We start from the raw sequence: 115,343 nt of genomic DNA, 5'->3' as shown, positions 1-115,343 counted from the left end.
CTACCTTATAAAACCTGTCAAAAACCTTTGGCAAGTGGGCTTCCGGGATACCGGCACCTGTATCCTCAATGGAAACGAGAATTTCATGGCCTGAACGTTTGGCACATATCTTGATCCAGCCGGCTTTTGTAAATTTCACTGCATTAGAAATTAAATTTACAAATACCTGGGTCAGCATATCCTTGTCACCGGTAACTTTAGGCAAATCAGCCTCAACGTCTGCCTGGATTGTAAGCCCCGCTTTGGTGACGATTGGTTTTGTGATCAGTAATATTTGTTCAATTAGTTCGGAAATATCCAGTAATTCGTTTCTCCAGTCCATTTTCCCCGACTCGATTTTTGATATATTCAGCAGATTATCGACAAGGGCTGAGAGACGATCTCCTTCAGCAAGGATGATATTTAAATTTCGGCCGATCCTTTCCGTAGCTTTTTGAACTTTCTTATCATTTAAATCAAGATTGGGTAAAACAATTCTTTCGATTTTATCGCTTATCAACTCTGCAAAACCTAGTATTGCGCCTAAAGGGGTTCTAATCTCATGGGAGACCATCGATATAAAGTTGCTTTTCATCTCGTCGGCCTGACGCAGTTGAGCATTGGCCCGATCTAACTCCTTTGTTCTTTCCAGAACCATAGATTCAAGTGCTACATTTTTTAGTTTTATGGATCTTGTCCTGATTTTTATCAGGGCTATGATGGAAGATGTCATAAAAATAAAGGCCATCATACTAAACCAGGTTGTTTTCCAAAACGGAGGGGCGATGGAAAGCTTGATTTGTGCGCCCTGCTCATTCCATAAGCCATCATTGTTTGAGGCTTTTATCTTCAGAACATAGTCTCCGCCATTCAAGTTTGTATAGCTGGCATAATTTCTTGAACCGCTGTATTGCCAATCAGTATCAAAGCCTTCAAGCTTATAGGCATATTGATTTTTAAGAGGGTTGGCATAATCTAAGGCAGCAAACTCAAAGGAAATGTAATTATCTTTATAGGTTAGTGAAACCTGGCCTGTATCAGTTAGCTTGATTGATTTATCAAATACTTTAAAGTCGGTTATTACTACCGGTGGTTTATGGTTATTATCCATAATTTTATCGGCGTAAAAGGAAAGGAAGCCATTATTTCCTCCAAAAAACATCTCGTCATCAGAGCTTTTATAGTATGCTCCAGGGATATATTGATTTCTTTGCAGCCCTCCATTGAAGTCATACTTTTTAAACTTATCCGCTTGAATATTATATCTTATTAACCCTTTGGCAGTGCTTAACCATAGGTTATCCTTCCCATCCTTAAGCAAACCAAAAATAATAGTATTGGCAGCTTCCTGAGGATCTGCAACGAAAACAGACGTTCCGCTGTTTTTATCAAATTTATATAACCCCCTGTCCGTAGCCAGCCATAGTATGTCATGATCGTTAACAATGGCATTAACGTTATAATTAAAAGCTTGTGTCAATGAACCGGGTTCATTGATGCCATAATGACTAAACTGATTCGTCGCGGAATCCAACTTGTTCAGGCCGCCTCCAAAGGTTCCGATCCATAATAGGCCGGATTCATCTTCTGCAATTGACATCACATGATTGCTGCTTATACTGTAAGGATCTCGTGGGTTACTGGTGAATTGGGTAACTTGGCCTGTACTTCTGTTGAGCCTGACTAAACCTCCATTTGCAGCGCAGGCCCATAACATGCCATCCTTGCTCTCCTGCATCCTCATAATCCCATTATCCATAATGTTCGGGTTTTCAAGATTATTTATCTTGTAACGGACAAACTTGCCCGAAACAGGTTCAAACCTGTTCAATGTTCCGTCGATGGTGCCGAACCATAGGACTCCCTGGCTGTCCTCATAAATAGAGCTTACCGCGTTGCTGCTTATACTGCCGCTATTCTTCGGGTCATTTTTAAAATAGCTGACCCGATTGTTTTTGGTATCAAAACGGTTAATTCCCCCCCTTGCTGTTCCCAGCCAGATGACTCCGGAATGGTCCTTGTAAATTGATAGAATAACATCATCACTAAAACTCAGATCGGGATTCAGGTTGTTATTATTTGATATAAAGTTCAGGTTTGTATTGATTCTATCTATACCATTTCCTTCAGTTCCAATCCATAAGTTACCCGAGTGATCAGCCTGAAGAGATACCACCCTGTAATTGCCTAAAAACATGTTTTGAGGAGCATCGAAGCCAGAGGTCGTAAATTTCCCATTATCTTTGTTCAGCATTCTAACACCTTTTCCATAAGTACCAACCCAGAGAGTGCCCAAATTATCCTCGCCAACAGTGGTAACTTTAATGCCCTCCAATTCCTGAGGACCGCTATTCATAAACTCGCCTGAAGCAGTATCGAACTTGTTCAGCCTGCCATCACTTGTTATTATCCATAATACGTTTGTCTTATCCAGATAAAGTTTAGAAATATTATTGTCCTGTCTACTGCTATAAACACCGGTCTGCTTTTCGAAGCGAAGGAACTTACCTAACTGTGAATCAAATTTGTTTAAGCCTTCGGTCGTTCCAATCCACAAAGCCCCGGCTTTATCTTTGCAAATAGAGGTGATTGTATTTGAACTTATACTTTCTGCACTATCTGTCCTATTTTCATAATGTGTAAATAGTCCTGAAACCGGGTCAAGGCAATCGAGTCCTTTATTCTGTGTTCCTATCCAAATATTCCCGTCATCATCTCTGTACAGTGCTCTGATAAAATTATCACTAAGGTTATTAGGTTTCTTTGAACTGCTATCAAAATTAGTGTATTCCGCAGTTTGTGGGTTAAACTTGATTAAGCCGCCGCCAAAAGTACCTATCCAGATATTCTTGTCCTTATCTTCGCAAAGACTGGTTATGAAGTTTGACATAAATCTATTGGAAAGATTAGTATTAAAGCTCTGGGGCTTCAAGCTATAGCCGTTATACTGATAAAGACCGATTTGGGTTCCAAACCACAAAAATCCGCTGCTGTCCAGAAAAATACAGTTTACAACCGTCCCTGACAATTCCTTATTAATTGGATCACTGTTGTATAAGTCAGGAGCAGATTGCGCTGATGCGTGAGGAAGAATCCCTACGAAAAAAAGTATGAACATCGTGATTATGCTAAATGATTTTCTTTTTATGATTTTTTTCATCCTTATCTTCACAATCTTCTCTCCAGTTAATGATAAGCTCATATTTTAATTGATATGATGACGAGTAAAGATACTGAGGAGTGATAAAGAGTACCCAAGGTATTGGTTGACAAGCATATCTCCCGCTTATAATATATAAATACGAAGCTAAATGAAGAAACTCGAAGGAATTTGGAGCATATGAATAAAATATTGATTGTAGACGACGAACTCAATAACCGGCTGCTATTACAAGAAATGCTGGAAGACTTTGAAGAAGATGGAACCCAGCTGCTTTTTGCCGCGGATGGGGCTGAAGCATTGGCTATTATCCAATCAGAAATGCCGGCTTTAGTTTTTCTTGATATCATGCTGCCCGAAATGGATGGGTTTGAAGTCTGCCACACCGTAAAATCTAAGCTTGGTCTTCAAAACATATTTTTTGCGATGCTTACGGCAAAAAGCCAGGCTGCTGATCGAAGAAAAGCTCTGGATGTCAAAGCAGATATGTACATTACAAAGCCTTTTAAACCAAAAGTAATTATAGATGTAGTGAATAAAGTGTTCCGCGCATGAAGAATTCATTTGAAAACAGAGTATCCCAACATTTTTTATTTAACTCATTAAACGCTGTCGCCTCATTGTGCCGTAAAAATCCTGAAGCAGCTGCCGAATTGGTTATTGAAATCAGTACGTATCTGCAAAGAAGCCTGGAAGACAAGGCTCCTTTGATTACCTTAGATGAAGAACTGGAGCATGTCTCTGCTTATCTTAATATTCAGAAAGCAAGGTTCGCAGGTCGCTTAAATATCAGGTTAAATATAGAAGACAACATTCAATGTCTGATACCGGCGTTCACACTGCAGCCTATTATTGACAATGCGATCATTCACGGGGTTTTAAAACGAAAGTATGGTGGTACTGTAAGCCTATCCATTAAAAAATTGTCCCATTCTGTCCAGGTTCGTGTGCAAGACGATGGTGTAGGCATGACTATGGAACAGGTTGTTTCCTTATTCAAGGGATGTAGTGAACATGAACACCATTCTATCGGCAAGATCAATTATACTCTGAAAACAGTGGGGTTTAGCAACTTAGATATCAATGCTGTACTTAATGAAGGAACCACGGTCTCCTTCGAAATCCCTTTCCAGCCTCAACACTCTTGATTGCATTTTATCCTGGAGTTACGCATATAAATTAGCACCTCAAATAGCCTGCCTTAATCGCCATACCACTATTATTGTTATTATAGCATTCCTGTGTGGGGAATACATCCATCCCCCTGAAATTACACTAAGCCTCGGTTCCGGCACAATCTTTACAATAAACTGTAAAAACCCAAATCCGTTAGTTGCCCTTTCTGTATCCCGTAGTATAACGAGTGACCTTAAAGATCTTTGCTAAGAAATTAAGAAGACAGGTTCATTGTCTCAAAATCAACGAACCTGTCTTCTGTATGAAAATAAAGCTTGTGAATTGCCTGCTATTAAGGCTCAAGCGACCACTCCCACCCTTGTTCCTCAATCATTTTAAGAGCTTTTTGATCCCAACCCACAGGACGACCATTTAATAAGGTCATAACCGTTCCTACACTCAGACGATCAAAGGTAAAGGCTTTGGCTCTTTCACTTGCCAAGTGAGCGAGATGATGAAGGAGTTTTTGTTCTCCAAGGTTTAATAGTTCTATGGTAGCCCCTTCGGCTGTTGGAAACTCCGCCAGATGTTTTAAGGTTTCAATATTAAGCCCTGCTAATGCGGCATGGGCCACTAAGACTTCCATGCGGGCATCCGCAACACGATTATGGGTATGGAAAATACCGCCTGAAACTTTAATGAGCTTGCCAATATGCCCCAAGAGAATCACCTTTTCAATTCCCCGATAGGCTGCCTCTTCTAACATATAGCCTACAAAATTACTCATCTGGATTATGGCTTCCGCCGGAACTTTAAACCGTTCAGTTGCTACCCTATAGCCATAATGCCCCGGAGTGAGCACAATAGTTTTATGCCCATAGGCTATTGCCTGATCTAGCTCCGGCAGGATGGACGTTTTAAACGCTTCTTCAGACATTGGCCGGACGATCCCGCTTGTCCCGAGTATTGAGATTCCTCCCATTACCCCTAGTCTGGGATTAAGCGTGCGCAAGGCGGTAGTTTCTCCATCGGGAACTTCGATAATAATCTCAAGTTCTTCCTCAGGAAAAACCTCTCGAACCGCTTCACGGATCATCTTCCTTGGCACCGGGTTAATGGCACTTTCTCCAACTGAGATAGCCAAGCCTTTTTTAGTAACGGTCCCAACTCCTTTGCCTCCCCGGATATGAACCTCTCCTTGAGGGGAAAGGAATCGTGCTGTCGCATGGATTTCAAGCCCATGGGTGATATCTGCATCATCTCCGCCATCTTTGATAATAATTGCCCTTGCTTCCGGATATCTTGTTTCTCCCCCCTGGACGGGTATCGTCAGGCGGGCGGAATTCGGCAGAGGAATCTCAACCTTCTTAGCTGAACTGTCTCCTCTAAGGAACAAACATGCTGCTTTGGCTGCACCGGCTGCGCAGCTTCCTGTGGTATATCCTTCACGCCAAGTATGTCTGTCTTTATCTCGTGCCATTGTTTCTCCCCTACATTCATATTTATCCAAAAAATTAATTAAAAAAGTTTTATCGGTAATTTTCTAAACCAGTTACATAATTACCTAAATGAAAGTATATGTCATGTTGGGCCCCAGTTCAACCTTCTTTGCTATATAGATTGACAAGAAAAAGGTACCCTATGGTACCCCGCAAACGTTCATTTTAAAAATAATTAGTGTCGATCAACAATTAATATTGTTGATAAGCAGGAAATTCAGAATTATTCGTGAAATTCCTATGTATTGAGAAAGAAGAAATAATCTATTCAAAATAAGACTAAAACAAAGCAATTCTATTACATATTACCTAAAAAGGAGAGAATCTTATGAGTGGAAGATATTATGTAATTGATAACCGAAACAAAACCATAAAAAAGAATTTTAATTCCGAAGTAAGAGGAACTGCCGCTATCATCTACTTACGAACACCAAACGGCTATGCTGCGGCAAAAGAAGCCCAGGAAGATAAGAAAAGAGGGATTATTTCGGCGGGTATAATCATCGCATCCTTAATCTTCTATACTATTATTATTATGGTTTCAAATTATATTTAAATAAAACCAGAATCACTTGTTGCACAAGCCATACACAATGGTGGCTCTATGTTATCAAACACTTGCTTGTCACACCGGGAGCAAAACCGTCGTTTTCCCTGATACAAAAGAACTTTGCCAGTTAGCAGACGATAAGATAAGAACTTAATTTCCATACTTAAAGCTTTCGAGCGGCATATGCTGACACATCTTTGACAGCGGGCGCATTTTATTGGTTCATATATCAAGGTCAATTGTTCTTTAGTGTCCGTTTTCGTCAAAGCTCCTTGCGGACAAATCTCTGAACATTCACCGCAATTTGTACAACTTTCGTCCACGTTTAATGCCGGTATAGGGAGTACCTCAATCCCGGATTTTTGGGATTTCCAGGTTTCCTCCAAGAACTGCCTTGTCTTCGGAATAATATATGTTTCACCGGAAGTGTTCCCCGATCTCATAGCTTCAAATGTCTCACGACCGATGTCCCGCCAGCCCCTTCTCCCGTTCCGGGCTTGAACTGACAGCGCTGATTCACTGTTCCCATCATCAGCCGCAACTCTAATCAATACCGGCGGATGATCTTTCCATGTTTTATGCAATTCTTTAAAAATCTGCACACTCATTCCGCAAGCTTTTCTATCCGGACAATCTACACATACTCCGGTGAATATCGTCAATTCCTTCTCCCGGGCATACAACATTAGAGTCATCCATAAATCCCAGTCAAAAATCCCCAGACAAAGAATTTCATGACCCGCCGGAATTGCTTGCGGGCAGTTCAAAACAACTTTCTCTGAATTTTCAAGATACTTATAGAGCTTATCGGAATTGCGGTAGACAAATCCGTTGCTGGGACATACAGCCATGCAAATCCCGCATTCCGTACAGCGTTTAGCATCGAGTTCACGATATACGGAAATGGCTTGATGGGGACAGGAGTCGATACATAACCGGCAAAGATTATCAGATGCCTTTTTGGTATTGAGACAATTATTATGATTATATACAATTTGACAATTATATATCATTAAGACACCTCTTTTGAACGGTTATCTTCTTATCAATTTGGCAAGTAGTTAATTGTTCATGTCATCCACTCAATCCCTCTGACTTAATCAGAGGGATTGAGCGGATGACAAATGGCTGAGGCTAAAATACTTATTTCGCGGTGGAAGCGTAAGAACCATCTTTAATCGTTATATCATCGGCATGTTCTGATTCCTGATGGCCCAAAATATTGAAGTTTTCAGCTATGAACAGGTAGGCTAAACAAGCTATTGACACTAGTCCTAAGCTGACTATAACCTCGGTCAAGGCAGGGAAATAAGATCCGCCGTGTTGGTTCAGATAGCTTCCCATTCCTGTGAACAATACATCAAACCTATTCAGAATTACTCCGCTTACAGATAGTAATCCAAACCAGATCAAGCCTTTACGAGTGCTGGACAAGGAACTGAAGGCTATGATGATGGGTACTAGTACACCAAAACCCAGTTCGCATAAGAACAAAATACTGGGTAAATCAAAGGCAAAAACATTGGCAAAGGTTCCTCTTACCACTATATCTGTGATCTTTAAGATCAGATACAGGATCATGGCTCCAGCGGATATTCTGATTAACCCTCTTAAGACAGGGATTTCAACTTTATGATTGAGTGCCTTCCCAGCCAGAGTGCTTTCGATAACAATCATGCCTGCCCCGACAAAGAATGAAGATAACAGAAAGAACACCGGCAGAAATGCTGTCCACCAAAGCGGGTTCACTTTGCCTACCATTAAGTAAAACAGTTGGCCCAGCGATGATTGGTGCAGGGTTGGCAGAGTAATACCGATTATCAACATTACCGGCATTGCTTTCTTCAGGTATTTATGTGCCCCTTTAAATACTTTCTCCGTTGCCACTTCGCAGAATTCTAATACTTGAATCACTGTATAACAGGAAATGCACCAGAAAACTTCAAACAATACGCTGGCATGTCCCCATGATACATAAGGTCTCCAGAAGTTGAACCATTGCCCTACTTCAATCAATAACCCTAATACAACTACAATATAACCTAATAATGATGTCAGCATTGCACTTCTGGCGATGGGATAAAACTTATCCCGGCGAAGTACGTATACTATAAGGGCTGTTCCATATCCGCCTCCTGCCAGAGCTACCCCTAACAAAACGTCAAATGAAATCCATAGTCCCCAGGGCCACTGGTCGTTAAGGTTGGTTGTCGCACCCAAGCCTAAGACAAAACGCACCAGAATTACTGCTATAGCTGCAGCCGCTATGCCCGTAAACACCCATCTCATAGGGGTCATTCTGAACTTCCATCTCACGCTGGACATTTTATCTCCTGCTCGGCTTACGAAGGTAGTGACGAGTTCCATACATTTCCCTCCATTCTGTTATTGTTGTATTAATCCAGAGGTTCTTTGCCTTTATTATTAAATATATACAATCCGGCTAATATGGCCGCCCAGCTGACTCCTACAAATGGTGTAGCTTTCATATATCCTTCTGTGTAAGAAGGCAAGGGCTTGGTCGTTACATCCGTTCTGAATCTCATCTGCTCAAATGGCGTGTCCGAGATATAAAGCCAGGATGTTCCCCCTGCTTCTTTCTCGCCAAAGACTCTGTCTACATAACCCTTTTCTCCGATTCTCTTTTTGGCTTCTGCCAGCAATTGGTCTCTGTCTCCAAAAATTATGGCTCCTGTCGGGCACACTGAGGTACATGCCGTTTCCATGTTATTGGCGACTCTTGTGGCGCACATCTGGCATTTCCTTACTCCGGGAATAGCTTTCTTCCATTCGTATCTCAGTATGTCAAACGGGCAGGCCATCATACAGTAGCGGCAGCCTACGCACAGACTCTGATCATAGATGACCGGTCCTTCGGGAAGCTTCTGAAATGCCTTGGAGAAACAGGATGATACACAGGCAGGATCTTCACAGTGAAAACATTGAGCTTTGACATATCTCCCCACTGATGAACCGTTCTTCTGTAAGTCATAACGATTGATTGATGTCCATTCTTCAGGCCACAAGCCATTGTTGGGTTCCTTGGCTCTGTCTGCAGCAGTTTTGGTCTTTTCCTGGGGATCCCATTCCAGTTCATTCCATAATTTGCAGGCTACCGAACAGCTTTCACAACCTATACATTTGGGTATATCTACGAGTACTCCCTTTGCCATTTTTTCCACCTCCTAAACCTTAATATAATTTGTTTTCTTCGGTCTTTTTCGGAACAAACTCTTCGGCCCTGGAAATATAATGTGTATGCAGAAGTTCTTCTGCTTTTTCGCTCATGGGAGAGGTTAAGAAATCGGCATAGACTTGTTTGATTTGGGGATTATCATGACTGTTGCGCAGTTTTGCCTTAGCATCAATGGTATATAAGGATGCAGCGCGCCTGTTGCGATCCGCATCTGAAGGAGGAGACGAGGCACGGGGTTGTCCGCCGCCATATTCACAGCCTCCGGGACAAGCCATAACTTCAATGAAAGCCCAGGAAGTATTACCGGCTCTAATCTGATCCATAACCATTCTGGCATTGGCCAGACCGGAAATTACAGCAACTTTTATATCACCAACACCGGGAATATTAACTGCCGCTTCTTTAACACCCTGCATTCCTCTTACAGGCGTTAAAGCCCAAAGTGCTGAGGGCGGCTGTTGGCCGGTTATAAGATAATAGGCGGAACGAACTGCAGCTTCCATAACACCACCTGTGGTACCGAATATTGCCCCTGCCCCTGTGCCTGAACCCATCAGCTGATCATACTGGTCGTCGGGAAGAGAGGTAAAATCGATACCGGCTCTCTTGATCATTCTGGCAAGTTCTTTTGTTGTCAGAACAACATCCACATCAGGGGAAACATTACTGTCGTTTAAATCCTTTCTGGCCGAAACCATTTCAGGACGCTGACATTCAAATTTCTTGGCTGTACAAGGCATGATGGCTACTGAAAAGATTTTTTTAGGGTCTACATTATTCGTTTCGGCATAATAGGTTTTCATTAAAGTTCCTTCCATCTGTTGAGGAGACTTCGCAGTTGATAAATTAGGAATAAGATCAGGATAAAAGTATTCAACAAACTTGACCCAGCCAGGACAGCAGGATGTTAACTGTGGAATAGGCATTTTCAATTCGCCTTTAACACGCTTAACAAGTTCTGTGCCTTCTTCCATAATGGTCAGGTCAGCTGTGAAGTTGGTATCAAAAATTACGTCAAATCCTAATTTTCTTAAGGCCGCAACTTGTTTGCCCTGGACATTAGTCCCCACAGGCATGCCAAATTCTTCACCAAGGCCAATACGTGTTGCCGGTGCGGTCTGCACGACAACTGTGATATTGGGATCTGAGATAGCTTTTAATACTTTATCAATATCATCCCGTTCTGAAATCGCCCCGGAAGGACACCATTGAATACACTGTCCACAATTTACACAAACAAATTCCTTCTTAATTGGCAGTTCGTAATTTCCAAACACCGATTGAATCTTCTCACATACTTCAATGCATTGACCACAAAGAATACACTTTTGGTCATCCCGGATAATTGAGGGATTTGCCGGATCAATGGGAACTCGGCCACGAACATTGGTCGGCCAGTTGCCTGGTGCATTGTATTGGGTTGGCATCCAGCCCTTTCCACCAACAGCCTTATCGGCTGTAAGCGGTTTGCCGCAACCTGCCAAGTTTAACGAGACACCAACTAAACTCGCTGCTCCTCCGACAAACTTAAGAAAAGAACGTCTGGACAAATTCTTAACTTGTCCCGCTTTGCTTGCCATGTGTTCTACCACCTTTTTAGTAAACTCTCTTTGCAAAAATCACTATGAAATCTCAGCTGTTTCAATGGCTTTCTTTACCTTTAATTGAACCAGTGCATAAAAAATTTTAGAATTGTCTTATAAGTGAAAGTGTTCACTTATTGTTGTGAAATTTTACACTTAACAGTCACTGCTTAATTCTCTAGAGTCTGGCAAAATTTAATCGTGGAGTTACGAGTTTCCCCTCAAGGAAAAACACAATTACTCACACGAGCAGAACCAATTAAAAATGATTTGTCAAACTAATTCTGAATAAGCAATAACTTTATTGAAGCATAATGACCGGGAACCTTCGATTAATTTTTGAGTTTAAGATTTAATACTCCTTTCTTTCAAACTATTTGTTGAGTTAACTTGCAGCTCTTTTAGTTTAAATATCGGAATATCATTTGTCACGTTTATGTAAATAAAGAAAATTTTTTAATCGGTAAATAAAACATTTAGAAGGTTATGAAACTGTTAACGAATTTCAAACTTGTAATTTAAAAAGGCCCAAAGATCCTTTTATAAAGTCATAAACATCACTTTCAACTAAACGATCATTGTCTTTGAGCTGAAGGAATGTCGTTTCTGAAAATGGGCATCATCCGCTCTTCTGAAAATTATGTAAATTCTCCAAACTAGTCCCTTACTTTAACTATAACTTCTCTTTTCACCCCTGAATCTGCTGAATTTCCTGAATATCCTGTGAAAAAAGCAGCCACTGAAGTAGCTGCTAAAGTTCTGCGAAGGCGGCTTGCAAGGATTTATTTAATCATATTCATTAACTTAGTTAAAGAAATCCCCCCGACGATCTCTTCTCTGGTTTCCTTTTCTCTCATTCTAATATATGTAAAGAAATGCTTTATAAAATCGTTCCAGTATTTATCAACTCTTTTTCCGGATTCTTTATCTTGCATCTTAATTTCTAAGCTTAAATCCAGACTTTGCTTTAATTGAACCATTATTGATTTTAGTTGATCCTCTAATGCTTTGATGTCTGACATCTCGCCTTCGTCCTTTCTTCAAATTATTATAGTTCAAGAGTCGTGAAGAATTCAGAACTACTCCAAAGGTACTTAAATTGTGCAAAATGGCGGCTGTAAGCGGGGAAATGAGCTTGCCTGCCCCTAATACCAGTCCCAGAGCATTGATTCCTACAGCAAATCCGAAATTTTGCTTGACCACCTGCATAGTGTGATTGCTCAAATTAACCAGGTAGGCGACCTTTTCAGGGTTATCATTAGCCAAAACTACATCCGCTGTCTCGATTGCCACATCCGTTCCGCCTGTACCCATGGCAATTCCCACATCGGCTTTAGCCAAGGCGGGAGAATCATTAATCCCTTCCCCTACCATGATTACAACCTTGGATGTTTCTTGGAAGTTTTCCACAATCCGAACCTTTTCTTCAGGTAAGGTCTGAGTCCAGATTTGGTCTAAGCCAAGTTCCTTGCCAACTATTTGACCAGTTTCAGCACAGTCGCCGGTAATCAGACCAATAGTTTCGATACCTTCCAGCCGCAGTTTCTTTATAGCGCTATAACTTTCCTGTCTCAGCTTGTCTGAAACCCCAATGATACCCAGCAGTATCTTGCCTTGAGCTACATACAAAGCAGTCTGACCTAATATATTCAGGGTGGAAGCCATTACGTTGCCTTTTGCCATATTTACATTGTGTTCAAGCATCAACTGTTCATTGCCTACTAAAATGAGCTTATCTTTGTGCAGGCCTTTGATCCCTTGACCAATTATGACTTCCTTATCTGTGACTTCTAACAACGGTATTTCTAAAGCCGAGGCATGCTGCACAATTGCTTTTGCTAAAGGATGATTCGTATGAACTTCCACAGAAGCAGCTAATTGCAGCAATCTCTCTTCAGACACAGTATTTTGCAAAGGAATTATCTTCCGCACAGATGGCTTGCCTTCAGTAAGAGTGCCCGTTTTATCGAATAAAACCACCTCCGCCTTACCGACTTTCTCCAGGTGGCACCCGCCTTTGATCAAAATGCCCTTTTTAGCCGAATTCCCCATAGCGGCGCTGATGGCAGTAGGAGTAGCCAAACCTGCGGCACAGGGACAGGCCACTATCAACATCGTCATACTTCTTTTGAAATCTTTGGTTAACAGATACACTAAAGCAGCCAGCCCAAAAGACAAAGGAACTATTCTATCGGCATAACGATCCGCCAGGTTCTCAATGGGGGCCCGTACTTCACTGGCTTTTTCTACTAAATCGATAATCCGGGCTACAGATGTATCCTCCCCCACTTTTTCAGCTCTAATCCGCAATTCGCCCTGTTCCACAATTGAACCGGCAAAGACCTTATCCCCCGCCTTTTTAGGGATTGGCATCGATTCCCCGGTAATGATAGCTTGACTGACGGCAGCCTGACCACTAATTACTTCCCCATCAACAGGGATTTTTTCTCCCAGATGACTGCCTATTATATCTCCCTTTTCCAATGATTCAATAGGTACTGAAATTAAAGTGCCATCCACTTCCAGCCAGGCAATTTCTTCCTTACCTTGGAGCATATCCTTAATAGCCTTGCGTGATTTTTCCAGGGTTAACGTCTGGAACAAGGTGCTCAAATTTACCAGCCACACCACTACCAAACCAGTTACACTCTCTTTTAAAAGCAGGGAAACAATGGTAGCGGCGCTGATGAGAAAATCATTGTTCAGCTTCTTTTTATTCATTAGACTTTCCAGTCCGCTGCGTAAAATTGGATAACCTGTAACTATGGTTGTTGCTGCTGCAAGACCTTGTACCTTGGAAGAGGCGGACATGAAGGATTTGCCCCACAATAGCCTCTTTAATACCAGACAAGCCAAAAATACTCCTGTTCCCACAACCTGAATAAATTGCGTCTTTATAGCCAGATCTTCCGGTTCAGAGATAGATTTCAGGTTACTTGTTCCCTGACAAGGGGTTTCTTTGCGCCTCCCCCTGTCAGGCATTAATTTGCCGGCTATCTTAGCGACAACTTGATTGATGTCATCAATTAGTTGATTGGTTGGTATTTCCTGCGCATCAAAAATAATTAAGGCCCTCCCAGTGAGGGAGTTAGCCTTAAATATTGATATGTGCCGGTTAAATTTTATCGTATTTTCCAATAAGCCGGTGAATTGAGGATTATTCTTTAGTCCCCTTATCTTTACTCTCACCCTGCCAGGCAAGGAATGAACAATTTCTACTTTCCACCGATCCACATTTTCTTCCCCTTTCCGTTTAAGGGATTTGTGTTGCATTCATGGTTTAATCTTTATAGGCTGTTTTTTGACTATCTTGTTTCAAATCCTTTAGAACGCATTTGGCAGCCCTAACATTATCCTGTATGCCATCAATGAATAACAAGCCAACTTTTGCCCCCATAACAGCTACAGGTCTTAGCTGCCTGCGCCACAGCCATAGTGCTGAAGTTAAGCCTACGCCAGACCAAAAACTTTTTAATAGCACCAATTTTCCCTCCTCACATTTTAGTTATGTTTATTATCCCTAATTAAGAGGGATCTATAACTAAAACATTCTTCGGAAAAATTAATCGCTTAAATTATTGGTTGTCAAAAGGAGGCTGCTTCATGGCGCCTTCATGTTCCATATTAGCCCATTTTCCGTCTGCAAAAATATCTTCAATATCTTCCCGGGCTTCATACACTACCCCTTTAAGTTCATCGACAATGCTGGTAACTCCATGCACTGCCTGAACAGCCAGCGGTTTCAAAGCCTTTGCTATTGGCGGAGCCAGGAGCATGGCAATTGTTGCCACTCCAACCCCTCTGAAGAAATTATTAGTCGTCGGACTTCTCATGATGCTGCTCAGATATTCCGGATCAAACCAGCCCCGTCCCCTTGAAGGACCATAATGATGATAATCATAGTGATCGTTATGGCAGTAATCATTATGGTGGTAACCATGATGATAGTAACCAGGACCGGGATAACCGCGATGGTAGTAACCGGGACCGGGATAACCGCGATGATAGTAACCATGGCCATGGTAGCCCAGATGACGATAATCGTTATCATCATAATCATGATAACGGTTATGGCGATAGTCCTGATGTCCCTCATGATAACGCTCATGGTAAGAATAATACGGATAATTGCGTCTTACACCGCCATACCCTCTGGCATTTCCATAGTCTCCGGGATAAACGTGATCGTCCATAGGATATCGTCTGGAACTATATCCTCTTGGTTCAGCTTGATAGTTGTCTTGAGGGGCACTCATTCTTGGGCGGTAACCGGGACGCTGAAAGCCTTCCTGAGGGTTTCCTCTAAAAGGCGGGGCCATTATTGGCCCATTATCTTCCCGATACGCTGGATCATACCCATATTCATCTTCAGTATCCTGATTAGGAATCTTTTCATTCGACACCAATTATTTCCTCCTTGTTTTTTAAGCTTTTTTTAGTATGTCCATGCACTCCTTATTTATACAAACAAATATTAGTATCTGTATTACTCCCCTATTCCCGCTCAATTATTGGAATTATTATTCTGCCCCTTTCGGACCCAGCCGCATGGAGGAACCTGGGCAGCGGTTCCTCCATGGGTTCTTCGGATAGTTTAAAGGTTCCCCAGTGCATTGGGATAATCCGGGCAGCCCCGATTTCTTTGGCTATTTGCCAGGCCTGTTCCGGGGAACAGTGGTCTTTCTGCAAAGATGTGGGTAAGTAATTAGCGATACCAACGATCAATATATCCACGGGTATGCCGCGTAGTTGCTCTCTAATAATAGGTGTATACCCCGTATCCCCGGCAAAAAAGATATTGACTCCTCCATAGGAAATCAAATAACTGTTAGCCGTCATATCTGTAAGCCAGGGTAATCTTGCAGCCCGGTGTCTTCCCTGAATAGCCTTTATTGTGATTCCATCAATATTCAGGGCTTCCCCCCACCAGATCTCTCTGACATCTTGATACACTAAACCGTCCCATAAGAAACAGGTATTTTTGGCTGTTATCGCAGTTGTATTTATAGATTGCAGTTTCCTTAGGGTTGGATAGTCAAAATGGTCTACATGCCCATGGGACATTAACAGTAAATCGACAGGGCCTAGCTCATTGACAGTTAATGCAGGCGCTAAGTAACGTTTAGGACCGATATTTAAATTTCCGGGCAGTGTAACTCCGAGCCTGGATTCTAAAACCGGATCAATTAATATGACTTTTCCAAAAAAGTTAATTAAAATAGAAGCATGGCCAAGCCAAGATACGGTCACACCATTTATTGAGCAGGTATAAGGCCGGGGTTTTTTGGGCAACTCAAACTTTTTTCTTGAAATAATTCGATTTAAGAGCATTAAACCTAAACAGATTGAGCTTAGAGTAAGCAGGCTATTGTCTCGAAACACTCCTTTAGTGTTTATAATTCTCTTATTCCCTGCTTTGAGTGGGGGTTTATCATAAACAACGTTGTTCTGTGCTGTTGGTTTCATGAGTTCGTTCATTTCCTTCTTCTTTTATCTTTTAAAACCATCTATTTCCATTTAGGCTTTTAGCTTGCCCGGTAAATCCTTTTTTAAACAAAAAAAATTCTGATTTTTCAACCAGAATTTGGATTGTGCTATTAAATTCCTACTCTAAAACTTATGCTGTTTTAATTAATTCAATATTTATACTACCGGAATGTTGCTGGAAGAATATTTGACTGATAATTTTTTGGGTTAACAGGTTCGATAGTTCAGTTTTATGTTGTTTTAATGCACCTTTAAGCCTCTTGGTCAATTTAACCTTAATACCATCCCGTATCTCTCTGGGACTAAGCCCTATAGATGCTAATATGGCTTCACCCGGCTTATATTTTGAAGTATATTTGCAAAATCCCAAGGGCAGGATTGTCTTGCAAGTGTTCTTCCAAGCTAAATCTACTAGCTTTACTATGACCTGATTTAGTTTTAAAGTCCTAATTTCTTCCCTTACACCATCTACTGCTTCAGGTTCAATAAGCAAAGAATCCGTGGCATTCATGAATGAGAAATTATTAGCAAATTGGGTTATTCCTGCTTGTCGTTTAACTTGTCTCTCTATTCTTTCAATTAGAGTATTCACTTCTTCCGGCGAATAACATTTCTCAAAAAAATCATTTAATATACCAGCCTTAATTTCGTCTGTACGAATCCTCTCTATAAAAAGCTCTACCATTTTTTCTTTGTTTGAATAGAAATAATCTAGTTCTTCTGTTATAATCTCAATACTCTCTTTTGCCAAACAATTAAGAATTTCTTGATTTTCTATATCTGTCTTAGTAGAGTGAACCTGAATATTCATTGTGTCCATTATTAACTCACCCTCCTAGATTAATCGTCGGTAAATCTATGTAGTTGGGTAATAGATAATGATTATCATTTACATTAACTATATACTATGTTCTAATCCTTGTCAATAATCTTCTCTCGATTATTGTCGTAATGACAAAGTAATCGTCAAAACAAATAAAGGTGTACCCACTGATACCCCCCAAAAATTTATACTCCCTGATATATTTTAAGAAGAACCGGGGCTGCGCCTCGGTTCTTCTTATCTTTAACATCTTATATTTGTAATCATAAACTTGAGTCCCTTGTCATACTCTGGGACCCGGAACACGTCAAACGCATGAAAACACTTAATCTGATAAAGCTTGTAACGAGAATTTTAAAAACTACATTTGCATGAATTGTTCGATATATTTGACTGGATCAGAACAAAAAGCAAACCGTTTACCCTTTAACGAAGCTCTCATTCCTATGTCTAATCGTTTCAAAAGAGGCAGGCACATTTTGCGTAAGATGTTTAGGTTTAATGCCGCGTTTTTATCCAACGTCGTGTTACTGTCTTCTCGAAAGGTCACATCCAACTGCCAATGCATACTTTCAATCGCCCAATGTCCTCTCACGGCTTTCGCCATCGACTCCACATCCAGCGGCAAACTACTGATATAATATCTCTTCTCTTTCTTGATTTGACCTTTCTTTTCAATGGTTTTGACGACCATTCCTATACTTTTTAGACCTTTCCATTTCTGTCGATCCGGCAGCCACGATAGATCATCACTCTGATAATATTGGCGTTTCTCTAGTTGACTTCGTGCTTTTTCTATCGTTTGGGTATAGGCTGCTTTTGTTTGGAATTCTTCATCTTCAAAATACAAGACTACGTCTTTGTATAGATTCCCTTGATTCTCTTTGAGGGCTAACACATAATCTCCCTTTTGCTTAATGATTTGTTCGGCAATTTTAGTTTGTGTACCCATCGCGTCTAGAGTGATAATGGATCCCTTGATCGTTAAGGTCTTAAGGAGTTCTGGAATGGCTACGATTTCATTCTCTTTCTCATGGACGACGGTTTGACCAAAACAGACTCCATCTTCTTTGCACCAAGCTGAGACGACATGCAGAGGACGCTTTTCATTCACCGCACTGCCACGCATCGTTTTTCCGTCGATATTGATGAGCTTCTTAAGGGCTTCTCCTTCTTCTTGGCTTAGCATTTGGTTGAAAGCCGTTTGTATCTGCCTCATAACTTCCGGATGAATAAGCGCCATGACACGCTGGAGGGTATCATGCGAAGGAATACCATGGGGAAGGTCCAGATACTTCCTCAAAAGGGTCTGTTTAGAAACAGCAAAGATTTGGATTTCCTCCCAGGTATCCGCATTGGCTAACATTCCGATCAACACAATGACTACGATATCAATCAGTTTGTGCTTAGTTTTATAGGCTTGCCTTGGGTCATTGATTCGTTCGATTTCTGCAAAGAGCTCTTTCATCATAAACCCCCCTCTTCTCTTGGGGAAAGTTTACCATATCTTTCGCTCTTTTAGCTATTTCTCATGCGTTTGACGTGGGACCCGGAACGTTACATCTTGACATCTCGATATTCCCATGCTTGCCGGCATACATATGCGAATTGAACTTTATCCGTACCTAAATGCATTGGCATTTTTCTAGCACAATATAAGAGCAGGAGATATTATCAGGCATAATCACGATAAATTCAATTCAAAGGTCTGTTCAATTAAATCCTTGCCCCATGCCTGATTTTCATGCGCAGCTACTTTTTTGAATCCAGCTTTTACGTACATTTTTATAGCTGTTTTTTGGTCTTCCGTGGTCACCAAAAATATAGTTTTATATCCCTTCTCTCTACAGTATTGTATGGCTTCATTCAATAGCCTGCTGCCAAGACCTATTCCTCGAAATTCCGGATGAAGTATAAACCATCTAAGCTGAGCTTTTTCCGCCGAATGTCCGACGATTGCAATAGCTCCTATCATCTCTCCATCAACTTCAGCAAACCAAAACCTATCCTTATGCGGACTATAGCTTTCAAAGAAGTCATAGAAAGTCTTACAAACATAGCCTTCAAAAACATGGTTAAACCCGCATTCCTGAGCATATATCCAACCATGCAGATGAATTAGCTGACCCACATCTCCAGGTTTCAACTCGCAACGCAAGTTGATCGTCTCGTTTCCAAAAACAGAATCTCTTGACAGAGCACTTTCAATTGCTTGGATTCCTTTGACAAGCCTTTTTTGGTTTTGCTCCTGTAATTGGACAATCATCTGATAGATTTGTTGATTGGATCGGTCATCCAGCCTTGAAAGCGTTTCTTTTCCAACATCAGTAAGGTAAAAATAATACAACCGGCCATCCTCACTGGACTTCACCCTATACGTTAAATTGTGCTTCTCGAAGCGTTTTATGATCCTGCTTAGATAGCCTGAGTCAATTCTTAGTTCCTCAATTAATTTTTTAGAAGTACAATTCTCCATATGCCCGATTTCGTACAGTACACGAGCTTCCGACAACGAGAATTCACTGCCCGGCATATGATGATCTAAAAGTCCAAGTATGTTCGTGTAAAATCGGTTAAATTTTCGAATGCTGTGCACCAATGGTGTATATATCGAATTCAATGGTTGCCTCCTCAATAATTATTTCACTATAAAATAACATATTTATCTGACTTAGCCAACTATTATTAGATGCTTTAGTCAACTAATTTTTGGCGATAGGGCATATCTGGTCCTTCGAGTTCTCGTCTCGCCTTCCGGGTCTTAGCCTTTCGGGGTTTAACTTTAAAAGCCCTTAGCACAAAAGCGCCCGGACTGATCAAAATCAATCCGGACGCTTTTGGTTTTTAGGATTACCTCATTCTAGAGGCTATAATATTTAGAAATACCTATCTGCTATCAAAAAGATCTTTCCCCTCACAGACATCCACCATCTCTCCTCGCTGCATAACCGTCAGACGTTCGCTCATAAAGTGAACGGCACTAAGATCATGAGAAATGAAAAGATAGGACAGGCACAACTCTTCCTGGAGGTCTTTCAGCAGATTAAGCACTTTAGCCTGAATGGATACGTCCAGACTGGCCGTTGGTTCGTCTAAAACAATCAGGGAAGGCTCCACACTGATTGCCCGGGCGATAGCAACCCGCTGCTTTTGACCGCCACTCAGCTCACTGGGATAGCGGTCCAGGTAACTTGCGGGCAAGTGAACCCGTTCCAGCAAGCTGCTTGCGATTTTCCACTCACTCATGCCTGGGCTGCCGAGAAAGCTGGGACAACCTTTATTCTGGCAGCGAATGGGTTCCAAAAGGGAATCCATAATCGTCAGTTTACTGTTAAATGAACCTGACGGATTTTGAAAAACCGCCTGCATTTCCCGGCGAGCCTGATAAAGCTGAGCAGAGGTCAACTTATGAAGCGGGCGGCCGTTCAACCAGATCTCCCCTTCATCCATCCGTTCCAAGGCCAGCAGACAACGGGCCAGCGTGCTTTTGCCGCTGCCGCTTTCTCCAACCAGCCCCAGGCATTCCCCCCGCCGAATGCAGAATGAAATCCCTTTGACCGCCTGATAACCCCCGGGATAGGTTTTCCAGACATTTTTCAGCCGCAGCACTTCCGGCTGCTCTAAATTAGAAATCTGAAGCAGCTGCATAGAGAACACCTTCTTCCAAGAATTCCTCACTAGAATAGGAAGACGCCGGGGAACATTGCACACCCTTTTTCATTTCATTGAAATAAGTAAAGCCCTTCAAAAAGAAGGGCTGAATTGACAAATCCCTTCACCCATCCATCGTGAGTAAAGCATAAGCAATCAGGTCTTCTGGCTCGGGGTCTTCATTTACTGCCTCCTTCCCAAGTTCCCTCAGTGAATGTGGCAGAAACTCTCCCTTACAGTGGCGGGACCGCGTCGGATTTTCACCGAACTTCCCCTGTCTTTCTCCGCTAGAGAAAAATCACTTGCTCATTTATTAAATTACCGAATTAAACTTAACACAAAACGACAACTTGGTCAAGCATAATGGCTGCTCCAAACTTTTTGTTCAAGGCAACTGCCTGCGAACGGCTTCTTTATCCCTGCTGCACTCTAAGCGGCCGATTTCGTCACCATGATCTAATATCACAACCGAAGGGACTTTTTCTATACCATATTTCTTAGCAAGATTCTTCTTAGTGGCTATATCCAGTTTGACAATCCTGTAACCCTCGGCTTGAGCGGCCTGCAGTTCACCATTGACTTCTTCTAATAAAGTACAAAATTCCAGACTTTCGTTGATTAAGGCATTAAAGAAGAGGATTAGAACCTTTTGCTGACTCTGAAGAACGCTCCTATTAAAGGCCTCCAGTTCTTCAATGTAGCGCTCGGCCGCAACGGCGGCCGCAGCCCCGTCCCCGGCTGCCGAAACCACTTGTCTCAAGTATTTGACCCGATTATCCCCGGCCGCATAAACCCCTTCAAGATTGGTTTCCATCATCACGCCGACGGGGATATATCCCCTCTTGTCCATCCCGACACCACTCTCTTTAAGATATTGAGTGGAGGGAACCATGCCGACAAAGAAGAAGACGCCCTGGCAGGCTAATTCTGAAGAACACCCTGTTTTTATATTTTTAATTTTTACTCCCTCAACACTCTCATCTCCCAAAACCTCTTCCACCGTGGAGTTCCAGACAAACTCCATTTTTTCATTTTGAAAGGCGCGTTCGGCACTGATTTTATTGCAATCCAGAATCCCTTCATCATGGAGTACGATGACCGTTACTTTTTGGGCAAACTTGGTGATATACATACCTTCCTCAATGGCTTGATCCCCGCTGCCAATGACGACCACGTCCTCCCCTTTAAAGAACTCCGCGTCACAGGTAGCGCAATAGGCCACCCCACTGCCTCGGAGTCTTTTTTCCCCGGGGATATTCAGGAGCCTCGGCTCACTGCCGCCGGCAATGATCACAGCCTTAGCAGCAAATTCCTTACCCTTTTTGGTTTTAATTATTTTAGTTTCTTGAGAAAAATCGGTACTCACAACTTCATCTCTTAAAAACTCCACACCAAAGCCTTCGGCATGTTTCTTAAAGTCAAGCATGAGATCAGAACCGCTGATTTGCGAATAACCGGGATAATTAACAATTTCACGGGTCGTATTCACTAAGCCGCCAACGGTCCCTTTGTTGATAACCAAAGTTTTAAGCTTAGCCCTCCCCCCATAAATCGCGGCGGACAACCCGGCGGGTCCGCCGCCAATAATCAGTAAATCATACCTACCAGCCATTTCCTCACTCCACCTCATGATTCTGAATTCAGCACGTCAGTGATTCTTTCCTCGACATCCTCTTCCTCAACGGCACCGGCTAACTTGCCTTGGTATTCACCATTCTTGAAGAAGAGAATTTGCGGAACCCCTTTTAACGAAAACCGTTGATATAGAGCCTTCTCTTCCTCAACATCGACATAATAAAAACCAAACCGACCTTCAAATTGCGGTTTTAAGTCTTCTAAGATAGGTACGACTCCCTGACAGACATGACAGCTTTTTCTGGAAAAGATAACCAAGCAGGACTCACCCTTATCATAAATAAGCTCTTCGAACTGCTCAGCATTTAATAGCGGTAAGGACATTTTCTTCACTCCTTTGTTAACCCTTATTTCTAGAGTGCCACGGATAAATGAGTGTCATATCGTTTATTGTCAATATTTAAATAGAGCTTAAAGTCGCCCGTCAACCCTTCTCGGCTTACATAAAATTGAAAATCATTATCGCTTTGCTCCTCAAAGGAAACACAAGCTGCGGTAACATCATGAACCACTGTGGGCACTGAATAGAACTTCGTTTCCTCTTCACCCTTCAATTCCAGGAAAACTTCAGATCCTTCCTTAAAGCTTGCTCGAAGAGCCAGACGATCTTCCTCAAGAATTAAGGATAGCTTGTGTTTTGCCGGCAGTTCTTCTCCAGCGTCTTTGAATTTAACCTTCAAACCAAATTCCGGCGTTACTCCAAATCCACCGAGGAATTCTCCTTTACCCAGGGTAAAATTGGTCGTTTCATCATAGAGGGCAAGCCTTCTGGCCCGGTAATAATTACCGCCCACAACCTTCAATTCATATTTTACGTCATCATTTTCAACCTCAACAGTGATGGATTCTAAGGTCAGATGAATATGCTCATCCTTATATTTGTTTAAGAGCATTGCGCCTAAACCATCGGTATGTTTTCCCCTATAGGTAGCAATCCCGCCGGAGTGAATCATATAGTGTCCTTCATTGTAGTAATCGACATTGCAAATATAAGGGGAATAGAATTCGGCGCCTCTTTCCTTGCCATACTGCCAAACCTGTTCGATTTCCATTTTAGCAGTGTCGATTCGATAAATAACCCCTCGGGAAAAGTTGTCTTCGGGTGAAACTCTGGCGGCCTCGTTTTTCGAGCGATAGGTTCCGTTATCGAAAACGAAAACATCACCATTGGGCAGAATTCTCGCCGCATGTTGTTCATACTGCCAGTCGAAATCACCTTTGGTTACATTTTTGAAGAAATATTGCTGCCACTCTTCCCCCCAGCCTTCCGGGTCGCCGATGATCCAGTTAAGCTTGGCCGTATCATAATCGAAGTTAATGATGGCATCTTTGTGTCTGCCGGACATAGTAATCGAATTCGTGGCTTTGTCATACCAGACAGAGTTATTGTGGAACCAATCATGGTGGTTCCAATCCCCTGCATTCCCTTTTTCCCTGGGCAAAATATTCAGAAGATCCCAGGATTTAACGACTTCCCCCGTTTTTCGGTCAATTTCGACCACATAGTCTTCAACGGATTCATTAAAATCATTATCGGAGGCAGCTAAAATATTGCCGTTCTCTAACTCAATGGCATCATGGTGATAGCCGCCCGGCAGCCGGAACTCTTTATAGATTTTACCGCAGAAGTCCATTTCCATAAGTCCAACGGTATAGTAAGGTTTTTGCATGGTCCGGTAGGCTGTGTACAGAAGTCTTCCGTTAGCCAGCTTTTTAATATCCCAGCTCTGTTTATTGGTGATAATCCATCTTAAATCCCCTGCATAATCAAAACCCGCCGTTCTGGCGGATTCCACTAACGGTGTCGTCGTGGAGACAACCATAAGGTCTTTGCCGAAATACTCCGGTGTGGTATGGCAATAATGAGCTTTATTGACGTCCAGTTCTTCGGTTTTTATTGTAACCACTGAGGTTTTTCCATTGCCCAGGGTTATAACCACCGTGTTTTCGTAATTGTCATATAATCCGTAAATCGGTAATACATGTTCTTGCGCTGAGGCAAAAGTATGGGTCAAATCACCTTCGGCAGTTTTTCCTTTGACTGTTATTTGGGCTGAAGTTTCCTCATCGGTCTTAAAACAAATAACTGCGGCCAGGGGATTAATTAAATAGGGATTTTCGACAACCAAAGGCTGTTCCAAAGTATAGCCTCCGGACCTAAGCTCAGCTAAAAACGTTGCTTCTGACTCAGATTGCAGGGTAATCAAATGTTTTTCGGTTTCTAAATAGCTCCTCAAAACGTTCACTCCTTATAAACAGATTTATTTCAGAGGTATTCCTCCTTGTTCTTTCCAGTACATTATATAGTTCTATATAGTACAATATAAAACATGACTTCATTGTTCTTTATCACAAGGATTAGTTGTTAGCGGAACAGAAAAGCGTCCTTCTCCCATTTTATCCTGAGAGAAGAACGCTTCTTATTGCCTGTACCCACTTTGAAGTTTGAGAATAAAGACGATAATCTTCTGCCTTGTACACCTGCCGGAACCAAGTTAGAATAACTAAGATACTATCGAATAGGAAGTGACAGGGATGCGTATCAACGATTTAAAACTCCTGATTGAATTGTCCAAGTCTCGGTCGATTACGCTGTCGGCTGAGAAAATGCATATTTCTCAGCAAGGTCTGAGCCAAATAATTACACGGATGGAGCAAGAGCTTAATGTTACATTATTTCATCGCAGCCGGCAGGGAACAACCATAACAGAGGCCGGCCAAAAGACCATCCGCAAAGCAAAGGAGATCGTTGAAACCTATGAGGAACTTAAGGCCGAGCTGGAACTGCTTGCTCAGCAGCAAACCTCACCGGTCAGCGGAGATCTGACCCTTTTTCATTCCCATAATTCCGGTACGGCAGTTTTACCCAGAGCTTTGAAACTATTTAAGTCAAACTATCCGAAGGTTAATTTGTCTTTGAAAGAGAGCTCGCCTTCAGAAACCATTGCCGCTATTAAGAAAGATCCTGCAGTGGCAGGTCTCATAAATTTTCCTGAAGCTTATTATCAAGATCCTCAAAACCGGGTTTTGTATACCTATCCTGAGTTAGCCTATAAAGAGCTTTTGCGCGATGATCTGATCCTCTGTATTCCAAAAACCTGGGCACTGAGCAAACAGCAGACGGCTTCTGCCCAGGAAATGGTCAAGCTGCCTATGGTCTATTTCGCAACAAAGCAATACAGTGAGATTGTCTCTCTCATTTTTCAGGAGGTCCATCAATCACCTAAGGTATTTTTAAAAACCCTTAATAATGAGTTATTCCGTCAGACAATCATTGACGGTCTGGCTATGGGGCTTATTTCTGCGCTTGAACTGAGTGATCACCGGCTTTTAAAAGAATGCACCGTTCAGTCCCCTCTGCGCTTAAAGCTTGTCTATACCTGGGTAAGTTCGGCTCACAGCCCTATGTCAATTGCTGCCCAAAAGTTTTTAAACTCTCTGGAACTCTCCTGCCAGACAACGGGCGAGTAACCACATTCTGTTGTGACCAAGGACAATAAGCTTCTGTTTTATGGTGCTATTTGGATTATGTATAATACGATTGAGAGAACAAGTACAAGCAGAAAATACAACACAAAAGAAAGGAGATTGTTTCACTAAACCTAAGCAAAGACTAGCTGAGTCTTTGGTCCTTCACCTTGAGAAATATATCACAAAATACAGGAGGGTGTATATGGCAGCTGAAGTGCAGAGGAAATCTAATCTTCCTAATGAACCAATCCCGAGCAATTATTTTGATGACCTGGAAGTTACATCGACCCATAAGTTGTTATTTTTCATCATTATGTTAGCCTACTTCTTTGAACAGATGGATAATTGGAATTTTGGTTTCATTGCTCCCGCATTGATGAAAAGCTGGGGCATTACTTTGGCAGAGGTAGGAAAAATAAACTTTGCCTATTTTGTAGCTATGACCCTCGGCGGCTTAACGGGCGGTATTATTTCGGACTTTATCGGACGGCGAAAAACCTTTTTAGGTGCAATCCTTCTCTTCTCGTTCGGCTCAATAGCGAACGGCTTCGCTAACACGGTCGAAGTTTTTACCATAACCAGGGCCTTAACGGGTTTCGGAATCTTTTGTATGATGGTCACTTCCCAAGTCTATATTGCAGAGATGTCTCCTGCGGCTACCCGGGGCAAGTGGCAAAGCTTAACGGCTTCCGTCGGCTTTATGGCCGCCCCTTTGGTAGGGCTTTTATGCCGGGTCGTTATTCCCTTAAGTCCGGAAGCCTGGCGCTACATTTTCTTCTTGGGCGGAGTCGGACTTATTGGGTTCATATTGGGTCTCAAATACTTAAAAGAATCCCCTCGCTGGTTAGTGGCTCAAGGTAAAAAAGAGGCAGCTGAAAAGATCATCGAAGAATTAGCCAACGTAAAGGTTGATTTAAGTCAGGCTTCTTCTAAAGTTGAACCTCGTGTCAAAACTATGGATGTTCTGATCGGCATTTTGTCACCGAAATATATAAAACGGACGTTGATCATCCTGCTCTTTGTTATCCTGACGGTTCCCGCCGGGTTTGTTATTACTAACTGGACACCGACCCTTCTCAACCAAAGAGGGTTAAGCGTTAATGATGCTTTGACAGCATCCTCCCTGCTGATGTTTGGTGTTCCCGCCGGATGTTATCTCTCGTCTCTGATTGCTGACAAAGGCGGCCGAAAAATTCCAATGGCAGCAATGGCTCTGTCTGTGGCATTCTTATCTGTGATTTTTGGAAAGCTGCAAGGCTTTGGTCCTATCGTACTTTGCGGATTCCTGATGATCGCAACTAATATGGCTTTAAATTTCATCACCTTCAGCTATATTGCTGAGAATTATCCGACAAAAATGCGGAATACCTCAACGGGAATTCACAATGCCTCAGGACGTTTAGCGACTTCAGTGCTGCAATTGTATATTCCCGTGGTTTTTGCTCAATATCAATTCGCCGGTGTTTACAATATGGTCGCGATACTGGTTTGCCTCCCCATAGCAGTCTTATTATTATGGGGCCTAAAGACCGGCGGCAGATCCCTTGAAGAAATTTCGTAAGCTTGCTCACGACAACCGCTAAAAACATGAGTTTTTGGCGGTTTCGCTGTTTCCTGACGTTATTATATCAAGATAATAAAACTTCTTCTAATACGATTTCAGATACTTCGCTATTGATAAAACTAATATTAAAATTGACAAAGGACAGTCTATCCCCTAAGTTTTTTAGTCAATCCCTTCAGAAAATTTCTAGCGTATTTATCCCCGCACTCTTTATAATTCTTATGGCCTCTCTTTCTTAACAGAGCACTTAATTCCCCTTTCGTGACAATAACCCCTGTTTCTTTGAAGATATCCATCATATCTTCACTAGTCAGGGTCAGGGCAATTTTCAACTTCTTAAGCAAAGTATTATTAGGATTTTCATTGTTCTCTAGTGCCGGTGTCTCAGGCTGCCCCGGTTTTGGATCTTGCTTTCCTCGTTTAAAGATTATTAACCCATTTAAAAAGGTCTCCAGCATACTGTTCTTGCATTTAATGGTTTCTTCCTTTGCTTCTCTTTCCTGATGATCCACAACCTCATTATTATAACCATAAGTGTCCTTTGGTTTTATGAGCAGTTTTCTCACCATATCTTCAGTTAGTTCAACGCCGCCAAGTTTAAATATCTCTGCCACTTCTTTATCCCTTAAATTCAGAGCATATCTTAATCGAATTAAGATATCATTATTATCCATTTTAATAAATCCTCCTAAACTCTTCTTAACTGTCTTCCATTATAACATGACTATTTCCTGTGGCAGAGCCGGCGATACTTAAACAGATTTCAACAATTCAGCGTCTGCTTCGTAAGCAGAGCAGAGAAGCTTTTGCCAATTTCAGGTCTCTCTGCAATATTAAACCCTATACTTCGGGCCAAATTCAGACAATCATTAAACTCTTTTTCCTTAACATGTCCTTTTGGTTCAGCAATTAGGAGCTTCCCGCCCGATTTTAATGCTTTATGTAGTTCTATTAAAAGCCTATCCTTATCCGGAACCTCATGAACCATGGCAAAGGCTAAGGCAAAATCTATTTTCCCGGCAACATCATCAAGGTTCAGTGAGTTATTTGAGCAAAGCCTTGTTTCCAGGTTATTTGTCAAATTAGCTTTCCTGGCTCTCCTGTTCAGAGCCGTTAACATCCTCTCTTGGAGATCAATTGCCAAAACACTTCCCTTATCCCCCACCAGTTTCGCCATTGGCAAACTGAAGTATCCCATTCCGCATCCTATGTCTAAGACGAACATCCCCTTATTAACGTGATTTTTTAGTATCTTCTCAGGACTATGAATCATACTCCTTATCGGATTCAGCAGCAGAAAATAACCTAACCACCATGGGCAAACACTGTTACTCATATCTAAGCCCTCCTCACATATTTAGGCCTTTTTTCTCAGTATAATTTTCTGATCCGTAAATAATTAACCAACCGTCCGGTTAATACGCCTTATCGATTTTCCCCTTGAAAGTAAGACTATGGGGAGATTTAAGCTAAGCTTATAAAACCTGATGCTTTAAAAATTTGACGCTAAATGGGTTTTTCGAAATGACTCTAAAAAATACTCCATGGCCTTATCCGAATCACATTTAAAGTAGTCGCACCATTTCTCATTAAAAACAACAAAAGCAATGATTGGGACAAAACCGGTGAAAAATTCATAAACTAAATCCCTTTGACGGTCCGAAGAATTCTCCTCAATTTCACCGGATTCACTTTTAAAGCCCTTCAATTCATGTTTGAAAACACGTTCAGCGCATTTGAAGAAATAATTATCTTTCTCATCTCCTTTTAAGGCTTCCATCATCATAACTGAGATAATTCGTTTTCGTTTACTTAAAAAGTTAAGTTCCTCTTCAATACGATCCAGATGACTGACCTCTATGCCGCTATCAGAGTGAGCAGCAAAGGCACGTTTTAAATAGTGCTCCGCTTCTCTCAAGATCCGTTCAAACATGGAATTAATAAGGTCATTTTTATCTTTAAAATGGTAATAGATCATGGCTTTGTTAACGTCTGCTTTTTCCGCGATCAGATTGACACTTGTACCATCAAAACCCCTTTCTGCGAATAGTTCTTCCGCTGCCTGAAGGATCTTTTCAACGGTGCTTAAACTTTCCTTTGAAGACATCTTTATCCCGCCTTTTAACTAACCGTTCGGTTAGTTTTATTGTATTTTCTCTGGCCTCACTTGTCAAGAGACTGTTCCCATTCCTCAATAATTCGGCCACCACATAGTTTCACAAATAATGGAAATGATAGACTAAAACAAAACTGAATCTACGGAATTCAAGGAGGTTTTAATAAATGCCTTTTTGCTTTATGCATCTCATAAAATTGGCAATATTTCTTCTCGCACTTGTCATACTTGTTCCAAGAAAGGAAATCCGTCGTCTTACAATATATGGAATGATATTCGGCAGTACCTATGATGTCATAGGACTTACAATTGGTCATCTAACCAATGTTTTCAGGTGGATTAACTTTGCTCCCTTTGGCTATGAATATTTGCCAATTGACTCACCCGTATCCTGGTGTGCATTCTACATTATATACTTCTATCTTCTACCTAAGCATAAGCCCTTTGTTTATATATTTCCTGCATCAGGGATAGTTATGAGCATGATTTATTCAAGAGTATTAGTCAACTTAGGGATGTTCATTGAGCCTAATTTTTTGCTAAGAGTGGCAAATTTCACATTATGGTTCACTTTGGCAACCTGGGGTTACCTAAAATTAAACGACTATATTGAAAAGAAACATAAAAATGTTCATCAAAAAGTTATAGGCTCAAGCTGAAAGATCATTCTCGGCGTCTTAATGTTTGCCGTCAATCTTGCAGGCCACGGCTTGATCATCCATAGCATGGGAAACAATATCCGGATACTGTTTTTCATGCCGTTTCAACCAAATATTAGCATAGGAACAGGTAGCCGCAGCTTTATATCCTTCTTTCCTAAAATACTCAGCCACTACAGTCATCATTTTACCGGCTATCCCCTGACCTCTTAAAGCAGGGTTAACATAGGTATGATCTATATTCACATCGCCATTTTCTCTGCGAATAAACGTGGTCTCACACATCAATTCCCCTTTATCATCCGTGCCGTAAATCCGTCCTTTTTCATAGTTCCAATTCATGTTGCTCCTCCTATTATCGCAAACTAGTTATTATCATCACTCTTAGATTGTATGATTCTCTATTAGATTTAGCAACTCTCACTTTTCCGGGATATCTGCAAATCCCAATTAAAATGTATCCCAAAGTACCTTTCTGACAAGCTCCAGATAATCACCATCATAAGAAAAATCCTTTTTGGCAATCAATATGGCCATACCGTGCACCAAACCCCAGCAGGACAAGGCCAAGGCATTTAGGTCAACACTCTCCCCTTCCCGGTTTTGGATCTCCGATTGGCAGCGTTCGATGGCCTGATAAAACGTATGGAAAGGCTGCTCGCCATTGATCAAAGTTTCGTGATTCATCTTTTTAAGATTATCAGCAAAGTCACTTAGAAAAAACAACCGCAAATACTCCGGATTTTCTACAAAGAACTTAACATAGGCATAACCCATTTCCTTAAGCTGGCTTTTATTGTCCTGGGGATATTTATTAACGGCTTCCTCCAGGCATTGGTTGAATTTATGGTGGGCTTCGATAGCAATCGCCAGGATCAGATCGTCTTTACTATCAAAATGCCTATAGGGTGCGGTGTGGCTTACACCGCAGGCTTTCGCCACCTTGCGCAAGGAAACGTTTTCATACCCTTCTTCATCTAAAAGCTTTAAACCCTTTTTAATCAATTCGGCCTTTAAATTTTCATGATGGTAATTTTCGTTTGACATTCGACTATACTTCCTCTCAACAAAACATAACTATAGTATACCACAAAATAATAAAATGTTTACATCGTAAACATTGCGTGCTATTATTATGTTGACACTGTAAACAATTTGATAGGAAGTGAATTAAATGAAAGCCTTGGTGATTTCGGATCAGGAGTATCTGACCAATACCTATCAAGAGCTCAATGATTTCACAGGCAAGTTCTTCAAACAAAAGGGATATGAGATAGAGATGATGGAGCTAAAAGCGGATAAGGTGACCTTTTGCATGGGCTGCTTTGCCTGCTGGATCAAAAAGCCCGGGGAATGTGTTATCAACGACGAAATGGCCCAAATCAACGGAAAGATAATGAACAGCGACCTGGTTATTTATCTCAGTCCAATCATCTTCGGGCAGTTCAGCCCAACCATCAAAAATGTTATTGACAGAGGTTTGCCAAATATGCTGCCGTTTTTCGAAAAAAGACCGGACGGCTCTACAATGCACCCTCCTCGCTATGACACCTATCCCAGTCAGATTATCATCGGTTACGGAGATGAGATTTCCAAGGAGGATAAACAGCTTTTCATTGATATCACCAAAAAACACCGCAGAAGTATTGAAGTCCTGATCTATCAGGAACCATTCGAGAACACAATACGGGCCTTAAATAGCCTTGAACTTGGAAGGGTAGGTGGACTGCTGTGAAAGATGTGGTTTTAGTCAGCGCCAGCCCTAAGCTAAACGAACGGTCAACCTCCAAGGAATTCCTGGAAATGGCGGGAAGCCGGATCAATTCTGATTTGTTTAGCAAAACATTCATCGACGTCAGAAAAAGCTTCTTAACTCATAGCTTGGCAGAGGATTTTGCAGCCCTTGCCCGGGCCGACGTCATAATTATTTCATTTCCTCTTTACTATTTTTGTTTGCCGGGTATGTTAACCCGCTTTTTAGTTGATTATCAAACTTATTGCACTGCCCGCGGGAAGCTTAATAAACAGGTCAAAGTATATGCTATTGTTAATTGCGGGTTTCCCGAACCGGAAATAAACCTGGAGGCTGTCCGGGTTATCCAAAGCTTTAGCCGGCATCTAAACGCCGAGTTCCGCTTCGGCGTGCTCATCGGCGGCGGTTCCATGATGGTTGCCGCCAAAGAAGCACCTTTTATGAAAAAGGCTGTTCAAAAACTCAACTCTGCTTTTGCCTCTATGGCAGCCGATATTCAAGCTGAGAATTCTACAATGATGGAGTCTATTTATATTGAAGCTAAGTATCCATTTTCCAGGCCCCTCTACTATTTCATGGGCGGCAGGGGCTGGATTACCATGGCACGCAAAAATGGGCTGAAAAAAAAGGAGCTTTACAGAAAACCCTATCGGATGAATGAATAAAGGCAGTTACACGATAAAGGAAATCACTATTGCGGACAACACACAAGGTAAGCCAAATACGAATAATTTGGCTGACCTGCCTGATCGTCCGGAAAAATCCTTAGAATCAGTATAATTGCCTCTGACTCTATCACCGCTCACATAGGCCCCTGTCATAAAACCAGATATTATAATAGGAATAAATCCAATAATCAGTAATGTATAGATGATTTTGTCCGTGTCCTGTGAAAAGAAAGAAATAACCAAACCAATAACTCCAATGACTAAGCCTGTTAAAAATGAACGCATAAACCTTCACTCCCCACTTAGATTTATACCTTCTTTATTTCGCCGAACATCTTACTTTTCCTTCCAATCACCAAACTTTCAAAACCATACACGTATGGAAAAAACACCAGACCTAATCCTTTAAGAATACCTTCCCTTCGTCTCCATCGACATCCACTTTCCAGCCCTCTTGAATGACTCCCATGACACCGGGTATATTCACCACGGCAGGAATCCCATATTCCCTGGCTACGATGGCACCATGGGATAAGAACCCTCCTGTTTCCATAACCACGGCACCGGCTTTTAAAAACAAGGGCGTCCAACCCGGATCGGTGGAGGGCGCTATCATAATATCTCCCGGCTGCAGCCTGTTTCCTTCAGCCGGATGGCGGACCAAGCGGGCCGTACCGGAGGCCTTTCCGGCAGCAACAGGCACACCCGTCAGAAAATTGCCGGCAGACCGGGGAACAGGTTCCGTATACTTGGGAGTATCCCCCATAATAATGTCCGGCGGGGCAATAGACTCCATTTCTTTCATAAATACTTTTCTACCAGCAATCAGGACTTTGAGCCCGGCACCATCCCATTCACCGTTTAAGAGAGAAACCAGTTCAGGCCAGGTACAAAAGTAAATATCGGCCTGTTCCTCAATGACAGCCCGCCTGCAAAAACGGGAACCCAGCTCCTGGGCTATTTTCCGGTAGGCCTCCATCATCACGGCCAGTACGGATTTCGTCTTTTCCCGCACGGCTGCCCCTTCCTGAGCCTTACGGATCAGTTTTTTAATTGAGGAATGTTTATTGGCAGGCACGATCCTCTCTATTTCCTGCCAGGCTTGCTCGAATTTTTCTTTTTGCTTGGCCTTGAATTGACTAAGATCAGCCGTATGGATAGTGCTGCCTATGATGTTCAGCAAATAGGAAGGGTCTTCATTCCACCTGGGATTCATAATATCCAGCTCGTAGACCGCCCGATGCCCGTACTCTTTGATAAACTCACGGAACTCTTGTTTAAACGCTGAATGTTCCGGTAATCCCTCCCAATCAATCGGGTCGAAGGCCGTGCTGCCGAAATATTGAGCCGCATCATTGTCCCGCCGGGCAATTTCGGCCAGTTCCACAAGTCTGTAGCCGTGATCAGCACTCGTTATCCCCGCCGATCCCCCCACCATTAAAGCATTTAAAAGCATAGGAGCCCTCTCGCCAAAATATTTGCTTAGAATTTTCATTAATCCCCCGACGGGTAGGGAAGCAGCTCCGCTTAAAAAGGAAAATTTCCCTGTAAATTCCATGGCAATCTTACTAAGTTCATCATACCACTGAATTAAATCCTTATCTTGTAAATGGCTAAACCCCTTTTCAGTTAAGCTCTCAAAGGAATTCAAGACCCGGGCATGGGTTTCCGGGGCCTTTTTCACCGCCCGGTTAATCAAAATCACACCTCTCATTCCGCGCCATAACCGTTTCAAACCCCTTAGCCCTTTATAGGGCTTAGGATCCTCTAACTCAATTTCGGGCTGGTGTCCGCCCCAACCAATATTGAAAGCGCGGGGCAAGGCACCCATAGCATCATACATAGCCCATTGCAGGGCTGATAGATTACAATACAGCCGGCCGTTGAAAAACCTGGAGAACTGTAATCCTTCCGGTAGGGTGTAACCAATCTCTGTATAATTCGATTTGAGAATCTTATCGATGGTAGCAATGGTTAAACGCCGGATCAAGGGGGACAGAACCATAGGAAGTGCATCCCTGTAGTTTCCGTTGGACCAAATATCAGTTTGGTTCTTTAAGGCGGCAAAGGTACTTCTGGGCAAAGCGGTTACCGGTCTGGACTGGACCAGAATAAAATCCCGGCCGTCGAAAACCCACTCCACATCCTGGTGCTGATCACAACCCCCCAGAGCTTCGAAAACCCTTAAGAGAAGCAAACCCAGCTTTTTGATGTTTGCTTCTGACAACACCTGCCGGCCGGAAGACTCAGGGGTCTGCACAAATTGAGTTCCCCCCTCTTGATTGAGACAGGTCACTCCCTCCTTCCGCCCGGTTTTCCGCTCAACCAGATGAGGTACGGAGTTCCAGGGACTGGCATCCAGATAATAGGTGTCAGGTTCCACGGTGCCTGCAACAATCGCTTCACCCAGGCCAAAGTTGGCGTTAATAACTACAAGATCCTGGCGCCCGGTCTGAGGATCGCAGGTAAAACCTACTCCTGCAGCTTGAGCCTCCACCATCTCCAGCACAACGACACCAATCATCACCTCCTCATCTCTGATCTGTAATTTCCTGCGGTAGGCTACGGCCCGGTTAGACCAGAGGGAGGCGTAGCACCCTTTCACAGACTCAAAAATTTCCGCACCCCAAACATTGAGAAAAGAGTCATGAATACCTGCAAAGGATGCCCTTGCCGAATCTTCCGCTGCAGCGGAAGATCTGACGGCCAGTGGTTTGGCCAGGATGCCCATCCTGTCAAGCTTCGTTTTCAGTTCTTCCGCAATGAGAGGGGGCAGCGAGCCCTCTTTGATTTTTTGTCTTAGTTGCTTCAACTTGTCCTGATTGTTTGTTTCATCCAGATTTTCCCCGGTTACCGACTGGGTAATCTTATTCACCGTGTCCTGTAAGCTGTTGTATTTGATAAACTCCTCATAGGCACGGGTAGTGAGAATCCCTCCAAGGGGAATCTTGAAACCATACTGAGCCAGCCGCCCCAAATTCCAGCCCTTACCCCCAGCCGCTTGTACTCCGGATTGAACCGCTTCATCCCAGGTTAAAAAGAAGGTTGCCGAAGATACTGTCACATAAACCACCCCTTGCTTAAATACTCCTTACGCAGTTTTCTATTTCTTCCCATCTTTCCCGGCAGCTCCGTTCAGAAACAAGTCAACCAGCAAAGCCATCTCTTGGCGAAGCTCTATTCCTGAAGGATTATTCAGCCAGTCCATGACAACAGCACCTCGCAGAATATCCAATTGTTTTACCAGGAGTTCGGCCTTAATGTCCTGCCTGATTTCACCCGCCTGCCGGCCCAGTCTGATAATTTCGGCAATAAGGCTTTGCGTACCGCCGCTTTGGTACTCTTCTCCCTGCAGCATATTTTTCAGCCGATAGCCCATGGAAATTCCAATAATCTCCGGGTTAATTTCCACTTGCTCATATACTTTGTCAAGGGTCTCCAGTAAACGCGACCTGGTATCGGGCAGGTTGGGCAATTTGGCGTAGGTCTCCTGAGTAAACCTCCGGGAAAGGCTTCTGACATATTCGTCAACAATCGCTTCTTTGACAGGAAAGTGATTATAGAGAGTTTTTCTGGCCACATCAGCTTCTTCGGCTATTTGCTCCATAGTGGTCTTGTCAAACCCCTGGCGCTGAATCAAATCCAGCGCAGCTTTAATGATTTTCTGCCGTGTTTCCTTTTTCTTGCGCTCTGCCCTGCCTTCCGACAATCCATCTCCTGCTTCCATTTTTACGCCTCCTATGTGTTTGTTCTTTTCCAATCCGAGAATTGTAAAGAAATATTTTTACACTCATTGTAACATTACACATTGTGTAGTAATCTAATTATCTCTATTAACTCCTTGTTTGTCAATACCTTTTTCATCCTCCACCCATGTTTGACAGTACCGCAGCACCGAGATGCTCTCCTCGTGGCACCCCCTTCAAGGTGTACTTAAAAGAGGCAAAAGGGCCGAACACTGCCTTATTTAAAGCAGTGTTCGGCCCTTTTGCCCCATAGTGAACTTTCAACACCTAGTTAATCTATAAATTTATTTCCTAATTTTTTTGCTTTCTCCTGTCAGCCTCATGATGCCACACATTTTCGCTGGAGGATATCTTTATCGACCACGGCCGTATTCCTCCTTAAGAGCTTGCTCGTAATCCTGAGAGAATATAGCATACTTTACAGCATAGTCGGGATAAGTCTTTATGACTTGTTCAATGAAATTGCTATGGTTTAAGTAATCGCCTTCATACAAAAGCAAGCCTTCATGAAGAGCGCGGAATTGCAAAGGGATGGGAGCACGATTCAGATTTACCAAATCTATTTGATCATGACCCATATGGAGGCTTAATGCGCAATCAAGCTCTAATTCTTCGGAAAGTGTAACCGGTCGATTAAAAACAACTCCTAAATCCATATCGCTTTGTGGATGTTCAAATTCTGTCCCATATGAGCCGAATAGGTAAATAGCTGCTATTTCATCTCGATTCTGAAGAAATTCTTGCCAGGATTTCAACTTCGTCATAGGTATCTTTCGCATAGACATTCCTCCCTTGTCCTATTATATCATGCTAAATTCGTCCAAAGAAGGTTTGTGGTAATATTTTCTAAATCAAACTCACCCAACGGACTGGCGATTTAACGAATAAACTGATTGAGGGCTTCTTCCAAATCGGCCAGCACCTTATCCTTATTGCCCGATTCCACGCCCTCCACAACACATTCCCGCAAATGGTCCTTTAAAATTAACTTGCCCACATTATCCAGAGCGGAACGAGCCGCGGCGATTTGGATGAGTAAGTCGCCGCAATCCCGATGATTGGAGGCCATTTCCTTAATGGAGCGGACATGCCCCTCAATACGGGCCAAACGATTAATGACGCTTTTATGATGTTTGTGATGGGAACCCATAGGCTAACCTCCAAACAAATATAATATAAGACTATGTCAGCTTTGGACATACCCTCTCCCTATTATATCAAAAATCATCCGCCGTAAGAAACGGTATTACAACCTCATATAATCTCCCCAGGGCAAACACTAACGCCTCAGCGGAAATACGCTCATTGGCCTTGTGGATTAAACGAATGTCCGTCTCCGGCGGGGTAGGGAAAAATCCGTAACAGATAATTCCTCTTGCTCTTAAATGTCTGCTGTCTGTCACCCCCGGGGTAACAAACGGCAAAAGCACTCCGCCGGAGCTGCCTTTCTGCTCAATAGCTCTCCGGATAAAGGGGTAAAGAGAGGTATCCAGCGGCGAACTGTTCGCCTCTGCAGCGGATACCGTCCGGACATCACTCACTTGGCCAGGCAAAATCAAGCCTTGCTGAAAAACCTTTTCTTTCAGCTCCGCCAGGGATTCCCCCGGCACCGCCGACAAATGTACCCGGAGGACGGAGCCTTGGCCGTCCGGCGGCGGAAGAATTTCCAGTTTCAGAGTATTGTACATCAGGGTGGCGTAATCAAAGGGCAAGCCGGAAAATCCTTTAAGCAAAGCAGCTTTCCCCCCATACGGCAGCCAGGAGATCAGTCCAGGGGGGATATTGTTTATTCGCCCCAGAGCATCCAGCACAGGCTGGATCAGCTTGGCATTCTCAGGCTTAATCCGTACCTTTTCAGCTCCGGAGAAGGGATGGACGGAGTTGTGGGATTGAATCCTGCAGTCCAAAACCAAGCTCCCTTTTTCCCCGTATTGGCAGGTATAGATTTCCCCTTTTCTATGGTGAAATGAAAACCCGCCGCCTTCGTTTAAAGCATAAGGGCACCCCAGCAAATCCCCGGTATGTTCCAGCAGCCATTCCACTCCCCAGCGGCCTCCTGATTCCTCATCCGCTGTGGCCGCGTAAACCAGTCCTCTTTTTATAGGGATTCGCTGGCGTTGGATCAGCAGGACCAGCATCAGCCAGACAACCGCCAAGCCTTTACAATCAACGGCTCCCCGGCCCCAGATTTCTCCTGCCTGATAAGCGCCGCTGAAGGGAGGATATTGCCATTCCGCCGGGTTGTCAACGGGAGCCGCATCGAGATGGGAGAGGAGGAGCAGAGATTGGTCCGGAACCCGGCCGGGTCTGCGGCAGATAAGAGAGCCTTTTCCCGGAACAGGTTCCCTGACTTCAGCCGGCAAGTTATTTGCCTCCAATACTGCCCTGAGATAATGAGCCGCCCGGGTTTCTCCATCCCGGCCTGCCGAGGTATCTATGCGGATTAAGTCCCTTAAGTAGCGGATCATTTCCCGTTTGATATCTTCCCAGTCTATGGCCATGTCCAATACCGCTCTCCTTCTATACCCCGGATACAATTTATAGCTCCTTCTTCTGCAAGGTTTTGATGTAGTCATTGCCCCAAATTGCCAATTCGGCCAAGACCTTTTGAAACTTGATGCCGATATCGCTTAAGGAGTATTCCACCTTGGGGGGGACTTGGGGGTAAATCGTTCGTTCAATCAACCCGTAATCCTCTAAAGCACGCAACTGTTTGGTCAGCGTTGACTGGGTCAAGTCCGGCAGCTGCCGCTGCAATTCTCCGAAGCGCATGGTCTTAATCCCGAGGTGATAGAGAATCATGATCGACCATTTGCCGGACAGAACCTTCTGGGCAGTTGTATAAGGGCATTTCCCAAATAAATCCTTCTCCAATTCCATAATCTTCTCCTCATCGCATTTAATTCAGCGGTATATATTTAGATACTATGTATCATAAATAATCGTACTTGTTATTTCAATCCTAGTATTGTAAATTTAGGTGTATAAATTTGAAAGGAGTTTTCACATGCAAGAGGTTTTTGATTTCTTAAAGAAGTGCCAGACTTATTACTTAGCAACCGTTGACGGGGATCAGCCGCGAGTCCGTCCTTTCGGGACCGTCAACATTTTTGAGGGTAAGCTTTACATTCAAACCGGCAAAGCAAAGGATGTTTCCAAGCAAATGCTGGCCAATCCCAAAATTGAAATCTGTGCTTTTAATGGTCAGGAATGGATTCGCGTTCAGGCCGTCGCCATGGAGGATGACCGGGTTGAAGCCAAACAGAGTATGCTGGATAACTATCCTTCCCTTCAGGACCGGTATTCGGCCAGCGATGACAACACCCAGGTATTGTATTTGAAAGATGCCACAGCTACCATCGCTTCCTTTACCGCTGAGCCCAGAACCATAAAATTCTAACTGCCCATTCAAGAGCCTTTAAAGGGGATCATTGACCAAATGGAGAAGACAACCCAGCGCAAGATGGTTACTCTAGCCATGCTTGTATCGATTTTACTGGTCGCTCTGGATACGACCATCATTACCACCGCTATGCCTCACATCGTTGACCAATTAAGCGGCTTGAATTTACTCAGTTGGGTGTTTGCGATTTATTTGCTGACATCCTCCGTAACCACACCCATTTACGGCAAGCTTGCCGACCTGTTCGGAAGAAAGCCCGTGTTTATCTTTGGAGTTGCCCTCTTCGTCATCGGTTCCATGGTGTCCGGTATGGCCCAAACCATGCACCAGCTCATTATCTTCCGCGGCTTTCAGGGCCTGGGTGCCGGGGCCGTGCTGCCCCTGACCTTTACCATCATCGCCGATCTTTATCCCGGGGAAGAACGGGCACGAATGCAGGGTGTCTTCAGCTCGGTCTGGGGCGTTGCCGGTCTGCTCGGCCCATTAGTAGGAGGACTGTTTGTTGATCACATTTCCTGGCGCTGGATTTTTTATATCAATGTTCCCGTCGGCATCATTGCCATTTTCTTAGTCTTCAGTTTCCTTCACGAAACGGCCCTGGAAAAAACCAAGAAGTCTATTGACTATTTGGGAACCGCCTTGTTTACCATTTCCATGGGCTCCCTGCTCTTCGCCCTAATCAGCGGAGGACAGTTCTACGCCTGGAGTTCAGTGGAGATCATCTCCCTTTTTATCGTGGCCTTGGTATTTCTCCTGGCCTTCCTAATTGTAGAAACCAAAGCTAAGGAACCTATGCTGCCCCTCTCCCTCTTTAAAATTCCGGTCATTGCCGTATCCAATGCTGTTGGTTTTGTGGCCAGCGGCGTACTGATCGGCGTCAATGTTTACCTGCCTGTCTGGATTCAAAGCCTGCTGGGGCATAGTGCTACCAGTTCGGGGCTGACTCTGATGCCCATGTCCTTCGCTTGGCCTTTGGCCTCAACCTTGGCCGGAAGGTTCATGTACCGAATCGGCTCCAAAGCCACTGCTGTCTTCGGCGCGGTCATGATTATGGCGGGGTCGGCCTGGCTGCTGCTGATTAATCCCGGGTCTCCTTATTGGTATTTAGTCGGGATCATGGTTGTCATCGGCTTCGGCATGGGTTGTTCTTTCACCCCGTTAACCGTCTTGGTTCAGTCGGCTGTTGGCTGGAATTTACGGGGAGCGGCTACAGCCTCCAATACGTTTTCCCGCTCACTTGGACAAACTGTAGGCATCGCGGCCCTGGGCACCGTGTTTAACAATACTCTGAACCAAAGAGGTATGGCCCAAGGCTTGCATATGGTCTTTATTCTGGTTTTTGCCACTTCTGTTATTACCTTACTGACCAGTGCCTTACTGCCCTCCCATCGCAGGGTTATGGCCAACCAAAAGGCAGATTAATAGTTGTTTAATATAAATATAACGCACCTCTGACATAAAAACGTTCATGTCGAGGTGCGTTTTACTTCGGACTAAATGCCTATGTAATAGACTATCAAATCAAGACACCCATTGTTTTATAGTAGTTTTTAATTCCTCTAAGTCAAAGGGTTTTTCTAAAATTCCTTGGTAAAAGTTCTTTTCGGGATAATCTTTGCTGTCAGGAAAACTGCCCGTCATAATTATAGCAGGAACCCCAACAAGATGTTGTTCCGACCGCATTTTTTCAAGCACTTCTTTCCCGCTTTTTCCGGGCAAACCCAAATCCGTCATTACTAAATCAGGTTGTTTGCTATCTAATACGTCAAAAGCCTCTGTGCCTGATTTACACCATTCTACTTTATGTCCAACTTCTTCCAAGACCATCTGGATTACCCGACCAATGAAGGTATTGTCTTCAATCATTAGAATATTAGCCAAGATATTCACTCTCCAACAAAAAGAATTAGTATCTAAACTATAGTCCTAATTCCCTGAAAAGTCTGTTGAAGTATGTCCGAAAACTTTATGTTCTTTTGTCATAAAATAAAGGACTATCTTTAATCAAGGCAATTCTAACGTAAGCTACAATTTGAATTTAACAAAAAACGTCGTACCCTTCGAACTTGTATTGACCTCTATAGTTGCATTATGACGTGCAGCGATAGAATAACAAATACTAAGTCCCAATCCATTTCCACTCTCCTTATCGGTTAGAAAAGGCGTTCCCAGCTTTTTTAGAATTTCCGGATTAATGCCCTTGCCTTGGTCCTGAATGGAAAGAACAACCTGATTATTTTCCAAATAGGTTTTAATGACAAGGCAGCCTCTTGGAGCCATTGCTTCCAAACCATTTCGGCATAAGTTTAAAGTGATTTGCCGTATCTCTTTACTGTTCATACTAAAATCAGGCACATCGCCGGTCTCTATTCTGGCTGTCATTTTATGATGCTTAGCGTCAGCCAGAATGAGTGGTTTCAGAGTATTAACCAGGATATTCAGATTATTCATTTCAAACTGTGATGGACTACTGCGTCCCAGGGATAGGAATTCGCTGATTAGTAATTTCGCCCGGTCAAGTTCACTTATCATCAAGCTTATATCTTCCTGATAGTTTACAAACTCGCTTTTTCCCTGAATTAATTGAAGATAGGCTCTCACTCCGGTTATTGGATTTCTAACCTCATGACTGACTCCGGCTGCCATTTCCCCCAAAAGTCTAAGTTGATGGGATCTGAGCATTTCTTCTTCGATCATTTCATCTTGATAATTATATAAGTCAACAAAACGAGCGACTTTATATCTGAGATTCGCTGGGTTCACAGGTTTTAAAATATAATCTATGGCTCCAAGCTCGTATCCTTTATTAATTTGTTCTTGCTCCTGATAATTTGCAGTAATGAAAATGATGGGGGTATGCTGTGATTTTTCTCTCATCCTTATCAAGCTTGCTGTTTCAAAGCCATCGATTTCCGGCATTTGTACATCTAACAGAATTAAGGCAAAGTCGTGATCCAGCACTTGCTTTAGGGCTTCGTGCCCTGAATGGGCCCTTATCAAATCATAGGAGTTTGACTCTAAAATAGCTTCTAACGCTAAAAGATTTTCCACCCGGTCATCAACCATTAAGATTTTAACTTTATCCTTCATCATTAGCTCCCTTTTGCATCTTTTGATAAATGTTTTCTTCATTATCAATTTTGCTGTAGTTATCATTATAAGTAGTAAATTTAATGGTTTCTTTTTTTCCTAAAGCTAAAATCCCCCTGGGTCCTAAACTGTTATAAAAGAGACCATGCACTTTATTCTCCAACTCTTTGTTAAAATAGATTAAAACATTTCTACAGATTATTACGTTAAATTCATTAAATGAGCTATCGCTTACTAAGTTATGTTTAGCGAAAACGATATTTTTCCGGAGTACATTATCAAAAACTGCATTTTCTCCTCTTAACGTATAATAGTTTGAAAAAGATTGCCTCCCCCCAGCATTCAGATAATTACTTGTGTACGTTTTCATTTTTCCAAGAGAATAAACACCTCTTTTAGCCATTTCAATGGCATTTTCATTTATATCCGTCGCATAGAGACGGGTTTTATCATACAGCCCTTCTTCTGACAAAAGAATAGCCATAGAATACACTTCTTCCCCGGTAGAACAGCCCGCATGCCAAATTTTAATTAACGGGGATTTTTTGATTAGTGGGATTACATTTTTTCGAAATGATATGAAAAATCCAGGATCTCTGAACATTTCCGTGACTTGTATCGAAAAATCCTTGATTAATCGCTCCATACAAGATGTATCATGAAAAATCTTTTCCTGTAGTCCTGTGATTGTGGTTAACCTTTCTGCCTGAACACGATGCCATATACGCCGGCGAATGGACGACAACACATAATTTCTAAAGTCATAACCACTAATTCTATAGATTCCTTCAAGCAAAAACTCGATCTCCAGTTTTTCTAAGCTACCAATAGTCTGACCATCGCTTGCTGCCAGGATTTACTCACCTACCTATACAACCATACTCGAATTAAGGACGTTAATTTATCGATATCTACGGGTTTACTTAAATAATCAGAAGCGCCGGCTTCCAGACATTTCTCCCGGTCATCTTTCATCGCCTTCGCAGTTAGGGCTATTATGGGGATCTGTGCATACCCGGGCAATCCCCTTATCTGTATCATCGTCTCATAGCCATCCATCTCAGGCATCATAATATCCATCAGGATCAGTTCTATGTCACGGTTCCCTTTAAGTTTTTCCAAAGCCTCCCGTCCATTCTCTGCATACAATACTTTGACTTTAGCTTTCTCAAGAGCAGCTGATATGGCAAATATATTACGCATATCGTCATCAACAACAAGGACAACCCTCCCCATCAACTCCCCTGGGACAGCCGTTTTTGAGAAAACATCTTCTTCATTTACTATTTTGGCAGCAGCATTAACGAAATTTTGCTTAGTCTCCAGCGATGGTGCACTTGTTGCAAGGGAATTATCTGAAGTTACACCAGGTAAATAAAGTGTAAAGGTACTTCCCTTTCCCTCAACACTTTTAAGTTCTATATAACCTCCCAATAAAGCTGCCAACTCTCTGCAAATAGACAAACCAAGGCCAGTACCGCCATATTTACGGCTGGTGGTACCATCAGCCTGTTGAAAGGCTTCGAAAATCAAATCCTGATTATCTTCGGCAATACCGATTCCGGAATCAGTAACATGAAAAGCAATCATGTTATCCTTTGGCTTTCGTTCTTGAATGTGCATTCTTACATAACCCTGTTCAGTAAATTTAATCGCATTACTTAACAGATTCGCTAAAATTTGCTTTAAGAGGCGTCTGTCTGTGATCAACTCATATGTTATATTATTCACTTCAGCCCTAAAATCCAGTCCTTTTTCCAGAGACATTGGTCTAAACTGTCGTTCAAGCTCTTTTACGAGATCAGTTAAGATAACCTCATCCCTATTGACTGCTAGCTTTCCGGCCTCAATCTTCGATAGATCTAAAATATCATTGATTAGCTGCAGCAAATCATTACCGGAGGACCAGATTGTTTTCGCGTATTCAAGCTGTTTTGAATTAAGGTTTCTATCCTTGTTTTCCCATAACAGCTTTGACAATATTAAAAGACTGTTAAGGGGAGTTCTTAATTCATGGGACATATTTGAAAGGAATTCAGATTTATACCGGGAACTGGATTCGAGTTGACGGGCCTGATCTTCTAAATTTGCTTTAGCCTGGGACAGTTCAATATTTTTAAGCTCCAATTCTTTATATTGTTCCTCCAGCTTTTCGTGAAAGGTTTTCAATTCTTCTTGCTGAGTTTGCAGCAATTCAGATTGAGTTTGCAATTCCTCAGTAAGTATCTGAGATTCTTTTAAGAGTTTTTGGACATGCTCATGCTCTTGTATGCGGTTCTGAATAATACCGATATTCCAGCGAACTTGTTCTAAAAATTCTCTCTTTTTAGAAGAAAACTCTGAAAGGGATGCTAACTCAATCACCGCAACTACTTGATTTTCAAATTCAACCGGAAGCAATTTAATCTGCTTTGAAATAATTTGTCCCAGTCCGGTAGTAATAGAAATGTATTGGCCGGAAGCTTCTGTTAGGTTAATGATTCTATTTTCTAAAAAACATTGACCTATTAAACCCTCACCAAGTTTAAACTCCGTTGTGCCAATCTCTTGACCATCTCCGGCATACGAAGCCATTAACTTAATAGTACCGGTTTCGTTGGAACGGATGTAAAAGTTGCCATAGTTTGATTCAACAATTTGGCAAACCCAATGGATTAATAAACTACAGAAATCTTCAACCTTTTGAACCCCCTGAAATAAGGCATGAGTCTCGCTGACTTTTGATTGCAGCCAGTTCCGAACCTTTAAAGCTTGGGTGGATTCGCTCTGTTGACGGGTTTGGATTTCTAAAGCACCAGCCATTTCATTAAATACGGCGGATAACTCCCCCAACTCATTCTTAGACACATTCAGACGGGGTAACGAGGTTTTATCCGGATAAGAAGTAATTCCTTTCATTGCTTTGGTCAATTGACCGAGATCTCCGAGAAAAGCCTTTAACATCCATAGAGAAATAATGATTCCAAGGATTAAACCGATAAGTACGTACAAAGCAAATATAATTTTACTTTTATAAAAAACATTCTGTGAACTAGATAAAGACGCATTCATCAACTGTTCTTCCAGTTCATTTACATCATTCAATGATCGGATTAGATTCTCTAACTTATCGTTTGAAGAATTAAGAATTAATTCTTTTGCTTCCTCAATTCTGTTGGACTCTATTAGATAAATAGCTTGTTTTTCATAATTAAGGTACTCTTCAAAGCTTGCTCTCAGCTGAGCAACTTTATCTATTTCTGCTGATTTGGAAAGCCCCACTAAAGTTGAAATATTACCTATTACCTGACTGTTGGAATTATGGATGCTTTCTATATATTGAGTAGGGGCCATCTGATTATTAAGTAAAAAGATTTCTCTAAGGTTTCGGGTAATATTCCCTAACTCAATTGAAATATTCTTCGCTAGATTCACCTTTTGATAACGGTCATTGACTATTAAAACCATTTCATTATTGACGACTCTCATTTGATAAAATCCAGTAATGACTACTGTGATCAAGAGAATAAGAAAACTACCAATTCCTAAAATAAGTACGTTTTTAAGCTTCATAAGTTGCTCCATCCTTTTCTCTCTTTCTCGGCAAGTTCCGGTAAAACCTCCTAACTTTTAATCCTTAATAAATATAATCTATAGTTTTAACATAAATTTTATCGGTTATGGATAATTATATCAAATGAAGTAAGATTAGCCTAAAAATTATTGTATTTTAATATTTAGTTCGTTCCGCTCCATTCCTCTTTTGCTTAGCAGTACGATAAAAGAAAATTTCAAAAAGCTGATGAGAAGTTTGATCTTTCTCATCTTATTAAGTGAACAGTTTTTGTGCCGTATCCAAAAATAATAAAAGTCATGCTCATTATAGCTAAGGAGAATTTCTATGACGTTTCCAAACTTGCGGAGTTTGGAAAATCAAAGTTAAGTTATATCATCATCAGTCGCCTGGAAAGCGCCTCTGTTTATGGTGTATTGATCATTGGCTTATTCAGACGCCCATGCTGTTGATGCGGCACCAGCAGAGGATGAAAACGAGAGTGCTCTCGGGTCGGGGATTCTCTTCTGCATGTCTTTATAGGGTCTTTTTTCGAGGGTAGATCCCCATGCCGCTAACGCAGCACCAACAGAGGATGAAAGGAGCTGTGTCCGGGTCGGGCAGCTTCGTCCACATCCGCTCACCGCAGCATTCCGAGGCTCGCCCACTCGCCGATGCGGGAGCTACCTTCAGCGGATAAGTTTTCTTTGGAGATTGCCGCTTCGGCGAAAGTGTCCACCGGACACTTTCGTGCCAAACCTCCGGGTAATACCTGATGTGAACCCGTGGCTCCGTATCCCCGCACCGGCTTGTGGGCTTTTACCGCCTCTCCATGCAATGGGTTCGCTTCTGTGGACGAAGCTGCCCTGCTTACGGGTATGGGTATTCTTCTGATGTCTTTAGGGTCTTTTAATTTTTCAGATTAGCCCGCTTTTGACGTTTTAAACAAACAGCCAGCCGCGGAAGTAAGTTTCCGCGGCTGGCTGTTTATTCTCAATATGATTGGAAGCCTTATACCCTCATTCAGCACAGGGAATCAGGCCAAGATTTTCTATGGCCTTTGCACCGTCTTTTCCCTGAAGCCATGTGATAACCGCCCGGGCACTGTGACCCCGGGGAAGGTCTGAGCGTATAACTGCGTAATAGCCGTCGGCCAGGGGATAATCGCCGTCTCCGATAGTTTCTGCTGTGGGCGGCACGCCATTAACTGAGAGAACTTTCAGATATTCGCCGATACCGGTTACATTATTCATCCACTGCAGGTAAGTATACAGGGTGTAGCCCAGGGCATAGCTGTTAGTCGGGCTCCCTGACAAACCGCCGTTATGATAAAATGCTACCTGCTCCAGCATTCCCTCCATCGTAAGTTCTACATAATTATTCCGGATGTCCGGATGCATTTTCTCATTGTTGAGGATCAGATTGTCCATTTGCGATTGACTTCCGCTGTCAGAATTGCGGCAAATAGGAACAACTTCTCTAGCCTGCCCTCCCAACTCCCTCCAGTTGGTAATGCCATAGTTCAGATATATGTCTCTGATTTGCTCCAAGGTTATGGATTCCGCCGGGTTTTCAGCGGAAGTGATAAAGATCAGCGCTTCGGCGGCAACCTTGTGGAATTCCAGTTCCACACCTGCATTCTCCGCCTCCTCCAGTACATCGGCAGAAGCATAGGGTACGAGGATCATATCCGCTTTCCCATCAATCAAACGATGGTAAGAGGGAACTGTTTTCGATGCCTTTGTGGGATATCCGTCTGTATCGGCTGCCTCCTCGCCATACATAGCCCGGTAGACAGACTGTACGATAGAGAGTGTGGAAGTTGAGCCGTCAATTATTGGATAATTCAGTGCAGTAATACCCAGTGCCTGGGCACCGGCCGTCATTGTGCCGTCAGTGCTGCCTTCGGAAGCAGGTTGTGTAGAAGACGGGGGCCCTGCCGTCCCCTCAGTCCTGGCGGCACCCCTGTGGGAACAAGCGCAAAGCGTCAGCAGCAGCATGTTTATCAATATCAAAGTAATGAGTCTCTTCATATGCATCCTCAACTTTCTTATTCTTTACCCTCTGCCTCTTCAAACAATAATATCTGCCCTTAAGAAATTCCCTTAAGCCTCGCCGGAGATCTTAACTTAATTCTCTTGACATCATATCCGCTCAGATTCTGGAAATATGCCGTTAGGCTTTGCCTAACAGAAAACCTCAGGAGATTATGTATTTTCCCAAGGTTGAGGTTTCATGTTATTCAAGTCTCGTGCTGCATGAATTATTGCAAGCACTAAGGTCATTGATTATTTTGATTGCAGCTTCTTTTACTTGGCTCATCTTGGCTGATATATTTTTACCTCTCTCACAAGAGCTTCTAAATAATAGTATATCACCAAAAACCCACTTTCTATATACCCTCTCCAAAAAATGTCATATCAGAAGCCTTTTACCTAACTTCTCGCAAGTACCCGAAGCAAAACTCCTCCGGCGGTAGAAATGAAAGATACTTACACTCATAGGGGGGGAGATATGAAAAAAGACCCCCTTAAAGGGGATCATCTTCAGTATAAAAAATCTTCTTCGTACACACTAGCCTAACTCTAATCAATTCCATAGGTCAATTAACTTAGCGCAAATGCAGGGCAGGTTAACCCTTTCTTACTGATATACTCCCGCAAATAGTCGGAAATGTTCCCTTTAGTATTGGCAATAACCTCAACACCCCTCCGGCTCAAAAGCTGGGACGCTGCGTCGCCGATATGCCCCGTCACCAGCACATCAAATTGAATTTCATGAAGAAGAAATTCTGCAAAGAACCGGCAGGAGCAATTGTCCTTGCCGTGGTTCTGCCGGAATAGTCCCTGTTTTATCCGGGCCAGCGGATTGTTAACGAATTCGTTCACAGTAAGCTCCTGATTTGCCAGGCTATAGATCATACACCCGTCACTATGTCCGAAATGAGGCGAAATTTCTCCTCCAATACTGGCAATGGCAATGACCATGTTTTTACCCCTTTCCTGCTGCCGCAGCCATTTGGTGCAGCTTACTTACTTCTGCCCTGGCTTGATCATAGGAAGCAAAGATTAATCGGGCTTTTTGCGGATTATGATAGACCTTCCAATAACTATTAAGCAAACAACCTTTGCCTTCCTTTTCTACAAAGGTCAGAACATCTTCCAGGGGAATGCCCAAAAAGATGCCTACCTCATGAGGACAAGAGGTGGCGAAGCGGCGCTTGAGCAAAATCAGATATTCCTCCAAGTCCAATTCTCCTGAATATCCTGCAGCCATCAGGTATTTCCGATTGCAGTCTTTTAACAGAGTTTTCAGCAAAAGCGGTCTGTTGAAAAAAATAACCAGGATTCGTTTCGGGCATTTACGGATTTCAAAATACTCCAGCTGTAATTTCTCCGCAATCTCAACCTTATAGGTTTCCCAAAGAGCATAGAGGTCCCAGTTGTTATGGGAAAAGGAAAGCAGGGTAGCAGGCTTTTTCTTAGCCATGGTTGGGGCAGTCAGGTAAGCTAATTTATAGTACAAGTAATCTTTGTCATTTTGAATACTCCGCAAGCTGATAAAATTCATGAATTCCCCAACTTCCTTGCCGATTGATCGGACTCTGCTAAAATTTTCACTCTTTCCTCCAAGTATTTCAGCCACAGCCCATCCCTCCAGAAATCCGGCTTTCCCTCTCGCCTCGTTTTTTTCACTGGAGCATGAGCATATACCCTCCTCACTTCCTGGACCGCCGCCTCAGCCATCGCTTTTCTGTTGCAAGTGTCGCTCCAATAATATACTTTTTCTTTCATTGCCGGCCATCCTTTCCTTAAATATTCAATAACGATTCTCAATTATATAGCAGTTATCCCTAACCTCGATTTTACTGGGGTTTTCTATAAGACTTGGCTTTCTTGTGTAGAAGGCTTTATGTTTTCTTTTATTCTACACCATGAATCTCACGTTGTAAATGATAACTATTATCAATTACTTGACTATTTCTCAGATAAAGGAATGCCCACTGCGCCCTTCCTTACGCTTGGATAAAGGCAGTGTCTGTCTTCTGCTTTGATCTCGCATATAAACTTGTCTCGCGGGCATAATGATTATCGAAACAAGGGCCCGTTCCAGAACCAAACATTGAGAATCGCGCAGACCGAGGAAAGCCGGAATTTTAATTCCGGGAACCTACATAATTAATTTGAGGTGAGTCAGATGAAGGATAACAGGTCAAATAAAAAGCGTGAGCAATTAGAGCCGTTCATTCACGAATCAGAAGGAAAGCAAATGACATCGAATGAAGGAATCACGATTTCTGATGATGAAAATACACTAACAGCCGGCGAGCGCGGACCAACACTTATTGAAGATTTTCTCTCGCGCGAAAAACTAGCTCACTTTGATCGTGAACGTATTCCTGAACGTGTCGTACATGCCAGAGGATATGGGGCGCATGGAGAGTTCCAGCCCTATGAATCCTTAGCGGATTTAACGATGGCTGATTTTTTGCAAGACCCCAATAAAAAAACGCCCTTGTTTGTCCGTTTCTCACAAGTCGTTGGCTCCAAAGGCTGTAATGAGACCAATCGGGATGTCCGGGGTTTTTCCATTAAGTTTTATACCGATGAGGGCAATTTCGATTTGATTGCCATTAACATGCCGGTGTTTTTTATTCAAGATGCGATTAAGTTCCCTGACTTAATCCATGCGGTGAAACCCGAGCCGGATACTGAATATCCACAAGGTCAAACAGACCACAACACATTCTGGGACTTTATGGCGAACAACAAAGAAACTGCGCATATGTCGTTATGGATTGCCTCTAATCGCGCCTTTCCCAAAAGCTTCAGAACCATGGAGGGATTTGGGGTACATACATTCCGTTTGGTGAATAAGGATGGAAAATCCCACTTTGTTAAATTTCATATCAAACCGTTGCTGGGCGTCCATTCATTAATATGGGATGAAGCGCAGCGTCTTGGTTCTGATGCTGACTTTCACCGCAGAGACTTATGGGAAAATATAGATATTGGGAACTATCCGGAGTATGAGATGGCTATTCAGGTCATTAAAGAGGAAGATGAATTTGCCTATGATTTTGATCTGTTAGATCCGACGAAATTGTGGCCGGAAGAAGAGATTCCTTTACGCAAAATTGGCAAGATCATTCTTAACCGCAATGTGGAAAATGTTTTTGCTGAAACCGAACAAAGTGCCTTTCACCCTGGGAATATTGTGAGAGGGATTGACTTTTCCAATGATCCGCTCCTTCAGGGGAGATTGTTCTCCTATACCGATGCCCAGCAGGCACGGCTTGGTCCAAATCATCAACAACTGCCGATCAATCGTCCAGTCTGTCCATTTGCCAATAATCAGCGTGACGGCGCTTCGAGGCTGGTTATTGATCGGGGAAAAGTTGCTTATCACCGCAATGGGCTTGCCAATAATACACCGTCTACGGTACCAGGCACCCAAGGCGGGTTTGTCACGTATCCATCGACCATAGAAGGACATAAGGTAAGATCAACAGCTTCATCCTTTAAAGATCATTACTCCCAGGCAAGAATGTTCTGGAATAGTATGACTGAGGTTGAAAAGCGTCAGATTATCGGCGCTTACTGCTTTGAGCTTGGCAAATGCGGACCCTTTGTCCGGCAGGAATGGGTTGATCTGCTTGCTCATATCAGCACAGAACTGGCCAAGAGTGTTTCCAAGGAATTAGGCACAACTGTGCCGGCGGATGTTGAGGAATCTCCTGTGACGAAGTCATCTCCGGCCCTTAGCCTGCATAATACGATTTTTGTGCCGGATACATTGCGCGTCGCGGTGTTCCTCGCTCAAGGCTTCGATGGTCCCGGCGTAAGCAAATTGTTGGAGGATTTGTCGGCCGCCAAATTAAGAGTGGTCATTGTCCACGATACCTTGGGGATGGTCAGTGGAACCGAGGGGGTAACCTATGAAATCCATGACAGCTTTTTAACCGGTTCCCCACTTGTCTATGACGGAATACTTATCGTAGGAAGCGGCAATATCACCCCCTATTTTACATATACAGCCCAGAAATTCACCACGGATATCTACAATCACTTCAAACCCATCGGCATCATGCAAAAGGGTGAGGCTGTACTGGAACCGCTGGGCTTATTGGCTGATGAGGGGATCGTCACGGATTCAGGTCCGGAGTTTGCCAGCAGATTTATCAAGGCCATGGCCAAGCAGAGATTCTGGAACCGTCCAAGTTTTCTTTATCCTGCTCTGGTTTAATGCAGATGAGACCGTTTCCCGGTATTGCACCGGGGAACGGTCGTTTCTTTTTGCCTGGGAATACTTCACAAAAGTCTTCCCAGAGCATATAATAACATCGTGTGTGTTTAGTTTTACCAACGCCTTCCAAATAGATCATTTATATACTTTCTGAAGCATAGGTGCAACATGGCATCCGCCTGCACCCGAAGGCTAACTAGAAGGCTAATTCGCGCGAAGACTGTGTCTTCGTGAGCGCCGGCCAGGTTTTCTAAATAGAATAATAACCATTGAGGGAATTTTAAGGAGGTTCTTATGTATTTTGATTTTCATTCTGAACTAGCCAAGCTAGGTCAGGAAATTGAACAACTGTGTGCACCGGAACTGCGTGGTGCCAATAATGCGGCAGCATTCTTTGCCGCTAAAGGAAAGGTCTTGACTATTCTCAATGTCTTATATGGTGAAAAATCCAGAGAGTTCCGAGTGGTCAAACTGACCAGTTCTCCGGCTACTGTGGTTAAAGTCGTAAAGCATATCATGGACAGCCCCGACAGGAACACACTCTCTTCCAAGGTTGTCAATCTGTAATTCTTCCCCTTGAAAATTGAAACAGGCCTAAGCAAAACAAGATGAAAGGAAAATCACCTTTCATCTTGTTTTGCTTAGGCCTGTTTAATGATCAACTGAACTCCCTCTAGATTAAGCATACTATCCTGACCCTGGAGGCTTTCCAGTATCCTAGATTTTAGATAAATTGGAATAATTGTTGATTTTTTTACATTATAATAATATTATGTTTATATATCATTACATAATTATGGAAAAGGAGGGATAAGACAGATTTCAACTTTAACATTCCAGACTCTGATCTATAAAAGGGAGGAAGAACATTGGATAGTAAAAAAGGCATTATTTTTACGGGAGCGGTTATTGGGATACTTGCAGTTCTTCTGGTTCGTTTCGGTAATCCTGTGAACATGGGAATCTGCATCGCCTGCTTTATTCGGGACACTACGGGAGCTTTGGGCTTACATCGTGCAGAGGTTGTTCAGTACATTCGTCCGGAAATTATCGGGATTGTCTTAGGAGCTTTTCTGATCTCATTTGCCAAAAAGGAATTTGATGTGCGAGGAGGCTCATCCCCCTTCCTTCGCTTTATTCTTGGCTTTGTGGTTATGATTGGTGCTTTGATGTTTTTAGGCTGTCCTCTTCGCATGGTCTTAAGACTGGGGGGCGGCGATCTCAATGCTCTGTTTGGTCTGGCTGGATTCGCTTCCGGAATTATTGTCGGCATTATTTTCTTAAAAAATGGGTTTAGTCTTAAAAGAACTTATAAACTCTCCAAACTGGAAGGTTACCTTTTTCCCCTGTTTAATGCCGGGCTTTTTATCCTTCTCTTAACAGCACCTGCCTTTATCTACTTTAGTACCAAAGGTCCGGGAGCCGGGCATGCGCCAGTGTGGATTGCTCTTGCTGCAGGATTGATCGTCGGGGTCTTAGTGCAAAGAACCAGGTTATGCATGGTAGGTGGTATCCGGGATGCTATTCTCTTTAAAGATACTTATTTAATTTTAGGTTTTATCTCCATCATTGTTTTTGCCAGTCTGGGAAATTTATACTTTGGCTTTTATAAGCTCGGTTTTGCCGGTCAATCCGTTGCCCATGCTGATGGATTATGGAACTTTCTGGGCATGACTCTGGCAGGCTGGGGTTCTGTGCTTCTGGGAGGGTGCCCCTTAAGACAACTTATTCTGGCTTCCGAAGGAAATGTTGATTCCGTGATCACCGTTTTAGGGATGTCTGCCGGAGCGGCCTTTGCTCATAACTTTTCTCTTGCCGCCAGTGCTCAAGGACCTTCCCCTAACGGAAAAATCGCGGTACTGATTGGGTTTGCTCTCTTACTTGTGATTGCTTATTTCAATATAGAACGGGATGCCAAAGCAACTGTACAAGGAGGTGCTAAAATTGGCGCAAATTGATACAAGAGGAATGTCCTGCCCTCAACCGGTTCTTATGACCAAAAAGGCCCTGGAAGTTAACTCGAGTGAAGTTACCGTCCTCGTTGATAGTAAAACAGCAAAATCAAATGTGGAACGATACTTAAACTTAACAGGCTACACTATTGATACTATCCAACTGGACGGCGAAACCAATACCTTTGAAATATCAGCAAAGAAGAAATAGCATTATGACTTACATTGTGCTCTTCTACACGAACTCTTCAGCGATCAAATTCGCCAAGTTCATTCAAAGGTTTAACTATCCGGGAGAATTGATCCCTTTACCCCGCAAGTTGACTTCCAGTTGCGGCATGGGTGTAAAATTTCGCTTTACCCAGGATCTTGCCGGAATTATTTCTGACGAAATCGAGAAGATTTATGCAGTTGAAGGGAATCAATACCAATTAGTTTATTCTGCTAAGGATTGAACTTAATAATAGTAAGGGCTTCGTGAAATGACGAAGCCCTTACTAAAGGGAATGGTGTCATGAACGGATTATACTTAGATAATGCAGCCACTTCTTTCCCTAAGGCTCCCGGGGTGGCTGAGGCCGTCGCCGGATTTCTGACCAATTGCGGCTGTAATATTAACCGGGGGCTTTACACGGCATCCTTTGAAGCTGCCAACATTGTCTATGAAACAAGGGAACTTCTGTGCAGCCTGTTTAATTTTCCTAAACCGGAAAACGTAATTTTCACTAAAAATATTACGGAAAGTCTTAATGTTATCCTTAAAGGGTTGTTGAAATCAGGTGATCACGTGATTGTTTCTTCCATGGAACATAACGCAGTTATGCGGCCCTTGGCTTCACTGGCTGAAAAAGGGGTTGAAGTATCAACGGTTCTTTGTAATGCCAAAGGGGAGCTTCCCACCGGCGACTTAGTCCTGCAAATTAAATCCAATACAAAAGCAGTTATTATGACTCATGCTTCCAATGTCAGTGGTACGATCATGCCCTTAGAAGAAGTCGGCCGACTATGTAAGGCGCATAACTTGTTTTTCATTGTTGATTGTGCGCAAACAGCCGGTTTCTTAACCATAGATTTTCTGGCGCTTAAGGCGGATGGATTAGCGTTTACCGGCCATAAAGGTCTCTTAGGCCCCCAAGGAATCGGCGGCTTTTACCTGAATGATAAATTAGCCTCTCTGGTTGAACCCTTGATCGAAGGGGGGACCGGAAGCGCATCAGACAGTGTTCTCCAACCAAGTTATATGCCCGATCGTTTTGAAGCGGGCACCTTAAACTTGCCGGGGATTTACGGGCTCAATGCCTCACTTAAATACTTAAGCACCGAAGGTATTCCTGCCATAAGAGAAAAAGAGCTGAGTCTTGTCCAGAGGTTTATGGAAAATGCGTATACCCTGCCTGGTATTCAGCTCCTTGGCCCCGACCCGGGACAGGACCGAACCGGGATTGCTTCTCTTAACGTTTTGAATCACGATAATGCCGAAGTCAGCTATGAGTTATTTAAGGACTTTGGAATTATGACCCGCTGCGGTCTTCACTGCGCTCCGGCAGCCCATCAGACACTGGGTACGTTCCCCCAGGGAACCATACGCTTTAGTTTCAGCCATTTTAACTCCCTTCAGGATGTGGACTATGTGATTCATTCATTAGGAAAGATCCTTTAAAAAATCCCCATCAGGCCTGCCGGTAGCCCTCCAGAAAATCGCCCAGACGGTCACAGGCCATTTTCAGCTCCTCCATTTTAGGCAAATAGACAATACGGAAATGATCCGGCGACGGCCAGTTGAACCCGCGCCCATGAACCATGAGGATGTGTTTTTCATGGAGAAAATCCAGGATGAATTTTTCATCATCAGTGATATTGAATCGTTTGGTATCAATCCTGGGGAAGACATAGAAGGCTGCCTTAGGTTTTACCACCTGAAGACCGGGAATATTGTTTAAGGCCTTGACGATATATTCCCGCTGCTCATAGATCCGTCCTCCCGGCAAAAGAGCGTCGTCGCATTTATGGAGGTCGGAAAGGGCTGTTTTAATCACATACTGGGATTGTACATTTGAACACAACCGCATGGATGAGAGAATGTTCAACCCGTCAATATAGCCCCGGGCATGGGACTTATCCCCGCTTAAACACATCCATCCGCAGCGGAACCCAGCGATCATATGGGATTTGGAAAGGCCGTTCAGAGTCACAACCAATAAATCGGGAGCCAGGGCGGCAATGGAAGTATGCTCACCGCCATCCATGACCAGGCGGTCATAGATCTCGTCAGAGAAAATAATCAGACTGTGCTGCCGGGCTAGTTCAGCAATCTGTTCCAATAATTCCGTGGAATACAAGGCCCCGGTGGGATTGTTGGGATTGATAATTACAATCCCTTTCGTCTTTGCGGTTATTTTGCTCGTGATATCCCGGATATCCGGATACCATTCAGACTGCTCATCGCAGATGTAATGAACGGCTTTCCCTCCTGCCAGGGTAATAGCCGCCGTCCAGAGAGGATAGTCCGGCGCGGGAACGAGAATCTCATCTCCGTTGTCCAGCAGTCCCTGCATAGCCATCAGGATTAACTCGCTGACACCGTTTCCCGTATAGACATCATTGACACCCACTTGAGGTATATTTTTGAACTCGCAGTAATTGACAATGGCCTCACGGGCGGAGAGAATTCCCTTGGACTCGGAATATCCTTCCGCATTGTGCAGGTTTTCCGTCATCTGGTGAATGATCTCTCCGGGAGCCTCAAATCCAAAGGGGGCTGGGTTGCCGATATTCAGGCTCAAAATATCCAGGCCCTGACTGCGCATGCGCTCGGCTTCCTCCAGCACAGGCCCCCGCACATCATAACAGACATAATCCAGCTTCTTTGACATAGTAAATGTTCTCATTACAATCCCCACTTTCCAAAAATAACTCTCTGCCTGCCTCAATAGGCTGAAGCCTACAAATACAAAAGCCCTAAGCTGATTTAATCAGCTTAGGGCGAATTGGCAAATCCGTGTTACCACCTAAATTCAGAGGTTACTCTGCTCTCTGACGGCATAAAATGCCGCTTCCGCTATAACGGCCGGAACTCCGGTAAAGCTTACTGGACAGATGTCTTTTCGGCTAACAGCTCAGAAACGGCTTCCCTGTTTTCTTCACGAAGATTTTCACCGGCCATCTTCTCTCTGGGCATCTAAAAACAGGTACTCTTCTTCTTCATAGCTTAATGTATTTAATTTTTGCCATTATAGTTCATGGATTTAAAAAAGTCAATAACCTTAATCTGAAAAGTCTTAAAAAACTAAACCTCCTTTGGCATCCTTCTGTAATAGACGAACATGCAGAGCGCCGTTGAAGCCCAGGTTATGGGATATACTATGGCGATACCCCTGATACCAGGGGCTATGACAGTCATAATGCTCAGCAAAGCTATTCTGAGAATACAAATGTTCGTAAGGATAATAAGCATGGGCGGCAAAGCCTTGCCCGTTCCCCTGATGGAGGCGGCCAGGACTTCCATGACGAGATAGATAAAGTAGAAAGGAAATGTGGTAAACGCCAGCTTTCGGCCCAGCTCGATTACACCGGCATCATTGGAAAAGAGAGCGAAGGCCTGCCTGGCAAAAATCAGCACCAGACCACTCAGGACAACGGTGGTTATAATCCCGGCCCATAAACTGACCCTGGTGCCGCGCTTCACCCGCTCCAATTTACCCGCGCCGAAATTCTGCCCGGTAAAGATCGTGGCAGCCTGACCATAAGCCATAATGGGCAGATAGATAAACAGCTCCACCTTAAAATAAGCGGTAAAGGCAGCAATGCTGTCCACCCCCAGGCTGTTGATGTTGTATTGCACGATTAAATTGGAAAGCGTGATCACCATGGCTTGAATCCCCGCAGGAATACCGACCGCCAGAATCTGCCCGCCGGCAGTTCTGTCAATTCGAATCTGACGGGGCCGCAGACGATATGCTTCATCCAGTCTTGATAAATGAAAAAACACCAAAGCCGCGGCAAGACCTTGGGCTATCAGAGATGCCAGGGCCGACCCTTTTACCCCCCAGCCAAGCAAACAAATAAACAGGGCATTGGCGGCAACATTCGTTAAACCGCCAACCAATTGATAGATCATAGGGGATTTGGAGTCGCCTAAAGCCCGCAGAATACCCGCGCCTATATTATAGCCGACCAGGGGGATCAAGCTGAGAAAGTAGATCCTGATATAGCCGGTTGCCTGGATGAAAATATCCTCCGGGGTATTCAGCCAGCGCAAAAACACGGGGGCGAATATATATCCGACTGCCATCAGAAGCGCCCCGCCAAACACACCGATAGCCACACCCGTATGAATAATCCTGCCCAGCTCCCTATAGTTCCCGACTCCAAAGCACTTGGCGGCCACAATGCCGGAACCCACGCTCATCCCTGTGAAGAAGCCGACCATACAGGTAATCAGCAGGCTGCTGGCACCGACGGCGGCGGCAGCTTCCTTCCCCAGAAGCTGTCCCACAAATATCAGATCAACGGTATTGTAAAGTTGTTGGATCAGGCTGCCGGCAAGCAACGGCAGCGCGAAGAGAATCAACTGCTTCCCTATCGCGCCCTCAGTCATATTTTTATTCCGCGCTTTTTCTGCCGGCATTAGGATTCGACGGATCTTTCGAGGCCGTAAGCCACCAGGGGATCCCCTTGAAGCACTGCCAGCCCGCCGCTGTAATAGAAAACGGTTCCGTCATCTTCCGCCCGGTATTCCCGCAGGCGTTTACCGTAAAAGTCCTCCATGTAGCCCAGCAGGTCCCCCTTTTTTATCATCCGGTTTTCTTCTACCTGAGGATACCAAAGCCCTCTGTCTTCCGCTGAAAGATAGATGGTTTCACCATAAACCTTTTTGCTGCAGATTGGTTCCGGCTTCTTTAAAGCCAGCATCTTAAAGTGAGCCAGCAGAAGGCGGAGATCCCGGCAATAGGCCTCAATCCATTCTTCCTTGCAGAGGCCGCAGCTGCCCCGTTCCAGCAATAAGCCCGCAATCCCCTGTTGGGCGGCGTAACTGTACTCCCCGGTTTTGGCTGTCGAAGCAATGAGATAGGGGATGTCCGTGGCACGGGCGGCGGCGAGAGATATCCTCCGCACCTCTTCACCGGCAGCCGCCGGAAAAAACAGGCAGGGGGTCAGCGGCTCCATGCCGCCGCCGCTGTGCAAATCCACGATAAAGTCAACTTGAGGAAATACCTGCCGGACAAAATAATCGGCAATCCTGTCCCCTGCTCCGCCCTGGGGATTCCCCGGATAATTAGCGTTTAAATTTGCGCCGTCTTCAGGTACACGGCCCGGACTTTTCGCCCAGAACCCACTGGTATTCACACTGTGCACCAACACCAGGCGGCCGTTTATTCCGGCGGGATCAAGCTCCCTGGCCAAACGGATGGCAGCCGCCACACCCGGATATTCTCCGCTGTGGATACCTGCTGTCACCAGCAGGGTCATGCCTTCTCCGCCGCCGCAAATCACCGTAGCCGGTATCTCATAGTCGGGAATATTGGGATGGATCACAATCTGTTTTTTTTCATTGGGTGGTATGCGGTGACCGCACAGTTCAAACATCTCCACTTGATTACCTCCAGATATCATCTATATAAATGACAAGCTATTTGATGTCCGGGTGCTGTTTCCCGCAAAACAGGCTTTGTCTCCCGGCAAATTTTCATACAGTGACCGCACCGGTTTTGAAAGGGACATCCGGCGGGTAGATCCAATGGACTGGGCGCGTCCGAATCAACGCTCTGAATAGGCTTGGAAAAGTCCATATTGAGAGAAAAAATGGCATTGATCAGTACCTGGGTATAAGGATGCATAGCGCATTTGCCCACAAGCTTTCCGGGAATCAGCTCAACCACATGGCCGAGATACATGATGGCAATCTGATGGGACATGGAACGAACCAGAGAGACATCATGGCAGATAAAGGCAATGGTCAGGTTCCGTTCCTGCTGCAATTTGACTAAGAGGTCAATAATGTTCCTTTGAACGGACACGTCCAGTGCCGAGGTCGCTTCGTCGCAAATCAGAATTTCCGGCTCCAAAGCCAGGGCACGGGCAATCCCGACGCGCTGCCTCTGTCCGCCGCTCATGCTGTGAGCATAACGATGGCTAAAATCACCCGGGAGCTCCACCATTTCCAAAAGCCGGACGGCCGCTGCCTCCGTTTCTTTTTTAGAAATAATACCGAAGTTCAGCAAGGGTTCGCACAGGATGTCTTTAACTTTCATCTTAGGGCTAAAAGCCGCTGCCGGGTCCTGAAAGACCATCTGGATATGCCTGCGGGTCTGGCGCAGAGCTTCTCCCCGCAGATGCGTGATGTCTTTGCCCTTAAATCGTATTTCGCCCTTGGTGGGTTTGTCCAGCTGGGCAAGCATGCGGGCCATAGTGCTTTTCCCGCATCCGCTCTCCCCGGCAATCCCCAGGGTCCTGCCCCTGTACAAAGTCAAATTCACATCGCTGTTCGCATACAGCCGACGCCCTCCGGAAGCGGGGAAAACACGACTGACATTTTTGGCTTCCAGAATAGGGTCTGCCTTACGAAACATACATTTCTCCCTCCAACACCGGAACGGCAGCAAGCAATCCTTTAGTATACTCGTCTTGCGGCCGGCGAAGAATCTGCTCCCGGGTCCCCTCGTCTACAATCAGGCCGTTTTTCATTACAAGAATCCGGTCTGCCATATAAGCCGCAACCCCCAGGTTGTGGGTAACTAAAATGATGCTGGTATGATAGCGCTGCCGCAATTCCATCATTTGGCGGACGATTTGCGCCTGAGTTGTCACATCCAGAGCGCTGGTCGGCTCATCCGCCAAAAGCAGCTTGGGCTGGAAAGTCATGGCCATGGCAATGCCTACCCGCTGCCGCATGCCGCCGCTGAGTTGGAAAGGGTAGCTCTCCATGATGTTGTCGCTATCAGGCAGACGCATCTGCCCCAACATATGGACGGCTTTCCCATAGGCTTGTTTTTTGGTACTGGCTTCATGCATCCGGATATACTCCACATACTGGGGGCCGATGCGGCGGATGGGATTGATCATCATTCCCGAATCCTGGAAGATCATGGAGATCTGGGTACCGCAGAGTATCCTCAATTCCTCTTCGTTCAGAGATAAGATGGAGCGCCCTTCAAAGAGGATGTCGCCCCGGGCGGCAAAACCGCTGTGAGGGAGGAGTCCCATGACCGCACGAATAACCGATGTCTTCCCGCTTCCGCTTTCCCCCACAATGGCTAGGATCTCACCCGGCTGCATGCTGAGGTTGAAATGCGCTACCGCCGGGGCGGCGGAACCGTATTGGATGGTGAGATCTTTGATTTCAAGCATGGCGGCCTCCTACAGTCTATTTGTTAAATTTAATATCCTTGGTCACCCAGTAAAAATCATTTGGGGATACATTGATTCCGGTGAGGGTATCGGCGGTGCACATATTGTAATTAAAGTAGCCGTAGACAAGGACGGCGGCGTCATCCAGCAGGATCTGCTGCATTTGCACCATATAATTCTTTCTGGCCTCAGGATCAAATTCGCTCTCCAAGGCTTCGTAGAGTGCGTCGTATTGACTGTTTTTATAATTGGCGTAGTTGTCGTCACTCTTGGAATACCAGTGCTTCAGGTACTTGGCGGGATCACCGGTCTGAGTGGTCACCTCATTGCTGGTGCAGAGATCAAAGGTATGGTGGTTCAAAACATCGGCTTGTGTTTCGGTGAGCTGCACGGTGCACTTGATGCCGATGACGTTTAATTGCGCAGCTTGAGCCTGGGCAATTTTATCCATCTGCCGGTTGGCGGTTACCTTGTAATCCAGATTAATGGCCTGCCCCTTCAGATCCCTGTAGCCGTCGCCATCGGAATCCACAATACCCGCCTGATCCAGAACTTTTTTAGCCTTCTCCGGATCATAACTGAATTGATATTTAAGTTCATCGTAGCCGAAGTCCAGACTGGATGGAACGGCAGCGTAACCGTAGGTATAGGAGCCGCTGGTAGTTACATCGGCAATGGTTTTGCCGTCAATGGCCATCATCACGGCCTGCCGCAAGGCGTCGTTGCCCATAATGCCCTCCATGTTGATGTGGGCATAGCCTATGCGGGAACCGGCTACTTCGTTGACTGTGAAGCCGCCTGCCTTCAGAAGGAGATCCCGGTCAGAGGCAGGAATGTTGAGGGCCAGATCCACACTGCCGTCCTGCAGGGCCATGGTACGGGTGGAGGGCTCTTTCGCCTGCATGATATTGACGGTTTTAAAAGGGACTTCCCCATCCCAGTAATGCTCGTTGCGCACCATCTGCACATCGTTGTCCTGAGTAAAGGAAACGAAAGCGTAGGGACCGGTGCAAATAGGACCCTCCAGCTGAACCTTCCGTTGAGCGGAGCCCTCCACATCAATCACCATTGTCCAGGGATAAGCCAGGCATCCCGGCATATCGGGAACCGGCTTTTTAGTGACGATGGTTACCGTCCCCGCAGCGTCATCTGCTGCAATGGAGGAATAAGTGAAGTGCCCCTGGGGGTTCCCCGCCCCGCCATTGGCGGGATCTTCCAGCTTGAAGAGGCGCTCGATGGATTTCACTACATCACTTGCTTTCATGTCTTTGCCATTTGAGAATTTCACGCCGTCGCGTATTTTGAACGTCCAGGTGAGGTTGTCGGCAGCTACTTCCCAGCTTTCCGCCAGCCATGGGGCAAAGTTCCCGTTTTCATCATAGCGGATCAGGGTTTCACCCGCACCCCAGCGCATCACAAACCAACCGTCCCAGTTCAGGGAAGGCTCCAATGTGGCGGACATCAGTTCAGTGGCGACATTCAACTGTGTTTTTCCCGACGAAGAACTTGCCGGGCCGGCTGTGCCCGGATTGCTGCCGCAGCCGGCGAGCATGGACAGCGCAAGGCAGATAGTGACGAATAGAATGAACCCTTTTCTCTTTTTCATATGTTTGACCCCTTTCAAATTATTATGATAATTGGTTAACTGTAGCATTGCTGCGGAGAACCCCGGCTTCATCCTCCGGGCGCCCTGAGAGGGTCTGCTCCTGTTTGGGGTCCAGAATATCGCGCAGGCTGTCCCCCAGGAGGTTGAACACTACCACTACTATAAACATCGCCGCTCCGGGACACCACAGCAGCCAGGGAGACGACTGGAAATACTGCCGGCCCTCACTGAGCATATAGCCCCACTCCGGCGTGGGCGGCTGGACGCCGAATCCCAGGAAGGACAGGGAGGCTAAAGCAAGCATCATCGCCCCGATATCCGTAGCGGCGGTAATCACCATTGTCGGCAGGGCATTGGGCAGCATATACCGCCAGAGGATATATCTGTTTTTCGTGCCTGTCATGCGTGCGGCGGTGATATAGTCGCAATTCTTTATTTTCAGAACCAGACTGCGCGCCAAGCGCGCGTATTTTGTCCAACTGACAACAGCGATAGCGGCAATGGAGTTTATCATATTGGGTCCTAAAATACCGGCAATCGCCATAGCCAGCACAAGATCGGGAAAAGCCAGCATACTGTCGGCCAACCGCATAATCACAGCGTCCACGGTTCTGCCGAAGAAACCGGCCACAATTCCGAGCAGCGTACCGCATACCAGAATGACTGTGACCAGCGTCAGAGCACTCACCACTGAGGTTCTCGCGCCAAAAACAACCCGGGAGAATACATCCCGCCCCAGGGCGTCCGTACCGAACCAGTGCTCCGCGCCGGGCAGCTGCAAAGCATCCTGCAGAACTGCCTCTAAGGGGTCATGAGTGGCAATAAGGGGCGCAAAGAGCGCTATGAATCCGATCAGCACCGCCAGGAAGGCAAATGCCATGAAACTTCTGTGTTTTTTCACAAAGTCAAGGAAAGTCTTTATGGCTTATGCCTCCTTCCGTATTCGGGGGTCAATCAGGCTGTAGGACAAATCAACCAGTAAATTGATGACCATATAAATCATGGCGATCCACAGCACAATGCCCTGAATTAATGGATAATCCCGCGCGCCGACGGCATTTACTGCCAGATTGCCAAGGCCCGGATAGGCGAAAACAATCTCCACCACTGCGGTCCCGCCCAGAAGGGAGCCAAGGGAAAGGCCCAGCATGGTTACCAGGGGCAATAAGGCATTGGGCAAAACGTGCCGGATCATTATCACAGAGGGTTTGATGCCTCTTGCTTTCGCACCTACGACGTAATCCTGCTGCAGCTCTTCTAAAACCGCAGCTCTGACCTGGCGGGAGTATTTCGAGGCCATGGCGATAGCCAGGGTAACCCCCGGCAAAACCAGCCTTTTCCAACCTGCCGTGGTTGATATCACCGGCAAAAGGTTGAGTTTAAGGGCAAATATGTACAAGAGAAGCAGTCCGATCCAAAATCCCGGCATGGATATTCCGACAAAAGAAAATCCGCGGAACAGATAGTCCGTGAATTTGTTTTGCCGAACAGCCGAGACAATACCGGCCGGCAGGGAGAGAGCCAGCATGAGAACGAGGGAAAACAACGCCAGCTTGAGAGTGGGCCAAAGCCGCTGGCTCAACAGTGCCGCCACAGGTGTTTTCTTCGAAAAGGATGTCCCGAAATCGCCTGCCAGACAGTTTGTCAGCCATGAAGTATACTGCAGGACAAAAGGTTTGTCCAACCCCATCGAATGTCTGGCCGCCTTCAGCATATCCTCGCTAGGCACAATGCCGCTGGCTGCAAACATAGCACTGGCCGGATCCCCCGGGGCCAGATATGTGAGCAAAAAAGTGAAAAAACTTACAAAAAACAATACAATCACCATTTGGAAGAACCGCTTGGTCAATTTCAGCAAGCTAATATGTATCACCTCTCAATCATCTCAGCCCTATGGCCTGCCTGCCCGGCAATACCTGCTGCTGATCATATAAAGAAAACCCGGCTTCGCCGAGCTTTAAACGCATGCTTGCGAATGAGGCGAAGTCGCTGGTTGCACTTATGCTTAGAAAGTATACAACGAAAAGTTATACTTTCTGACAGTATAAAAAAGCAGCCTGTTACGGCTGCTTTGAGTTTATGCTGCTAATCCGGGAAACCATGTCACTAAAGGCAAAGGATAGACCATTAGCCCATGAGAAATCCACCAAATGAGCGGCCCAGATACCGTAGGCGTTCATTAATATGTGTATAAGCAGGTCTCCTGACTTGGTTCATCGCCTTACAGCCCTTCCCGGAATACTCCAGTGGATTGCTGCAAAACTCCCCTTCACAGTGACGGCCTCGCTCCGGAATTACACCGGATTCCCTTTTAATTCATGCGAAACTTATACATGTTATTATATTAGCTTAATCTTAGCATGTCTGCTAATATTTGTCTATAGAATTGTTTTTAGATATTAAATTGTCAAATACTAGCATTTCGAAGAAAAGAATGGTGATTTGATGTCGTCAAATATTTGGAAATCACCGGAAACTATAAATGTTTAGAACTTGTGTGCCGATAAATAACTTGAAAGGTAAATTTATACTTTTACAATGGAGGTGGCTTTATGAAAATAGCAAGCTCAGATGTAGCGATGAGCAGTCAGCACAGTTATTCTGAAGCAACTGTCAGTTTTGAGTCTTTAAAATTATGGAGCAACCAAGGGGGTACTCTTAGCCAAATTAACTCTGCCAAGCTTGAGGTTGATACGGTTGAACTATCTGAAGAAGCTAAATATCTTCAGATGTCCGGGGAAAACAGCGTAAGCAAATCCAGCAATGAATCCGATTCGCTTTTTCAGCTCAGCGAATCAGATAAACGAAAGATTGAGCTTATCCAAATGCTCTTCAAAAGTCTAACGGGAAAAAAGCTTAAGCTTGTAGTACCGGATAACATCCAAGCCCCCAAAACAATTGCTGTTCAGCAATTGCAGCAGCCCCAAAGTGCAGGCTGGGGTCTTATCTACAACCGAAGTACAACCCACTATGAAGCCGAAAGTACGTCTTTTAACGCTCAGGCATCCATCAAAACGGAAGATGGCCGGGAAATCAATTTGAATTTGCAGTTAAATTTGAGCAGAGAGTTTATTTCCCGAAACAACCTCAGCATACGTGCCGGAGAGGCTTTAATCGATCCCTTGGTTATCAATTATGGTTCGGCAAGTGCCTCAGTTACCCGGGAGAAGTATGAGTTTGACATTGATGCGGACGGAACACTGGATCAAATATCCTTTGCCGGACCTGGCAGCGGTTTTTTAGCCTTAGATCTTAATAATGACGGCATTATCAACGATGGCAGGGAACTTTTTGGTCCTAACAGCGGGGATGGTTTTTCTGATCTGGCCAAATATGATCTGGATAAAAACGGGTGGATTGATGAAAACGATGCTATTTATGAAAAACTGCGGATTTGGATCAAAGATGCCCAGGGTAATGACTTATTATTGGCTCTGGGCGAAAAGGGAATTGGTGCCATCTATCTGGGAAATGTCAATACCAGCTTTGCCCTAAAGAACAGCAACAACGAATTAAACGCCCAAATCCAAAAAACCGGACTATTTCTTAAAGAAGATGGCAGTGCCGGAACGATTCAACATGTTGATTTAAGTGTATAAGAGCTTTTCATGGAAAAGTCTTCAATCATGAGCTAGCATAAAAAGACTCGTCAAAAGAAAACCTTCCTTTCAGCAGATAGACCATATCAAAAACGGCAATAGTTTTCTCGAAATCATTTTCTAAATTATTTTCCAAGTCGCTCATTGCCTCTGGCATATCTGCAGCGTTCCCCCCTTTTTGACTCCAAACAACAATCTCACCCAAAAGTAGTTCTCCACCTTCTGCAGGAATCTCTTTTAAAGAAGTCTTCGGTTGAAATGTGCCCAAGAATTTTGATTCTTCTCTTTCCGGCCAAGTTATTATTGCAACTCTACTTTGATTAGTAAGACCATAAAATTTCCAATTTTCTTCGCTATTCTCGTTATTTCTATCCATCGTAATTAACATTGCGGTTTTGTCCGGAGATAAAGTGTAGCCTCCTCCATCAATCTGATTGACTTTGTTCCCTTTTTTGTAAATGTCTACCCAAACATCCATCCGGTTTATTCTCTCTGGAGGCGTAATTTCAAAAGAGAATATATATCGACCGTCAACTATCTCTTTTGAAGATTCTACAGTCTTCACTTGACCTTCCCATTGTTGAGTTATCTCATTTTGCGGGTCTCCAGGCGAAATTGGGCTACAAGCAATAAGGGTAAAGCTGCAAATCCATAAGAATAAAATAAAATACCTTTTCAAACTTTTTCTCTCCTATGTAATATTTTTTTGAGGATAGGGTGGCCTTTCCAGCCACCCTATCCTCGTGTTAAAACATCAAAGAAGCTTGGTCTCTTCCTTTTTGCAGGAATAAATTCCATTCCAATCCCCTTTTACTGCAGTTTTTGCCTGTTACCTAAACAGTTCGGCAGTCTTTTTGGCGACCCGTTCGCCAAATATTACTGCTCTTTCTTTTTGACCTGCATCTCCATCTTTAATACACACAGGGCCATAATGAATAAAAGGCTGACCTTCTCCCGCACCCGACGAATAAACTAACATCCCTTTAACCAACAATTCAGCAAGGAGTGCCAGTTCTGCGACTTCCGCTCCGCCCCCTACATAATTGGCGGTTGCAAAAACAGCCCCTAGTTTTCCGGCAAACATGGGATTACTGGATGTATCCAGCCATTGCTTAATTTGCCAGGAAAAAGTGCCGGCAATGGTTGGTGTACCGACGATAATTGTTTTTGCTTCGTTTAAAAATTCGTAATCGGCTTCTTCAATAGACATAGCTTTCACTTCAACTTTTTCGGCTTTCTTGGCACCTTCCGCAATAAGATCTGCTACCTTCTTGGTATTTCCGGTCTTACTAAAGTAAACTATTGCGATTTTCATAAAATCCCTCCCTTTTATCAACTATTCTAACACTATTCCTAATAGTGGAAAATAAGCTGGGGGAATTAATTGTCTTGGAAAAGAAAAATGCCAATAACCCCTTATGGGTGTATTGGCATTTTTCAATCCTCTTAAAATCAATTAAATTATATCCGCCCTCTGTTCTCTCGCCTTACGATAGCTGATTATATCATCCACCGTAACGACAGGCATCTCGTTTTTTTCAGCAAAGGCCACAATTTCAGGCAGACGCGCCATAGTGCCATCAGGATTGGTTAATTCACATAATACACCATAAGGTTTTAACCCGGCAAGTCTCATTAGATCTACATTCGCTTCCGTATGCCCGGGCCGCTCCAGCACTCCTAATGGCTTAGCCTTTAAGGGAAACATATGTCCCGGACGACGAAGATCCTCCGGACGCGCTTGATCGGCAATCGCCGCTTTCACGGTCGTGACCCGGTCAGCAGCCGACACGCCCGTCGTAACCCCCTCTGCAGCTTCGATAGAAATTGTAAAAGGAGTTTGATAACTGCTTGTGTTGTTTTCCACCATCATGGGTAATCCTAACTCCTGAACCTTTTCCTCAGGCAGGCACAGACAAACGATTCCACTGCCTTCTCGAATTAACATAGCCATTTGCTCGTCGCTTAAGTGCTGGGCCGCGAAAAAAATATCTCCTTCGTTTTCTCTTTGTTCGTCATCAGTGACCAAGACTCCCCGACCACGCCGTAATGAGTCAAGCGCCTTTTCTACTCTCTCTAATGAGGTTCCGAAACAAGTTAATAAGGTCTGATTCAAAGTAACACGCCTCCTAATTTTAGTCGACTTACTCGAATCAGGGCATAAAGACAGACAGCAGGCAAAAACTAAAAAACTCCACTGCAGATTTACTGCAGTGAATTAGATTATGCAGACTCCCTTATCCTCTTTCATCCGGACTATACCGTCGGCACTGGCCTTTCACCAGTTCTGCTGACCTCTTCGGCAAGAAGAGCGCTCGCGGGCTCCCTAGAAACAACTAGGATACCGCCGGTGGGGAATCTCACCCCGCCCTGAGAATAAGTCATTCACCTATAAGTATACTCTTAGCCGGTGGTTTGTCCAGCTTTTGCTTCTCTGGGGGCAAAAAAACCTTCCAGCTCCCTTTCGCATTCTCTAATCTCTAATCAAGTTATACTCTTGTTCTGTTTTTTCATAGTCATTCGCATAGTTTTGACCCCATTTACACATGGCATCTAAAATTGGCAATAAACTCTTACCTGCTTCAGTTAGAGAGTACTCAACTTTAGGCGGTATCTGAGTGTAGATGAATCTCTTAAGTAATCCACAATCTTCTAACTCTCGTAATTGTTGAGTTAACATTTTCGCTGTTACATTAGGCAATATTTTTCGCAATTCATTGTAACGAAGGGTTTTGTTACTTAAATACCATAGTATTAAGGCTTTCCATTTTCCCCCAATAAGAGCTAAGGTTAATTCCATCGAGCACTGATATTCATTATTTTTAAACTTAATCACGAGAACTCACTCCTAAAACTTACTCCAGCTCTGACCATACCCCTACCTACACCTATATAATAAGATACTTTCAGGTACCATGGTATACCTTTATATACTATAGCACAAAAAGGTACGTACTTGCTTGATAGTATTATATCGTATATTATAATACCAATCAATTGCCCAAGCAATTATAGAAGGAGTGTTCGAGAATGAAAGTTGTAGCATTTAATGGAAGCCCTCGGGTTAATGGCAATACGAAGCAAAGCCTGGAAATTGTTTTGAATGAATTAAGAAAAGAAGGCATTGAAACCGAGATTGTTCAATTAGGAGGGCGTAAAGTATTTGGCTGTTTAGCCTGCGGCAAATGTGGAGAAACGAAAGATAATCGCTGTATACGCAAAGATGATGAAATGAATACTTTCATTGAAAAAATAGAAGCAGCCGACGGCATTATTATTGGTTCACCTACTTATTTCAGCAATGTGAGCACAGAAGTCAAAGCTTTAATTGATCGCTGCGGCTATGTAGCCAAAGCTAACGGCGGTGCCCTCTTAAAAGGGAAAGTCGGAACATCTGTCGTTGCCGCCCGCAGGGCTGGGTCAACCTTTACCTACTCGGCCATTAATTTCTTTTTTGGCATCGCTGAAATGGTTATTTGCAGTTCGAGTTATTGGAATTTGACATTATCTCGTGATCCCGGCGAAGTTCAAAAGGATGCTGAAGGGGTTCAGACCTTCCAAACTCTTGGTAAAAATATGGCACAGCTCCTAAAACAAGTTCGGTAAATTGAAAGTTTAGCCAGTATCGATTCCCGTGGAATCTCATGTCCATAGTGACTAAAGAACCCTGCTGACATATGCCGGCAGGGTTCTTTAGTCACTTTATGTAACGGTCGAAACTCAAAGTTCTGCCCAACTATCGCCAATTGAATAATGTGTTACTTATAACTTGATAAGCTTCACATATTCTCCATAAATAGGCCACGGAAATACAACAAATATAGTTTATATTCAATATGACACCCTTATTTTGTAAATCTTATCAATTTCAAAAGGAGCGATTAAGTGAAACTGGAAAAAATTAAACAGAGTTACCTTTGGCTTCTCATGATCCTATTATTAGCAGCCGGAATCGGAATTGGAGCTCTTTATGCTGCTAAAGATAACGTTGTCGCTAAAGTAAATGGGATATCCATCACTGAATCAGAGTTAAATAAACTATTAGTTCAACAAGGCGGAGCAGATGCCCTGGAAACATTAATCCAACAAAACATTATTAAACAAGAAGCTGCAAAACAGAACATCCAAGTATCAGAGGAAGACATCAATAAGGAGTTATCGACTTTAAAAGAATCCTTTGGCAGCGAAGAAGCTTTTAATCAGGCCTTAACAACCAATAGAATAACTCTTGATGCTCTTAAAGAGAGTATCATAACTAATATCGAACTAAAAAGGATTCTCGCAGCTAGAAGTCCCATAACCGATGAGGCAATTCAACAGTACTATGATACTAATAAAGCAAGCCTTGCCGAACCTGAACAAGTAAAGGCCAGTCACATTCTGGTAAGCACTGAAGAACTGGCCAATGAAATCGAAGCAAAGCTTGCTGCCGGTGAAGATTTTGCTGAACTGGCTAAGCAATACTCAACCGACGAGAGCAGCAAGGAATCAGGCGGAGAGCTGGGTTATTTCCAAAAGGGAGCTATGGTGCAGGAATTTGAAGATGTCGCCTTTTCCTTAGAGGTGGGTAAAATCAGCGATCCGGTTAAAACTGACTATGGCTATCATATTATTAAAGTTGAGGATAAAAAAGAGGTTAAAGAGGTTACTCTCCCGGAAAGCAGGGATATGATAACCGCTGCTTTGCTTGATGAAAAACTGTCCACGGAATTTGACGCCTGGCTTCAGGAATGCAAGGCAGAGTATAGTATTGAAAATTATTTGACTTAAAGACGGCACATAAGAGATCAGCCCGAAAGACGTTAATGAGTGTACTCTCGGGCTGATTTTTTGTGCAGATCATTTTCCGAAAGCCGTTTTGCAACGATTTTCAACAATCCCTTTGTTTTACGCTCAGTAAAACTGATCTGTTTCTCTTCCGATTGCCTTCTTGCAGCAAGCAAATATTCAGAATTGCTTAACGATCTCAGTATGATAAGATTGTCTAAAGCAACCAACAGAAAGGCAAGTGGCATTCCGCAAATGAATATCCTTAAGAAATTTATAGCCTATTATAAACCCTACAAATTCCTTTTTTACTTCGACATGTTTTGTGCCATCATTGTTTCCGCCATTGACCTGGCCTTCCCGCAGATTCTTAATTACCTGGCCAAAAATTTATTTACCCAAGACAAAGAAGCGATCCTGCACGCCATAGGATTTATCGGCTTGGCTTTACTGGGGATGTATGTGGTTAAATATTTTTGTCAGTATTTCATTATTTCCTGGGGCCACATCATGGGAGCTAAGATGGAAACCGATATGAGGCGGGATCTGTTTAATCATTTTCAGAAACTGTCTTTCACATACTATGATAAAAATAACACCGGCGAAATGATGTCCAAGCTGGTTGTTGACCTCTTCGATATCTCCGAGCTGGCACATCACGGACCGGAAAACGTTTTCATCTCCGCCCTTAAGATCATTGGTTCCTTTGCTCTCTTAATGTTAATCAATGTCAAAATGACCTTGATCCTGCTGGGAGTTACGTTAATCATGGTATTGTTTACAATTTATAAGAATGTTAAAATGGCCCCCAGCTTTGCTGACAGCCGTGTAAAAATTGCCGCTGTCAACTCCGGACTGCAAGACAGTCTGGCTGGAATCAGAGTTGTTAAGTCCTTTGCCAACGAAAACCTTGAACAAGAGAAATTCAGAAAAAGCAATCACCAATTTTTAGACTCCAAAGTCAGGATTTATCACCTGATGGGTGGTTTTCATGCCTGGAATTCTTTCTTTGAAGGGCTTCTCTATGTTGTCATTATTGTTTCCGGCGGGCTATTCATTGCCGATGGCTCATTAGAAATTTCGGATCTGGCCATTTATGTACTTTACATCAACCTCTTTATTAACCCCATTGATGTCTTAATCAACTATACTGAATCCTTTCAAAAGGGGTATGCCGGGTTTAAGCGGTTTATCGAAGTATTGGAAACGGAACCGGATATCCTGGACAAAGACAATGCTATACCTTTAACTGACGTAAAGGGAGAGATCTGCTATAAAAACGTATCCTTCCGTTATAACGATGATGCCAACGTTTTAGATAATGTCAGCCTCACTATTGGTGCCGGACAAACCATTGCTTTAGTGGGACCCTCCGGAGGCGGGAAAACCACCTTATGTTCTCTGCTGCCCAGATTTTATGATGTAGCCTCCGGCTCCATAACCATTGACGGCAAGGATATCCGGGATGTCACCTTAGAATCTTTGCGAAATGCTATTGGCATTGTGCAGCAGGATGTCTATATGTTTGACGGCTCCATCAAAGAAAATATTGCTTACGGCAAAGCAGGCGCCACAGAATCAGAAATTATTGAAGCAGCCCAAAAAGCCAATATTCACGAGTTTATCATGTCCCTTGACGAGGGCTATGACACTTATGTAGGAGAACGAGGAGTCAGACTCTCAGGAGGCCAAAAGCAAAGGCTTTCCATCGCCCGGGTATTCTTAAAGAATCCTCCCATTTTGATCTTAGATGAAGCTACCTCCGCTCTGGATAACGACAGTGAAAAATATATCCAGACATCACTGCAGAAACTCTCTCAAAACAGAACGACCATCGTGATTGCTCACAGATTAAGTACCATTAAAAATTCCGACGAAATTATTGTCGTCACTGACCAAGGCATTCAAGAAAGAGGCAGTCACAAACAACTCATTGAACAGTCGGGAATCTATGCTCATTACTATAATATGCAATTTGAAGGATTGGAATGAAGCTGTTTGGAGCGCTAAAGAGCACGATCCGCTGCCTGATCTTCACTTGAATTTCCATGAAATGCTGACCGGTATTGAAGTAACTAATCATTCCCTCTTTGTAACCTTTCCATATGTGAGCCGGTTGCATATTTTACATTCTCTGGGTATAATATAAGAAAAGGACTGACGTGTTGCAAGCACGCCAGCCCGGCAGATTGTCTAACCGAAAGGTTAGCCCGAATCAAAGGTTATAAGGAATAACCGCAATCCTTGGCGGGGGGCGGTTATTTCTTCTTTATGATCATAACAACGAGTGTTGCAAATGCAATCATGAGATACATCGCCTCAACCATTGAGATCATCTTACCACCCCCTTTCTGAAAGGGTGTGGCTAACCGTCCCTCGACAACCTGTTATAAGTATTATACCATAATTTCCCAGAAAAAAGGATAAAATTTATCCCTGACTACTCAAAGGGTTCAGGCCGCCTCATAAAATGAGGCGGCCTGATTTAGCCCTCAGTAACCTTAAACCTGAAGGACTCTGTTCCTCACAGCGATGCAGATAGTTGAAACGAAAATCTATGCTCATTGCTATAATATGCAATTTGAAGGATTGGAATGAAGCCGTTCCTCACTGACTCGATTACGGCCATCATTTTTGGAGCGATAAAGAGCACGATCCGCTGCCCTAATCAAATCTTCCGAGGTTTCCTCCTGCCCGGGAAATTTCGTTACCATCCCTAAACTCACTGTAACCCGGCCTGCACAAAGGGAATTAACATGCTCGACGTCAGCTCTTTCAATACTCGTCCTCAATTCTTCTGCAATAACGGCCGCTCCTATGTCGTCGGTATTCGGTAAGATAACCGCAAACTCCTCCCCCCCATAGCGTGCCGGAAAATCCCCCGGACGCTTTAGTGCCTTAACAAGCAGGGACGCAACAAGGATCAGACAATCATCCCCTTTTAAGTGTCCATAGGTATCATTGAAAGCTTTAAAATAATCAATATCCAGCATAATCAAAGAAAGGGGCATCCCCTCCCGCCGGGAACGCTTTATCTCTTGCATTAATCGTTGATCAAAGTTTCTGCGATTAGCGATCCCCGTCAATCCATCAAAAAAAGAAAGGCTTTGAAGTTTTTCATTTGCTGCCTGTAATTGACGTGTCACCTCAATAAGCTCCAGTTCCCGGGCTTTTCTGCGAGCTGTCTCATGTTTCAATTTTAGGGCTGATCTCACCCGTGCCAGTAATTCAACATTATCCAGGGGCTTTTTTATATAATCCATAGCTCCGGCAGAGAAGGCCAGCTGTAAATCATTAGTGTCGGTTCTTGAAGTCACCATTATAACCGGTACATCAACAAGCCAACTTCTTTTTTTAATACTTTGGCAAGCTTCAATCCCACTAATCTCCGGCATGACGATATCCATTAAAATTAAGTCGAGTTCAACAATTCCCAGCTCAGACTGCCCTTCAACGAGCTGATAAAGTTCCTTAGCGGAGCTAAGCGTAATAATGTCATAGTATCCCGCAGCCCTAAGAGAGGCTTTAAGTACTTCTAAGCTAAAAAGCGTATCATCGACAATAGCAATAGCCATCCGGCTTCCCTCCCATTCCCTTCCGAATTTCTCCTTCTTTTGGTATATTCCTGCTTCAATATCCATTTGGACATATAATTATTATGAATTGAACCATTCCTAACGGGAGCCTAGCCTAGAAATATTTAAAATATAGCTCAATTGTTACAAAATGAACTTAAGCCACTGCGGGAATTCATTCAAAAGCCTTTAAAGCGCTTCCTATGGCATTGAACTATGTTGATTATATAAGCCTATTTAACATATAATCAAATATATGGTATAAACATGAAAGAGATGAAGTTATGAACTGGATAAGAAAATTGCTTTTATGGGTTATTGTTATTTCTCTTATTACGACAACTTCAGGGTGCGGAACAAAGACATTTTCAACAAATCAAATTAATTCAATTGAAAAAGAGAAAATTAGTCTAATAGCAATAAATAAAGGTAGTTCTCAACAGGAGGAATATACTGATAGCGATATGATATCGGAAATAATCCATAACCTTAATAAGGTTAAAGTCAAAAAATCAAGCCGAGATGAAGATATAAGAATATTAGACAGCGGGAATGCACTTAAAAAAAATTCTACTATAATTATTCATTTACTGAATGATGAGAACGAGCTACAGAGCATGGCGATACTACTTAACTCCGTCCGGCCACAGCAAAATGCGTAAAATCTCCACTTGTTTCAAAAAACTGAAAATGCCAGGTTCAATACATCTTTCTGCAAACTGGTTAGGTAAAACAATACCGTATATCAATAAGCCGTTTTCCCATAATTTCGCAAATGCATTCATCGTTATTACATTGCAACTTATTCTTTTCGTAGAAATGTCTTGCTCTTTGATTTTCTTTAAGTACCCATAAGTAAATGTCAGGATAGCCCGCTTGTTTTAAATCTGATAAGGCACTTGCTAACAGCTTATTGCCATATCCCTTGCCAAAATAGTCAGGCAACAGATAAATGGAAACAATTTCGCCCCAATTTGGCAGAGATTTATCTCTGGACTTTCCATAGGCAACACAGCCAATTGCTCCGCTCTTTTCAAAAATCAGCTGAGCTGTTAATACATTATCTTTTAGCCAAGCTTCAAAAGCTGGTACCCAAAAATCTTCTTTGAGTTCATCCAAGTAAGCTTGTGGAACAATTCCCTTATAAGCCGATTTCCAGCTTAACGCATGAATACGACTGATTTGTTTGACATCGTGAAGTGTTGCTTTTCTGATTTCCATATTCACACACCTCCATATGGGGCAGCACAGGGCTAGAACTTTCGAGACAAGTAACTCTTGACAGCTTTTACGTCCTTATTGCTCTTTGAATCATTAATTTCCTGATCCAGCTTCAGATCATTGGCGAAGGTTCCATCGTCCTTTTGAAAATAGACAGTAGCTATGGGAGCACTCCCCTGTCCGGAATAATCATCATCCACAATAATGATAATATCTTTTAGCCCGTCCTTACTTACATCTTCAAAAGAAACAGCTTTGACATCCACCCTATAAGGGAGAGTTGGATAAAAATTATACAGGATATCCCCATTTTGATTAGTTAAATAGAATACAACAGGTATATGGCTGCCTTCTGTCAATTTACCCGCTACAAATTTAACCTTGCCCCAGGAGTTTAAATCCACCATGAAGGATTGCTCCTCAATAGGGCTGAACCCCTCTATATCTTTAAGATTATAGGGGGCGAACCGGAAAGTTCCCACCGGAGGCTGGGCTTTGGTATCCTCTGATTTATCCGTAAGGTTAATGGCTGCTTTCATCTCATCCCTGGCTTCAAAGCTCAATTTGATGGTTCCTTTATTACCTCTTGAATCAGTGAACTGACATTCGGCCGTATGGTTGCTTATTATTCCATCAAACCTGGCTATCGCATTAGGATAGGCGGGAGCCGGACCGGTCACAAGGAGTTCTGCTGAAATTTTTCCGTTTTTAATTTCAGAAATAGAAAAAGATACGGCATTTCCCGAGTTGTTATCAGCATCATTTTTCTTAACCCACGTCTTTTTAAGGTACTGAGTGTAGTCAATTTCCTCACCGGTCGGCGCAGCCGGGGAGGACTCTGGGGTTGCCGCTGATGGGGATTGCTCTTCAAGTTGCTGCGGGGTATCAGCCGGAACCGTTTTCCCGCAGCCCGCCAGCAGCAGTGCACCTATGATTATGGCTAAGAGTCGTTTGCTTTTCATTATTTGCCTCCATTTTAAACCGAATAACGTCCGGAGTGACTTCCAGCAGCACATCCACAAAGATGAAAAAATCGACTTAGGATTAAATCTTGTCTAGTCTAATTTTACCATTAATGACCGTCCTGAGAAACGGTAAATTTGATCATAGACCGGCTCAATAATGACTTTAATAGGCAAAAACAAGTGGATCATTACCCAAGTCAAGCCTCCCGGAGGCAGGGAAGTCATCATCGCCACCGGAACAAATTTTCCGGATGCTCTCTCCGGCTCAGTTATTGCCGGATCGATACAATCCCCTATCATTTTAGTAAAACCCAACGAGATTCCTGAGAAAGTAAGCTTGATCTACCTCAACGCCCTTTCAAACAAGACCGAAACAAGATAGGTCTGAGCTTCAAACGTTTCAAGCCACCGTCTATGAACGGTGGCTTGTTGTGTTAATGCTCAAATGATATGTGTTCAGCAGAAACGATAAATTCTATTAGCTCATTATTCACATTCCGAAGCATTACATGCAATTCATATTTTCCGTTTGTTTTATATATTTCATCATTAACCCACAATAAGTTTTGCAGTAAAGAATCTTGTCTGATAATCTCATAATTATCCAAATTCATTTTAGTTATAGTAGTGAAACTACCCGAATTATCAAATATAATGGTTAAGGTTTTTTTGAGGCGATTTTGATTATCTAAAAATGATTGATAAAAATTTTCCGCTACTTTCTCTCTGTTAAATGGTTCATGTTTAATATGACCTTCTTTAAGAGTTTGATGTTTTAAAGCGATTTCCTCATGTACAATCTGCAATTCCTTTAAAAATTCCTCAGATTTTTGCTTATATAATTCTTGAAAGTATTCTTCAGACATAAATTCCGCTTGTTTATCTTCTTCTAACTCTAAATGAGCACTAACCTCCAATTCATACCATTCCTTTGTAAAATAATGCATTTTGTCCACCTCTAACTCAATTTAACCAAGAAGCAATCGTCACTCCAAGTACATTAATAATTCAATCATTGCTTCTCAATACCCTCTAAGAATGCCGCCCAACATTGCTTAGATTGGGGATCACTTTTATACTCAGGGTTTAAGAATTAGTGAAAGATTAATCCTTTACAATCCGCCCTGAAATAATGTCACTTGCAGGACTCCATGGCAATGAACCCATATCACCCTAATCATTTTTAGTTAAAGAAACCGGCTATGATGTTTCATTCACAGACTGAAGACCTTCAGTCAAAGGATTTAAGTTATGGATGGTTTTTTCAAAGTAATGTATAATAAAAAATAACAAACGCACGTTCGATAGCCAAGCTTGATTTTTTATGCTTGCACCGGTTAACAAACGTAGTATGGATTCGGTTGAAGAAAGTGGTGACGAACAGGATGAATGACATCTTGACGGGACTTAATGAACAGCAGCGACAAGCAGTAACAGCCACGGAAGGCTTCATTCGCGTGATTGCGGGTGCGGGGTCGGGTAAGACCCGCGCGCTGTCGCATCGGTTTGCCTATCTGGTCAATGAGATTGGCATTATGCCGTCCAACATCCTCTGCGTCACATTTACCAATAAATCCGCCCGGGAGATGAAGCAGCGCATCCGCCAGCTCTGCGGCGACAACGATACCGGCTATATCAGCACTTTCCACAGCTTCTGCGTGACTGTTCTGCAGGAGGACATCAACGCTGTCCACTATCCAAAAAACTTTCTTGTGCTTGACAATTCCGATATCAACGACATGCTGAAGATCGTTTATGAAGAACGGGGCCTCACCTTGCGGCACATGACCTTCTCTAAAGCGAGAGACATGATCGAAATCCGCAAGCTGTTTAAAGATCCGGAGTACTACAAATTTATGATCTCTCTTTCCCTTGAGGAGCTGCATCTCAAATATCTGAATGCCGCCGAAACGGAGGACATCATCTTCTGGGGATACCTCTATCAGGAAAAGAAATGTTTCGGGCTTGACTACAACGACCTGATTAAATATGTACTCCACATCTTCAGCGTGGACGCGGGGATCCGGCTGAAGTGGCAGCAGCGGCTGGAATACATCATGATAGACGAGTATCAGGATATTGACGAGCTGCAGTACCGGCTGATGAAGGTGCTGTGTGCTTATCACCAAAACCTTTTTATCGTCGGCGACCCGGATCAGACCATCTATACCTGGCGCGGTGCCCGGCTTAAATATTTACTGGACTTTGACCGGGAATTCCCCCAGGTCCGCACCATCATGATGATGGAGAATTATCGCTCAACACCGCAGATTCTCGCTGCCGCTAATTCGTTAATCGGAAACAACAAACACCGCATCAGCAAGGTCTTGCTTCCCATGCTGCCGGACGGGGCCCCCGTTGTTTACCATCATGCCAAAACAGCGGAAGAGGAAGCCCGGTGGATTGCCCTTCAAATCAAGGAGCTGGCTGCTCAGGGGGTGAAGCTCAGCGACGTGACCATCCTCTATCGCGCCCATTTCATCTCCCGTACCCTGGAGGAGGTTTTTCTGAAAGAAAAACTCCCCTACACCATCTATAGCGGCGTACAATTTTTCGGCCGGATGGAGATCAAGGATACTCTCTCCTATCTCCGGCTCATTGTCTATAAGGACGACCTGTCCTTCCTGCGGGTAGCTAACGTACCCAAACGCAATATCGGCCTGCGGCGCATGACGTTTTTAAAAGATTACGCCGCCCGGCACCAATGCTCCCTGTACAGCGCTCTGGAAAGAACCATCGACCAGGAAATTTTCAAAGGCACCAAGGCCCAGGGGTTTCTCGATTTAATCGAACGTTTTTCCGCAGGATATCAGACTATGCCGGTTTCCGACTTGTTAAATTCCCTCCTTGACCAAAGCGGCTATGAGGCAATGCTCCGGACGGAAGGCAGTCAAGAGCGGCTGGACAATTTGGCGGAGCTCAAACAATCGGTTTATGAATACGAGACCACCAGCGGCGAGGAAAACACCTTAGATAACTATTTGTCTCATACCAGTCTGCTGACCAATACCGATACCGCTGCCGGCAAAAATACGGTTAAACTGATGACCGTTCATACGGCCAAGGGCCTGGAGTTCCCCTATGTATTTCTTTGCGGTCTTGGGGAAGGCGTGTTCCCTTCCAAAAAGACCGCGACCCTTGAAGCCATGGAAGAAGAGCGGCGGCTCGCCTTTGTCGCCTTCACCCGTGGGGAAAAAGGTTTGTACCTGACGGATGCGGAAGGACGGAACCTGGACGGCTCCTATCGCTATCCCTCCCGGTTTATTTTTAATGTAGACAAAAACCTGCTTGTTTACACGGCGGAACTTGATGAAGGTCTGGTCAAAGAATCAAATTGGCATATCAGCAGCAGCGAGAAACTAATAGAAGCGAAGTCTTCTGGGTTTCCTTTTCGGCCCGGCGACCGTATCGTACACAGCATCATGGGCACCGGTGAAGTCATCGGAATCAACCGTGACAAAGCTGCCTACTTAATTAAGTTCGACAACCTTGGAACGGTGAGGAATATAAGCCTGAGAGCCAAAATCGAAGCGGAAAACAGCAGAAATTAACCAAAAACTAAACGACAGCCAATTTAGTAAACCTTTTTGCTGTTTTATAGACATCTATTCCAAACTTTTGGACTGCGTCTAACACCGCTTTCGCATCTTGAGGTTGCCACTATTTTGAACTAGTGCTATATTTGGGGTAGCGAAACAATACATGAAAGGGTGAAGAAATTATGGAGGACAGTCAGATCGAAGGTAAGATTAATGACTACCGTGTTAATTTCCGTAATGGCGGCCAAATCATCAGCGTTGAAGTAACCTGCTGCGGCGGGCATATCGGGGAGATACCCTTCAGAGACGGAGAACATAAAAAATGCCCGGTTTGCGGAACGCTGCATATTTTAAAGCTGCAGCACAATCACTTTCATATTCGCCAGTCCAAGCCGAAGATAATTGAAACTGAGGCTCTATAGCAAAGGAGAAAGCTCAAGCGAGCGGGCTGCACAGTTTACAACGGTTAGCCCGAATTACAGGTTATTTCTTCATGATCATAACAATGAGTGTTGACTTATCCCTATCTATTCACGGAGTTCAGGCCGCCGCCAAAAAAACCAGGCGGCCTGATTTGTTTCTAGTCAATTCCCATATAATAGTAACGCTACCTAAGCAACCAATCAATTTTAGCTTTTATCTTTTCAGCTTCTTGAACAAAACTTGTACTAAGATCAAACAGATTTTTACCATAAAAATCAGCGTCTACAACCACAGGATCATAGGGGAAATGCCCTAAAACCGGCAGAAAATCAATCACTTGTTCGATCTCGGCAAGTTGACCTGCATGCACTTTGTTTACGACTGCATAAACTTTTTTGACCCCTAAGTCATTGGCAAGCTTTGCCACTGCCTGAGCCGTTTCAATACTGCGTCGCCCAGGCTCCACTACAACAATAAAGGCATCCACCCCCCTGGCTGTCCCCCGCCCGAAATGTTCCAGTCCTGCTTCCATATCCAGAATCGCAATTTCGTTTCTTTCCAGAACAATATGATCCAAGAGACTTTTTAAGAGGGTACTTTCCGGGCAGGCACAGCCGGTTCCTCCTTGGGTAACCGACCCCATCCGGAGAAGTTTAATCCCCCGGTATTCTGCAACATAGGTATCCGGAATATCATCCACCCGGGGATTGAGACTGTAAATGGCCCCAATCGTTCCCGGTTCAGCTCCGGTACGTTCTTTAAGAAGTTTTCGTTCTTCAGAAATAGGAGTCAGCTGGGCTAACAATTCCGGGGGAAATCCCAGAGCCGTTCCCAAATTGGCATCAGGGTCGGCATCTACCGCCAGAACTCTCTGTCCGGCTTGAGCGTACAGATAGCATAATAGTGATGACAACGTCGTTTTACCCACGCCACCTTTACCGGAGATGGCAATTTTGATGCTTTTTTCCCTCATAATACTCACCCTGTCCTTTATTTTGCAGCACTTTCCTTAATTTCCGGACAAACAAGTCCCAAAGCCTGGCGTTTTTGCATAATACGAACAATCATTGTTTGGGCAGCCTGAATGGGGTCTGCTTCGTAAATTAGCTTTCCCCCGAAAAGCTCATCGGTAGTCACGGAAAACTCGCCTTTGTTAGCTGTAAGAGCCTGTTCTACCAGCGGTGAACCGGTAATAGGGGCATTAACCCCGATGTGAACATCCACTCCCTGAGCGATAAAGAAGGTTCCAATCGATAAGGCTTTGGGACTATGATTTTCAGGACTGGAGCCTGCCACAGGTAATTCTCTCACAGCTACACCCATTCTAGTGGCTAAAGCAACCAGCAAATCATCAATCCTGGAATTATCCACACAACTTCCCATGTGAAGAGCCGGAGGTAAGGCCGGTAAACCGTTGGCTTGCCCAATGGCTGTCAGAACACTGGCTAGTTTTTCGCCGCAATATTGCAAGCCGGCGGGGGACAATAAGCCATTTTTCCCTAAGGAGTGAGCTGAACATCCGGTAGCAACGACTAAGACATTATTCCTCATAAGCTCTTTGGCCACTTCCGTATTAGCCCAGTCTTGTTTTACTTTAGGATTTGTGCAGCCGACAATAGCAACTACACCTAAGATATCCCCTTGAGCAATGGCTTCTATCAAGGGGAGTAAAGGGTCCGGACCATTTAAAGCCGCCAAAAGCTCCACAATCTGCTCAACGGAAAAACCTGCGTAGGCTTCTACGGTATCTCCCGGAATCCGGACTTTGGATTGGTCTCGCTCCGGATAGTGGGCCAGGGCCCGGCGGACAATCTCCTCTCCCATTTGATCTGCAGCTTCCGGTGTCCAATCCACATGGCTTGCTCCTTCTATCTTAATATTGGGCAAGGTGGAAATAAGTTCTGTATGGTAACACTCAGCCACTTGAGCCAGGCCAGGCATGATACATTGAGCATCGACGACCATGGCCTCTAAGGCACCGGTAATAATCGCTAATTCCTGACTGGCATAGTTTGTCGCTACGGCAACCCCTTGGCGCATTAAAAGTTCATTAGCACTGCAACAAATTCCTACAATGTTAATTCCTTGAGCCCCTAAGGCTTGGGCCTTATTATTCAACTTACGGCTCCACTCCAGGATTTTTTCCGAGACCATCGGAATATGACCGTGCACGGCAATATTGACATAATCTTCTTTAATCACACCCATTCTGTATTGGGTTTTGACCAGCCGTGGCGTACCGAACAAAATATCCTGGAGATCCGTGGAAAGATGCAAGCCGTCATATCCTTCGACTAAGCCCATTTTCATAATTGCCAACAAAAGACTAACCGGATCACTCTCACAGCCCATCGCTGTTTTATTGATGGCATTGGCTATTTCCAAGTGAGCGTTGGAAGGCAGGATATTCAGTTTTTCCCAGGTTTCAACCGATTGTTCCTGGGCCCGCAGACGCAACCAGTGAGACACTCCGGATTGTTGCTGAAAATCTTGTAAAGCGATTAAAGCAACTTCCCGGGCTAATTTATCTAACTCTACGCCATCTACCATTAAGCCCAGCTGCTTGCCAATAGCAATAAGCTTTTCCTTGCCCTTTATTTCATAAGGAGCTTTCCCTTCGGCGGTTTCCAAAAGGGTGTGGAGTATCTCCCGGGCATGTTCTACATGGGGAGTCGTACCTTCCACAATCAGGGACAGCAGATTACGCGCTACAATCTGGTCGGCTGTAGCCCCACACACTCCGCGTTTTACCCCTTTGTTCCCATTAAAGGTCACCCGGCAGGGCCCTTGAAGACAACGGCGGCAGCAAACGCCCGTTAAACCAAATTTGCAATGGGGCTCTTGCTCCTTCGCCCTTTGAAACGCTGTCTCAATAGTTTCCTGTTCTGCTTTCACTAATAATTCCTGTACTCCGGTATCCATTGTCAGATCAGTCATTAATACTTGTCTTGACATCTTATCCTCTCCTTGTCAAAAAAGTTTCTCTTCTCTGACAATCATCTTAGGGTATGGCAAATAAAAAAACCATCAAATATCTGACGGTTTTCATACCTTTTCGACAATATAAATTTATTCTGTTCTTCCTCCCAATTCTTGCAGCTTGAGTATATCCAGCAAATACACTGTTTTGCGATTGCGTCTGATAACCCCATCCCTTTCCCAGCGATTCAAGAGCATGGAAGCCGTCTGCCGGGAACTCCCCACGGCCAGGGCGATATCTTCCACCGATAAACCCAGATTGATAAACGTGCCCTCTTGTCTGACAACTCCCTTTTCCTTGGCTGCATCCAGTAAAAAGCGGGCCAGACGTTTATCGATATCCAGGAAAGCCAGATTTTCAATGATACGCAGGGTATTCCCTAAGCTGTCTCCTAAAGTCTTAACCATGCTGATGAGTATGGCAGGGTTATTAAGCATGAAAAGATGAAAAGCCTTAGCATTAATTGTTAAAATCTTAGTAACTTCTCTCGCTTCGGCAAAGGTTTTGGAATGACTGCTATAAATATCACCTTGTTCTAAAAAGGCGACGGTAAACTCTTTTCCATCCGGATAGGCAAGATAAATGCGTACTTTACCTTCCAGCACAATCATGATGAAATTGTCCTTGCCATCTGGTTCAAAGATAGGTTTATTCTTTTTATAAGCTCTTTCCTGGGCATTGCCTTGAAGAATTTCCAATTGTTCATCGCTTAAAGTCCTTAAAAGCGGAATTTTCCTCAGTTCATTTAAATCCATGTCGACAGAACTCCTAGCGTCTTTTCTATTCAGCAGATCAATTAATTATATCATACAGGATATAAGTTCCACCAACTCACTAACCTTGACGTCAAAGGTATTATTTTTGGCCGGATGGAGATCAAGAATACTCTCTCTTATCTCCGGCTCATTGTCTATAAGGACGATCTATCTTTGACCAAAGCGGCTATGAGGCAATGCTCCGGACGGAAGGCAGTCATCACCGATCCATGAGACATCATTCCGCCGACTTCGACAACCAGTCCAACTGCTGAGGTAAAAAGCGCTATTACAAGTACCATTTTTCGAACAACCTCTTCGGCTTCATCTCTGCTTAAACATCAATCAAAATATTACATTGTCATTTTCACAAGATTATTGACACATATAAATGTAATATGGTAAAATATAAATTTTTATTTTACCCGACCCCATGATATACTCAAGAGGATAGTCTGGAGGTAGGTGAAATTATGTTTAACGTGGGCGACAAAATTCTTTATCCGGTTCATGGAACTTGTATTATCGAAGCGGTTGAAGAAAAAGAGATTTTAGGGGAAAGAAAACTCTGCTACATTTTGAACATTCCTCAGGAAAAATTGCATGTTATGATTCCTATGGACAAAGCTGTCAATATAGGGATACGACAGGTCGTTAAACCTGAGATATTAGAAAATGTACTCAGTGGTTTTAACCTTGGAAATACTGACTCAATTATCTTTGAAAATCAACGATGGTGTAAAGATATTAATAAAAAGAAATTTAAAAGTGGTGACATTTATAAAGGTGCGGAAATTATTCGTGATTTAACACGTAAGGGCCAAAAAAATAAGCTTGATGCAAATGACACAAACATGTTGAACAATGCACGTCAGGTTTTTGTCAGTGAGATTATGGAAGTAAAGGGCCTAGAAGAAAAACAAGCGATTAGTTTATTGGATGAAGTGTTGAATTCCTGTTCCAATTCTCCCTGCAGTTGACATCATAACCAGGCGTCTGTGGGATTGCCGGGAATTCTGCCTTGCCCATGTAAACCGGCTCGTGATCGGAGAGCACTTGACCAATCAGGCGCTGCCAACTCCAGTTTTGCCAACAGCTTGTTGCGCAGTTCAATATCCTAACGTCTGGAAGTAAGCTCGATCAAACGTTGATAGGCTCGGGTATAGCTAGAAGGACTTAGACCGGAGAGAGCGTCATAAAGGAAAGAAACCACTGCAGCCTGGCTCTCCGGGTTCTCTGCCTGCCTTCAACACGCGCATTTTCAATAAAAACCTTCCATTGCCGTTTCGTCCAGAGTTTAAAGCTCGTGAGCTTAGTACTTTGCTCAAAGAAATCCAGAATTTCGACGAAAACCTTTTCCATCTCTTCAAAACTCATATGACTTGGCAAAGCAGGGCCTAATTCAAGCAAGAGTTCTTTGGCCTCCAGCGCTTGCCTGGACACTTTTTCAACCTGATTTATGAGGTTTCCCCAGGGATCACGAGCTGGGCCGCCATCTAATCCAGCCTCAAGAACATCGAGACGCCATTGCCCCTGGGTATTCAGAACCTCGACAGCCTTAAGCAGTCGTTCACTCAAATTCTCCAGATCTTTTGGATTCGTCCTTTGGTTAACCACGGTTGAGCATTAATATCCGTGGGTACGGGGTTCTAAGCTGGTCAAGGGCCTGGAGATAACGGAATACTTGAAGAAGAAGCTACTCAGTTGCACTTATTCGTCTTCACTTAAGTAATCTAACAACCATTCACCCTCTTTATATATGTAATAAAAATTCAGAGTATTCTGCCTTTTCGCTTGAAAGCCTCCCGACATTATTTCGTATATTGATAAAAACTCATCCTTCTTGTCATTTGTAAACATATAGGCTCTTTGTCTAAGGATGTATTTATTCTCAGGATACTTAGGAATAATAAAGTCTTGGTTAGTTGTTTTTTTGTAGATAAGTTTATCTCCATAAATTGTTACATTTTCGGATACTTTATTCTTTACATATTCGGTATCGCCGTCTTCTAAATGAGTTAAGATATCGCGTGCCTCTAGGTCTAGAGTGTTACGTAGCTCATATAATTCCTTCCAAGTCAATAAATCTTCTTTAGATTTCCGAAGTTCTTGATTCAAATCTTTATTTTGTTTGGACAAGGTAGAAATATTGGAGTAAGTTATCAGAGATATTGATAGGATAGCAATTGCTAATATGAAATAAACAATCTTTTTGATAAATACCGACTCCTTTGAGCAATCTACTTAGATCTTGAATTAGAATAATTATAAAATACATTCGGTAAAATTTTTTTATATAGAGGTTGCTTTTTATTGTTCCTGGATTCTCTTTAATTAGTGTACTGGGATTTAGCTAAACGTTGCTGAACGTTGGACGGTGCTTAACCCAAGCTGCTCCAAAAGCTCTTTTGCGGACAGCGTTTCGCTGCCTAAAGCGGACATCAGGCGCTCGACTTGATCTGTAACTTGCTCGCGAACTTGTTCGATTTGCATAAGATCATTTAAAGCATCTCGGATCAAGCGGAGCATAAATTCAACAAAAGCTGTAGAATCCGCCGCTTTGTCGGCAACAGCCAATATAGTGTGATACTCCTGTTGACTTAGGACCTGGTCTGAGCGCGAAAGCTGATAATCTTCGAGGGTATAATGCCAAGCTTTTGCTTGCCCGGGGTAGATCCGATTTAAAGACAGTCTCTTCCTTTCCGTATAACCATCACTATAGCTTATGCTTGCTTGACCTATCAAGCGCCGAACTTTTCCATCCCAAAAATGAGGCAGGTAAGGCCGCCTTCGGTTAATTAAGGCCAATTAACTAAAACCTCTTTCGATAGAATCAGTTTGCTCAGAAGGAAAGGTGCATATAAAAAAATATCCTGCAACATCAAATTTGCAGGTACATATTTAACTTTTTCAGATCAATGATAAACCCAGCATTTAGCAGCATATCCAAACCTAAAAGTCCATTAATATCTTCGTAAATGTGGCTTGTAAAATCCAATGAACAATTATTAAGGCAATATTCTCCGACCTCGACTTTGTCCACTTTCTTTACAAAAGAATGTTCTCTCCCCCCTATGCCATAAGAGGTAACAATTTCATCCTCACCACTTATTCGTATACCTATTTCATCAACACAATCTTGGGTTAACAGGGAATGCGAGGCACCTGTATCTATTACAACATTGCTTATTTGCTTCGTTTTCCCTCTATATGTAATTTCAATACTAGTAAAAAGCAATCCATCTCTATAGTCAATGCGCATTCCTTAACGCTCTCCTCAATCCAATTCTCGTTCTCAACTTTATCACTACTACTTCATTTGCAGTATGATAAATCAAAACATTATCCTTAGATTCCAAAAGCTCACGCGTTGCTTTATCATCTGCTATAGGCCCAATTACAGCTATTTCATCCACATACTCCTTGTCGTTTTCAATATGTGATTTTAAAACTTCAAACTTAACAAACTGATTGGGATAAATATTTCTTACCTCATTCCACTTCATATAAAAACATCCTCCCAAAATTTAGTATAAATTAGTATATCATAAAAATCAAAGCTTCAATAGCCAACCCTAGTCAACGAAAATAAATGGGAATAAGAAATTTCGTAGAACGTTTCACATTCTCGATGGCCCTGAGTAGTAACTTTGTGTTGTCCCCAAACCGTGAACCTATCGCCAAAGGCACTAACCGATCAAAGAAAAGGTCTTTTACTTGGATGGAATCATTCCACGAACGTAAGCATCCTCTTCCGGTTTGAAAGTTCTATGACTACCCTTTCATTATTGCTCATCAGCGCCTTAAGTTCTTCTTTTGTCCCCTTGGCGATAATCCTGCCGTGGTCCATGATAACGATTCTGGTACAGATCTCTTCAATTTCCTCCATATAATGTGAAATGTAAATGACGGTAGAACCCATTTTGTTGAGTTTCTTGATTGATTGGATGATGTGGCTTCTGGACTGCGGGTCTATACCCACTGTCGGCTCATCCATGATAATGAGCTTTGGATGGTGGACTAAGGCGCAGGCAATGTTTAGTATTCTTTTCATACCGTTGGAATACTTTTTGGGGTACTGCTTCTGCTTATCAAGCAGGCCCGTAAACTCCAGAGCTTCTTCCACCCGTTCCTTGAGGAGTGATCCTTTTAATCCATAGAGTTTCCCGAAATAACAAAGGTTTTCATAAGCCTTGAGATCTTCAAAGATCGCAATATCCTGAGGTACAACACCCAGATCCCGCTTGATCTCCAATTCGCAATCCTTGAAGTTCCTGCCGAAAATCAGGATTTCACCGCTATCGGCCCTTGCTAGCCCGATCATTGCGTTTATGGTGGTGGTCTTACCCGCACCTTAGGACCCAGCAGCCCAAGAATATCACCTTCTTCGATGGACAGACTGACATTATCTACAGCAAGTACATCTTTGTATCGTTTTACTAGATTTTTTACTTCAACTAACATTTGCTAACCTCTACCTAAGCAACAAATCAATTTTAGCTTTTATCTTTTCAGCCTCTTGAACAAAACTTGTACTAAAATCAAACAGATTTTGGCCATAAAAATCAGCGTCTACAACCACGGGATCATAGGGGAAATGCCCTAAAACCGGCAGAAAATCAAGCACCTGTTAGATCTCGGCAAGTTTGGCCACTGCCTGAGCTGTTTCAATACTGCGTCGCCCAGGTTCCACCACAACAATAAAGGCATCCACACCCATGGCTGTCCCCCCGCCCGAAATGTTCCAGTCCTGCTTCCATATCTAGAATCGCAATTTCGTTTCTTTCCAGGACAATATGATCCAAGAGACTTTTTAACAGGGTACTTTCCGGGCAGGCACAGCCGGTTCCTCCTTGGAAGTTCATTTTCCGGTAACGAAATAAATAGCTTAACGAGTTTACTTTGGATAATGAGCTGTCTCCTTTGCATCAGCCCCTTCGGGCAAATAAATTCTTGTTCGAATCATTCCGGCAAATTCCCCATCCTTAAAATAGCTGCTATAGGTAATAACCATCCCAAAGGCTATTTTGGTAAAGGATTTTAATTCCCCGGTTTTGAACCGCGATATAAAGTCGGCAATCTTTTGGCGATTTTCTTCCTTGTGACAGTCTAAAGCCCACAAACCCATAACGGTTTTCCCATAGAACTCTTCCTCGAATTTATTGGCCCAGATCACATTGAAATCTGCATCTGTAACCAAAAGTCCCGCAGAAATATCCTTAAAAATCTCACCAAAATTCATTCCTATACACCTCCAGCTATCTTGTCGTCTTCTGTTACTAGTAACATAATTCTATTTCTTTCTCATCTTCTCTGGAATATACACGCAGAATGGCTCTGATGCCATATAATTTCCAGTTGCGCCGTATGCACGCGCTCTTGATCCACCACAAACTTTGTTGTACTCACAAATACCGCATTTACCTTCGTACTTATCTGGTGAACGCAAGTCTTTTAAAATAGGGCTTTCGCGGTAGATGTCGCGCAGTCTATTTTCCTTAACGTTACCAACTACTAATGGTAAAAATCCACTGGGTGTAACGTCACCGATGTGTGATACGAAGATGAAACCATTTCCATCGTTAACTGCTTTTGGTGCTCTTGCCAGACCGTCAATGAACTGAGCCATGTCACGTGTCTTAGTACCTTCGAAAGTGATTTGCTCACCTGTAGTACCATTTTCCTTAGCACGTTGTTGGAATACAACACGACGATAGTGCTGACCCGCAGTTGTTTTTATATCATAAGGCGCATCTTTACTTAACTCATAAAGCCACTTGAACACTTCTTCGTGCTGAGCAGCTGTTATACAATCAGCCATTGAAGCGCGTCCGGTTGGAATCATCATTAAAATGTACCAAACCGAAGTCTTCAACTCTTTCATTAATTCCGCCATTTGCTCAACTTGGTGTAAGTTTGCTTTGTTAATGCAAGTATTGATCTGATGAGAAACACCAATTTCATTTAAATATTTAATTTTCTCAATTGTTAAATCAAACGTTCCATCGATTCCACGGAAAGCATCGTGCGTCTTAGCATCTGCACCGTCAATTGAAAAACTCCAACGAGAAATCCCAACTTCTTTCGCCCTGTCCATGCGCTCTTTGGTTACTTCAACAGTAGCACTTGGGCTCATGGAAACACGCATTCCTTTTTTAATAGCGTAATCTGCTAATTCAAAAAGGTCTTTTCGAAGCATACAGTCCCCACCAGTGAAAACCAGCATCGGGTTGTCCATTGCGTAGATTTCATCGATTAGAGCGATACCTTGCTCGTGGGTTAACTCCTCCGGATGCGGATCAGGTTGCGCATCTGCACGACAGTGTTGGCACTTAAGCCCGCAGGCACGAGTAGTTTCCCAGATTACGATGAACGGGTTCTTATCGTAGTCAACGTTCATTCCCGGGTGCCCACCTGGATGACCACCTTTACCCTGCGGATGTCCGCCCATTCCGTGAGGATGTCCACAGATTTTCATTTTATTTTCCATTTTAAATCACTCAATTCATTTTAGTTTTCAAAATTTTACACAAAAATCGGGCGAAAGTCCACTATCAAGCGTGCCGGTATTTCAGGAGGAACGGCGGTAATAACTCCAGGGGTCTGGGAGAAAATCACACGTTTCTTCACGTTATAACTTAATGTAACTATCGACCTTATTTCTAAATTACTCCCCTTGATAACACGAAGTATGATGACCTATTTCGTAGTTTCAAGGGGGCTTTTATTATATTTAATCTGTTAAGTACGCTTTTTCAACACTCGGTGATAGATTAGCATATCTTCGTCAGCCTCCCATTCGGGGAGCTTGACAATAGAAACTTGTTTACCAGGCACTTTCCACTGATTCAACTGCTCCATGAACCAATAGAGTCCACACATTTCATCAGGCCGATTGCTGTACCAGATTCGCAGAGATTCTCCCGCTACTGCGCGTTCCTGAACCGTTTTCAGATTTTCTTTTACCCTTTTAAACCGGGCTGATTCTCCGAAATATCCCCAACGCTGAGCACAGGATTAAGCCGGCGAATGGACTCCAGATAAACGGCATAATCCTCCTGGGGCTTAATAATTTTATATTTAGTATAGAGAGGCGGCAAGCGGCCATTTTTTGGGGAAGCCTTTATAGGCGTGAGCAATCCTGACTCGACCAGCCTTTCCACTTCCCTCTGAAAGCGAGAATAATCCGGCTCTCCGAGGATCTGCTGGAGTTCCAGATCGGTAATCGTTTTGCCGGCAGTATTCAGGAGTTTTTCGATTTGTCCCATATCTATCCCTTCTTAACACATTCTGATGCGCATTTTTTAATGCTCTCCCCAATCCAATTCTCGTTCTCAACTTTATCACTACTAGGGGTCTCGCCAACCTTTTAACGAAAATATACGCTAAGACATTTTATGGAAGCAAAAAGCCGGATTTCCTTACTCTAAGGATCACCGGCTTTTTTGTGCTTACATCTTTTAATAGACATCACCACGATTGTCGATAGTTAATATATATATAATTTGTTCCTTATGATTAACTTCAAAAATTATTCTATATGTACCAACTCGTAAACGCATCAACTTTACTTGCCCTTTAAGAGGCTTAATATCTCCAATCGGTGGACGAATGGCTAAACCTGATATTGCTTTACGGATACGTTCCTGAACAGCTCTTTCCTGCTTGGCAAGAAATTTTATCGAATCACGGTTTAATGTCAGTTGGTAAATTGAGCTCATGCATCGCATCCTCCCATGACACAAATTCCGTGTTGTTATTCATTTGCCGTTCTTCTTCTTCACTTAAGGGTATATCATCCGGCTCCATTAGGTCAATTTCATCCCAATCGGGTCGCCTATGTCCAATTGTTAAATATTTCAAATAATCATAAGCAGATTGCTTGGCCTCTTCTGGGAGTATCTTTACCAGCTTTAATAAATCATCATTACTGATAGCCATGAAAACGCCTCCTATCTAATGTCCGCTAATAAAGATTAGCGGTTATAACCCCTGCTTAAAATAAGTCTTAATGTCCGCTAAGGTTTCGGCTAAGAAAAAATTATCATGTCCGCTAAGGTAAGTCAAGAGTTAGGAGGAGCTGATGCAATGAATGTATCCACTCAAGGAGAACTGATAATTGCCAAGTTTATCGATACCTTAACTATCCGTGAAGATTTAAAGCCAAAGACGTTAAAAGAGTACGCAAGTGACCTAAAACAGTTTATTGGTTGGTTCGAAGCACCTGAACACCAGGAAGAGGATAGGCAATTTTACTTCTGATAACTCTAAGTCTTTGGAACCATGTTAAAACCTCAAATCTACACCTTCCAATAAAAGCTGAGGACATATCTCGTGTGACATTATAGGGTGTTGATGGTCATAAAGAGGCGACGCAATATAATATTATCAATTGATTTAACTCGGCATCAGATATTAAGGAAAACTTAGATTTTGCAGGAGAAACACCAGATTCAGGGATAATTATTTATGAAAAGAACGGTAAATAGCTTTGCCAAAATAAATAAAATAAAGCCCTACAGTATAATACCGGGGCCCAAGGTCTTCTTCATTCCATGCTTAGGCTGTCAGGCAAAATAAGCACATTTTGTTGATGTCCCGCTTTGAATGAACTCTTCCTAATCCATCAAAAACACCAAACCTAAATCAATGTTCAAGTCAGCTAATATTCCAACCTTGATTTTATCCGGATACTGGTAAAGTCTGCTCCTTTGTTCTGGTTCCTTGGTGAAAGACCATTTGCCACCTTCCATCGAGGAACTTCCAAATTGAACTGCGCAATGAATTCCTCATTTCTTCTCTGGATTCATTGGTCTTAACTGCCCGATAGGTAGCTAGTACTACATCCGGCGCAAAGACTTTCACTTGAAAATCCTCAATAATCACTGGAACTGCAGGAGAATGTGGTAATTCTTCGACAACTTGTAACTTATTGAATATGCCCCCGGAACTCCCAAATTCAACAAAATCGTCAGCTAGAAGCCATGAAATTTCCTCTCTGGAGCGACGAATCTCAGGTTGTAACAGTCTGTCTTCCCGATCATATATTTGTTCGTAGAGTGATGATGTCATTTTCAATATCCTTCCTTCATCATGAAAATGTTTTTGCTGCATTACCTAATTCGACTTAAACTAGTTTTAAATTCAGATTGTACATTCTTCCTCCTTTGTTTTACTACAGTGAAGGATGGTTAATATTCACTCCGCCACCTTTGTTAAACGAAACTTTCCAAAACCACCAACTAACGTACCCTTTTAACATAACCTCTGAGGATATGTTTTGAGATGACTGTAAGTCTCTAAATTTCTCTTTAGGAACGAAAGCTGTAAACTTCACCTGTTTCCCAGGTTTAATAAGTTCTTTATTACCTTCAGTGGCTTTAGCCTCTATAGGTTGCATATATTCCCTTGCCGTAAAATATAAAGCGTTATTTTTTAAGCTATAGCTACCGTTATTGATCACTTTTATTGTATAAGTTACGCCATCCGAAGTAATTTCTTGATTTGCTAATGATACTGCTACCACCTCGTCATCAAATTTTGGGGGGAAATTATTCACGTAATACAAACTTAGACCCAAAACGATAAGGGCCAATATGATAATCATTCCGATTAGCTTTTTCTGCTTAATCAAAGATAAAACACCCCATTTACCTATTGACTGTAAGTATAATTTTGGCTTTTACTCATTAAGCATGACTGATTGGGATAAATAGTTCTTACCTCATTCCACTTCATATAAAAACATCCTCCCAAAATTTAGTATAAATTAGTATATCATAAAAATCAAAGCTTCAATAGCCAACCCTAGTCAACGAAATAGATGAGAATGGGAAATTCATCACTAATCTTCCAAGGCGGTGCTGCTGCCTGTCGTACGCAAGAAGCCAATTGCCAAAAAGCAACCGGCTTCAACAATGAACTACTATTTAATCTTTAGAGTCCAATTACCTTTTACCACAAACTTCGGCCAGCCCACATTAAACTTAGCATCTTTTAATTTTTCGTCAAAACTGATACGCATTGTGCATACGTCACCTTGCCAAGTGCTGTCACCTCTTTGCACATCTTTACTGTAAAGGTTAACCGCTCGAACAGCAACCCCTTCTGTGCCTCCCGTGTTCACAGCAAATTTTAACTCAGCTGTTGTTGCGGAGGTTCTTTTAATACTTTCCAAGGAGATTTTTTGTAATTTCAGGTCGATATCCTGGCCGATTCTTTTTTCTTCATTTAACCCCGGAATTGCCACATCAATATCACCAAAGTTCTTTTCATAACCAACAAGCAAACTTGGTATTTGCAGTTCAATTTCTTTGTCGACAGGAGCCTGGGATTCAAATTCGGTGATGGGTGTTCCCACAGCATTTTTAGCTTGATTGTAGGTGTAAACGTTTTTATCTTTGTCATACCCAATGAGGGGCTTGGTCATTGAGGAAGTCCCGCTGTTGTTTATGATGCCCTTTTCATTTTTAAACATGTTCGTCACAGTATTTTGAGCCAGTTCACCAATGCCGATCAGTTTCAAGTCTTTATCTGTAAAGCTCGTTAAAATCTGCACACCCTGTTTAGTCTTTTGATAACCAACATTTACCCAACCAATATCCGTTTGTTCAGCAGCTTTAATTTCGCCGTTGCCAACTACAGGCGCGCCTTCTGCTAAATGAATACTATAACTTTTATTTCCAATCATCAATTTCAATTCTTTCGATGGCGAGAACACGTAGTTCCGCTCTGCTTCATTCCAAAAACTGAGGAACATACGATTATTGTCGTAATCGTAACCTCCCGGTTTATATAGTTTGCCGTTTTCCGCAGCAACTGATATTTCCGGAAGTTTATCTTCTCGTAAAGAAAAACTTAAATTCATTTCCAACTTGTCTTTTGAAAAAATAACGTTCTCCAATTTGCTTTCCTTATCCAACTGCAAGGGGGATTCCAGATAGTAGGCACTTCCGTCTATCACCGTTGAATAAATTGCTCTTTGATTGAAAAAAGATCTGACAAAATCTGAGATTTCTCCAGCATAGGCGTTTGATACACCGATAAACATAATTAAACACGCTGCCACCATTGGATAAATTCTATTCCTTTTTCGTTTCACTTTTAACTGCTCCTTATTCAGCTTATTGAATGCTTTTTGGGTAATAGAGTCCTGATCGACTTCCAAGTCACTCATTAAATCATCCAGCTCCTTAACCAACAAATCGTTATCAAGATTTTGCATTAGCGTCTGAATTTGCTTTTCAGTCATAGGATAAAGCCTCCTTGATTACTTTTCTGCCTCTTAAGAGCCTGTTGTCCAGCGCCGAACGGCTCAACCCCAAAGATTGCATAATATCGCTAATTTTCTCGTTGTAAATATATCTACGGATAAAAAGTTCCTTGTCCTTTTTATTAAAGCTATTAATTGTTTCCAGCAGTTTTTTCTGTGTTTCTCTGTCAATAATCTGCTTTTCAACGATATCAGGCTCCTCAATCTGGTAATCATCAAGGCTTACGACATCATTTTTTTTAAGAAGTTTGCGCTTATATGTAAGCGCTTTAAACTTTGTGAGGATTAAAACCCAGGTTTTGAAATTGCTTCTCTCGCTATTAAATTCATTAACTTTTAACCAGACTTCCAAAAAGACATCCGCTACGCACTCTTCTATGTCTTCTTTACTGTTGCCAATGTTTAAAATGTTATAGGTTAAATAATAAACTGGTTTGGTATACTCTTTGATTAAGAATCCATAAGCGTTCAAATTTCCCTTTTTGATTTCAGATATGAGCTCACTCTCTGAAAAGTTCATTTATTTATCTCCTTTCATAGAATACTACGTTTTCTATCTGCGATTTCTCTTAAAACTTTTTATAAAAAGTGTTTCTCACAGTATATTCCAGTACAGCCAGTGCCTGGGGCAGTTGTTATCATTTACGACTATTTTACAACAGAAAATATAGAAGAGCAGTTTACCCCTTGTGAGTAAGCTGCTCTTCTATTTAATCTTACCTTGCATTAAATTATCCGAGCTTACCGAGAAAAGGATGACCTTCGCCATTCGATCCTGTTTTTCTTGCAAAGCACTTTGTAAAAGCATAGCTTTTGAGGTGAATCGCTTTGAATATTCTCCGCGCTAGCTATCCCCTACCCAGGTAATCTGCTCCCTATCCTCATCGGCAATCTCCAGATTAGCAGGAATCCGCACCAAAACTTTTCGTGCGCCGTGCATAACCCCATTCCTGCCGGCACTTGTATTTTGAGCTTTCTGCTTAAATTGATTCACAACAAACGTCTCGCCGATGGTTTTAAAGACCAGCTTTTGTTCGCTGAGTGCCTCAATCTGCAAAATCCCCTTCTCCAGAGATATTTTCGGGGGAGCAACTATTTTCGTGAAATCAATCGTTCCTGCATAATGAGGTGCCACATAGGTATTGACTTCGATAATTCCATCGGCACTTTCTTTGCGTTCTATGTAGATTTGCTCATAGCCAGAATTTCCCACAGTTCTTATTTTTAATGGTGGAGTTTCTGTTGCATCTACTTTAAAAGTCTGACTACTATTCTTATATACCCCCTCTTGTTTCTCGAAGCTCCCATCTTTCGGAAGGCCAAATTGCCACCTGCCCTCTCTCCAGTCATCGGGAGTTTCAGATATCTGCCCCTTGCTATGGTTATTGGCCGCTTGAATCAGCCCATCCTGACCAAAGAACACGACCAGAGATACCAGAAAAAGTACCGTGAGATAGCACCCCGCTGCAATTAAATTGGTTCTCCATTTATACAGACGATAAAGCATGGGCTGCATACCCTTTTTGAGAAGGAAAAGGGAAAGTATTCCCAAGGCCAAGATCACAAGGGGCAATAATGTAGCTGTATTGCTCATCTTTTCACCTCCATTAGTTTAGAAATAAACATGCTTAGCCCAAAAAGAAGACAGACTGTGGAGAATACTTTTAGGACGAAGAGCTCCAAGGAGCTTTCCGAGATATAAAAGCCCATGAGGTTCCCAAAGTTAAAAGCGAAAATCCTGATGTATCCGAAGCCAAAGGTTAAAATTACCATCCCCAGAATAATTGCTGACGTCTTATTTAAGGTGCTGATGGTCTGAATCAGATAAGTGATTGCCGCCAGCAAAATCAGATAAAGACTTGCCACGAAGATACCCAGAAGCAAATTCTGAGGTGCGATCCCCAGCTCCCCAACAAGAAACTCCCCTTCACTTTGAGTCATGATCATGATAATCCGCTGGCCAACACTCATAAGAACTCCCGTCACCCCCGCAAATACGGCAGAGGTTAAGAGGAGCATTATATTAGAAGTGTGGTCAGTCATTCGATTGCTTACCACTGAAAATCCTATACTCCGATAGGATTGAGAGCCTATTAAGGACGACACTATGATTATCCAGATAAAGGAGAAAATTAAGATCACGTCTCCGGAATAAGTATTGACAGAGACCCAAATAAATTCCCCGCCGGAAGACATGCTGCCCCGCATGCCCAGGGAAGAAAGCAAGCCCAGCAGCTGGGTGAAGATTAGGGAATAGATGAGGCCGGAGTGACCTTTTAGCTTATACAAGTATTGCTTCAGGACGATTTGCTGCCAGGGAATTTTTTTGACAATGCTGTTGGAAAGCCTAGTCTCGTTTATAGACATCATCTATCCCTCCCTTTGTCCCGGCCGTCAGATAAATACATAGATCATCAATCCCCACTGGGATTATCTCTACCCCGGCTTGTCTTAGTTTCTCATAGCCTTCCGGAAGTCGCTCGGTCTTGACCACCACGTACAAACTCCCCTTGGCAAACTCCTCACGGCAGAGGATTTCTTTCTCTGCCAGTTGGTGAAGAAGCCTCTCGCTGATGATTTGAGCATTTCCCCTCAAGCCCAATGCATACTGCTTCATCTCCAAAATTGAGGTATGCAGCCTCTTCGTCCCCTGATCCAGGAGCAGAACATCTTCGAGAATATCTTCAAGCTCTCCCAGCAAGTGACTGGATAAAATCACGGTTCGGGGATATTCGAGGTAATCCTTAAGGAGGGCTCGGTAAAAATCCTTACGAACAGCTGAATCCATACCTGTAGTAGGCTCATCCATAAGGGTGAGGGGACAGCGGGCGGCAATTCCGATAATGGCATTAAATGTACTTTTGCTTCCCTTCGATAAATTGCTGTGCCGCTGCTGAGGATTGAGGCGAAAATAATCAAATAACCCCCGGGCAATCTGAGCATCCCAGTTTGGATAAAAGGGAGGCATTTCCCTCAAAATGTCAGCTAAAGTGAAGGAATTCGGAAAAGCCATGCTATCATCCACAAAAATCATATTCCCGGCGACCTCTAAATTATCAAAAGGATTCTGGGAAAAGACCTTCAGTTCTCCTTGAGTTGGCCACAAATACCCAGCTATCATTTTTAACAGCGTAGTCTTGCCGACCCCATTCCTCCCGATTAAACCCGTGATTGTATTTTCTGGGATCATGAAGGACAAATCCTGGATTGCCTGAATTTTACCATAGGTCTTTTTCAGGTCATAACTTTCGATCACACTCATCTTCCCCTTTCCCCTTCCTTCGGAGTTTCATAATAGGCTTGCTCAATCATTTGGGATAATTCCTTTTCTCCTACCCCGAGGCGCCGAGCCTCAGCCACAAGTTCCCTAATCATCTGTCCAAGGGTCTGACTTTTACGCTTAGTCAATATATAGTGCTTAGCCTGGGGAGATACGAACATTCCTAATCCTCGTTTTTTATAGACAATCCCCTCATCGGCCAAGAGATTCAGACCTCTAGCCGCTGTAGCCGGATTGATGGTAAACATATCTGCTAGCTGATATTGGGAATAGATACGTTCATCTTCGGGGAGGTTATCATTTAAAATTTCTGCCTCAAGCCACTCAGAGATTTGAACATAGATGGGCTTAATACTGTCGGGGTTAAAGAGCACAGCATTCACCTCCGGCCATTCTTGTGGTGTAGTACATTAGAGATGTAATGCACTATGTTTACAATATACGGAAGAGATTTCTTTTTGTCAATAGTTTTTTCTTTATTTTCTGATCAATGGGCAATAGCCTGCATTTAAACAAGCGGTTACGGTCCGCTCTACCGCTGCTCCCAGGAACTTGTCGCTCCGCTGAGAATAACACTGATTCAGCATTCGGTACCTGCCAGCCAATTCACCCCACCTTCATCTTCTGCACTGATGATCCGTAGTGTTCTGCTTGCTTTATGATGCATACCCCATTTTCGCCGAACTACTCACTTTTTCAACACTCGATGATAGATTGGCAGCATTTCTTCGATAGGGAATGGCGATCCATGAATCATAATTCAATATTTCTCAGATTTATATTCAGAAAGTCTTTATAAACTCAGGCGCTTTTCTTAATTTGTTTGTTTTAAAATTATAGTCATTAACAAATAAAGGATGGAAAAACGATGCAAAGAATGACCTTATGGCTTAATTCTGTTTTAAAAGTACTTTTTAGCATTATTATTATGGGTTCGATCTATACCTACATAACCTCAGGTATGTATCAGCAATCCCCCATAGCCCTTATCTTGCTTGGGATTTGGAGCGGATTGGGATTTTTGTTTTATAAGCTCAGGTCCAAACTCAATTTTAAAGTGCTTTTCACCGCCATCTTCCTCATAAACCTGGGTCTTCGAATTTTATGGTTTTTAAATATCGACAGTCTGCCGGTCTCTGATTTCGGCATGATGTTTTATAACGGCAGTCAGTTTATCCAAGGCCATACGGACATGTTTAAGGGGATCAGTTATTTTGCCCGCTTTCCCCACATGTCACTGACGGTAATGTACTTCGGCCTGATCCAATACCTGTTTGCGGATGCTCTCACAATGAGCCGTGTGATCAATATCGGCCTTTCACTGCTCAATATTGTTTTACTTTATTTTATCGCCCGGCAATTATTCCGCGACAGGCATAAAAGTCTGGGGGTCATGCTGCTGGCCGGAATCTACCCGCCCATGATCTACTACAACAATGTTTTTGCCTCAGAAAACCTGGCCCTGCCCTTATTACTGCTGAGTGTTCTTTTTTATCTTCAAGGAGTTAATGACCAAAAAATAATCCCCTTCCTTGGTTCCGGTTTATGTTTGAGCCTTGCCCATTTATTCCGGCCCCTCCTCTATGTCGTTCTCGTGGCTTACGTGCTTTACGCTTTGATCTATTATCAAAATCATATCCGGGTAAAACTTAAGGCTGTGCTCAGTGTTGTCCTAGCCTCCCTTTTACCCTTTGTGCTCATCAGCCTGCTCTTGGTGCGAATGGACATTACCCAGTACCCCTTGTGGCATGGTACGGAACCTTTAACGGTTTCCATGCTTAAAGGGACCAACATTTCCTCCGGCGGCGGCTGGAATCAAGCAGACGCTTCCGTGTTTAGTCAATTCAACGGGGATTATGAGGCTGTTAACCAAGAATGCCAAAGACTTATTAAACAAAGGTTCACAGAAACCCCACCCGGCGCCTGGCTTAAATTTTACCTGCTAAAATACAGCAGCCAGTGGAGCTCCGGCGATTTCGGCGGCGCCTATTGGGCGGAAGCCGGACGTACGGACTTCAAGTCCCAGACCCTATTTGCCCAAGGTATCCACCGGGAAAACAAAATGGTCGTCTCCATGCTTTCCCAGGGCTTTCTTTTCCATCAGCTGGTCTGGATCGTCCTCTTGATGTTGTCCCTGAGGGGATTATTTCGTCAAGAAAGGTCTGCCGGCCAAAGCCTGCAGCTTTTGTATATCCTTTTTGCCGGGTTTGCCCTCTTCTATTTAATTACGGAATCCCAATCACGATACGGTTATATTGCCTGTTGGATCTTTCCGATTTTGGCCCTGACTTCTTTTAGGGGATCAGATGAGCAAAAAGAAGCTGGTGATAAACTATGCTAACTGTAAAAATCAAAATGATTTTAAAAGCCATGCGGGTCCATCACTATCTGAAAAACCTGTTAATATTTTTACCTTTGCTCTTCAGCGGAAACCTGTTCCATGGGACAATGCTTCTCAATACTATGGTTGGCTTTATCGCTTTCAGCCTGGCGGCATCGGCTATCTATATTATCAACGACCTTCGTGATGTGGAAAGCGATAGGCTGCATGAGCTTAAATCAAAAAGGCCGATTGCTTCCGGCAATGTTTCCCTAGGGACGGCGAAAGCATTGACCTTTATTCTGGTCATCCTATCCTTGCTTTTTAACTACCTGGCCTGCGGGACTAAGGCCTTCGGCTGGATCATCCTTATAACCTATGTCTTCCTCAATATACTGTACAGCCTAGGACTGAAAAACATTCCTCTCCTGGATATTATAATTTTAGTCTCCGGCTTTTTGTTAAGGGTTGTCTATGGTTCCGCCCTTACTGCGGTGATCATATCAAATTGGCTCTATTTAACCGTTATTTCCTTGTCCTTCTATCTGGCCCTGGGAAAACGGAGAAATGAAATCAAAAACCATGGTAATATCCGCAAAGTATCTCAGTACTACAATCAAAATTTTCTTGATCGGAATATGTATGTCTGTTTAGGCTTAACCATCGCTTTTTACGCCCTGTGGTGTGTCGACCCGGTGACTATGGCCATGCATTCCACAAATAATATGATCTGGACCGTCATGCCGGTTCTGATCATTTGCATGAAATACAGCCTGCAAGTGGAAGGAGATTCCCAGGGTGATCCCGTTGATGTCCTGCTTGGGGACAAAACCTTGATCGGCCTCGTGATTTCCTACGCCCTCCTGATGTTTATCATTATCTATTATCCTTCCCTTCATCTGCCGGCAGCTATGATTTTTTTAATGTAAGGATCTGAAGAAACAATGAATGTTTATGACTTCGATAAGACCATTTACGACGGCGACAGTACCCTGGATTTCTATGTCTATTGCTTAAAAAAACACCCAAGAACCGCCTGTTATCTCCCCTCTCAGTTGGCTTCAGCCCTGTTATATGGATTGGGCGTGCACAGCAAAGTGCGCTTTAAGGAAATCTTTTATTCCTTTCTCCGGTCTCTGCAGGACATTGACGGAATCATCGCTGGATTTTGGGCCTCTCATGCCGGTAAAATCAAGGATTGGTACCTGAAGCAGAGAGCTGACAGTGATGTGGTCATCTCCGCGTCACCGGAGTTTTTACTTAAGCCCCTTGGCGAAAAACTGGGGATAACTATTCTGGCCTCAAAGGTCAATAAAGCCACCGGTCTTTATGAAGGGGATAATTGTTACGGGACAGCGAAAGTCCAACGTCTGCAGGATGAAATCAAGGATTGGGCAATTGATGAATTTTATTCAGATTCCCTCTCCGATGCCCCCCTGGCCCTGCTGGCGGAGCGGAGCTTTCTTGTTGAGGGTGATGAGCTTATCCCCTGGTCGGACTATCAGCCAGCGGGGTTCAAGAAAGCCAAGGGGTTATTGTTCAGCAAAGAGTTGATTGGCTTTCTGATCATCGGTACCCTCAATGCCCTCCACGGGGTCTTATTCGCTTACTTGTTTTCCCTGCTCTTTAATGTCAATACCGCTTTTATTGCCGGCTATTTGCTGAGCCTCAGCCTATCCTATCTGCTGAACAGCTGCCTGACATTTAAAGAAGCCCTGTCCTGGCCTAAATATATTAAATTCTGTTTTTCCTACCTGCCGAATTTTTTAATTCAAAACCTGATTGTGCTGATCTTTTTTAACTTCTGCGGTCTGCCTAAAGTCCTTGTTTATTTCCTTGCCGCCATCATCGGGGTTCCCATAACCTTTATTCTAATCAGGAAATTTGCTTTCAGATCGAATATAGCAGCCTCTTAAGCAACTCCTTGCCCATAATGTGGTATACTTGGACGTATGGACCAGACGATAGGAGGAAAAACCCGGTATGGAGAGTTACAGGATACTTATAGCCGATGACGAAGATGATATCCGGGACTTACTGGAGATCTATCTGAAAAGCGAAGGCTTTGAAGTCGCCACAGCTGTTGACGGTTATGATGCCTTACAAATACTTGAAGCACGTGATTTTGATTTGATCATTCTGGATATCATGATGCCGAGACTGGATGGCATACAAACCTGCATCAAAATCAGACAAGCTAAAGGCATCCCCATTATCATGTTATCCGCCAAAAGTGAGGACATGGATAAAATCCTGGGCTTAAACACAGGTGCCGACGACTACGTCACCAAGCCCTTTAATCCTTTGGAGGTAGTGGCCCGAGTGAAATCCCAGCTGAGACGCTATACCCGGCTCAATGATTATATGCCCAAATCCCAGGATGAAATTATCATCGGAGGGCTGCTGATTAATACCGCCAGCCACCAAGTCAAAGTGGACGGCAAGGATATCAAGCTGACGCCAACGGAATTTTCCATCCTGGAGGTGCTGGCCCGGAACAAAGGCAGGGTCTTAAGCATTGAAAACATCTATGAAGACGTTTGGAAGGAACCTTTCTACGAATCGGAAAACACGGTTGCCGTTCATATCCGCAATATCAGAGAAAAAATCGAAATTAATCCGAAAGAACCACGCTACGTTAAGGTCGTTTGGGGGGTAGGCTATAAAATTGATCACAATCCGTAAAATTGACCCTGCCGGGATTGTAAGACGGTTGATTATCTGTCTGGGTTTAGCCCTTGCAGCTTATGGAACGGTGTATACAGCCTACAATTATGTATATGATTGGTCTACTAAAGCAACCATTGCCTCCGCGCTTGTTTTCGTTATCTCTTTGATTGTTACAAGCAACTTGAAATCAACCATTCGGAAAGGAATCCTCGGACTTATCATTTCCAGTATTGTCTATCTTGCTGAATACTATCTGACCTTTGACTTATGGACGTCCTTAGGTACAGCCGTCTCCATCTTTCTGATAATTATGGCCTTTACCGGCAGATACAAAAAGTTTGAACATTCTATCCTGACATCCTGTCTGGTAATTAAAGGGATCTGCCAGCGCAGTGTCGGTATGGAACTTTTTGTCTTTAATTTATTAAGCCTCCTGGGAGGAGCTGTCATATTCTGCATTCTTGTTTATACTTGGCCCTACTATCTGATACTGGCGGGTATCCTTGGTGTTATCTCCTTCCTGATCATCAATAGTCTGCTTGTCAGAAACAAGCTGAACTATTTCAAGGAAATTACCGACGGAATCGCGGAAATATCCAAAGGCAATCTCGATTACCGGGTCACGGTCAAAGGCGAGGATGAATTCAGAACCCTCGCTCAAAGCATAAACCATATGTCCGAACAATTAATTAACAAGATTGAAGATGAAAGGCGGGCCGAACGGACTAAAAATGAACTGATCACCAATGTCTCCCATGATTTGAAGACTCCGCTCACCACCATCATCGGCTATCTTACTCTGCTTAACGACAAAAAATATGAAAGCCAGGACATCCTGGCTGAATACGTGGGCAAAGCTTACACTAAGTCGTTGAAACTAAAAAAACTCATTGAGGATTTATTTGAGTACACCAAACTCTCCAATGGCATTATTCAAGCCAACAAATTAACCATTGATCTCATTGCGCTGCTGGAGCAGCAAATGGGCGAAATCTCTGTCCTGGCCAAGCAAAATAGCCTGAGTTTTGTCAAAAGGTTTTCTCACCCCAGTATCATGGTCAATGTGGACTCAGATTTGATCGCCAGAGTATTCGAAAACGTTTTTTCCAATGCCATCAAATACAGCTATAAGGATTTGCCTGGGGAAATCCTTGTCACTGTCACTAAGGAAACAAATCACGTCCAGATCAGCGTAGAAAATCAAGGCAATACCATCCCCACCGAACTTCTTCCCCTTTTGTTCGATCGGTTTTTCCGAGCTGATCAGTCCAGAAATTCAAGGACATCCGGCTCAGGACTGGGCCTGGCCATCGCTAAAAGTATTATCGATCTTCATGACGGTGAAATCTATGCTGAATCAGAAGCCAATAAAATAAGAGTCTGCCTTGTTTTATTTATTGCGTAACGGCAAAACCTGCAAAGGGCGGTTACATTCCATTTCCAATCACGAATTCTACGATCCGCGGCAAGTTTAGTGGATTGTGAAGCCAAAAAAGAACGGCATCCGTAGGAGCGCCAGGAAAAATCCGTCCCCCATTATTTGTAGCCTTTCCATATATGAACCGGTTGCATATTTTACAATCTATGGATATAATATTAAATAAGGACTGACGTGTTGAGAGCACGCCAGCCCGGCAAGATTGCCTAACCGAACGGTTAGCCGGCTTACATGTTATTAAGAAATAACCGCAAACCTTGCCAGGGGCGGTTATTTCTTCTTCATGATCATCACAATGAGTGTCGCAAATGCAATCATGAGATACATTGTCTCAACCATTGAGATCATCTTACCACCCCCTTTCGAAAAGGGTGTGGCTAACCGTCCCTCGACAACCGTTATAACTATTATAACATAATCTTCCAGGTAAAAACAGGAAACTTATTCTGACTATTACGGGATTCAGGCCGTCTCTAAACGAGGCGGCCTGATTAATAATCACGGCAACTTCTTCTCAAAGTAAAGCTCCGGTAAAACAATTCTCATGCAATATGAGCAAAGCTTTTGACAGCGTCAGTGCTTTTATTGATGATCTGAATACTTAGAATCAGGTACCCTTTAGTGCCCCCAGAACTTATGCTTTCTGATAGTATAAATAGTATAAAAAACTGACATTGTCAGTTTTCCGAATCCCTTGAGATTAAGCAGCACTTCTGTACTTATTTAATTAAACTTAATATGCCGATAATAGAAACTCTTCTTAGCGACCTCGTATTCCTCTGTATCGAAACTACCCTTATCCAGTTCTATCCCCACAATATTCATAATCGTACCTCTAAGCATTTTGAGATCATTTGTGATGATATCAAACACCATAAAAGTATCAATATTAATATAGTCATGCACTACCCGATTCCTGAAGCTTTTTATCAACGACCAATCTACATCCGAATATATCTGTTTAAGCTCTTTGCTGATTTTTCCAACATTCTCACCGATGTTTGTCAAAAGATTCAAAGTGGCGTTGAAATTCATCTGTTCGTTCTTTTCGAAGAAGTCTTCAGCACCGGCACAATCTGCGGAATACAGTATGATTTTCTCAATACATTCAAGTATATTGAGCAGATACATGAGGTCGTTCTTAAGGCTCGGTAACATAGATAATCTCCTTTCTTGCTCTATGCAGCACGATGGGATTGGCATACCTTTCAATTACAATATCTATGTGCTTATTTGTAAGTTTCTTGAGCTCATCTCTAAACACTGACAGTGATCGGTAATCAACATTGTCTTCAATGAGGATATCTATGTCATTAGACATTTCTCCTCTTGCCATAGAACCGAATACTCCTAATTTGCTCAATTTGAATTTCTTAAATAGATTATTTTGAACCATAATACTTTCTAATTCAGATATTTGATGATTTTGCTCAGACATTCAGATCACATCCTCTTGTCATTATCTAAGACTTTTTTGTTTAATACTTTTGGCTAATTAATAAACTAAACTATTAACCCGGCATTTTCCCATCTCCAATTATTGGTATTCTCAGCATAGCATGGGGAAATTGTCCCGTCAATGTGCTTTTCTTACCACAATCAACGTGCAAGTATACTTCATTCTCATGATCCTCCCATGTAGATTAGTTCTGATTAATAATCACGGCAACTTCTTCTCAAAGTAAAGCTCCGGTAAAACAATTCTCACCTCAACCTCAGTGTTTTCTTTCTTCCAGTAGACAATAAACCGTATCTTGGCGGTTTTCGGCACATAATTCTTCTGCCTCATCCCCTCGATTTGCTGTAAAAATTGCCGGGAGAATTTGAGAACTGCCTGGCCTTTGGTATTATAGCAGCCCTTCCCGTCAACACCGAGGAATTCCCCGCTCTGCAGATCCTTAACCAGATGCCGGCAGTAGAGAAAAAAATCCAACTGAACGTCCCGATGGGATAATTGCATCACCAATTCCTGAGGCGGAAGATAGGTTTGAGAATCAACAACCACTTGCATAGCCTCAGCTTTGATAAAATTCAAATAGTTCCCGTTATCATAAAGGGTCAAATTATTCCTGGCCCTGGTCAGAGCTACATAAAGCTGGCGTTTGGCCTCCTGGGTTCCCGGGTCAAAGTGGTCCAGCATCAGAAAGACATTGTCAAACTCACGGCCTTTGGCCTTATGAATAGTGGACACAAAGACCGTTTCCATATTTTCGCCGCTAAAATCCTCCAGCGCGGACTCGCGGATAAAGATCTCCAGGTCCGATTTGTACTTATACTTGAGATTCACCGCCTCAAAATCCTTAATCAAATTCAGACAACTCTCCAAATTCAAGCTGCCCCTAAACCGCTCCGCCAGTTTCCTCTTGGCAGTTTCCCAAAGATCATCACGGATGATATACACATCCTCCGTCAAATTCAGGCGGCTGAGGAAATAGCGGATTTCCAGCAGGTTATAGAGGTTAAACCCCTCATTGGACTGGATCAGCTTAGCCTGCCTGCCTTTCTTCATAAGCAGTCCGGCAATCTGTAACGCTTCTTCATTCCTTTTCGTCAAAACACAGGTGCTGCCGGTCAGCCCCTGGGCCAGGAGGTCCTCGACTAAGGGCATCAGCAAATACCGGCTGCCATAGCAGAGCCGCTTAATCCTGCCGTGGTCACTCTTAACGGCCATAATCGGCGTGTGCTTTAAGCGGTTGGGCAGGCGCGTTAAAAACTGATTGGCAAAATCGACGAGATTACCCTTGCTCCTGTAGTTTTCCACCAGTTCAACCAGCACAGCCCCATGTTCGGTGATCAGGCTCTCCATATATTTAGAACTGGCCCCCCTGAATTCAAAAATATTCTGGTCGTCATCGCCAACGGCAATGATCCGCATCCCCTCGTTCTCTTCCATCAAGGCCTTGACTAAGGCAAACTCATGGGCATCCATGTCCTGGGCTTCATCAATCACCAAGACGGTTTTCGTGATCCGGCCCGGTTCGACCTGGCCGTTCTTGATCCGCTTAATCGCTTCCTGAATGACATTCCCCGACTTTTCCAGGGAGCCGACTCTGCCCAATAAGTCAAAGCAATAGGAATGAAAGGTCTTGATCTCAATATAGTTGGCCGCATTGCCGATCAGCTTTAACAAACGCTTCTTAAATTCCGTCGCCGCCGATCTGGAAAAGGTCACCATCAGCAATTGCTCGTGCTTGACATCTTCCATTAACAGCAGTGAGGCCAGCTTATGCACCAGAATCCGCGTCTTGCCGCTTCCCGGTCCGGCGGCGACGACCATGATCCTGGATTCCTTATCCTTGATGATCTTCAGTTGGGTCGGGGACAATTCGCCAAAGAGCTGTTTGAACTTGGCAGGGGTAATATTGCGTTGGATTTCGTCCTGACGGCTGCCCGGAAAATACCGCTGCAGAAAGGAGGTGTAATTCAGCTTAAAATAATCGTCCACAAATTGGAGGGCCTCTTGATAGTTCCTGATCATTTTCCGGGCATATTCGCCAACAATATGGATTTGCTGGACTTTATTCCGGTAATACTCCTCCAGCCTCTGGTAGTCCTCTAATTTGTAGCGCTTTTTGTTGTCCTGCTCCAGACGTTCAATGGTCAGCCCATTATAAACCACCATAAAGCCGCCCTCGATCTTCAGGGCTTCGATTCTGGAAAGATAGAAAAGGGCGTCCTCAATCTCCGCCGTCGTCGCGCCGGTCTGAAAAAGGGTGGAGCGCCGGGCATATTGATCCTTCAGTTCCAAAACCGAAAAAGCTACCGGCACTTCCTCCCGGCTGCTTTCATCCGCAGCAGGGTCTGCCTGGCTTCGATCATAAAGCACATCCAAAATAAAGCGGGCAATCTCATTGCGTTTTTCCAGCTTAGCCGCCAAGGTCTCTCTGTCAAACAGCGCCAAGACGGCCAGATGGTTTTTAGAATGGGGCGTTGTCTGCCGCTTGATCCAGTTTTTGATTGCCCAGAGATTGAGAATGGTTTTGAGCTTACTGGGCGAAACCTCTGCACAGTCCGCCCCTTCCGCCTGCTCATTTAGCTCCTTGAGATGAATGATTTTTTCCTCATCGCCGATGATGGTGAGGAGAAATTTTTCGATTTGCCCATAGGTCTTCAGAATACTCAAAGAATTCTTCCTGCTATCCTTTTTCTTAATAAAGGCATTCAGGTCTTTAGCATCCGCTAAAATCTTTTCTTCCCGCAAAAGATTGACAATCCGGATGACGTCCTCCTTCACAATCCCCAAATGATCCGAGATATAATCGATCCTTGCTTCCGCCACTTCATCCCCGGAGCGTCCTTTGCTTTTACTGGAGATCAGTTTCTTGATAATCCGTGCGGCCTGTTCCTTTTGCTTATCACTAAAACGGGAGGAACGGTCAATCTTCTGAATAGCCTCTTCAGCATTTCGGGCCAGAATGCTGTTGGCGTAGAGTTTCGGGCTATTCTGGCCCCTTTTCAGATAGCCGGCATTTTCCAAAGCGGCAATGGCCGTGGTCACTCGGGTGCCGATGTCCATGATACTGTCATCCCAACCGGCCTTGCGGGCAATTTCCAAGGTGGATTGAGACACCTGTTTCCGGGATCTGGTGAGATCTTTCACCGCTTTCCAGACCTGCTGAATTTCCTGTATACTCAGCTTGGTCTGGTTCAGCATCACAAAATGCTTGCTCAGGTCATCGTCATTAAACAGCACACAACAGGCGGCGGAAATTCTTTCGTCCCGTCCTGCCCTGCCCGCTTCCTGAACGTAATTCTCCAGAGAATCGGAGATGTCGTAATGGATGACCAAGCCCACATCTTTCTTATCCACCCCCATGCCAAAAGCCGAGGTGGCGACCATGATCTGAAGTTCTCCCCCCATAAAGGCATCCTGATTTTCGCTTTTCTCCTGTTTGTCCATCTGACCATGGTAGGCTCCGGCCACATAACCGTCCTGGTTTAAGCGCTGGGCCAACCCCTCTGCTTTGCGGGTCCGCGATACATAGACGATGGTCGGACAGTTCTTTTCTTCAATCATGTTTCTCAGAGTATTGTACTTGTCCTCCTCATCCTGCTTCTCGAAGACCTCATAATGCAGATTGCTTCTGGAGGCATTGGAGCTGAAGACTTCCAGTTCCAGAGCTAACTTTTCCTTAAAATAGTCCCGGATGTCCGCGATCACCTTCTGCTTGGCTGTGGCCGTAAAACAGGAAACAGGAATCCCTTCCCCAAGGCTTTTCATTTCCTGATAATATTTGATAAAGTCCCCGATATATAAATAGTCCACCCGGAAATCCTGGCCCCAGGAGGAAAAACAGTGGGCTTCGTCGATGACGAAACGGACCACATTTCTGCCTAACAGCAAGCGTTCAATGGTCTTGGAACGTAAAGACTCCGGCGAGATATACAGAATGGAGGCCGAACCATTTTCCACCCGCTCCAAAGCTTTGGCCCGTTCGATGGGGTCCAGCAAACCGTTAATCGTCACCGCATCTGTGATATTCAGTTTTTCCAGGTTATCCACCTGGTCTTTCATCAAGGACTGCAAAGGAGAAATGACGACGGTCAGCCCCTTGGTACTGACCCCGCTCATTAAGGCCGGCACTTGAAAAGTAATGGACTTGCCGCCCCCGGTAGGAAAGACGGCTAAAAGAGATTTGTTGTCAACCGCGGCTTGAACGGCCTGCTCCTGTAAAGGTTCCCCGGCATAGGTCCGATAATGATCAAAGCCAAAGAAACGCTTCAGCCCTTGCTGAACGTCCAGGGCCTGATCGCAATACTCACAGCCGGTCAGGCAGGGGCTGCTTCTCAATAAAAACATAATCCGTTCTACTGCCGGATAGCTCTTCAAAACCCAGGGCGGCGTGATGGAATAGCGGTTATCCGTATGGATTAAGGCCAGACAGTAGGCCAGTTCGACGGGATAGTCCCCGATTATCCGGGCCAGGTCACTGTTGGCACAGATTTGAGAATGAAACTTTTCACGAATTGCTTTTTCGAGATGGATATTGTCTCCTTGATAGCCCAAGAAATGAAAGAAGGAGACAAACTCCTTTTGCTCTCTCAGGAGCTGATAAAAGATCTGTTTTAAACCGTCATCCGCCTGCTGAAAAGCCGCAATCTCATCAAAGAAAAGGTCTTTGACCTTGATGGCGTCATTCAGGGGATTGTTGGTGTCTTCTGTTTGCAGCTTATCGTCCTTGACCAGCTTATGATAAGGTTTGGCCGGAAAAAGCAGCGGGGAAAGAAACAGGGTGTCAATAATCTCCGGATCCTCAAGACCGGCAGCAATGAGGGCCCGGCGAATGTATTGCAAATCATGCTTGATTATATTATGGCCGCAAACATAGTCCGACCCCTGAAGAAACTTAGCGAAGTCAACCAGAGAATTGGAGTGGAAGGAACCGCCGTCACCCTTGACACCGCCGATGTCCAGCACTTTGCCACTTTTCGGTTCAATTTCTGTATCGATAAAGACGATGGGTTTCAGGGTCGTTTCCTCCTTTGTTCTCACTTCATCCTACAGAATTCTCCACTTTTCTTCTATTTTCCTGCTATTCCATCCCCATCCACCTCAGATTTCTATAGTTCTTTTAAGGTTACCCAGAGTCTTCCCTAATAATCTCCCGCTTCATACTCTGTCGAAAGGGGAGATGCAAAATAACAAAGCGCACATACATTTCAGATAATGGCTGTAAATGTCTGTGCGCAGGTATCCCATCTATTATCCCGACCAACCCAATTGCCACCTTAACCTCCTTTGATCATGCCCAAACAGCGGAGGAGGAACCAGATGAATTGCGCTTCAAATTCAGAAGCAGGGAACGACAGGTTATATCACTCAAATAATAATTAATCAGTATTCGGATAAACCTCTGGCTTTCAGTTTCTCTACAATATCATTGACGGTCACCACATCCGCAAACTCGTTATCAGTAATGGTTATCTCAAATTCATCCTCCAGATCTCCGATAATCATCGCCATATCTACCGAATCTACAAATAGGTCTTCCCGCAAACGGCTCTCCAGGGTTATTTTTCTCTTCTTCCTTTGTAAAATATGGTTTATAGTGTATAGTACTCTGTCTTCCATTTTTAGTCACACACCTTCCATCAGCGCTTATATACTCTTTTGAACTATTGTACCATATCCTCTGCACCGAGACTGAAGTTAAATCTGAGAATATCGTTTTGCAAAGGGTTAAAGTGAACCGGTTGCATATTTTACAATCTATGGATATAATATAAATAAGGACTGACGTGTTGCCAGCACGCCAGCCCGGCAGATTGTCTAACCGAACGGTTAGCCAGAATCAGAGATTATAAGAAATAACCGCCATCCTAGCCTGGGGCGGTTATTTCTTCTTCATGATCATAACAACGAGTGTAGCAAATGCAATCATTAAATACATCGCCTCAACCATTGAGATCATCTTACCACCCCCTTTCTAAAAGGGTGTGGCTAACCGTCCCACGACAACCTGTTGTAATTATTATAGCATAATCTTCCAGACAAAAGCATAAAACTTATCCCAGACTATTCCAGGTGTATTCTTATCAAGGATATCCGTAGTTCAAATTCGGATTCGAATCCGAATTTGAGGAGACAAGCTGTCCGGCTCCGTACCCATGAAAATACGCATCAGTTTATGGTCCTGCCCTAGGCGAAATCCATCGGCTTGATGTTTATCAATTTCCTATGCTAAAACCGGCAGTGAAAATTGAATTTTAGCTCGTTGTTGATATCAGATGCTGCTTTTATTGAAATTAGCCGACATTTATAAATCCTTCTGTCCAATTATCTTCATCTAGATTGTATTCATCAATATAAAAACCACCAGGATAAAGTTTAAACCCCGGTAGTTCTTGGTATTTTCTTATAATAACTTCTGCCTTTTCCTTTGTAGAATAAATTCCAATAATCTTAGTTTCCTCTAGATTCTCAACCTCATAATAATGCTGAAGTAGAAACACAGCCACCATTAATGCATCACCTTTGCTTAATTAATTGAATCCCCATCGCCTCGTTGTTTAATTTGTTATATTCTCAATCACTATGATACTGACCAATATCTCCGTAGGATGGGTCTTCAACTTAAAATTCATATTAACTTTTAGAGAATCATCTTTGAAAAAATATCCGCTTCTGAAACTCCAAATTGTTTACATATCATTTCTCGTTCTGCACAAAATTTTGGATTTCGCAAATCTTTATTTGCCGTATAATTATTTTGCTCCCAGTAGGGTTGATTATTATGCAGTTTTACACACTTATCCAAAATCGGCAGTTTCACATTTATTCCAAAAACAATTCCGTTGTTTCTAAACTCTGAATATAAAGCATGGGTTCTATTTAGCTCAAAATAACTTTTCCCCGACTGAAGAAATACTTTATTACCATCTCTTATATCAATACTTTTTCCATACATAACAGGAAAGTCTAGCTCATTATCTGCTAGTGGTAAACTCCCAATAATTTCATATTCACCATAAAAAAACGGGTTGTCCATTATAAATTGGGAGGGCATCGCTTTAAGGTTTCTTAAATCCTCACAACTAATATTTTTGTCGGTTGTTGCGATATAATACACCTTCACTACCAACGGTTTGCCCATTAAAATATCCCAAAATTTGATTTTTTCTTTTCGCATCTTATCGTAATTAAGCAGTATCCTTCCATAACTATATAATCTTCTATTTAGCTTAAATCTAAAAAAATCGCCAACGC

The 115,343-nt window shown here is 43.5% G+C and carries 114 protein-coding genes, 2 pseudogenes, 3 riboswitches and 1 other annotated feature (2 of these 120 only partly in view); of the genes and pseudogenes, 31 read left to right on the top strand and 85 right to left on the bottom strand.

What is annotated here, in order from left to right; all coding sequences use genetic code 11:
• Window positions 1–3,151, bottom strand: partial view of a two-component regulator propeller domain-containing protein gene (locus DESYODRAFT_RS26650; protein WP_007783573.1) — the 5' portion only. It extends 179 nt beyond the left edge of the window; the window shows 3,151 of its 3,330 coding nt (coding positions 1–3,151); its start codon is at window positions 3,149–3,151; its stop codon lies beyond the left edge, outside the window.
• Between the two features lie 168 nt (window positions 3,152–3,319).
• Here DESYODRAFT_RS26650 and DESYODRAFT_RS12570 point away from each other — a divergent pair, with 168 nt between their 5' ends.
• Entirely contained in the window at window positions 3,320–3,694 is a 375-nt protein-coding gene (locus tag DESYODRAFT_RS12570) for a response regulator (RefSeq protein ID WP_007783571.1), read from the top strand.
• Window positions 3,691–4,287, top strand: a complete 597-nt coding sequence (locus tag DESYODRAFT_RS12565; protein ID WP_007783568.1) for a sensor histidine kinase — start codon at window positions 3,691–3,693, stop codon at window positions 4,285–4,287. The genes DESYODRAFT_RS12570 and DESYODRAFT_RS12565 overlap by 4 nt, the downstream gene beginning before the upstream one ends.
• A 320-nt stretch (window positions 4,288–4,607) precedes the next feature.
• On the opposite strand, the gene cbiD is transcribed toward DESYODRAFT_RS12565, so the two are convergent.
• Window positions 4,608–5,735: a cobalt-precorrin-5B (C(1))-methyltransferase CbiD gene (gene cbiD, locus DESYODRAFT_RS12560; RefSeq protein ID WP_007783564.1), complete on the bottom strand. Its 1,128-nt coding sequence runs from the start codon at window positions 5,733–5,735 to the stop codon at window positions 4,608–4,610.
• A gap of 347 nt (window positions 5,736–6,082) precedes the next feature.
• Between cbiD and DESYODRAFT_RS12555 the strand changes: the two genes are divergently transcribed.
• A complete protein-coding gene (locus tag DESYODRAFT_RS12555) occupies window positions 6,083–6,310 on the top strand; it encodes a hypothetical protein (protein ID WP_007783561.1) in 228 nt (75 codons plus the stop codon).
• Here DESYODRAFT_RS12555 and DESYODRAFT_RS12550 read toward each other — a convergent pair.
• The 15 genes from DESYODRAFT_RS12550 to DESYODRAFT_RS12475 all read right to left on the bottom strand — a co-directional run bounded on the left by DESYODRAFT_RS12550 (window position 6,307) and on the right by DESYODRAFT_RS12475 (window position 24,916).
• Window positions 6,307–7,317 (bottom strand): 4Fe-4S binding protein, encoded by a 1,011-nt coding sequence (locus DESYODRAFT_RS12550; RefSeq protein ID WP_007783557.1) that lies wholly within the window; start codon window positions 7,315–7,317, stop codon window positions 6,307–6,309. The two genes, DESYODRAFT_RS12555 and DESYODRAFT_RS12550, sit on opposite strands and share 4 nt — an antisense overlap.
• A 130-nt stretch (window positions 7,318–7,447) precedes the next feature.
• Complete coding sequence (nrfD, locus tag DESYODRAFT_RS12545) at window positions 7,448–8,671, bottom strand: NrfD/PsrC family molybdoenzyme membrane anchor subunit (protein ID WP_007783554.1); 1,224 nt, start codon at window positions 8,669–8,671, stop codon at window positions 7,448–7,450.
• A 29-nt stretch (window positions 8,672–8,700) separates the two neighbouring features.
• A complete protein-coding gene (locus DESYODRAFT_RS12540; RefSeq protein ID WP_007783550.1) occupies window positions 8,701–9,477 on the bottom strand; it encodes a 4Fe-4S dicluster domain-containing protein in 777 nt (258 codons plus the stop codon).
• Between the two features lie 19 nt (window positions 9,478–9,496).
• Window positions 9,497–11,080 (bottom strand): [FeFe] hydrogenase, group A, encoded by a 1,584-nt coding sequence (locus DESYODRAFT_RS12535; protein WP_007783548.1) that lies wholly within the window; start codon window positions 11,078–11,080, stop codon window positions 9,497–9,499.
• 939 nt (window positions 11,081–12,019) lie between these two features.
• Window positions 12,020–14,317, bottom strand: coding sequence for a heavy metal translocating P-type ATPase (locus DESYODRAFT_RS12525; protein ID WP_242833638.1), 2,298 nt, complete (start codon window positions 14,315–14,317; stop codon window positions 12,020–12,022).
• 46 nt (window positions 14,318–14,363) lie between these two features.
• Window positions 14,364–14,564, bottom strand: coding sequence for a hypothetical protein (locus DESYODRAFT_RS12520; RefSeq protein WP_007783544.1), 201 nt, complete (start codon window positions 14,562–14,564; stop codon window positions 14,364–14,366).
• A gap of 94 nt (window positions 14,565–14,658) precedes the next feature.
• On the bottom strand, window positions 14,659–15,486 hold the full coding sequence (locus DESYODRAFT_RS12515) for a hypothetical protein (RefSeq protein WP_007783542.1): 828 nt from the start codon (window positions 15,484–15,486) through the stop codon (window positions 14,659–14,661).
• Window positions 15,487–15,577: 91 nt separating this feature from the next.
• Window positions 15,578–16,561 carry an MBL fold metallo-hydrolase gene (locus DESYODRAFT_RS12510; RefSeq protein ID WP_157137177.1) on the bottom strand — a complete coding sequence of 328 codons (984 nt, stop codon included), beginning with the start codon at window positions 16,559–16,561 and terminating at the stop codon, window positions 15,578–15,580.
• Between the two features lie 139 nt (window positions 16,562–16,700).
• The gene (locus DESYODRAFT_RS12505) at window positions 16,701–17,390 is read right to left on the bottom strand and encodes a hypothetical protein (RefSeq protein WP_007783536.1); all 690 of its coding nucleotides are present in this window, start codon (window positions 17,388–17,390) and stop codon (window positions 16,701–16,703) included.
• A gap of 364 nt (window positions 17,391–17,754) precedes the next feature.
• A complete protein-coding gene (locus DESYODRAFT_RS12500; protein WP_157137176.1) occupies window positions 17,755–18,864 on the bottom strand; it encodes an ISAs1 family transposase in 1,110 nt (369 codons plus the stop codon).
• A gap of 213 nt (window positions 18,865–19,077) precedes the next feature.
• Complete coding sequence (locus tag DESYODRAFT_RS12495; protein ID WP_007783533.1) at window positions 19,078–20,013, bottom strand: bifunctional helix-turn-helix transcriptional regulator/GNAT family N-acetyltransferase; 936 nt, start codon at window positions 20,011–20,013, stop codon at window positions 19,078–19,080.
• Window positions 20,014–20,279: 266 nt separating this feature from the next.
• A complete protein-coding gene (locus DESYODRAFT_RS12490) occupies window positions 20,280–21,041 on the bottom strand; it encodes an ABC transporter ATP-binding protein (protein WP_007783532.1) in 762 nt (253 codons plus the stop codon).
• Between the two features lie 141 nt (window positions 21,042–21,182).
• Window positions 21,183–21,361, bottom strand: a riboswitch (cobalamin riboswitch).
• 68 nt (window positions 21,362–21,429) lie between these two features.
• Window positions 21,430–22,656, bottom strand: coding sequence for a thioredoxin-disulfide reductase (gene trxB / locus DESYODRAFT_RS12485; protein ID WP_007783531.1), 1,227 nt, complete (start codon window positions 22,654–22,656; stop codon window positions 21,430–21,432).
• A 14-nt stretch (window positions 22,657–22,670) separates the two neighbouring features.
• On the bottom strand, window positions 22,671–23,003 hold the full coding sequence (locus DESYODRAFT_RS12480) for a thioredoxin family protein (RefSeq protein ID WP_007783530.1): 333 nt from the start codon (window positions 23,001–23,003) through the stop codon (window positions 22,671–22,673).
• Between the two features lie 29 nt (window positions 23,004–23,032).
• A complete protein-coding gene (locus DESYODRAFT_RS12475) occupies window positions 23,033–24,916 on the bottom strand; it encodes an aryl-sulfate sulfotransferase (RefSeq protein ID WP_007783527.1) in 1,884 nt (627 codons plus the stop codon).
• Window positions 24,917–25,214: 298 nt separating this feature from the next.
• On the opposite strand from DESYODRAFT_RS12475, the gene DESYODRAFT_RS12470 reads away from it, so the two are divergent.
• Both DESYODRAFT_RS12470 and DESYODRAFT_RS12465 read left to right on the top strand, forming a co-directional pair.
• Window positions 25,215–26,150, top strand: a complete 936-nt coding sequence (locus DESYODRAFT_RS12470) for a LysR family transcriptional regulator (protein WP_007783524.1) — start codon at window positions 25,215–25,217, stop codon at window positions 26,148–26,150.
• 202 nt (window positions 26,151–26,352) lie between these two features.
• Window positions 26,353–27,711: an MFS transporter gene (locus tag DESYODRAFT_RS12465; RefSeq protein WP_007783522.1), complete on the top strand. Its 1,359-nt coding sequence runs from the start codon at window positions 26,353–26,355 to the stop codon at window positions 27,709–27,711.
• A 149-nt stretch (window positions 27,712–27,860) separates the two neighbouring features.
• On the opposite strand, the gene DESYODRAFT_RS12460 is transcribed toward DESYODRAFT_RS12465, so the two are convergent.
• The 3 genes from DESYODRAFT_RS12460 to DESYODRAFT_RS26645 all read right to left on the bottom strand — a co-directional run bounded on the left by DESYODRAFT_RS12460 (window position 27,861) and on the right by DESYODRAFT_RS26645 (window position 29,821).
• On the bottom strand, window positions 27,861–28,388 hold the full coding sequence (locus DESYODRAFT_RS12460) for a YehS family protein (RefSeq protein ID WP_007783519.1): 528 nt from the start codon (window positions 28,386–28,388) through the stop codon (window positions 27,861–27,863).
• An 89-nt stretch (window positions 28,389–28,477) separates the two neighbouring features.
• Window positions 28,478–29,050, bottom strand: a complete 573-nt coding sequence (locus tag DESYODRAFT_RS12455; RefSeq protein WP_007783516.1) for a class I SAM-dependent methyltransferase — start codon at window positions 29,048–29,050, stop codon at window positions 28,478–28,480.
• Window positions 29,051–29,206: 156 nt separating this feature from the next.
• Window positions 29,207–29,821, bottom strand: coding sequence for a TetR/AcrR family transcriptional regulator (locus DESYODRAFT_RS26645; protein ID WP_007783513.1), 615 nt, complete (start codon window positions 29,819–29,821; stop codon window positions 29,207–29,209).
• Between the two features lie 176 nt (window positions 29,822–29,997).
• Here DESYODRAFT_RS26645 and DESYODRAFT_RS12445 point away from each other — a divergent pair, with 176 nt between their 5' ends.
• Window positions 29,998–30,489, top strand: a complete 492-nt coding sequence (locus DESYODRAFT_RS12445; protein WP_007783512.1) for a hypothetical protein — start codon at window positions 29,998–30,000, stop codon at window positions 30,487–30,489.
• 18 nt (window positions 30,490–30,507) lie between these two features.
• Here DESYODRAFT_RS12445 and DESYODRAFT_RS12440 read toward each other — a convergent pair whose 3' ends face one another.
• Together DESYODRAFT_RS12440 and DESYODRAFT_RS12435 are read right to left on the bottom strand one after the other, a co-directional pair.
• Complete coding sequence (locus tag DESYODRAFT_RS12440) at window positions 30,508–30,831, bottom strand: GNAT family N-acetyltransferase (RefSeq protein ID WP_007783503.1); 324 nt, start codon at window positions 30,829–30,831, stop codon at window positions 30,508–30,510.
• A 108-nt stretch (window positions 30,832–30,939) separates the two neighbouring features.
• On the bottom strand, window positions 30,940–31,536 hold the full coding sequence (locus tag DESYODRAFT_RS12435; RefSeq protein ID WP_007783500.1) for a TetR/AcrR family transcriptional regulator: 597 nt from the start codon (window positions 31,534–31,536) through the stop codon (window positions 30,940–30,942).
• Window positions 31,537–31,663: 127 nt separating this feature from the next.
• On the opposite strand from DESYODRAFT_RS12435, the gene DESYODRAFT_RS12430 reads away from it, so the two are divergent.
• Complete coding sequence (locus tag DESYODRAFT_RS12430; RefSeq protein ID WP_007783497.1) at window positions 31,664–32,224, top strand: flavodoxin family protein; 561 nt, start codon at window positions 31,664–31,666, stop codon at window positions 32,222–32,224.
• A complete protein-coding gene (locus tag DESYODRAFT_RS12425; protein ID WP_007783495.1) occupies window positions 32,221–32,907 on the top strand; it encodes an NADPH-dependent FMN reductase family protein in 687 nt (228 codons plus the stop codon). The genes DESYODRAFT_RS12430 and DESYODRAFT_RS12425 overlap by 4 nt, the downstream gene beginning before the upstream one ends.
• A 6-nt stretch (window positions 32,908–32,913) precedes the next feature.
• On the opposite strand, the gene DESYODRAFT_RS12420 is transcribed toward DESYODRAFT_RS12425, so the two are convergent.
• The 7 genes from DESYODRAFT_RS12420 to DESYODRAFT_RS12390 all read right to left on the bottom strand — a co-directional run bounded on the left by DESYODRAFT_RS12420 (window position 32,914) and on the right by DESYODRAFT_RS12390 (window position 39,536).
• The gene (locus tag DESYODRAFT_RS12420; RefSeq protein ID WP_007783493.1) at window positions 32,914–33,195 is read right to left on the bottom strand and encodes a DUF5316 family protein; all 282 of its coding nucleotides are present in this window, start codon (window positions 33,193–33,195) and stop codon (window positions 32,914–32,916) included.
• 112 nt (window positions 33,196–33,307) lie between these two features.
• Window positions 33,308–35,974 carry a PEP/pyruvate-binding domain-containing protein gene (locus tag DESYODRAFT_RS12415; RefSeq protein WP_007783491.1) on the bottom strand — a complete coding sequence of 889 codons (2,667 nt, stop codon included), beginning with the start codon at window positions 35,972–35,974 and terminating at the stop codon, window positions 33,308–33,310.
• Window positions 35,975–36,013: 39 nt separating this feature from the next.
• Window positions 36,014–36,637, bottom strand: a complete 624-nt coding sequence (locus DESYODRAFT_RS12410) for a TetR/AcrR family transcriptional regulator (RefSeq protein WP_007783488.1) — start codon at window positions 36,635–36,637, stop codon at window positions 36,014–36,016.
• A gap of 372 nt (window positions 36,638–37,009) precedes the next feature.
• A complete protein-coding gene (gene mntA / locus DESYODRAFT_RS12405) occupies window positions 37,010–37,435 on the bottom strand; it encodes a type VII toxin-antitoxin system MntA family adenylyltransferase antitoxin (RefSeq protein WP_007783485.1) in 426 nt (141 codons plus the stop codon).
• A 98-nt stretch (window positions 37,436–37,533) separates the two neighbouring features.
• A complete protein-coding gene (locus tag DESYODRAFT_RS12400) occupies window positions 37,534–37,806 on the bottom strand; it encodes a metal-sensing transcriptional repressor (protein ID WP_007783481.1) in 273 nt (90 codons plus the stop codon).
• A gap of 67 nt (window positions 37,807–37,873) precedes the next feature.
• Complete coding sequence (locus tag DESYODRAFT_RS12395) at window positions 37,874–39,157, bottom strand: M20/M25/M40 family metallo-hydrolase (RefSeq protein ID WP_242833690.1); 1,284 nt, start codon at window positions 39,155–39,157, stop codon at window positions 37,874–37,876.
• Window positions 39,158–39,194: 37 nt separating this feature from the next.
• Window positions 39,195–39,536 (bottom strand): winged helix-turn-helix transcriptional regulator, encoded by a 342-nt coding sequence (locus DESYODRAFT_RS12390; RefSeq protein WP_007783476.1) that lies wholly within the window; start codon window positions 39,534–39,536, stop codon window positions 39,195–39,197.
• Window positions 39,537–39,663: 127 nt separating this feature from the next.
• On the opposite strand from DESYODRAFT_RS12390, the gene DESYODRAFT_RS12385 reads away from it, so the two are divergent.
• Window positions 39,664–40,056, top strand: coding sequence for a pyridoxamine 5'-phosphate oxidase family protein (locus DESYODRAFT_RS12385; RefSeq protein ID WP_007783469.1), 393 nt, complete (start codon window positions 39,664–39,666; stop codon window positions 40,054–40,056).
• Window positions 40,057–40,095: 39 nt separating this feature from the next.
• The gene (locus tag DESYODRAFT_RS12380) at window positions 40,096–41,481 is read left to right on the top strand and encodes an MDR family MFS transporter (protein WP_007783468.1); all 1,386 of its coding nucleotides are present in this window, start codon (window positions 40,096–40,098) and stop codon (window positions 41,479–41,481) included.
• A gap of 99 nt (window positions 41,482–41,580) precedes the next feature.
• Here DESYODRAFT_RS12380 and DESYODRAFT_RS12375 read toward each other — a convergent pair whose 3' ends face one another.
• From DESYODRAFT_RS12375 to DESYODRAFT_RS28710, 9 genes are all read right to left on the bottom strand, one after another.
• Window positions 41,581–41,949 (bottom strand): response regulator, encoded by a 369-nt coding sequence (locus DESYODRAFT_RS12375; protein ID WP_242833637.1) that lies wholly within the window; start codon window positions 41,947–41,949, stop codon window positions 41,581–41,583.
• 135 nt (window positions 41,950–42,084) lie between these two features.
• A complete protein-coding gene (locus DESYODRAFT_RS12370; protein WP_345788216.1) occupies window positions 42,085–43,152 on the bottom strand; it encodes an ATP-binding response regulator in 1,068 nt (355 codons plus the stop codon).
• Window positions 43,139–43,945: a CheR family methyltransferase gene (locus tag DESYODRAFT_RS12365; RefSeq protein WP_007783453.1), complete on the bottom strand. Its 807-nt coding sequence runs from the start codon at window positions 43,943–43,945 to the stop codon at window positions 43,139–43,141. The genes DESYODRAFT_RS12370 and DESYODRAFT_RS12365 overlap by 14 nt, the downstream gene beginning before the upstream one ends.
• A gap of 68 nt (window positions 43,946–44,013) precedes the next feature.
• A complete protein-coding gene (locus DESYODRAFT_RS12360; RefSeq protein WP_242833634.1) occupies window positions 44,014–46,713 on the bottom strand; it encodes an ATP-binding protein in 2,700 nt (899 codons plus the stop codon).
• A gap of 608 nt (window positions 46,714–47,321) precedes the next feature.
• Window positions 47,322–47,519, bottom strand: a complete 198-nt coding sequence (locus DESYODRAFT_RS12355) for a hypothetical protein (RefSeq protein ID WP_042338509.1) — start codon at window positions 47,517–47,519, stop codon at window positions 47,322–47,324.
• Between the two features lie 181 nt (window positions 47,520–47,700).
• The gene (locus DESYODRAFT_RS12350) at window positions 47,701–48,714 is read right to left on the bottom strand and encodes a PstS family phosphate ABC transporter substrate-binding protein (protein WP_007783451.1); all 1,014 of its coding nucleotides are present in this window, start codon (window positions 48,712–48,714) and stop codon (window positions 47,701–47,703) included.
• Between the two features lie 573 nt (window positions 48,715–49,287).
• On the bottom strand, window positions 49,288–49,668 hold the full coding sequence (locus DESYODRAFT_RS12345) for a NifB/NifX family molybdenum-iron cluster-binding protein (protein ID WP_007783450.1): 381 nt from the start codon (window positions 49,666–49,668) through the stop codon (window positions 49,288–49,290).
• Between the two features lie 4 nt (window positions 49,669–49,672).
• Window positions 49,673–50,251, bottom strand: a complete 579-nt coding sequence (locus DESYODRAFT_RS12340) for a DUF3793 family protein (RefSeq protein WP_042338506.1) — start codon at window positions 50,249–50,251, stop codon at window positions 49,673–49,675.
• Window positions 50,248–50,475, bottom strand: coding sequence for a hypothetical protein (locus DESYODRAFT_RS28710; RefSeq protein WP_042338504.1), 228 nt, complete (start codon window positions 50,473–50,475; stop codon window positions 50,248–50,250). The genes DESYODRAFT_RS12340 and DESYODRAFT_RS28710 overlap by 4 nt, the downstream gene beginning before the upstream one ends.
• Before the next feature lie 403 nt (window positions 50,476–50,878).
• Between DESYODRAFT_RS28710 and DESYODRAFT_RS12330 the strand changes: the two genes are divergently transcribed.
• From DESYODRAFT_RS12330 to DESYODRAFT_RS12305, 6 genes are all read left to right on the top strand, one after another.
• The gene (locus DESYODRAFT_RS12330; RefSeq protein WP_007783448.1) at window positions 50,879–52,927 is read left to right on the top strand and encodes a catalase; all 2,049 of its coding nucleotides are present in this window, start codon (window positions 50,879–50,881) and stop codon (window positions 52,925–52,927) included.
• Window positions 52,928–53,221: 294 nt separating this feature from the next.
• Window positions 53,222–53,494, top strand: a complete 273-nt coding sequence (locus DESYODRAFT_RS12325; protein ID WP_007783446.1) for a hypothetical protein — start codon at window positions 53,222–53,224, stop codon at window positions 53,492–53,494.
• Window positions 53,495–53,796: 302 nt separating this feature from the next.
• Entirely contained in the window at window positions 53,797–54,885 is a 1,089-nt protein-coding gene (gene yedE, locus DESYODRAFT_RS12320) for a YedE family putative selenium transporter (RefSeq protein WP_007783445.1), read from the top strand.
• Complete coding sequence (locus tag DESYODRAFT_RS12315; protein ID WP_157137302.1) at window positions 54,863–55,090, top strand: sulfurtransferase TusA family protein; 228 nt, start codon at window positions 54,863–54,865, stop codon at window positions 55,088–55,090. Before yedE ends, DESYODRAFT_RS12315 begins: the two co-directional genes overlap by 23 nt.
• 4 nt (window positions 55,091–55,094) lie before the next feature.
• Complete coding sequence (locus DESYODRAFT_RS12310) at window positions 55,095–55,334, top strand: putative Se/S carrier protein (protein ID WP_007783441.1); 240 nt, start codon at window positions 55,095–55,097, stop codon at window positions 55,332–55,334.
• Window positions 55,335–55,393: 59 nt separating this feature from the next.
• On the top strand, window positions 55,394–56,539 hold the full coding sequence (locus DESYODRAFT_RS12305) for an aminotransferase class V-fold PLP-dependent enzyme (RefSeq protein WP_007783438.1): 1,146 nt from the start codon (window positions 55,394–55,396) through the stop codon (window positions 56,537–56,539).
• A gap of 10 nt (window positions 56,540–56,549) precedes the next feature.
• On the opposite strand, the gene DESYODRAFT_RS12300 is transcribed toward DESYODRAFT_RS12305, so the two are convergent.
• The 8 genes from DESYODRAFT_RS12300 to nikB all read right to left on the bottom strand — a co-directional run bounded on the left by DESYODRAFT_RS12300 (window position 56,550) and on the right by nikB (window position 65,705).
• Window positions 56,550–57,767 carry a pyridoxal phosphate-dependent aminotransferase gene (locus DESYODRAFT_RS12300; protein ID WP_007783435.1) on the bottom strand — a complete coding sequence of 406 codons (1,218 nt, stop codon included), beginning with the start codon at window positions 57,765–57,767 and terminating at the stop codon, window positions 56,550–56,552.
• Window positions 57,768–57,854: 87 nt separating this feature from the next.
• Window positions 57,855–58,093: a binding site (T-box leader), on the bottom strand.
• A 72-nt stretch (window positions 58,094–58,165) separates the two neighbouring features.
• Window positions 58,166–59,476 carry an MATE family efflux transporter gene (locus DESYODRAFT_RS12295; protein ID WP_242833631.1) on the bottom strand — a complete coding sequence of 437 codons (1,311 nt, stop codon included), beginning with the start codon at window positions 59,474–59,476 and terminating at the stop codon, window positions 58,166–58,168.
• A gap of 29 nt (window positions 59,477–59,505) precedes the next feature.
• A complete protein-coding gene (locus DESYODRAFT_RS12290) occupies window positions 59,506–60,465 on the bottom strand; it encodes a M14 family metallopeptidase (RefSeq protein ID WP_042339672.1) in 960 nt (319 codons plus the stop codon).
• 23 nt (window positions 60,466–60,488) lie between these two features.
• On the bottom strand, window positions 60,489–61,448 hold the full coding sequence (locus DESYODRAFT_RS12285; protein ID WP_007783432.1) for an oligopeptide/dipeptide ABC transporter ATP-binding protein: 960 nt from the start codon (window positions 61,446–61,448) through the stop codon (window positions 60,489–60,491).
• Entirely contained in the window at window positions 61,438–62,226 is a 789-nt protein-coding gene (locus DESYODRAFT_RS12280) for an ABC transporter ATP-binding protein (protein ID WP_007783431.1), read from the bottom strand. Before DESYODRAFT_RS12280 ends, DESYODRAFT_RS12285 begins: the two co-directional genes overlap by 11 nt.
• Window positions 62,227–62,242: 16 nt before the next feature.
• Complete coding sequence (locus DESYODRAFT_RS12275) at window positions 62,243–63,832, bottom strand: ABC transporter substrate-binding protein (RefSeq protein ID WP_007783430.1); 1,590 nt, start codon at window positions 63,830–63,832, stop codon at window positions 62,243–62,245.
• A gap of 22 nt (window positions 63,833–63,854) precedes the next feature.
• Window positions 63,855–64,733: a nickel transporter permease gene (gene nikC, locus DESYODRAFT_RS12270; protein WP_345788215.1), complete on the bottom strand. Its 879-nt coding sequence runs from the start codon at window positions 64,731–64,733 to the stop codon at window positions 63,855–63,857.
• A gap of 24 nt (window positions 64,734–64,757) precedes the next feature.
• Window positions 64,758–65,705 carry a nickel ABC transporter permease gene (gene nikB, locus DESYODRAFT_RS12265; RefSeq protein ID WP_007783424.1) on the bottom strand — a complete coding sequence of 316 codons (948 nt, stop codon included), beginning with the start codon at window positions 65,703–65,705 and terminating at the stop codon, window positions 64,758–64,760.
• Between the two features lie 303 nt (window positions 65,706–66,008).
• A riboswitch (cobalamin riboswitch) is annotated at window positions 66,009–66,178 on the bottom strand.
• A gap of 206 nt (window positions 66,179–66,384) precedes the next feature.
• Here nikB and DESYODRAFT_RS12260 point away from each other — a divergent pair.
• On the top strand, window positions 66,385–67,431 hold the full coding sequence (locus tag DESYODRAFT_RS12260; RefSeq protein ID WP_007783423.1) for a hypothetical protein: 1,047 nt from the start codon (window positions 66,385–66,387) through the stop codon (window positions 67,429–67,431).
• A 25-nt stretch (window positions 67,432–67,456) separates the two neighbouring features.
• On the opposite strand, the gene DESYODRAFT_RS12255 is transcribed toward DESYODRAFT_RS12260, so the two are convergent.
• From DESYODRAFT_RS12255 to DESYODRAFT_RS12240, 4 genes are all read right to left on the bottom strand, one after another.
• A complete protein-coding gene (locus tag DESYODRAFT_RS12255) occupies window positions 67,457–68,110 on the bottom strand; it encodes a hypothetical protein (RefSeq protein ID WP_007783422.1) in 654 nt (217 codons plus the stop codon).
• A gap of 150 nt (window positions 68,111–68,260) precedes the next feature.
• The gene (locus DESYODRAFT_RS12250) at window positions 68,261–68,746 is read right to left on the bottom strand and encodes a flavodoxin family protein (RefSeq protein WP_007783393.1); all 486 of its coding nucleotides are present in this window, start codon (window positions 68,744–68,746) and stop codon (window positions 68,261–68,263) included.
• 141 nt (window positions 68,747–68,887) lie between these two features.
• Window positions 68,888–69,547 (bottom strand): 3,4-dihydroxy-2-butanone-4-phosphate synthase, encoded by a 660-nt coding sequence (ribB, locus tag DESYODRAFT_RS12245; protein WP_007783391.1) that lies wholly within the window; start codon window positions 69,545–69,547, stop codon window positions 68,888–68,890.
• A 119-nt stretch (window positions 69,548–69,666) separates the two neighbouring features.
• A riboswitch (FMN riboswitch) is annotated at window positions 69,667–69,813 on the bottom strand.
• Window positions 69,814–69,904: 91 nt separating this feature from the next.
• Window positions 69,905–70,267, bottom strand: a complete 363-nt coding sequence (locus DESYODRAFT_RS12240; RefSeq protein ID WP_007783390.1) for a winged helix-turn-helix transcriptional regulator — start codon at window positions 70,265–70,267, stop codon at window positions 69,905–69,907.
• 194 nt (window positions 70,268–70,461) lie between these two features.
• On the opposite strand from DESYODRAFT_RS12240, the gene DESYODRAFT_RS12235 reads away from it, so the two are divergent.
• The 3 genes from DESYODRAFT_RS12235 (at window position 70,462) to DESYODRAFT_RS12220 (ending at window position 74,190) form a co-directional block, all read left to right on the top strand.
• Window positions 70,462–71,037 (top strand): flavodoxin family protein, encoded by a 576-nt coding sequence (locus tag DESYODRAFT_RS12235; protein WP_007783388.1) that lies wholly within the window; start codon window positions 70,462–70,464, stop codon window positions 71,035–71,037.
• Window positions 71,038–71,316: 279 nt separating this feature from the next.
• Entirely contained in the window at window positions 71,317–72,201 is an 885-nt protein-coding gene (locus tag DESYODRAFT_RS12230; protein WP_007783386.1) for a foldase protein PrsA, read from the top strand.
• Window positions 72,202–72,453: 252 nt separating this feature from the next.
• Window positions 72,454–74,190 carry an ABC transporter ATP-binding protein gene (locus tag DESYODRAFT_RS12220; RefSeq protein ID WP_007783382.1) on the top strand — a complete coding sequence of 579 codons (1,737 nt, stop codon included), beginning with the start codon at window positions 72,454–72,456 and terminating at the stop codon, window positions 74,188–74,190.
• 575 nt (window positions 74,191–74,765) lie between these two features.
• Here the strand turns inward: DESYODRAFT_RS12220 and DESYODRAFT_RS12215 are convergent.
• Entirely contained in the window at window positions 74,766–75,773 is a 1,008-nt protein-coding gene (locus DESYODRAFT_RS12215; RefSeq protein WP_007783380.1) for a GGDEF domain-containing response regulator, read from the bottom strand.
• A 284-nt stretch (window positions 75,774–76,057) separates the two neighbouring features.
• Here DESYODRAFT_RS12215 and DESYODRAFT_RS12210 point away from each other — a divergent pair, with 284 nt between their 5' ends.
• Window positions 76,058–76,435 (top strand): hypothetical protein, encoded by a 378-nt coding sequence (locus tag DESYODRAFT_RS12210; RefSeq protein ID WP_007783378.1) that lies wholly within the window; start codon window positions 76,058–76,060, stop codon window positions 76,433–76,435.
• Window positions 76,436–76,496: 61 nt separating this feature from the next.
• Here the strand turns inward: DESYODRAFT_RS12210 and DESYODRAFT_RS12205 are convergent, their stop codons facing one another.
• Together DESYODRAFT_RS12205 and DESYODRAFT_RS12200 are read right to left on the bottom strand one after the other, a co-directional pair.
• Window positions 76,497–76,994, bottom strand: coding sequence for a GNAT family N-acetyltransferase (locus DESYODRAFT_RS12205; protein WP_007783376.1), 498 nt, complete (start codon window positions 76,992–76,994; stop codon window positions 76,497–76,499).
• 32 nt (window positions 76,995–77,026) lie between these two features.
• Window positions 77,027–77,956 carry a hypothetical protein gene (locus DESYODRAFT_RS12200; protein ID WP_007783374.1) on the bottom strand — a complete coding sequence of 310 codons (930 nt, stop codon included), beginning with the start codon at window positions 77,954–77,956 and terminating at the stop codon, window positions 77,027–77,029.
• A 160-nt stretch (window positions 77,957–78,116) separates the two neighbouring features.
• Between DESYODRAFT_RS12200 and DESYODRAFT_RS29965 the strand changes: the two genes are divergently transcribed.
• Window positions 78,117–78,341, top strand: coding sequence for a cell wall-binding repeat-containing protein (locus tag DESYODRAFT_RS29965; protein WP_083842167.1), 225 nt, complete (start codon window positions 78,117–78,119; stop codon window positions 78,339–78,341).
• 52 nt (window positions 78,342–78,393) lie between these two features.
• On the opposite strand, the gene DESYODRAFT_RS12190 is transcribed toward DESYODRAFT_RS29965, so the two are convergent.
• Window positions 78,394–78,906, bottom strand: a complete 513-nt coding sequence (locus DESYODRAFT_RS12190) for a DUF4085 family protein (protein ID WP_007783372.1) — start codon at window positions 78,904–78,906, stop codon at window positions 78,394–78,396.
• Window positions 78,907–79,344: 438 nt separating this feature from the next.
• Here DESYODRAFT_RS12190 and DESYODRAFT_RS12185 point away from each other — a divergent pair, with 438 nt between their 5' ends.
• Window positions 79,345–81,510 carry an ATP-dependent helicase gene (locus DESYODRAFT_RS12185; RefSeq protein WP_042338490.1) on the top strand — a complete coding sequence of 722 codons (2,166 nt, stop codon included), beginning with the start codon at window positions 79,345–79,347 and terminating at the stop codon, window positions 81,508–81,510.
• A gap of 170 nt (window positions 81,511–81,680) precedes the next feature.
• Window positions 81,681–81,920 (top strand): hypothetical protein, encoded by a 240-nt coding sequence (locus tag DESYODRAFT_RS12180; protein WP_007783367.1) that lies wholly within the window; start codon window positions 81,681–81,683, stop codon window positions 81,918–81,920.
• 185 nt (window positions 81,921–82,105) lie between these two features.
• Here DESYODRAFT_RS12180 and DESYODRAFT_RS12175 read toward each other — a convergent pair whose 3' ends face one another.
• From DESYODRAFT_RS12175 to DESYODRAFT_RS28200, 4 genes are all read right to left on the bottom strand, one after another.
• Window positions 82,106–82,894, bottom strand: coding sequence for an ATP-binding protein (locus tag DESYODRAFT_RS12175; protein ID WP_007783364.1), 789 nt, complete (start codon window positions 82,892–82,894; stop codon window positions 82,106–82,108).
• 17 nt (window positions 82,895–82,911) lie between these two features.
• Window positions 82,912–84,876, bottom strand: a complete 1,965-nt coding sequence (gene cooS, locus DESYODRAFT_RS12170; protein ID WP_007783360.1) for an anaerobic carbon-monoxide dehydrogenase catalytic subunit — start codon at window positions 84,874–84,876, stop codon at window positions 82,912–82,914.
• Between the two features lie 114 nt (window positions 84,877–84,990).
• Window positions 84,991–85,656, bottom strand: a complete 666-nt coding sequence (locus DESYODRAFT_RS12165; protein WP_007783358.1) for a Crp/Fnr family transcriptional regulator — start codon at window positions 85,654–85,656, stop codon at window positions 84,991–84,993.
• Between the two features lie 155 nt (window positions 85,657–85,811).
• Window positions 85,812–85,958: a hypothetical protein gene (locus DESYODRAFT_RS28200; protein WP_157137172.1), complete on the bottom strand. Its 147-nt coding sequence runs from the start codon at window positions 85,956–85,958 to the stop codon at window positions 85,812–85,814.
• 171 nt (window positions 85,959–86,129) lie between these two features.
• On the opposite strand from DESYODRAFT_RS28200, the gene DESYODRAFT_RS12160 reads away from it, so the two are divergent.
• The gene (locus tag DESYODRAFT_RS12160) at window positions 86,130–86,636 is read left to right on the top strand and encodes a CarD family transcriptional regulator (protein ID WP_007783356.1); all 507 of its coding nucleotides are present in this window, start codon (window positions 86,130–86,132) and stop codon (window positions 86,634–86,636) included.
• 196 nt (window positions 86,637–86,832) lie between these two features.
• On the opposite strand, the gene DESYODRAFT_RS12155 is transcribed toward DESYODRAFT_RS12160, so the two are convergent.
• The 13 genes and pseudogenes from DESYODRAFT_RS12155 to DESYODRAFT_RS12100 form a co-directional block, all read right to left on the bottom strand.
• Window positions 86,833–87,234, bottom strand: a complete 402-nt coding sequence (locus DESYODRAFT_RS12155; protein WP_042338487.1) for a hypothetical protein — start codon at window positions 87,232–87,234, stop codon at window positions 86,833–86,835.
• Between the two features lie 132 nt (window positions 87,235–87,366).
• Entirely contained in the window at window positions 87,367–87,774 is a 408-nt protein-coding gene (locus DESYODRAFT_RS12150) for a hypothetical protein (protein WP_157137171.1), read from the bottom strand.
• Between the two features lie 231 nt (window positions 87,775–88,005).
• Window positions 88,006–88,464, bottom strand: a complete 459-nt coding sequence (locus DESYODRAFT_RS29210) for a Fic family protein (protein WP_007783350.1) — start codon at window positions 88,462–88,464, stop codon at window positions 88,006–88,008.
• 73 nt (window positions 88,465–88,537) lie between these two features.
• Window positions 88,538–88,918 carry a retropepsin-like aspartic protease gene (locus DESYODRAFT_RS12140; protein WP_007783348.1) on the bottom strand — a complete coding sequence of 127 codons (381 nt, stop codon included), beginning with the start codon at window positions 88,916–88,918 and terminating at the stop codon, window positions 88,538–88,540.
• On the bottom strand, window positions 88,908–89,162 hold the full coding sequence (locus DESYODRAFT_RS12135) for a hypothetical protein (protein WP_007783346.1): 255 nt from the start codon (window positions 89,160–89,162) through the stop codon (window positions 88,908–88,910). Before DESYODRAFT_RS12135 ends, DESYODRAFT_RS12140 begins: the two co-directional genes overlap by 11 nt.
• A gap of 254 nt (window positions 89,163–89,416) precedes the next feature.
• Window positions 89,417–90,120, bottom strand: a pseudogene (locus tag DESYODRAFT_RS12130) (ABC transporter ATP-binding protein); the annotation flags it as partial.
• A gap of 10 nt (window positions 90,121–90,130) precedes the next feature.
• Window positions 90,131–90,512, bottom strand: a pseudogene (locus tag DESYODRAFT_RS12125) (ATP-binding protein); the annotation flags it as partial.
• Between the two features lie 41 nt (window positions 90,513–90,553).
• A complete protein-coding gene (locus DESYODRAFT_RS12120) occupies window positions 90,554–90,898 on the bottom strand; it encodes a hypothetical protein (protein WP_007783344.1) in 345 nt (114 codons plus the stop codon).
• Between the two features lie 51 nt (window positions 90,899–90,949).
• Window positions 90,950–92,146, bottom strand: coding sequence for a TIGR04053 family radical SAM/SPASM domain-containing protein (locus tag DESYODRAFT_RS12115; RefSeq protein ID WP_007783340.1), 1,197 nt, complete (start codon window positions 92,144–92,146; stop codon window positions 90,950–90,952).
• A 251-nt stretch (window positions 92,147–92,397) separates the two neighbouring features.
• Window positions 92,398–92,610, bottom strand: coding sequence for a DUF1835 domain-containing protein (locus DESYODRAFT_RS27340; protein ID WP_083842166.1), 213 nt, complete (start codon window positions 92,608–92,610; stop codon window positions 92,398–92,400).
• An 8-nt stretch (window positions 92,611–92,618) separates the two neighbouring features.
• Complete coding sequence (locus DESYODRAFT_RS29205; protein WP_042338485.1) at window positions 92,619–92,924, bottom strand: hypothetical protein; 306 nt, start codon at window positions 92,922–92,924, stop codon at window positions 92,619–92,621.
• A 192-nt stretch (window positions 92,925–93,116) separates the two neighbouring features.
• Window positions 93,117–93,377: a type II toxin-antitoxin system RelE family toxin gene (locus tag DESYODRAFT_RS12105; protein ID WP_007783338.1), complete on the bottom strand. Its 261-nt coding sequence runs from the start codon at window positions 93,375–93,377 to the stop codon at window positions 93,117–93,119.
• Window positions 93,343–93,597, bottom strand: coding sequence for a hypothetical protein (locus DESYODRAFT_RS12100; RefSeq protein WP_007783337.1), 255 nt, complete (start codon window positions 93,595–93,597; stop codon window positions 93,343–93,345). The genes DESYODRAFT_RS12105 and DESYODRAFT_RS12100 overlap by 35 nt, the downstream gene beginning before the upstream one ends.
• Window positions 93,598–93,744: 147 nt before the next feature.
• On the opposite strand from DESYODRAFT_RS12100, the gene DESYODRAFT_RS28190 reads away from it, so the two are divergent.
• Window positions 93,745–93,918 (top strand): site-specific integrase, encoded by a 174-nt coding sequence (locus DESYODRAFT_RS28190; RefSeq protein ID WP_007783336.1) that lies wholly within the window; start codon window positions 93,745–93,747, stop codon window positions 93,916–93,918.
• Window positions 93,919–94,338: 420 nt separating this feature from the next.
• Here DESYODRAFT_RS28190 and DESYODRAFT_RS12095 read toward each other — a convergent pair whose 3' ends face one another.
• The 8 genes from DESYODRAFT_RS12095 to DESYODRAFT_RS12060 all read right to left on the bottom strand — a co-directional run bounded on the left by DESYODRAFT_RS12095 (window position 94,339) and on the right by DESYODRAFT_RS12060 (window position 100,582).
• Window positions 94,339–94,728: a nuclear transport factor 2 family protein gene (locus DESYODRAFT_RS12095; protein ID WP_007783335.1), complete on the bottom strand. Its 390-nt coding sequence runs from the start codon at window positions 94,726–94,728 to the stop codon at window positions 94,339–94,341.
• Between the two features lie 103 nt (window positions 94,729–94,831).
• On the bottom strand, window positions 94,832–95,290 hold the full coding sequence (locus DESYODRAFT_RS12090) for a hypothetical protein (RefSeq protein WP_242833630.1): 459 nt from the start codon (window positions 95,288–95,290) through the stop codon (window positions 94,832–94,834).
• 291 nt (window positions 95,291–95,581) lie between these two features.
• A complete protein-coding gene (locus DESYODRAFT_RS12085) occupies window positions 95,582–96,907 on the bottom strand; it encodes a hypothetical protein (protein WP_007783332.1) in 1,326 nt (441 codons plus the stop codon).
• Entirely contained in the window at window positions 96,900–97,448 is a 549-nt protein-coding gene (locus DESYODRAFT_RS12080; RefSeq protein WP_007783331.1) for a sigma-70 family RNA polymerase sigma factor, read from the bottom strand. Before DESYODRAFT_RS12080 ends, DESYODRAFT_RS12085 begins: the two co-directional genes overlap by 8 nt.
• 324 nt (window positions 97,449–97,772) lie before the next feature.
• Entirely contained in the window at window positions 97,773–98,522 is a 750-nt protein-coding gene (locus tag DESYODRAFT_RS12075; RefSeq protein ID WP_007783330.1) for a hypothetical protein, read from the bottom strand.
• Complete coding sequence (locus DESYODRAFT_RS12070; RefSeq protein ID WP_007783328.1) at window positions 98,519–99,295, bottom strand: hypothetical protein; 777 nt, start codon at window positions 99,293–99,295, stop codon at window positions 98,519–98,521. Before DESYODRAFT_RS12070 ends, DESYODRAFT_RS12075 begins: the two co-directional genes overlap by 4 nt.
• On the bottom strand, window positions 99,276–100,190 hold the full coding sequence (locus DESYODRAFT_RS12065) for an ATP-binding cassette domain-containing protein (protein WP_007783326.1): 915 nt from the start codon (window positions 100,188–100,190) through the stop codon (window positions 99,276–99,278). Before DESYODRAFT_RS12065 ends, DESYODRAFT_RS12070 begins: the two co-directional genes overlap by 20 nt.
• Complete coding sequence (locus DESYODRAFT_RS12060) at window positions 100,187–100,582, bottom strand: GntR family transcriptional regulator (protein WP_007783324.1); 396 nt, start codon at window positions 100,580–100,582, stop codon at window positions 100,187–100,189. The genes DESYODRAFT_RS12065 and DESYODRAFT_RS12060 overlap by 4 nt, the downstream gene beginning before the upstream one ends.
• A gap of 494 nt (window positions 100,583–101,076) precedes the next feature.
• Here DESYODRAFT_RS12060 and DESYODRAFT_RS12055 point away from each other — a divergent pair, with 494 nt between their 5' ends.
• From DESYODRAFT_RS12055 to DESYODRAFT_RS12035, 5 genes are all read left to right on the top strand, one after another.
• Window positions 101,077–102,549: a glycosyltransferase family 39 protein gene (locus DESYODRAFT_RS12055; protein WP_007783322.1), complete on the top strand. Its 1,473-nt coding sequence runs from the start codon at window positions 101,077–101,079 to the stop codon at window positions 102,547–102,549.
• Window positions 102,543–103,457: a UbiA prenyltransferase family protein gene (locus tag DESYODRAFT_RS12050; RefSeq protein WP_007783320.1), complete on the top strand. Its 915-nt coding sequence runs from the start codon at window positions 102,543–102,545 to the stop codon at window positions 103,455–103,457. The genes DESYODRAFT_RS12055 and DESYODRAFT_RS12050 overlap by 7 nt, the downstream gene beginning before the upstream one ends.
• A gap of 15 nt (window positions 103,458–103,472) precedes the next feature.
• Entirely contained in the window at window positions 103,473–104,444 is a 972-nt protein-coding gene (locus tag DESYODRAFT_RS29780) for a haloacid dehalogenase-like hydrolase (RefSeq protein ID WP_007783318.1), read from the top strand.
• Between the two features lie 67 nt (window positions 104,445–104,511).
• A complete protein-coding gene (locus DESYODRAFT_RS12040) occupies window positions 104,512–105,213 on the top strand; it encodes a response regulator transcription factor (RefSeq protein WP_007783316.1) in 702 nt (233 codons plus the stop codon).
• Window positions 105,197–106,603 (top strand): sensor histidine kinase, encoded by a 1,407-nt coding sequence (locus tag DESYODRAFT_RS12035; protein WP_007783315.1) that lies wholly within the window; start codon window positions 105,197–105,199, stop codon window positions 106,601–106,603. The genes DESYODRAFT_RS12040 and DESYODRAFT_RS12035 overlap by 17 nt, the downstream gene beginning before the upstream one ends.
• A gap of 756 nt (window positions 106,604–107,359) precedes the next feature.
• On the opposite strand, the gene DESYODRAFT_RS12030 is transcribed toward DESYODRAFT_RS12035, so the two are convergent.
• From DESYODRAFT_RS12030 to DESYODRAFT_RS12005, 6 genes are all read right to left on the bottom strand, one after another.
• Window positions 107,360–107,794, bottom strand: a complete 435-nt coding sequence (locus DESYODRAFT_RS12030) for a HepT-like ribonuclease domain-containing protein (RefSeq protein WP_007783314.1) — start codon at window positions 107,792–107,794, stop codon at window positions 107,360–107,362.
• Complete coding sequence (locus DESYODRAFT_RS12025) at window positions 107,778–108,074, bottom strand: nucleotidyltransferase family protein (protein ID WP_007783313.1); 297 nt, start codon at window positions 108,072–108,074, stop codon at window positions 107,778–107,780. Before DESYODRAFT_RS12025 ends, DESYODRAFT_RS12030 begins: the two co-directional genes overlap by 17 nt.
• Before the next feature lie 222 nt (window positions 108,075–108,296).
• Complete coding sequence (locus DESYODRAFT_RS12020) at window positions 108,297–113,129, bottom strand: RecQ family ATP-dependent DNA helicase (protein ID WP_007783312.1); 4,833 nt, start codon at window positions 113,127–113,129, stop codon at window positions 108,297–108,299.
• 342 nt (window positions 113,130–113,471) lie between these two features.
• On the bottom strand, window positions 113,472–113,708 hold the full coding sequence (locus DESYODRAFT_RS12015) for an acyl carrier protein (protein ID WP_007783311.1): 237 nt from the start codon (window positions 113,706–113,708) through the stop codon (window positions 113,472–113,474).
• A 674-nt stretch (window positions 113,709–114,382) separates the two neighbouring features.
• Window positions 114,383–114,598: a DUF7336 domain-containing protein gene (locus tag DESYODRAFT_RS12010; RefSeq protein ID WP_007783310.1), complete on the bottom strand. Its 216-nt coding sequence runs from the start codon at window positions 114,596–114,598 to the stop codon at window positions 114,383–114,385.
• Between the two features lie 131 nt (window positions 114,599–114,729).
• On the bottom strand, window positions 114,730–115,343 hold the 3' portion of the coding sequence (locus DESYODRAFT_RS12005; RefSeq protein ID WP_007783309.1) for an immunity 26/phosphotriesterase HocA family protein. Its footprint extends 496 nt past the window's final position; the window shows 614 of its 1,110 coding nt (coding positions 497–1,110); the start codon falls outside the window, past its right edge — the gene reads right to left on this strand; its stop codon occupies window positions 114,730–114,732.

Origin of the sequence: Desulfosporosinus youngiae DSM 17734, from assembly GCF_000244895.1 — a bacterium.
Taxonomy (GTDB): Bacteria; Bacillota; Desulfitobacteriia; order Desulfitobacteriales; family Desulfitobacteriaceae; genus Desulfosporosinus; species Desulfosporosinus youngiae.
The sequence above is the reverse complement of the archived record's forward strand: the minus strand, read 5'-3'. Positions and strand labels throughout refer to the sequence as shown.

Excerpts from the sequence above, each read along its gene's own strand:
- DESYODRAFT_RS12570 (WP_007783571.1), top strand. The coding sequence starts at position 3,320 with ATGAATAAAATATTGATTGTAGACGACGAACTCAATAACCGGCTGCTA.
- DESYODRAFT_RS12565 (WP_007783568.1), top strand. The coding sequence starts at position 3,691 with ATGAAGAATTCATTTGAAAACAGAGTATCCCAACATTTTTTATTTAAC.
- cbiD (WP_007783564.1), bottom strand. The coding sequence starts at position 5,735 with ATGGCACGAGATAAAGACAGACATACTTGGCGTGAAGGATATACCACA.
- DESYODRAFT_RS12555 (WP_007783561.1), top strand. The coding sequence starts at position 6,083 with ATGAGTGGAAGATATTATGTAATTGATAACCGAAACAAAACCATAAAA.
- DESYODRAFT_RS12550 (WP_007783557.1), bottom strand. The coding sequence starts at position 7,317 with ATGATATATAATTGTCAAATTGTATATAATCATAATAATTGTCTCAAT.
- nrfD (WP_007783554.1), bottom strand. The coding sequence starts at position 8,671 with ATGGAACTCGTCACTACCTTCGTAAGCCGAGCAGGAGATAAAATGTCC.
- DESYODRAFT_RS12540 (WP_007783550.1), bottom strand. The coding sequence starts at position 9,477 with ATGGCAAAGGGAGTACTCGTAGATATACCCAAATGTATAGGTTGTGAA.
- DESYODRAFT_RS12535 (WP_007783548.1), bottom strand. The coding sequence starts at position 11,080 with ATGGCAAGCAAAGCGGGACAAGTTAAGAATTTGTCCAGACGTTCTTTT.
- DESYODRAFT_RS12510 (WP_157137177.1), bottom strand. The coding sequence starts at position 16,561 with ATGAACGAACTCATGAAACCAACAGCACAGAACAACGTTGTTTATGAT.
- DESYODRAFT_RS12505 (WP_007783536.1), bottom strand. The coding sequence starts at position 17,390 with ATGGACACAATGAATATTCAGGTTCACTCTACTAAGACAGATATAGAA.
- DESYODRAFT_RS12500 (WP_157137176.1), bottom strand. The coding sequence starts at position 18,864 with ATGATGAAAGAGCTCTTTGCAGAAATCGAACGAATCAATGACCCAAGG.
- DESYODRAFT_RS12490 (WP_007783532.1), bottom strand. The coding sequence starts at position 21,041 with ATGCAGCTGCTTCAGATTTCTAATTTAGAGCAGCCGGAAGTGCTGCGG.
- trxB (WP_007783531.1), bottom strand. The coding sequence starts at position 22,656 with ATGGCTGGTAGGTATGATTTACTGATTATTGGCGGCGGACCCGCCGGG.
- DESYODRAFT_RS12480 (WP_007783530.1), bottom strand. The coding sequence starts at position 23,003 with ATGTCCTTACCGCTATTAAATGCTGAGCAGTTCGAAGAGCTTATTTAT.
- DESYODRAFT_RS12470 (WP_007783524.1), top strand. The coding sequence starts at position 25,215 with ATGCGTATCAACGATTTAAAACTCCTGATTGAATTGTCCAAGTCTCGG.
- DESYODRAFT_RS12465 (WP_007783522.1), top strand. The coding sequence starts at position 26,353 with ATGGCAGCTGAAGTGCAGAGGAAATCTAATCTTCCTAATGAACCAATC.
- DESYODRAFT_RS12460 (WP_007783519.1), bottom strand. The coding sequence starts at position 28,388 with ATGGATAATAATGATATCTTAATTCGATTAAGATATGCTCTGAATTTA.
- DESYODRAFT_RS12455 (WP_007783516.1), bottom strand. The coding sequence starts at position 29,050 with ATGAGTAACAGTGTTTGCCCATGGTGGTTAGGTTATTTTCTGCTGCTG.
- DESYODRAFT_RS26645 (WP_007783513.1), bottom strand. The coding sequence starts at position 29,821 with ATGTCTTCAAAGGAAAGTTTAAGCACCGTTGAAAAGATCCTTCAGGCA.
- DESYODRAFT_RS12445 (WP_007783512.1), top strand. The coding sequence starts at position 29,998 with ATGCCTTTTTGCTTTATGCATCTCATAAAATTGGCAATATTTCTTCTC.
- DESYODRAFT_RS12440 (WP_007783503.1), bottom strand. The coding sequence starts at position 30,831 with ATGAATTGGAACTATGAAAAAGGACGGATTTACGGCACGGATGATAAA.
- DESYODRAFT_RS12435 (WP_007783500.1), bottom strand. The coding sequence starts at position 31,536 with ATGTCAAACGAAAATTACCATCATGAAAATTTAAAGGCCGAATTGATT.
- DESYODRAFT_RS12430 (WP_007783497.1), top strand. The coding sequence starts at position 31,664 with ATGAAAGCCTTGGTGATTTCGGATCAGGAGTATCTGACCAATACCTAT.
- DESYODRAFT_RS12420 (WP_007783493.1), bottom strand. The coding sequence starts at position 33,195 with ATGCGTTCATTTTTAACAGGCTTAGTCATTGGAGTTATTGGTTTGGTT.
- DESYODRAFT_RS12410 (WP_007783488.1), bottom strand. The coding sequence starts at position 36,637 with ATGGAAGCAGGAGATGGATTGTCGGAAGGCAGGGCAGAGCGCAAGAAA.
- mntA (WP_007783485.1), bottom strand. The coding sequence starts at position 37,435 with ATGCGAAAGATACCTATGACGAAGTTGAAATCCTGGCAAGAATTTCTT.
- DESYODRAFT_RS12400 (WP_007783481.1), bottom strand. The coding sequence starts at position 37,806 with ATGGGTTCCCATCACAAACATCATAAAAGCGTCATTAATCGTTTGGCC.
- DESYODRAFT_RS12395 (WP_242833690.1), bottom strand. The coding sequence starts at position 39,157 with ATGGCCATAGACTGGGAAGATATCAAACGGGAAATGATCCGCTACTTA.
- DESYODRAFT_RS12390 (WP_007783476.1), bottom strand. The coding sequence starts at position 39,536 with ATGGAATTGGAGAAGGATTTATTTGGGAAATGCCCTTATACAACTGCC.
- DESYODRAFT_RS12385 (WP_007783469.1), top strand. The coding sequence starts at position 39,664 with ATGCAAGAGGTTTTTGATTTCTTAAAGAAGTGCCAGACTTATTACTTA.
- DESYODRAFT_RS12380 (WP_007783468.1), top strand. The coding sequence starts at position 40,096 with ATGGAGAAGACAACCCAGCGCAAGATGGTTACTCTAGCCATGCTTGTA.
- DESYODRAFT_RS12370 (WP_345788216.1), bottom strand. The coding sequence starts at position 43,152 with ATGATGAAGGATAAAGTTAAAATCTTAATGGTTGATGACCGGGTGGAA.
- DESYODRAFT_RS12360 (WP_242833634.1), bottom strand. The coding sequence starts at position 46,713 with ATGGAGCAACTTATGAAGCTTAAAAACGTACTTATTTTAGGAATTGGT.
- DESYODRAFT_RS12350 (WP_007783451.1), bottom strand. The coding sequence starts at position 48,714 with ATGAAGAGACTCATTACTTTGATATTGATAAACATGCTGCTGCTGACG.
- DESYODRAFT_RS12345 (WP_007783450.1), bottom strand. The coding sequence starts at position 49,668 with ATGGTCATTGCCATTGCCAGTATTGGAGGAGAAATTTCGCCTCATTTC.
- DESYODRAFT_RS12340 (WP_042338506.1), bottom strand. The coding sequence starts at position 50,251 with ATGAATTTTATCAGCTTGCGGAGTATTCAAAATGACAAAGATTACTTG.
- DESYODRAFT_RS28710 (WP_042338504.1), bottom strand. The coding sequence starts at position 50,475 with ATGAAAGAAAAAGTATATTATTGGAGCGACACTTGCAACAGAAAAGCG.
- DESYODRAFT_RS12330 (WP_007783448.1), top strand. The coding sequence starts at position 50,879 with ATGAAGGATAACAGGTCAAATAAAAAGCGTGAGCAATTAGAGCCGTTC.
- DESYODRAFT_RS12325 (WP_007783446.1), top strand. The coding sequence starts at position 53,222 with ATGTATTTTGATTTTCATTCTGAACTAGCCAAGCTAGGTCAGGAAATT.
- DESYODRAFT_RS12310 (WP_007783441.1), top strand. The coding sequence starts at position 55,095 with ATGACTTACATTGTGCTCTTCTACACGAACTCTTCAGCGATCAAATTC.
- DESYODRAFT_RS12305 (WP_007783438.1), top strand. The coding sequence starts at position 55,394 with ATGAACGGATTATACTTAGATAATGCAGCCACTTCTTTCCCTAAGGCT.
- DESYODRAFT_RS12300 (WP_007783435.1), bottom strand. The coding sequence starts at position 57,767 with ATGAGAACATTTACTATGTCAAAGAAGCTGGATTATGTCTGTTATGAT.
- DESYODRAFT_RS12295 (WP_242833631.1), bottom strand. The coding sequence starts at position 59,476 with ATGACTGAGGGCGCGATAGGGAAGCAGTTGATTCTCTTCGCGCTGCCG.
- DESYODRAFT_RS12290 (WP_042339672.1), bottom strand. The coding sequence starts at position 60,465 with ATGTTTGAACTGTGCGGTCACCGCATACCACCCAATGAAAAAAAACAG.
- DESYODRAFT_RS12285 (WP_007783432.1), bottom strand. The coding sequence starts at position 61,448 with ATGTTTCGTAAGGCAGACCCTATTCTGGAAGCCAAAAATGTCAGTCGT.
- DESYODRAFT_RS12280 (WP_007783431.1), bottom strand. The coding sequence starts at position 62,226 with ATGCTTGAAATCAAAGATCTCACCATCCAATACGGTTCCGCCGCCCCG.
- DESYODRAFT_RS12275 (WP_007783430.1), bottom strand. The coding sequence starts at position 63,832 with ATGAAAAAGAGAAAAGGGTTCATTCTATTCGTCACTATCTGCCTTGCG.
- DESYODRAFT_RS12260 (WP_007783423.1), top strand. The coding sequence starts at position 66,385 with ATGAAAATAGCAAGCTCAGATGTAGCGATGAGCAGTCAGCACAGTTAT.
- DESYODRAFT_RS12250 (WP_007783393.1), bottom strand. The coding sequence starts at position 68,746 with ATGAAAATCGCAATAGTTTACTTTAGTAAGACCGGAAATACCAAGAAG.
- DESYODRAFT_RS12235 (WP_007783388.1), top strand. The coding sequence starts at position 70,462 with ATGAAAGTTGTAGCATTTAATGGAAGCCCTCGGGTTAATGGCAATACG.
- DESYODRAFT_RS12220 (WP_007783382.1), top strand. The coding sequence starts at position 72,454 with ATGAATATCCTTAAGAAATTTATAGCCTATTATAAACCCTACAAATTC.
- DESYODRAFT_RS12215 (WP_007783380.1), bottom strand. The coding sequence starts at position 75,773 with ATGGCTATTGCTATTGTCGATGATACGCTTTTTAGCTTAGAAGTACTT.
- DESYODRAFT_RS12210 (WP_007783378.1), top strand. The coding sequence starts at position 76,058 with ATGAACTGGATAAGAAAATTGCTTTTATGGGTTATTGTTATTTCTCTT.
- DESYODRAFT_RS12205 (WP_007783376.1), bottom strand. The coding sequence starts at position 76,994 with ATGGAAATCAGAAAAGCAACACTTCACGATGTCAAACAAATCAGTCGT.
- DESYODRAFT_RS12200 (WP_007783374.1), bottom strand. The coding sequence starts at position 77,956 with ATGAAAAGCAAACGACTCTTAGCCATAATCATAGGTGCACTGCTGCTG.
- DESYODRAFT_RS29965 (WP_083842167.1), top strand. The coding sequence starts at position 78,117 with ATGACTTTAATAGGCAAAAACAAGTGGATCATTACCCAAGTCAAGCCT.
- DESYODRAFT_RS12190 (WP_007783372.1), bottom strand. The coding sequence starts at position 78,906 with ATGCATTATTTTACAAAGGAATGGTATGAATTGGAGGTTAGTGCTCAT.
- DESYODRAFT_RS12185 (WP_042338490.1), top strand. The coding sequence starts at position 79,345 with ATGAATGACATCTTGACGGGACTTAATGAACAGCAGCGACAAGCAGTA.
- DESYODRAFT_RS12180 (WP_007783367.1), top strand. The coding sequence starts at position 81,681 with ATGGAGGACAGTCAGATCGAAGGTAAGATTAATGACTACCGTGTTAAT.
- DESYODRAFT_RS12175 (WP_007783364.1), bottom strand. The coding sequence starts at position 82,894 with ATGAGGGAAAAAAGCATCAAAATTGCCATCTCCGGTAAAGGTGGCGTG.
- cooS (WP_007783360.1), bottom strand. The coding sequence starts at position 84,876 with ATGTCAAGACAAGTATTAATGACTGATCTGACAATGGATACCGGAGTA.
- DESYODRAFT_RS12165 (WP_007783358.1), bottom strand. The coding sequence starts at position 85,656 with ATGGATTTAAATGAACTGAGGAAAATTCCGCTTTTAAGGACTTTAAGC.
- DESYODRAFT_RS28200 (WP_157137172.1), bottom strand. The coding sequence starts at position 85,958 with ATGGTACTTGTAATAGCGCTTTTTACCTCAGCAGTTGGACTGGTTGTC.
- DESYODRAFT_RS12160 (WP_007783356.1), top strand. The coding sequence starts at position 86,130 with ATGTTTAACGTGGGCGACAAAATTCTTTATCCGGTTCATGGAACTTGT.
- DESYODRAFT_RS12140 (WP_007783348.1), bottom strand. The coding sequence starts at position 88,918 with ATGCGCATTGACTATAGAGATGGATTGCTTTTTACTAGTATTGAAATT.
- DESYODRAFT_RS12135 (WP_007783346.1), bottom strand. The coding sequence starts at position 89,162 with ATGAAGTGGAATGAGGTAAGAAATATTTATCCCAATCAGTTTGTTAAG.
- DESYODRAFT_RS12120 (WP_007783344.1), bottom strand. The coding sequence starts at position 90,898 with ATGAATTTTGGTGAGATTTTTAAGGATATTTCTGCGGGACTTTTGGTT.
- DESYODRAFT_RS12115 (WP_007783340.1), bottom strand. The coding sequence starts at position 92,146 with ATGGAAAATAAAATGAAAATCTGTGGACATCCTCACGGAATGGGCGGA.
- DESYODRAFT_RS29205 (WP_042338485.1), bottom strand. The coding sequence starts at position 92,924 with ATGGGACAAATCGAAAAACTCCTGAATACTGCCGGCAAAACGATTACC.
- DESYODRAFT_RS12105 (WP_007783338.1), bottom strand. The coding sequence starts at position 93,377 with ATGAGCTCAATTTACCAACTGACATTAAACCGTGATTCGATAAAATTT.
- DESYODRAFT_RS12100 (WP_007783337.1), bottom strand. The coding sequence starts at position 93,597 with ATGGCTATCAGTAATGATGATTTATTAAAGCTGGTAAAGATACTCCCA.
- DESYODRAFT_RS28190 (WP_007783336.1), top strand. The coding sequence starts at position 93,745 with ATGAATGTATCCACTCAAGGAGAACTGATAATTGCCAAGTTTATCGAT.
- DESYODRAFT_RS12095 (WP_007783335.1), bottom strand. The coding sequence starts at position 94,728 with ATGACATCATCACTCTACGAACAAATATATGATCGGGAAGACAGACTG.
- DESYODRAFT_RS12085 (WP_007783332.1), bottom strand. The coding sequence starts at position 96,907 with ATGACTGAAAAGCAAATTCAGACGCTAATGCAAAATCTTGATAACGAT.
- DESYODRAFT_RS12080 (WP_007783331.1), bottom strand. The coding sequence starts at position 97,448 with ATGAACTTTTCAGAGAGTGAGCTCATATCTGAAATCAAAAAGGGAAAT.
- DESYODRAFT_RS12075 (WP_007783330.1), bottom strand. The coding sequence starts at position 98,522 with ATGAGCAATACAGCTACATTATTGCCCCTTGTGATCTTGGCCTTGGGA.
- DESYODRAFT_RS12070 (WP_007783328.1), bottom strand. The coding sequence starts at position 99,295 with ATGTCTATAAACGAGACTAGGCTTTCCAACAGCATTGTCAAAAAAATT.
- DESYODRAFT_RS12065 (WP_007783326.1), bottom strand. The coding sequence starts at position 100,190 with ATGAGTGTGATCGAAAGTTATGACCTGAAAAAGACCTATGGTAAAATT.
- DESYODRAFT_RS12055 (WP_007783322.1), top strand. The coding sequence starts at position 101,077 with ATGCAAAGAATGACCTTATGGCTTAATTCTGTTTTAAAAGTACTTTTT.
- DESYODRAFT_RS12050 (WP_007783320.1), top strand. The coding sequence starts at position 102,543 with ATGCTAACTGTAAAAATCAAAATGATTTTAAAAGCCATGCGGGTCCAT.
- DESYODRAFT_RS29780 (WP_007783318.1), top strand. The coding sequence starts at position 103,473 with ATGAATGTTTATGACTTCGATAAGACCATTTACGACGGCGACAGTACC.
- DESYODRAFT_RS12040 (WP_007783316.1), top strand. The coding sequence starts at position 104,512 with ATGGAGAGTTACAGGATACTTATAGCCGATGACGAAGATGATATCCGG.
- DESYODRAFT_RS12030 (WP_007783314.1), bottom strand. The coding sequence starts at position 107,794 with ATGTTACCGAGCCTTAAGAACGACCTCATGTATCTGCTCAATATACTT.
- DESYODRAFT_RS12025 (WP_007783313.1), bottom strand. The coding sequence starts at position 108,074 with ATGTCTGAGCAAAATCATCAAATATCTGAATTAGAAAGTATTATGGTT.
- DESYODRAFT_RS12015 (WP_007783311.1), bottom strand. The coding sequence starts at position 113,708 with ATGGAAGACAGAGTACTATACACTATAAACCATATTTTACAAAGGAAG.
- DESYODRAFT_RS12010 (WP_007783310.1), bottom strand. The coding sequence starts at position 114,598 with ATGGTGGCTGTGTTTCTACTTCAGCATTATTATGAGGTTGAGAATCTA.